The 109,775-nt window shown below is 69.9% G+C and carries 110 protein-coding genes (2 of these 110 running past the window's edge); 59 read left to right on the forward strand and 51 right to left on the reverse strand.

From position 1 onward, the window contains the following. On the reverse strand, positions 1-1,096 hold the 5' portion of the coding sequence (locus PIQ37_RS14395) for a cellulase family glycosylhydrolase (protein WP_407136596.1). 362 nt of this gene lie to the left of the window's left edge; 1,096 of the gene's 1,458 nt are visible here — the first part of the coding sequence; its start codon is at positions 1,094-1,096; the stop codon falls past the left edge of the window. Positions 1,097-1,649: 553 nt separating this feature from the next. On the opposite strand from PIQ37_RS14395, the gene PIQ37_RS14400 reads away from it, so the two are divergent. The 3 genes from PIQ37_RS14400 (at position 1,650) to PIQ37_RS14410 (ending at position 4,552) form a co-directional block, all read left to right on the forward strand. Continuing rightward, positions 1,650-2,057, forward strand: a complete 408-nt coding sequence (locus tag PIQ37_RS14400; RefSeq protein WP_342073974.1) for a hypothetical protein — start codon at positions 1,650-1,652, stop codon at positions 2,055-2,057. Between the two features lie 276 nt (positions 2,058-2,333). After that, entirely contained in the window at positions 2,334-4,007 is a 1,674-nt protein-coding gene (locus PIQ37_RS14405; protein WP_342073975.1) for a M28 family metallopeptidase, read from the forward strand. Positions 4,008-4,060: 53 nt separating this feature from the next. Next, positions 4,061-4,552, forward strand: a complete 492-nt coding sequence (locus PIQ37_RS14410) for a hypothetical protein (RefSeq protein WP_342073976.1) — start codon at positions 4,061-4,063, stop codon at positions 4,550-4,552. Positions 4,553-4,565: 13 nt separating this feature from the next. Here PIQ37_RS14410 and PIQ37_RS14415 read toward each other — a convergent pair whose 3' ends face one another. Beyond that, complete coding sequence (locus PIQ37_RS14415) at positions 4,566-6,158, reverse strand: APC family permease (RefSeq protein WP_017908520.1); 1,593 nt, start codon at positions 6,156-6,158, stop codon at positions 4,566-4,568. 270 nt (positions 6,159-6,428) lie between these two features. On the opposite strand from PIQ37_RS14415, the gene PIQ37_RS14420 reads away from it, so the two are divergent. The 6 genes from PIQ37_RS14420 to PIQ37_RS14445 all read left to right on the forward strand — a co-directional run bounded on the left by PIQ37_RS14420 (position 6,429) and on the right by PIQ37_RS14445 (position 10,182). After that, positions 6,429-6,851 carry a hypothetical protein gene (locus PIQ37_RS14420; RefSeq protein ID WP_017913863.1) on the forward strand — a complete coding sequence of 141 codons (423 nt, stop codon included), beginning with the start codon at positions 6,429-6,431 and terminating at the stop codon, positions 6,849-6,851. A 10-nt stretch (positions 6,852-6,861) separates the two neighbouring features. Then, complete coding sequence (locus tag PIQ37_RS14425; protein WP_017908518.1) at positions 6,862-7,311, forward strand: type II 3-dehydroquinate dehydratase; 450 nt, start codon at positions 6,862-6,864, stop codon at positions 7,309-7,311. Beyond that, on the forward strand, positions 7,292-7,510 hold the full coding sequence (locus PIQ37_RS14430) for a hypothetical protein (RefSeq protein ID WP_267087372.1): 219 nt from the start codon (positions 7,292-7,294) through the stop codon (positions 7,508-7,510). The genes PIQ37_RS14425 and PIQ37_RS14430 overlap by 20 nt, the downstream gene beginning before the upstream one ends. 168 nt (positions 7,511-7,678) lie before the next feature. Further along, positions 7,679-8,983, forward strand: coding sequence for a sensor histidine kinase (locus tag PIQ37_RS14435; protein ID WP_152182480.1), 1,305 nt, complete (start codon positions 7,679-7,681; stop codon positions 8,981-8,983). Then, positions 8,976-9,743, forward strand: a complete 768-nt coding sequence (locus PIQ37_RS14440) for a LytR/AlgR family response regulator transcription factor (RefSeq protein ID WP_017908516.1) — start codon at positions 8,976-8,978, stop codon at positions 9,741-9,743. Before PIQ37_RS14435 ends, PIQ37_RS14440 begins: the two co-directional genes overlap by 8 nt. A gap of 43 nt (positions 9,744-9,786) precedes the next feature. Beyond that, positions 9,787-10,182: a hypothetical protein gene (locus tag PIQ37_RS14445; protein WP_342073977.1), complete on the forward strand. Its 396-nt coding sequence runs from the start codon at positions 9,787-9,789 to the stop codon at positions 10,180-10,182. 553 nt (positions 10,183-10,735) lie between these two features. Here PIQ37_RS14445 and PIQ37_RS14450 read toward each other — a convergent pair. Both PIQ37_RS14450 and PIQ37_RS14455 read right to left on the reverse strand, forming a co-directional pair. Further along, the gene (locus tag PIQ37_RS14450; protein WP_342073978.1) at positions 10,736-12,844 is read right to left on the reverse strand and encodes a TonB-dependent siderophore receptor; all 2,109 of its coding nucleotides are present in this window, start codon (positions 12,842-12,844) and stop codon (positions 10,736-10,738) included. Between the two features lie 312 nt (positions 12,845-13,156). After that, positions 13,157-13,774, reverse strand: a complete 618-nt coding sequence (locus PIQ37_RS14455; RefSeq protein WP_026143828.1) for a hypothetical protein — start codon at positions 13,772-13,774, stop codon at positions 13,157-13,159. A gap of 174 nt (positions 13,775-13,948) precedes the next feature. On the opposite strand from PIQ37_RS14455, the gene PIQ37_RS14460 reads away from it, so the two are divergent. Both PIQ37_RS14460 and PIQ37_RS14465 read left to right on the forward strand, forming a co-directional pair. Further along, positions 13,949-14,878 carry an oxygenase MpaB family protein gene (locus PIQ37_RS14460; RefSeq protein WP_342073980.1) on the forward strand — a complete coding sequence of 310 codons (930 nt, stop codon included), beginning with the start codon at positions 13,949-13,951 and terminating at the stop codon, positions 14,876-14,878. A gap of 177 nt (positions 14,879-15,055) precedes the next feature. Beyond that, positions 15,056-17,953, forward strand: coding sequence for a bifunctional diguanylate cyclase/phosphodiesterase (locus tag PIQ37_RS14465; protein ID WP_342073981.1), 2,898 nt, complete (start codon positions 15,056-15,058; stop codon positions 17,951-17,953). On the opposite strand, the gene PIQ37_RS14470 is transcribed toward PIQ37_RS14465, so the two are convergent. The 12 genes from PIQ37_RS14470 to PIQ37_RS14525 form a co-directional block, all read right to left on the reverse strand. Continuing rightward, on the reverse strand, positions 17,943-18,956 hold the full coding sequence (locus PIQ37_RS14470; RefSeq protein ID WP_342073982.1) for a Rieske 2Fe-2S domain-containing protein: 1,014 nt from the start codon (positions 18,954-18,956) through the stop codon (positions 17,943-17,945). The genes PIQ37_RS14465 and PIQ37_RS14470 overlap by 11 nt on opposite strands. A 43-nt stretch (positions 18,957-18,999) precedes the next feature. Then, positions 19,000-20,187, reverse strand: a complete 1,188-nt coding sequence (locus PIQ37_RS14475; RefSeq protein WP_342073983.1) for a GGDEF domain-containing protein — start codon at positions 20,185-20,187, stop codon at positions 19,000-19,002. 143 nt (positions 20,188-20,330) lie between these two features. Further along, a complete protein-coding gene (locus PIQ37_RS14480; protein WP_342073984.1) occupies positions 20,331-21,446 on the reverse strand; it encodes a hypothetical protein in 1,116 nt (371 codons plus the stop codon). Next, positions 21,443-22,624, reverse strand: coding sequence for an ATP-grasp domain-containing protein (locus tag PIQ37_RS14485; RefSeq protein ID WP_342073985.1), 1,182 nt, complete (start codon positions 22,622-22,624; stop codon positions 21,443-21,445). Before PIQ37_RS14485 ends, PIQ37_RS14480 begins: the two co-directional genes overlap by 4 nt. After that, a complete protein-coding gene (locus PIQ37_RS14490; protein ID WP_342073986.1) occupies positions 22,617-23,465 on the reverse strand; it encodes an MBL fold metallo-hydrolase in 849 nt (282 codons plus the stop codon). The genes PIQ37_RS14485 and PIQ37_RS14490 overlap by 8 nt, the downstream gene beginning before the upstream one ends. Continuing rightward, on the reverse strand, positions 23,462-24,439 hold the full coding sequence (locus PIQ37_RS14495) for an NAD-dependent epimerase/dehydratase family protein (RefSeq protein WP_342073987.1): 978 nt from the start codon (positions 24,437-24,439) through the stop codon (positions 23,462-23,464). The genes PIQ37_RS14490 and PIQ37_RS14495 overlap by 4 nt, the downstream gene beginning before the upstream one ends. A gap of 1 nt (position 24,440) precedes the next feature. Further along, positions 24,441-25,457, reverse strand: a complete 1,017-nt coding sequence (locus PIQ37_RS14500) for a 3-oxoacyl-[acyl-carrier-protein] synthase III C-terminal domain-containing protein (RefSeq protein ID WP_342073988.1) — start codon at positions 25,455-25,457, stop codon at positions 24,441-24,443. A 109-nt stretch (positions 25,458-25,566) separates the two neighbouring features. Continuing rightward, positions 25,567-26,013, reverse strand: coding sequence for a GNAT family N-acetyltransferase (locus PIQ37_RS14505; RefSeq protein WP_342073989.1), 447 nt, complete (start codon positions 26,011-26,013; stop codon positions 25,567-25,569). 190 nt (positions 26,014-26,203) lie between these two features. Further along, positions 26,204-26,905, reverse strand: coding sequence for a glycosyltransferase (locus tag PIQ37_RS14510; protein ID WP_342073990.1), 702 nt, complete (start codon positions 26,903-26,905; stop codon positions 26,204-26,206). Between the two features lie 64 nt (positions 26,906-26,969). Next, on the reverse strand, positions 26,970-27,965 hold the full coding sequence (locus tag PIQ37_RS14515; RefSeq protein WP_342073991.1) for an aldo/keto reductase: 996 nt from the start codon (positions 27,963-27,965) through the stop codon (positions 26,970-26,972). Positions 27,966-28,019: 54 nt separating this feature from the next. Then, on the reverse strand, positions 28,020-28,439 hold the full coding sequence (locus tag PIQ37_RS14520; RefSeq protein WP_342073992.1) for a carboxymuconolactone decarboxylase family protein: 420 nt from the start codon (positions 28,437-28,439) through the stop codon (positions 28,020-28,022). Between the two features lie 39 nt (positions 28,440-28,478). Next, a complete protein-coding gene (locus PIQ37_RS14525) occupies positions 28,479-29,546 on the reverse strand; it encodes an aldo/keto reductase (RefSeq protein WP_342073993.1) in 1,068 nt (355 codons plus the stop codon). A 147-nt stretch (positions 29,547-29,693) separates the two neighbouring features. Here PIQ37_RS14525 and PIQ37_RS14530 point away from each other — a divergent pair, with 147 nt between their 5' ends. Continuing rightward, a complete protein-coding gene (locus tag PIQ37_RS14530; protein ID WP_267112718.1) occupies positions 29,694-30,605 on the forward strand; it encodes a LysR family transcriptional regulator in 912 nt (303 codons plus the stop codon). Positions 30,606-30,804: 199 nt separating this feature from the next. Here the strand turns inward: PIQ37_RS14530 and PIQ37_RS14535 are convergent, their stop codons facing one another. Together PIQ37_RS14535 and PIQ37_RS14540 are read right to left on the reverse strand one after the other, a co-directional pair. After that, positions 30,805-31,374, reverse strand: coding sequence for a flavodoxin family protein (locus PIQ37_RS14535; protein WP_152235744.1), 570 nt, complete (start codon positions 31,372-31,374; stop codon positions 30,805-30,807). 107 nt (positions 31,375-31,481) lie between these two features. After that, on the reverse strand, positions 31,482-32,393 hold the full coding sequence (locus PIQ37_RS14540; protein ID WP_342073994.1) for a LysR family transcriptional regulator: 912 nt from the start codon (positions 32,391-32,393) through the stop codon (positions 31,482-31,484). 98 nt (positions 32,394-32,491) lie between these two features. Here PIQ37_RS14540 and PIQ37_RS14545 point away from each other — a divergent pair, with 98 nt between their 5' ends. The 4 genes from PIQ37_RS14545 (at position 32,492) to PIQ37_RS14560 (ending at position 36,572) form a co-directional block, all read left to right on the forward strand. Beyond that, entirely contained in the window at positions 32,492-32,893 is a 402-nt protein-coding gene (locus PIQ37_RS14545; RefSeq protein ID WP_342073995.1) for a DoxX family protein, read from the forward strand. 34 nt (positions 32,894-32,927) lie between these two features. Next, positions 32,928-33,734, forward strand: a complete 807-nt coding sequence (locus tag PIQ37_RS14550; protein WP_342073996.1) for a DODA-type extradiol aromatic ring-opening family dioxygenase — start codon at positions 32,928-32,930, stop codon at positions 33,732-33,734. Positions 33,735-33,828: 94 nt separating this feature from the next. Further along, positions 33,829-35,073 (forward strand): putative DNA modification/repair radical SAM protein, encoded by a 1,245-nt coding sequence (locus tag PIQ37_RS14555; protein ID WP_342073997.1) that lies wholly within the window; start codon positions 33,829-33,831, stop codon positions 35,071-35,073. Positions 35,074-35,129: 56 nt separating this feature from the next. Then, complete coding sequence (locus PIQ37_RS14560; RefSeq protein ID WP_342073998.1) at positions 35,130-36,572, forward strand: UdgX family uracil-DNA binding protein; 1,443 nt, start codon at positions 35,130-35,132, stop codon at positions 36,570-36,572. 123 nt (positions 36,573-36,695) lie between these two features. Here the strand turns inward: PIQ37_RS14560 and PIQ37_RS14565 are convergent, their stop codons facing one another. The 3 genes from PIQ37_RS14565 to PIQ37_RS14575 form a co-directional block, all read right to left on the reverse strand. Further along, positions 36,696-37,286 carry a fasciclin domain-containing protein gene (locus PIQ37_RS14565; RefSeq protein WP_342073999.1) on the reverse strand — a complete coding sequence of 197 codons (591 nt, stop codon included), beginning with the start codon at positions 37,284-37,286 and terminating at the stop codon, positions 36,696-36,698. A gap of 254 nt (positions 37,287-37,540) precedes the next feature. Then, entirely contained in the window at positions 37,541-38,158 is a 618-nt protein-coding gene (locus PIQ37_RS14570) for a pentapeptide repeat-containing protein (protein WP_342074000.1), read from the reverse strand. 247 nt (positions 38,159-38,405) lie between these two features. Beyond that, positions 38,406-39,074, reverse strand: coding sequence for a class I SAM-dependent methyltransferase (locus tag PIQ37_RS14575; protein ID WP_267114325.1), 669 nt, complete (start codon positions 39,072-39,074; stop codon positions 38,406-38,408). A 165-nt stretch (positions 39,075-39,239) separates the two neighbouring features. Between PIQ37_RS14575 and PIQ37_RS14580 the strand changes: the two genes are divergently transcribed. Continuing rightward, positions 39,240-40,877, forward strand: coding sequence for a Na+/H+ antiporter (locus tag PIQ37_RS14580; RefSeq protein WP_342074001.1), 1,638 nt, complete (start codon positions 39,240-39,242; stop codon positions 40,875-40,877). A 191-nt stretch (positions 40,878-41,068) separates the two neighbouring features. On the opposite strand, the gene PIQ37_RS14585 is transcribed toward PIQ37_RS14580, so the two are convergent. Further along, complete coding sequence (locus PIQ37_RS14585; RefSeq protein WP_342074002.1) at positions 41,069-41,548, reverse strand: Lrp/AsnC family transcriptional regulator; 480 nt, start codon at positions 41,546-41,548, stop codon at positions 41,069-41,071. A gap of 111 nt (positions 41,549-41,659) precedes the next feature. Here PIQ37_RS14585 and PIQ37_RS14590 point away from each other — a divergent pair, with 111 nt between their 5' ends. From PIQ37_RS14590 to PIQ37_RS14600, 3 genes are all read left to right on the forward strand, one after another. Beyond that, complete coding sequence (locus PIQ37_RS14590) at positions 41,660-42,589, forward strand: DMT family transporter (RefSeq protein ID WP_342074003.1); 930 nt, start codon at positions 41,660-41,662, stop codon at positions 42,587-42,589. Positions 42,590-42,760: 171 nt separating this feature from the next. Then, on the forward strand, positions 42,761-43,708 hold the full coding sequence (locus PIQ37_RS14595; protein ID WP_342074004.1) for an ABC transporter ATP-binding protein: 948 nt from the start codon (positions 42,761-42,763) through the stop codon (positions 43,706-43,708). Then, entirely contained in the window at positions 43,705-44,466 is a 762-nt protein-coding gene (locus PIQ37_RS14600; RefSeq protein ID WP_017907655.1) for an ABC transporter permease, read from the forward strand. Before PIQ37_RS14595 ends, PIQ37_RS14600 begins: the two co-directional genes overlap by 4 nt. Before the next feature lie 57 nt (positions 44,467-44,523). Here the strand turns inward: PIQ37_RS14600 and PIQ37_RS14605 are convergent, their stop codons facing one another. Further along, positions 44,524-44,766, reverse strand: a complete 243-nt coding sequence (locus PIQ37_RS14605) for a DUF3297 family protein (RefSeq protein WP_010343635.1) — start codon at positions 44,764-44,766, stop codon at positions 44,524-44,526. A 149-nt stretch (positions 44,767-44,915) separates the two neighbouring features. On the opposite strand from PIQ37_RS14605, the gene PIQ37_RS14610 reads away from it, so the two are divergent. Then, on the forward strand, positions 44,916-45,461 hold the full coding sequence (locus tag PIQ37_RS14610; RefSeq protein ID WP_017907656.1) for a DUF6630 family protein: 546 nt from the start codon (positions 44,916-44,918) through the stop codon (positions 45,459-45,461). 127 nt (positions 45,462-45,588) lie between these two features. Here the strand turns inward: PIQ37_RS14610 and PIQ37_RS14615 are convergent, their stop codons facing one another. From PIQ37_RS14615 to msrB, 6 genes are all read right to left on the reverse strand, one after another. Beyond that, positions 45,589-45,873 (reverse strand): DUF4031 domain-containing protein, encoded by a 285-nt coding sequence (locus tag PIQ37_RS14615; RefSeq protein ID WP_017915239.1) that lies wholly within the window; start codon positions 45,871-45,873, stop codon positions 45,589-45,591. Between the two features lie 9 nt (positions 45,874-45,882). After that, positions 45,883-46,407, reverse strand: a complete 525-nt coding sequence (locus PIQ37_RS14620; RefSeq protein WP_342074005.1) for a hypothetical protein — start codon at positions 46,405-46,407, stop codon at positions 45,883-45,885. A 127-nt stretch (positions 46,408-46,534) separates the two neighbouring features. Beyond that, positions 46,535-47,734, reverse strand: coding sequence for a flagellar motor protein MotB (motB, locus tag PIQ37_RS14625; RefSeq protein WP_342074006.1), 1,200 nt, complete (start codon positions 47,732-47,734; stop codon positions 46,535-46,537). A gap of 7 nt (positions 47,735-47,741) precedes the next feature. Further along, positions 47,742-48,596 carry a flagellar motor stator protein MotA gene (gene motA / locus PIQ37_RS14630; protein WP_017908926.1) on the reverse strand — a complete coding sequence of 285 codons (855 nt, stop codon included), beginning with the start codon at positions 48,594-48,596 and terminating at the stop codon, positions 47,742-47,744. Between the two features lie 114 nt (positions 48,597-48,710). Further along, the gene (locus tag PIQ37_RS14635; protein ID WP_342074007.1) at positions 48,711-49,088 is read right to left on the reverse strand and encodes an MliC family protein; all 378 of its coding nucleotides are present in this window, start codon (positions 49,086-49,088) and stop codon (positions 48,711-48,713) included. 65 nt (positions 49,089-49,153) lie between these two features. After that, complete coding sequence (msrB, locus tag PIQ37_RS14640; RefSeq protein ID WP_017912901.1) at positions 49,154-49,618, reverse strand: peptide-methionine (R)-S-oxide reductase MsrB; 465 nt, start codon at positions 49,616-49,618, stop codon at positions 49,154-49,156. A 137-nt stretch (positions 49,619-49,755) separates the two neighbouring features. On the opposite strand from msrB, the gene PIQ37_RS14645 reads away from it, so the two are divergent. Together PIQ37_RS14645 and PIQ37_RS14650 are read left to right on the forward strand one after the other, a co-directional pair. Next, complete coding sequence (locus PIQ37_RS14645; protein ID WP_342074008.1) at positions 49,756-50,202, forward strand: hypothetical protein; 447 nt, start codon at positions 49,756-49,758, stop codon at positions 50,200-50,202. A 121-nt stretch (positions 50,203-50,323) separates the two neighbouring features. Beyond that, positions 50,324-50,704 carry a baeRF12 domain-containing protein gene (locus PIQ37_RS14650; protein WP_017914941.1) on the forward strand — a complete coding sequence of 127 codons (381 nt, stop codon included), beginning with the start codon at positions 50,324-50,326 and terminating at the stop codon, positions 50,702-50,704. A 21-nt stretch (positions 50,705-50,725) separates the two neighbouring features. Here PIQ37_RS14650 and PIQ37_RS14655 read toward each other — a convergent pair whose 3' ends face one another. Continuing rightward, a complete protein-coding gene (locus PIQ37_RS14655) occupies positions 50,726-51,205 on the reverse strand; it encodes an Lrp/AsnC ligand binding domain-containing protein (protein WP_017908762.1) in 480 nt (159 codons plus the stop codon). Between the two features lie 136 nt (positions 51,206-51,341). On the opposite strand from PIQ37_RS14655, the gene PIQ37_RS14660 reads away from it, so the two are divergent. Together PIQ37_RS14660 and alr are read left to right on the forward strand one after the other, a co-directional pair. Continuing rightward, positions 51,342-52,649 carry a D-amino acid dehydrogenase gene (locus PIQ37_RS14660; protein WP_017908763.1) on the forward strand — a complete coding sequence of 436 codons (1,308 nt, stop codon included), beginning with the start codon at positions 51,342-51,344 and terminating at the stop codon, positions 52,647-52,649. Further along, entirely contained in the window at positions 52,628-53,701 is a 1,074-nt protein-coding gene (alr, locus tag PIQ37_RS14665) for an alanine racemase (RefSeq protein ID WP_342074009.1), read from the forward strand. The genes PIQ37_RS14660 and alr overlap by 22 nt, the downstream gene beginning before the upstream one ends. Positions 53,702-53,748: 47 nt before the next feature. Here alr and PIQ37_RS14670 read toward each other — a convergent pair whose 3' ends face one another. Beyond that, on the reverse strand, positions 53,749-54,321 hold the full coding sequence (locus PIQ37_RS14670) for a DUF3016 domain-containing protein (RefSeq protein WP_150411046.1): 573 nt from the start codon (positions 54,319-54,321) through the stop codon (positions 53,749-53,751). 192 nt (positions 54,322-54,513) lie between these two features. Between PIQ37_RS14670 and PIQ37_RS14675 the strand changes: the two genes are divergently transcribed. The 5 genes from PIQ37_RS14675 (at position 54,514) to PIQ37_RS14695 (ending at position 59,215) form a co-directional block, all read left to right on the forward strand. Further along, complete coding sequence (locus PIQ37_RS14675; protein ID WP_342074010.1) at positions 54,514-54,984, forward strand: hypothetical protein; 471 nt, start codon at positions 54,514-54,516, stop codon at positions 54,982-54,984. 19 nt (positions 54,985-55,003) lie between these two features. Then, complete coding sequence (locus PIQ37_RS14680; RefSeq protein WP_342074011.1) at positions 55,004-55,252, forward strand: hypothetical protein; 249 nt, start codon at positions 55,004-55,006, stop codon at positions 55,250-55,252. Between the two features lie 164 nt (positions 55,253-55,416). Next, the gene (locus PIQ37_RS14685) at positions 55,417-57,417 is read left to right on the forward strand and encodes a PAS domain-containing hybrid sensor histidine kinase/response regulator (protein ID WP_017914947.1); all 2,001 of its coding nucleotides are present in this window, start codon (positions 55,417-55,419) and stop codon (positions 57,415-57,417) included. A gap of 68 nt (positions 57,418-57,485) precedes the next feature. Beyond that, positions 57,486-57,806 carry a DUF3247 family protein gene (locus tag PIQ37_RS14690; RefSeq protein WP_342074012.1) on the forward strand — a complete coding sequence of 107 codons (321 nt, stop codon included), beginning with the start codon at positions 57,486-57,488 and terminating at the stop codon, positions 57,804-57,806. A 74-nt stretch (positions 57,807-57,880) separates the two neighbouring features. Beyond that, complete coding sequence (locus tag PIQ37_RS14695) at positions 57,881-59,215, forward strand: PQQ-dependent sugar dehydrogenase (RefSeq protein ID WP_342074013.1); 1,335 nt, start codon at positions 57,881-57,883, stop codon at positions 59,213-59,215. 475 nt (positions 59,216-59,690) lie between these two features. Here PIQ37_RS14695 and PIQ37_RS14700 read toward each other — a convergent pair whose 3' ends face one another. Beyond that, positions 59,691-59,954 (reverse strand): hypothetical protein, encoded by a 264-nt coding sequence (locus tag PIQ37_RS14700; RefSeq protein ID WP_017908770.1) that lies wholly within the window; start codon positions 59,952-59,954, stop codon positions 59,691-59,693. Between the two features lie 144 nt (positions 59,955-60,098). Here PIQ37_RS14700 and PIQ37_RS14705 point away from each other — a divergent pair, with 144 nt between their 5' ends. Next, positions 60,099-61,169: a class I SAM-dependent methyltransferase gene (locus PIQ37_RS14705; RefSeq protein ID WP_342074014.1), complete on the forward strand. Its 1,071-nt coding sequence runs from the start codon at positions 60,099-60,101 to the stop codon at positions 61,167-61,169. Beyond that, positions 61,166-61,873, forward strand: a complete 708-nt coding sequence (locus tag PIQ37_RS14710) for a pseudouridine synthase (RefSeq protein ID WP_342074015.1) — start codon at positions 61,166-61,168, stop codon at positions 61,871-61,873. The genes PIQ37_RS14705 and PIQ37_RS14710 overlap by 4 nt, the downstream gene beginning before the upstream one ends. 82 nt (positions 61,874-61,955) lie before the next feature. On the opposite strand, the gene PIQ37_RS14715 is transcribed toward PIQ37_RS14710, so the two are convergent. Together PIQ37_RS14715 and PIQ37_RS14720 are read right to left on the reverse strand one after the other, a co-directional pair. Continuing rightward, positions 61,956-62,522 (reverse strand): DUF1415 domain-containing protein, encoded by a 567-nt coding sequence (locus PIQ37_RS14715; RefSeq protein WP_342074016.1) that lies wholly within the window; start codon positions 62,520-62,522, stop codon positions 61,956-61,958. Positions 62,523-62,538: 16 nt separating this feature from the next. Then, complete coding sequence (locus PIQ37_RS14720) at positions 62,539-63,468, reverse strand: LysR family transcriptional regulator (RefSeq protein ID WP_342074017.1); 930 nt, start codon at positions 63,466-63,468, stop codon at positions 62,539-62,541. A 144-nt stretch (positions 63,469-63,612) separates the two neighbouring features. On the opposite strand from PIQ37_RS14720, the gene PIQ37_RS14725 reads away from it, so the two are divergent. The 6 genes from PIQ37_RS14725 (at position 63,613) to salA (ending at position 69,510) form a co-directional block, all read left to right on the forward strand. Next, positions 63,613-64,797: a muconate/chloromuconate family cycloisomerase gene (locus PIQ37_RS14725; protein ID WP_342074018.1), complete on the forward strand. Its 1,185-nt coding sequence runs from the start codon at positions 63,613-63,615 to the stop codon at positions 64,795-64,797. A 2-nt stretch (positions 64,798-64,799) separates the two neighbouring features. Beyond that, entirely contained in the window at positions 64,800-65,090 is a 291-nt protein-coding gene (catC, locus tag PIQ37_RS14730; protein WP_254459278.1) for a muconolactone Delta-isomerase, read from the forward strand. Between the two features lie 76 nt (positions 65,091-65,166). After that, entirely contained in the window at positions 65,167-66,105 is a 939-nt protein-coding gene (gene catA, locus PIQ37_RS14735) for a catechol 1,2-dioxygenase (protein WP_342074019.1), read from the forward strand. Between the two features lie 163 nt (positions 66,106-66,268). Continuing rightward, a complete protein-coding gene (locus tag PIQ37_RS14740) occupies positions 66,269-67,462 on the forward strand; it encodes an OmpP1/FadL family transporter (protein WP_342074020.1) in 1,194 nt (397 codons plus the stop codon). Between the two features lie 19 nt (positions 67,463-67,481). Then, entirely contained in the window at positions 67,482-68,201 is a 720-nt protein-coding gene (locus tag PIQ37_RS14745) for an alpha/beta fold hydrolase (protein WP_342074021.1), read from the forward strand. A 22-nt stretch (positions 68,202-68,223) separates the two neighbouring features. Then, a complete protein-coding gene (salA, locus tag PIQ37_RS14750; protein ID WP_342074022.1) occupies positions 68,224-69,510 on the forward strand; it encodes a salicylate 1-monooxygenase in 1,287 nt (428 codons plus the stop codon). A gap of 410 nt (positions 69,511-69,920) precedes the next feature. Here the strand turns inward: salA and PIQ37_RS14755 are convergent, their stop codons facing one another. Then, on the reverse strand, positions 69,921-70,403 hold the full coding sequence (locus tag PIQ37_RS14755; protein ID WP_267112084.1) for a YajQ family cyclic di-GMP-binding protein: 483 nt from the start codon (positions 70,401-70,403) through the stop codon (positions 69,921-69,923). A 401-nt stretch (positions 70,404-70,804) separates the two neighbouring features. Between PIQ37_RS14755 and PIQ37_RS14760 the strand changes: the two genes are divergently transcribed. The 5 genes from PIQ37_RS14760 (at position 70,805) to PIQ37_RS14780 (ending at position 75,059) form a co-directional block, all read left to right on the forward strand. Continuing rightward, positions 70,805-71,701 carry a DMT family transporter gene (locus tag PIQ37_RS14760; protein ID WP_342074023.1) on the forward strand — a complete coding sequence of 299 codons (897 nt, stop codon included), beginning with the start codon at positions 70,805-70,807 and terminating at the stop codon, positions 71,699-71,701. Positions 71,702-71,801: 100 nt separating this feature from the next. Then, positions 71,802-72,809, forward strand: a complete 1,008-nt coding sequence (locus PIQ37_RS14765; RefSeq protein WP_048492334.1) for a methionine ABC transporter ATP-binding protein — start codon at positions 71,802-71,804, stop codon at positions 72,807-72,809. Then, positions 72,806-73,501 carry a methionine ABC transporter permease gene (locus PIQ37_RS14770; protein WP_148827999.1) on the forward strand — a complete coding sequence of 232 codons (696 nt, stop codon included), beginning with the start codon at positions 72,806-72,808 and terminating at the stop codon, positions 73,499-73,501. Before PIQ37_RS14765 ends, PIQ37_RS14770 begins: the two co-directional genes overlap by 4 nt. Positions 73,502-73,678: 177 nt before the next feature. Continuing rightward, positions 73,679-74,482 carry a MetQ/NlpA family ABC transporter substrate-binding protein gene (locus PIQ37_RS14775; protein ID WP_342074024.1) on the forward strand — a complete coding sequence of 268 codons (804 nt, stop codon included), beginning with the start codon at positions 73,679-73,681 and terminating at the stop codon, positions 74,480-74,482. 13 nt (positions 74,483-74,495) lie between these two features. Next, positions 74,496-75,059: a DUF1453 domain-containing protein gene (locus PIQ37_RS14780; protein WP_342074025.1), complete on the forward strand. Its 564-nt coding sequence runs from the start codon at positions 74,496-74,498 to the stop codon at positions 75,057-75,059. 123 nt (positions 75,060-75,182) lie between these two features. On the opposite strand, the gene PIQ37_RS14785 is transcribed toward PIQ37_RS14780, so the two are convergent. Continuing rightward, complete coding sequence (locus tag PIQ37_RS14785; protein ID WP_017907486.1) at positions 75,183-75,812, reverse strand: OmpW/AlkL family protein; 630 nt, start codon at positions 75,810-75,812, stop codon at positions 75,183-75,185. 182 nt (positions 75,813-75,994) lie between these two features. Between PIQ37_RS14785 and PIQ37_RS14790 the strand changes: the two genes are divergently transcribed. After that, on the forward strand, positions 75,995-76,534 hold the full coding sequence (locus tag PIQ37_RS14790; RefSeq protein ID WP_342074026.1) for a DNA-deoxyinosine glycosylase: 540 nt from the start codon (positions 75,995-75,997) through the stop codon (positions 76,532-76,534). Between the two features lie 154 nt (positions 76,535-76,688). Here PIQ37_RS14790 and PIQ37_RS14795 read toward each other — a convergent pair whose 3' ends face one another. Beyond that, a complete protein-coding gene (locus PIQ37_RS14795) occupies positions 76,689-77,432 on the reverse strand; it encodes a hypothetical protein (protein ID WP_342074027.1) in 744 nt (247 codons plus the stop codon). A 212-nt stretch (positions 77,433-77,644) separates the two neighbouring features. Here PIQ37_RS14795 and aceF point away from each other — a divergent pair, with 212 nt between their 5' ends. The 3 genes from aceF (at position 77,645) to PIQ37_RS14810 (ending at position 81,689) form a co-directional block, all read left to right on the forward strand. Next, positions 77,645-79,414: a dihydrolipoyllysine-residue acetyltransferase gene (gene aceF, locus PIQ37_RS14800; protein WP_342074028.1), complete on the forward strand. Its 1,770-nt coding sequence runs from the start codon at positions 77,645-77,647 to the stop codon at positions 79,412-79,414. Positions 79,415-79,546: 132 nt separating this feature from the next. Continuing rightward, positions 79,547-81,343 (forward strand): dihydrolipoyl dehydrogenase, encoded by a 1,797-nt coding sequence (gene lpdA, locus PIQ37_RS14805; protein ID WP_342074029.1) that lies wholly within the window; start codon positions 79,547-79,549, stop codon positions 81,341-81,343. A gap of 49 nt (positions 81,344-81,392) precedes the next feature. Continuing rightward, entirely contained in the window at positions 81,393-81,689 is a 297-nt protein-coding gene (locus tag PIQ37_RS14810; protein ID WP_342074044.1) for a hypothetical protein, read from the forward strand. A gap of 144 nt (positions 81,690-81,833) precedes the next feature. Here PIQ37_RS14810 and PIQ37_RS14815 read toward each other — a convergent pair whose 3' ends face one another. Continuing rightward, entirely contained in the window at positions 81,834-82,646 is an 813-nt protein-coding gene (locus tag PIQ37_RS14815) for a porin family protein (protein WP_160962364.1), read from the reverse strand. A 447-nt stretch (positions 82,647-83,093) separates the two neighbouring features. Here PIQ37_RS14815 and PIQ37_RS14820 point away from each other — a divergent pair, with 447 nt between their 5' ends. The 10 genes from PIQ37_RS14820 (at position 83,094) to PIQ37_RS14865 (ending at position 91,597) form a co-directional block, all read left to right on the forward strand. Then, complete coding sequence (locus PIQ37_RS14820; protein WP_026143249.1) at positions 83,094-83,459, forward strand: ATP synthase subunit I; 366 nt, start codon at positions 83,094-83,096, stop codon at positions 83,457-83,459. A 26-nt stretch (positions 83,460-83,485) separates the two neighbouring features. Then, a complete protein-coding gene (gene atpB, locus PIQ37_RS14825; protein ID WP_010340498.1) occupies positions 83,486-84,280 on the forward strand; it encodes a F0F1 ATP synthase subunit A in 795 nt (264 codons plus the stop codon). Between the two features lie 77 nt (positions 84,281-84,357). After that, positions 84,358-84,657 carry a F0F1 ATP synthase subunit C gene (atpE, locus tag PIQ37_RS14830; RefSeq protein WP_010340497.1) on the forward strand — a complete coding sequence of 100 codons (300 nt, stop codon included), beginning with the start codon at positions 84,358-84,360 and terminating at the stop codon, positions 84,655-84,657. 114 nt (positions 84,658-84,771) lie between these two features. After that, positions 84,772-85,242 (forward strand): F0F1 ATP synthase subunit B, encoded by a 471-nt coding sequence (locus tag PIQ37_RS14835; protein WP_017910291.1) that lies wholly within the window; start codon positions 84,772-84,774, stop codon positions 85,240-85,242. 1 nt (position 85,243) lies between these two features. Then, positions 85,244-85,771 carry a F0F1 ATP synthase subunit delta gene (locus PIQ37_RS14840; RefSeq protein ID WP_017910292.1) on the forward strand — a complete coding sequence of 176 codons (528 nt, stop codon included), beginning with the start codon at positions 85,244-85,246 and terminating at the stop codon, positions 85,769-85,771. Between the two features lie 147 nt (positions 85,772-85,918). Then, on the forward strand, positions 85,919-87,466 hold the full coding sequence (gene atpA / locus PIQ37_RS14845; RefSeq protein ID WP_026143773.1) for a F0F1 ATP synthase subunit alpha: 1,548 nt from the start codon (positions 85,919-85,921) through the stop codon (positions 87,464-87,466). A gap of 187 nt (positions 87,467-87,653) precedes the next feature. Next, positions 87,654-88,517 (forward strand): F0F1 ATP synthase subunit gamma, encoded by an 864-nt coding sequence (gene atpG, locus PIQ37_RS14850; RefSeq protein ID WP_342074030.1) that lies wholly within the window; start codon positions 87,654-87,656, stop codon positions 88,515-88,517. Between the two features lie 144 nt (positions 88,518-88,661). Continuing rightward, the gene (gene atpD, locus PIQ37_RS14855) at positions 88,662-90,068 is read left to right on the forward strand and encodes a F0F1 ATP synthase subunit beta (protein ID WP_017910295.1); all 1,407 of its coding nucleotides are present in this window, start codon (positions 88,662-88,664) and stop codon (positions 90,066-90,068) included. A gap of 144 nt (positions 90,069-90,212) precedes the next feature. Further along, positions 90,213-90,635: a F0F1 ATP synthase subunit epsilon gene (locus PIQ37_RS14860; RefSeq protein WP_019796279.1), complete on the forward strand. Its 423-nt coding sequence runs from the start codon at positions 90,213-90,215 to the stop codon at positions 90,633-90,635. A 416-nt stretch (positions 90,636-91,051) separates the two neighbouring features. Further along, the gene (locus tag PIQ37_RS14865; protein WP_342074045.1) at positions 91,052-91,597 is read left to right on the forward strand and encodes a chorismate mutase; all 546 of its coding nucleotides are present in this window, start codon (positions 91,052-91,054) and stop codon (positions 91,595-91,597) included. A 629-nt stretch (positions 91,598-92,226) separates the two neighbouring features. Here the strand turns inward: PIQ37_RS14865 and PIQ37_RS14870 are convergent. After that, complete coding sequence (locus PIQ37_RS14870; protein ID WP_026144629.1) at positions 92,227-92,610, reverse strand: GtrA family protein; 384 nt, start codon at positions 92,608-92,610, stop codon at positions 92,227-92,229. Positions 92,611-92,750: 140 nt separating this feature from the next. Here PIQ37_RS14870 and glmU point away from each other — a divergent pair, with 140 nt between their 5' ends. Together glmU and PIQ37_RS14880 are read left to right on the forward strand one after the other, a co-directional pair. Next, the gene (glmU, locus tag PIQ37_RS14875) at positions 92,751-94,118 is read left to right on the forward strand and encodes a bifunctional UDP-N-acetylglucosamine diphosphorylase/glucosamine-1-phosphate N-acetyltransferase GlmU (protein WP_342074031.1); all 1,368 of its coding nucleotides are present in this window, start codon (positions 92,751-92,753) and stop codon (positions 94,116-94,118) included. A 3-nt stretch (positions 94,119-94,121) separates the two neighbouring features. Next, positions 94,122-94,643, forward strand: a complete 522-nt coding sequence (locus PIQ37_RS14880; RefSeq protein WP_342074032.1) for a GNAT family N-acetyltransferase — start codon at positions 94,122-94,124, stop codon at positions 94,641-94,643. Between the two features lie 388 nt (positions 94,644-95,031). Here the strand turns inward: PIQ37_RS14880 and PIQ37_RS14885 are convergent, their stop codons facing one another. From PIQ37_RS14885 to PIQ37_RS14945, 12 genes are all read right to left on the reverse strand, one after another. Continuing rightward, a complete protein-coding gene (locus PIQ37_RS14885) occupies positions 95,032-96,387 on the reverse strand; it encodes a sensor histidine kinase (RefSeq protein WP_017916671.1) in 1,356 nt (451 codons plus the stop codon). Then, on the reverse strand, positions 96,384-97,721 hold the full coding sequence (locus PIQ37_RS14895) for a sigma-54-dependent transcriptional regulator (RefSeq protein ID WP_407136592.1): 1,338 nt from the start codon (positions 97,719-97,721) through the stop codon (positions 96,384-96,386). The genes PIQ37_RS14885 and PIQ37_RS14895 overlap by 4 nt, the downstream gene beginning before the upstream one ends. A 102-nt stretch (positions 97,722-97,823) precedes the next feature. Then, the gene (locus PIQ37_RS14900) at positions 97,824-99,044 is read right to left on the reverse strand and encodes an ABC transporter permease (RefSeq protein ID WP_342074033.1); all 1,221 of its coding nucleotides are present in this window, start codon (positions 99,042-99,044) and stop codon (positions 97,824-97,826) included. 37 nt (positions 99,045-99,081) lie between these two features. Then, a complete protein-coding gene (locus tag PIQ37_RS14905) occupies positions 99,082-100,383 on the reverse strand; it encodes an ABC transporter permease (protein WP_342074034.1) in 1,302 nt (433 codons plus the stop codon). Positions 100,384-100,427: 44 nt separating this feature from the next. Then, positions 100,428-101,657, reverse strand: coding sequence for an ABC transporter permease (locus PIQ37_RS14910; protein WP_342074046.1), 1,230 nt, complete (start codon positions 101,655-101,657; stop codon positions 100,428-100,430). 170 nt (positions 101,658-101,827) lie between these two features. Continuing rightward, positions 101,828-103,054, reverse strand: a complete 1,227-nt coding sequence (locus PIQ37_RS14915; RefSeq protein ID WP_043093380.1) for an ABC transporter permease — start codon at positions 103,052-103,054, stop codon at positions 101,828-101,830. A gap of 46 nt (positions 103,055-103,100) precedes the next feature. Then, entirely contained in the window at positions 103,101-104,396 is a 1,296-nt protein-coding gene (locus tag PIQ37_RS14920) for an ABC transporter permease (RefSeq protein WP_342074035.1), read from the reverse strand. Between the two features lie 13 nt (positions 104,397-104,409). Next, positions 104,410-105,651, reverse strand: a complete 1,242-nt coding sequence (locus PIQ37_RS14925) for an ABC transporter permease (protein WP_342074036.1) — start codon at positions 105,649-105,651, stop codon at positions 104,410-104,412. Beyond that, positions 105,648-106,958 (reverse strand): ABC transporter permease, encoded by a 1,311-nt coding sequence (locus PIQ37_RS14930; protein ID WP_342074037.1) that lies wholly within the window; start codon positions 106,956-106,958, stop codon positions 105,648-105,650. Before PIQ37_RS14930 ends, PIQ37_RS14925 begins: the two co-directional genes overlap by 4 nt. Positions 106,959-106,970: 12 nt before the next feature. Next, entirely contained in the window at positions 106,971-108,185 is a 1,215-nt protein-coding gene (locus PIQ37_RS14935) for an ABC transporter permease (RefSeq protein WP_342074038.1), read from the reverse strand. Positions 108,186-108,200: 15 nt separating this feature from the next. Then, positions 108,201-109,523 carry an ABC transporter permease gene (locus tag PIQ37_RS14940; RefSeq protein WP_342074039.1) on the reverse strand — a complete coding sequence of 441 codons (1,323 nt, stop codon included), beginning with the start codon at positions 109,521-109,523 and terminating at the stop codon, positions 108,201-108,203. 28 nt (positions 109,524-109,551) lie between these two features. Then, positions 109,552-109,775, reverse strand: partial view of an ABC transporter ATP-binding protein gene (locus PIQ37_RS14945; protein ID WP_017913622.1) — the 3' portion only. 493 nt of this gene lie beyond the right edge of the window; 224 of the gene's 717 nt are visible here — the last part of the coding sequence; the start codon falls outside the window, past its right edge — the gene reads right to left on this strand; it ends in the stop codon at positions 109,552-109,554.

Consider the following 109,775-nt stretch of genomic DNA (forward strand, 5'->3'; position numbering starts at 1 on the left):
GCTTCAGCCCGACCATCTTTTCGCTGCGCACGGTGGTCCAGTCGTCGTCGAGCACGCCGCCGGTGTCGCGGCTGTTCGGGTTCCAGGCCCAGTAGAAACCGCTGCGGATGTTCTTCTTGATCAGGTAGTCGATCAGCGCCCTCTGCAGGATCGGGTCCTGCGCCTGGTTGCGGCCTTCGTTGCCGCCGAACTCGCCGATCATCATGGCGTAGCCGCGCTGGGTCAGCTGGCCGAACTGGCGCTCCCAGATCGCCGGCATGTTGGCCGGGAAGCTGCTGTCGCCGAAGTAGGGCTGCCAGTTCACGTCGGGGCCGTACACGTGCGGGGACAGCAGCAGGCGATTGGCCGGCACGTTGAGCTTGGTGCAGGTCAGCGGTTCCAGGTTGCCGCCCCACCAGTAGCCATAGCTGCTGGAGCAGGTGGGGTTGTCGGTGATGCCCTCGACCACGATCAGCCACTTCGGCGCCACCTTCAGCACCGCCGCCGAGGCGCGCTCGACCGCCTTGTTCCAGTCGGTCTTGAGGTTGCCGGTGCCCCAGGTGTTGCGGCCGTTCGGCTCGTTCTTCAGGTCGATGCCGATCACGCCCGGCACCGACGCGTAGCGCTTGGCCACGAACGTCAGGTCGCTGAGCCACTGCTGCTCGCTGTAGGAGTCGGTGTACCAGAGCTCGGAGATGCCCTGGCAATCGGGCGAGTGGTGGTCCAGCAGCACGTACATGCCGCGGCTGCTGAGCTCGTTGACCACCTTGTCCAGCACCTGCAGCGAATTCAGGCCCTGCAGGTCCGGGTTGCGACCGTAGTCGATGCTGGTCGGCGCGACGCCGCGCAGGGTCTGCGGGCAGAACGGCAGGCGCACGGCATTGAAGCCCAGGCCCTGCATCTGCGTGATCATGTCCTTCCAGTTGCGCGCCCACAGGCCATGCACGGTGTGCGCGCTGCCTTCGAAGCCGAACCAGTTGACGCCGCGCAGTTGCACCGCGTTGCCGCGGTCGTCCACCACCGTGCCTTTGCTGACGGCGTAACTCCAGGCCGAACCGCTGGCGGCCAGCAGCGCGGCGGCCAGCACGCAACGGGTGATGCGGGTGAGAGGGGACATCGACATCTCTGCAGGTCTCCGGAAGCGGGCCGGCCCCGCAGTCGGAGCGGCCCAGATGAGGGTGGGGGCAACGGACGCCGCGCCCGGCTCGGGTGGAAGCCGGGAGGGGCACGCGGATCGGCGTGGGCCACCGATCGGCGCGGCCCCGTGATGCGCGAGCGCGGCATTAGAGCATGTTCAGGTTCGTATTTGAGCGGTTTATCACAATAAATTTTTGCGACAGCGCACGTCTGGCGGATGCCCGGCCCGTGCCGGTCCCGCGGCCGCCTCGCTACACTCGGTCGCTCATGCCTGCCGAGGGGATCTTCGTGCAACGCCCAAACCTGTCCTTCGCGGTGCAGTGGCCGCATTGGCGCCTCGATTCCGCCTTCCGCGCGCGCCGCGGCGCCGGCGCAGGGCGGCGCGCGTGAGTCGCGATCCGCTGCCGCCGTCCGTAGCGCCGGCGCCTGCCCCGGCAGTTGCGCCCGGGGCCGCGGCGGCACGGAGGGGCGACGCTGCGGCTGTCGCCCCGGCGGACACCGCGGCGGCGCCAGGCTGGCTGGTCCGCAGCGGCGTGGTGCTGGCGTTCGCGATCGTCGCGCCGCTCCTGGGCACGCTGGTCGTCGGTCTGCCGTTGGCGTTTTCCTGGACGTGGGGGCAGCCCGGCGGCTTCGGCGATGCGCTGCCGCTTCTCCTGCTCATGGCGCTGATGTCCTGCATCTTCGGCGCGTTGCCGGGGCTGTTGACCGGCCTGTTCGCCGCCTATGCCTGGCCCCGCCTGCGTGGCTGGCGCGCGCATCTGCTGGTGGGGTTGATCGGTGCCGGCATGTCGGCCGTCTGCGTCGGTGCGCTCATTGCCTGGATCAACAGCCATCGCGATGCGTTCCGCGAGCCCGGCAGCTGGCTGGGATCTTGCGTGCTTGCCGGGGGCGTCGGCGCCCTGCTGCTCTCGCTGGCGCTGGACCGGCTGCGCGGACGCTGAGCGCTGCCGCGGCCCGGCCGGTGCTGGCCTGCGGCAGCGACGGGTGCGCCAGCCGGCCCGCGGGCTTCAGCCAAGGAAGTCCCGGGCGAGCGTCCATTTCCTGGCGCGTCCCTGCCACGCGCACGCGCAGCGGCACGCGGCATGCGCTGGGATGATGGCGCGCCCCACGACATCAGCGCTCGAACGACCGCGCGCGCCCAAACCGCCCCGGCCCCTGCCGATCGCCTGGCCGCGCCGCTACACTCGAGGTTCTTTGTGTCTGCCGAGGGGAACTCCGTGAAACGACCGATCGTGAGCCTGCTGGCTCTTGCGCTGTCCGGCGCCAGCCTGGCGGCACCGCCGCCCGCACCGACCTTCGACACCAAGCGCTTGTCCGCCGACGTCAAGACACTGGCCTCCGACGCCTACGAGGGCCGCGCCCCGGGCTCGGCGGGCGAGGAGAAGACCGTGGCCTATCTGAGCGCGCAGTTCCAGGCGGCCGGCCTGCAGCCGGGCGGCGACCTGCGCGACGGCAAGCGCCTGTGGACCCAGGCGGTGCCGCTGCGCCGCGCCGACATCGTCGGTACCCCGCAACTGGCCATCGCCAGCGGCGACCAGCGCCAGGCCCTGACCCAGGGTCAGCAGATCGCCGTGCGCGCCGCGCTCGACGGCAGCAGCCAGGTGACCCTGGACGGCGCGCCGCTGGTGTTCGTCGGCTACGGCGTCAAGGCGCCCGAGCGCGGCTGGGACGACTTCAAGGGCGTGGACCTGAAGGGCAAGATCGCGGTGGTGCTGATCAACGACCCCGACTTCGAGACCGGCAAGGGCGCGTTCGACGGCAAGGGCATGACTTACTACGGCCGCTGGACCTACAAGTTCGAGGAAGGCGCGCGGCAGGGCGCGGCCGGCGTGCTGATCGTGCACGAGACCGCACCGGCCTCCTACGGCTGGGCCACCGTGGCCAACTCCAACACCAACAGCATGTTCGACGTGGTCCGCGACGATCCCAAGACGGTGCATCCGGAGCTGGAGGGCTGGATCCAGCGCGATCTGGCGGTGGACCTGTTCAAGCGCGCCGGGCTGGATTTCGATGCGCTGAAGAAGCAGGCGCAATCGCGCGACTTCAAGCCGGTGGAGCTGAAGGGCGAGCGCCTATACGCCGACTACGCGGTGAAGTCGGAGGTGATCACCTCGCGCAACGTGGTCGCGCGGCTGCCCGGCAAGACCCAGCCGGACGACACCCTCATCTACACCGCGCACTGGGATCACCTGGGCGTGGGCGCACCCGATGCCAAGGGCGACCGCATCTTCAACGGCGCGCTGGACAATGCCAGCGGCGTCGCCGCGCTGCTGGAACTGGCCCGCGCCTTCGCCAAGGGCCCGGCGCCGCAGCGCTCGGTGGTGTTCATGGCGGTCACCGCCGAGGAGAAGGGCCTGCTCGGCTCGGAGTACTACGCCTCCAAGCCGCTGTATCCGCTGGCGCGCACGGTGGCGGTGATCAACATGGACGGCATGAGCCCGTTCGGGCCCTCGCGCGATTTCGGCATCTACGGCACCGCCAAGCTGGAACTGCTCGACGACCTCAAGCGCGTGGCCAAGGGTTGGGACCTGCGCTACACGCCCGATCCGAAGCCGGAAGCCGGCTACTTCTTCCGCTCGGATCACTTCTCCTTCGCCAAGCGCGGCGTGCCGGCGCTGTCCTTCGCCGCCGGCCAGGACTGGGTGGACGGCGGCGTGGCGGCTGGCAAGGCCGCTTCGGACGACTACACCGCCAAGCGCTACCACCAGCCCGGCGATGATTGGCAGCCGAACTGGACCTTCGCTGGCGCCGCGCGCGACATGCAGGTGCTGTACACGCTGGGCGAGGAACTGGCCAATTCGACGCAGTGGCCGAACTGGAGCCGCGACTCCGAGTTCCGCGCCACCCGCGACGCCAGCGCCGCGCAGCGCCAGGCCGTGCCCGCCAAGTGAGCCACGCCCCAGTGCCGCCTGCGCCGCAGGCGGCTGCGGATCCGCCGGCGGGCGTGCGCGCTGAAACCGCCGATCCGGTCGACGTGGACGCGGGCAACGACCCGCTGCCGCGCTGGCTGGTCGGCGTTGGCGTGGCCGTGGCGTTCCCATTGGTGGGGCCGCCGCTGGGGACTGCGGCGGTCTTGCTGCCGATGATGGCGGTCGCGTGGCTCCGGGGCGGCGCTCACCTCGGTGACATCGGCGGCGGGCTGCTGATGCTGCTGGGGATCGCGCTGTATTCCTACCTGTTCGGCGTCTTGCCGGCCTTGCTGACCGGCCTGGTCGCAGGACGCGCATGGCCGCGTCTGCGCGGCTGGCGCGCGCATCTGCGCATCGGCTTGGTCGGCGCCGGGTTCTCTGCGGCGTGCATCGGCTCGGCGATCGCGCTGTTCGGCGATCATGCCGACATCGGTGCGCTGGCCGGCGCGGCAGGATTGTGCGCGCTGGCCGGCTTCAGCGGCGCCACGTTGCTGTCGCGCGCGCTGCAAACCTTGCGCGGCGGCTGAGCGCCGCCGCGGCTCAGCCGCCGCTGGCCTGCTGCAGCGACGGCGTGCGCCAGCCGGCGCGCACGCCCCAGAAGTAGAAGCCCAGCGCGACCACGCCGACCACCACCAGGTCCGGCCCGTAGGACAGGTAACCGTGGCCGCCGAAGGTGGTGCTGCCGGCCCACGACAGCAGGGCGATGGTCGGCAGATAGGCGATCAGCCAGCTGGCGCCGCGCAGGTGCCGGCGGAAATCCTTCCAGCCGTCGCGCTGCTGGTAGTACGCGTACACCGGCAGGGCCACCAGCATCAGCAGGATGATCTCGCCGGTCAGCGGCCAGCGCGCCCAGTACAGCAGTTCGGTGGCCAGCACGAAGGCGGCGGCGGCCAGCACCGGCAGGCCGGCGATGCGCAGCGGGCGGTGCATCTCCGGCGCGTGCTTGCGCAGCGCCATGGCGCTGATCGGGCCGGTGAGGTAGGAAATGATCGTCGCCACCGAGATCACCGCCGCCAGCGTGCCCCAGCCGCGGAAGAAGAACAGGAACAGATAGGACACCAGCAGGTTGAAGAACATCGCCGGGCGCGGCACGCCCCAGGTCGGATGGATCCGGCCCAGCACCTTGGGCATGGTGCCGTTGCGCTCCATGCCGTAGATCATCCGCGCGGTGGTGGCGGTGTAGGTGATGCCGGTGCCGCTGGGGCTGACGAAGGCGTCCACGTACAGCAGCATCGCCAGCCAGTGCAGGTTGACGATGATCGCCAGCTGCGCGAACGGCGACCGGAAGTCGATGCCGTGCCAGCCGGCCTTTGCCAGCAGGTCCGGCGGCACCGCGCCCAGGTAGGCGACCTGCAGCAGCACGTAGACCACCGTGGCCAGCGCGATCGAGCCGAGCACCGCGAACGGGATGCTGCGCCCGGGATTGCGCGCCTCGCCGGCCAGGTTCACCGGGCTCTGGAAGCCGTTGAAGCTGAACACGATGCCGGCGGTGGCCACCGCGGTGAGCACCGCGGCGAAGTCGATGGTGTGGCTGCCGCCGTGCAGGCCGACGCTGAAGTTCTCGCTGTGGAAGCCGCTGGCGATCAGCGCCACGCCGGTCAGCGCCGGCACCACCAGCTTGAAGACGGTGATCAGGCTGTTGGAGCGCGCGAACAGCTTCACGCTCCAGAAGTTCAGCAGGAAGTACACCAGCACCAGCACCGCGGCGATGCACAGGCCGGGCACCGACAGCTCGCCGGCGCCGCCGGGCTGCTGCACGTACAGGTCCTGCGCCCATTGCCACGGCCAGGACGCCATGTATTGCACCGAGGCCTCGGCCTCCACCGGGATCACCGACACGATCGCGATCCAGTTGGCCCAGCCGGCGATGAAGCCGACCAGCGAACCGTGCGAATAGTGGCTGTAGCGGACCATGCCGCCGGACTCGGGGAACATCGCGCCCAGTTCGGCATAGGCCAGGGCGATGGTGGTGACGATCGCCGCGCCCAGCACCCAGGCCCAGATCGCACCGGGGCCGGCCAGCCCGGCGGCGCGCCAGGCGCCGAACAGCCAACCGGAACCGATGATCGAACCGAGGCCGGTCAGCATCAGGGCGAACGGGCCGACATCGCGGCGCAGGGCGGTTTGGGTCATGGCGGGTCCGGCGGCGGCGGGAAGCGGGGGATGATCGCATAAAGCTGGGATTGGGGATTCGGGAGTGGGGATTCGCTTAGAAGCCGGGATTCGGGATTGGGATTCGAGATTGGTGAAGCGCGGCGGCGCCGTCCGCTTTTGCGAATCCCCAATCCCGACTCCCGAATCCCCGCCTTACGCAGACTTTACGCGCGCAGCCCCCAACCGCCATGGCGCGCTTACGCGGCGCGCGCGCAGACTGCGCCACGTCCTTTCCGTTGGATGTGTTCCATGTCGATTCTGCTGATCCAGGGCCCGCATCGCGATGCGTCGGCCATCGCCGCGGCGCAGTGTCTGGCCGCTTCCCATGCCGCGCAGGTGGTGCCGGTGGCCTGTGCCGATGCCGCGCAGATCGTGGCGCGGCTGCGGCAGGGCGCGTGCGACGACACCGAGCTGGTGCTGCTGGATTCCGGCGAGTTGCCGGCGTCGGAGCTGGCCGACCACGGCGCGCAGCTGTGCGCGGCGCTGGACGCGCTGGGCCATCCGTACATCGAGGTGCACGATGCCAGCGCGCAGGCGCTGGAACCGCTGCTGCATCCGCGGCACATGCCGTTGCTGACGGTGATCGCCAACGGTGCGCTCGCCGACAGCTACGCCATCGCCCTGGGCGTGGCGCAGCGCCGGCTCGGCGCGCGCGCGGCGCTGGCCAACTGAGGGCGCCGCCATGTCGATCCTGTTGCTCCGTGGCCCGGACTGCGTGGCCGGCCATCGCGGCCGCCCGGCCCGCATCGCCCCACCGGTGATGCGGCAATTGCTCGCCCATGCCGGCCGCGCCGGCAAGACCCTGGCGGTGCGCGGCTGCGCCAGCGAGCGCGAACTGCTGCAGGCACTGGCCCAGGCCGACCAGGCCGGGGTGGAGATGCTGTTGCTGGATCCGGGCGCGTGCTCGGACAGCGCCGTCACCGCCGACGCGGTGGCGCACCTGCGCCGGCCTTACGTGGAAGTGCACGACGATGCCAGCGATCGCCGCGAAGCCTGCCTGTGCGCGGCGTCGGGGCAGCGCCTGGGCCAGGTCGGCGGCTACTGCGCGCAGGGCTACGCGCTGGCGCTGTCGATCGCGCTCGAACACCTGGGCTGCAACGGCTACGAAGGCGATGTCCACGTCGGCACCTGAGCGCGCGCGCCACTACCTGGCCGACTACGAGGCCTACAGCTTCGGCCAGCGCGTGGCCTGGGGCACCCTGGCGCACACCTGGGCCGAGCCGGCGCCGCTGGACCCGGAGCGGCTGCTGTGCCGCCTGCGCGCGCAGGCGGCGCAACGCCACGGCGTGGACAGCGCGGAGATCCGCATCCGCAGCGTGAGCCGGCTGTAGGGCGCGCTGTCGCCTGGAATGGCGCCGCCGCCTCTGCGTGCGGATGGGCTGCGGTTTCGTCCTGCCAAGGCCCGGTCCCATCCTCGCCAGCGGCGGTTTCGTCGCACGCCGCTGGCGCCGTGCGACGCCGCGGCTATCCTCGCCGGAACTTCCCAGTCCCCGGCCGCCATGCTCGCCAGCCTGTTCTTCCTCGTTCGCCTGTTGTGCGCCTGGGCAGTGGCGGTGGTTGTCGCCGCCTTCGTCTGGGCCGGGTTGTTCTACGGCATGAATTCCGGGCCGGGCTGGCTGTTCGGCCTGTTGGCGATGCTGTTGATGCTGTCGGCGCTGATCGCCGGCATCACCCACCTGCGCAAGGTCTGGCTGATCGCCGGGCGCCTGGACTGGGGCACCCTGGCCAGCCGCCAGCGGCGCCAGATCGAGATCCCGCTGGACACCCATGAGGCGTTCGCGCTGCTGGATGCGGCGGTGCGCGAGCTGCCGCGGGTGGAGGAGGTGGAAAGCACGCTGGACAGCCTGCAGGTGCGCGCCAAGGTGCGCCGCATCGATCCGTACAACGGCCGCCCGCCGTCGCGCTGGAACCTGGCCGCGCGCTTCGCGGTCAAGCGCAACCAGGTGGTGGCGACGGTGACCCCGGGCACCGGCACCAGCAGCCTGACCCTGCTGCTGGAGCCGGATGCCAGCGCCTGGATCGACCTGTTCGCGGTCGACGAGGGCAGCAACTACGAGAACGCCGAAGCCTTGGGCCGGGCGCTGGCGCGGCGCGTGGCCGAGCTGCGCCGCGACGAGCAGGCCGCCGCCACACAGGCCGCCACCGAGCAGGAGCTGACCGTGGCGCGGCTGAACCTGTTGCACGCGCAGGTCGAGCCGCATTTCCTCTACAACACGCTGGCCAGCGCACAGGTGCTGGCGCGGACCGATCCGCCGCGCGCCGACCTGATGCTGGGCTATCTGATCCAGTACCTGCGGCGCTCGCTGCCCAGCACCGAGGACGCGATGAGCTCGCTCGGCGACGAACTCGAGCGGACCCAGGCCTACCTGGAGATCCTGCGCATCCGCATGGGCGCGCGCCTGCAACTGCAGGTGCAGGTGCCGGAGACGATGAAGACGCTGCCGCTGCCGTCGATGATGCTGCAGACGCTGGTGGAGAACGCGATCAAGCACGGCCTGGAACCCAAGCCCGGCGGCGGCACCATCTGGATCCTGGCGCGCGCGGTCGACGATCACGTCACCCTGACCGTGGCCGACGACGGCCTGGGCTTCAACACCCAGTCCAGCGGCACCGGCATCGGTCTGAAGAACCTGCGCGAACGCTTGCGCCTTACCTATGCCGGCGCGGCGAGCTTCGCCATCGTCTCCAACTTCCCCAGCGGCGTGGCCGCCACCATCACCCTGCCGTGGCCGGCGGGGACGACGCCGCCACCGCCGCCACTGCCGGCGCCGGTGGCGATGCACACGGGAGCGCACCATGACTGACGCGATCGTCGCCGAGGACGAAACCCTGCTGCGCGATGCGCTGGTCGCGCTGCTGGGCGAGGTGTGGCCGGAGTTGCGCATCGTCGCCGAGTGCGAGGACGGCGCCAGCGCGCTGGAGCGGTTGGCCGAGCTGCGCCCGCAGGTGGCGTTCCTGGACATCCGCATGCCCGGGCTGAGCGGCATCGAGGTGGCGCGTGCGCTGGGCGAGTTGAGCCCGCACACGCAGGTGGTGTTCGTCACTGCCTACGACCAGTACGCCATCGATGCGTTCGAGCACGGCGCGGTGGACTACCTGCTCAAGCCGATCGTGCGCGAGCGTCTGCAGGCCACGGTGCAGCGGCTGCAGGCACGGGCGGCGCAGGGGCCGGATCCGGCGGTGCTCGACGCGCTGCTGCAGCGTCTGCAGCAGCGCCCGGTCGCGCCGTCGGCGCCGCCGCCGCTGGCCTGGGTCACCGCCAGCAGCGGCCGCGAGACGCGGCTGATCCTGCTCGACGACGTGCTGTATTTCCAGGCCGACAGCAAGTACACCACGGTGCTCACCCGCGACGGCGAGGCGGTGCTGCGCACTTCCTTGCGCGAACTGCTGGACGTGCTCGATCCGGCGGCGTTCCGGCAGATCCACCGCTCCACCATCGTCAACCTCAAGGCGGTGGCCTCGGTGGTGCGCGACGACACCGGCAAGGGCCGGCTGAAGCTGCGCCACCGCGACGAGGTCCTGACCGTCAGCCAACCCTACATGAGCCTGTTCCGCGGCATGTAGCCGCGCAATCCCTCGCTTCGCACTGGAACAAGGAATCTCCGCCATGCGTCTGCTCTCCGTGCTGTGGTCGTGCCTCCTCGGCCTGTTCGGCTGCCAGGGACATGCCGATCTCGACGTGTCCATGGGCGCCCACCGCGAGACGGTGGTGCAGGCCAGCGAACGCGGCGTGCCGCTGCTCTTCAGCCGCACCACGTACCGCGGTGGCCTGGCCACGTTCCGCTGCATCGACAGCCGCAGCGGGCGCTGCCACTACCAGGTCTATGCGGCCTGCACGGCATCGCCGCAGGCCGGCGGCGGCGATGGCGCCGCGTGCAGTCCGCGCGTGCTGCAGGCCTTCGATCTGGCAGTCGGCCAGCGCCGCGAGATCGCCGGGCTGCCGGGCGATTTCCGCCAGTGCGTGGTGTCGGATGCAACGGCCTCGGCCTGCGGGCGCGAGTGAGAGGCGATAGCGAACGGCTGGTCGATACGATCTTCCGACACATCCAGCGATGTCACGATGGCCGCGGCTGTTGTGGGAGGGACTTCAGTCCCGACGCGTCTGCAATGGAACTGCCGGATGGCGTCTTGCGTCGCGACCGAAGTCGCTCCCACACGGGCATTACCGCGGAGCTGTCGGACGTCGCGCGTTGCGGCTGAAGCCGTTGAGAGGCATTGCCGCAGAGCTGTCGGACCACGTCATGCGTCGCGGCTGAAGCCGCTCCTACGCGATGCCTCGTTGCGGTCCGAAGATCGGCAACGTAGGAGCGGCTTCAGCCGCGACCCGGATGCGAGGGCGACCGACGCATCGCGTCGCCGCATCCGCCCTTGCAGCCGAATGGCGCAATCAGCCCGCCGCTGTTGTGGGAGGGACTTCAGTCCCGACGCCTCTGCAGCGCAACTACCGGATGGCATCCCGCGTCGCGACCGACGTCGCTCTCACAGGAGGCTGTCCCCCGATCCAGCACCACGCTGGCACGAACGGTGCCACGTCGTGCGCAGCGACGCGCGCCCACTCAGTAATCCACGCCCACCGAGAACAGCAGCGTGCGCGGGTCGCCCAGGGCCACGGCGCGCTGCAGGCCGCCGGTGAAGTAATCGCGGTCGAAGGCGTTCTTCAGGTTCAGCGCGTAGCGCCAATGGCCTTGGCGGTAGCCCAGGCCGGCATCGAACACCAGATAGCCGGGAATGCGATGGCCGTAGGCGGTCTTCTCGCCTTCGGCGCGCGCGCCGCCGCTGACGCTCCAGCCGTCGGCCGCGCCGTGGGCGGTGTACTGCAGCCACAGCGACCCGCTGTGCCGCGGCACGTTGTTCAGGCGGCTGCCGACGCTGCTGACGCGCTGGCCACCGTCGTCGGTAACCACCGCATCGGTGTAGGCGTAGCCGCCGAACAGGCTCAACCCGTTGCCCAGGTCGGCGGCGGCATTGAGCTCCAGGCCGCGGCTGCGCTGTTCGCCCACGGCGATGCTGTAGCCGTCGTTGAACGGATCGGTCTGCAGCACGTTGCGCCGGCGCAGGTCGTACAGCGCCATGCTCAGGCTGGTGCTGCTGCTCACCTCCATCTTGACGCCCAGTTCCACCTGGCGGCCGCGTTCGGGATCGAACTGCGCGCCCTGCGCATCGACGCCGACGTTGGGATAGAACGAGGTGGCGACGCTGACGTACGGGCGCAGGCCGCCACCGGCGTCGAACATCAGCGCTGCCGAACCCGTCGTGGCACTGTTGTCGGTGCGCGTGTCGCTGCCGGCCAGTCGGTCCTCGCTGCGGTTGCGGCTGCGGTCGTGGCGCAAGCCCAGCAGCAGTTGCCAGTCCGGCGCGAACTGGATGCGGTCGCGCAGGTACAGGCCGCCCGAGGTCACCACGCTGAGGTTGTCGCGGGTGGGGCGGGCCGGGCAGGTCACGGCGCTGCCGTAGACCGGCGCGTACACGTCGAGATTGCCGACGCGGCAGGTCGACTGCACGTTCCATTCCCAGGTCTTGAACGCGTCCAGGCCGGCGGTGACGGTGTGCTGCCAGGTGCCGGTGGCGAAGCCGCCCTGCAGGTAGGTGTCCTGCACCCAGGTGCGTCCGTCGAACTGTTGCTGGGTGGCGGTACGGCGCAGCGTGCGCAGGTTGGCGGCCAGGCCGTTGTTGGCGATCAGGAAACCATCCAGGCCGAAGCTCTGCCAGCGTGCGGCGTGGTGCAGGCTCCAGCCGTTGTCGAAGCGGTGATCGAGCACGTAGCCGATCCGGCTCTGGTGGCTGTGGTACGGCCGCTGCCCGGGTTCGCCGGTGAACAGCGCGCGGTCGATCCTGCCGTTGCGGTTGGGTTCGGCGCTGCCTTCCCACGGCAGGCCCTGCTGGCGGATGTAGTCGCGTTCCTGGTAGCTGGTCAGCAGCACGAAATCGGTGCGCGGGCCAAGGTCCAGCGACAGCGACGGCGCGATCCAGCGGCTGCGGAAGTACACGTGGTCGGTCGGGTCGTCGCTGTTCATCGCCAGCGCGTTGAGGCGCAGTGCGACCTTGCCATCGGCCGACAGCGGCTGGTTGAGATCGAAGCTGCCCTGGCGCAGGCCGTCGCTGCCCACGCCCAGGTCGACCCGCCGCATCGGCTCGGCGCCGGGGCGCTTGCTGATCAGGTTGACCAGGCCGCCGGGCAGCACCTGTCCGTACAGCAGCGAGGCCGGGCCCTTCAGCACCTCCACCTGCTGCACGCCGAACAACTGCTCGGCCACACGGTTGCTGTCGGCGGTGCGCAGGCCGTCGACGAACAACGCGTCGGAGGCGGTCTGGCCGCGGATGATCAGGTCGTCCCAGCCGCGCCGGCCGTAGGTGTTGGCGACCACTCCGGAGACGTTGTGCAGGGCATCGGACAGGGTGCGCGCCTGCTGGCTGTCCAGCAGCGCGCGCGGCACCACGGTGATCGAGAACGGCGTCTGCGCCAGCGGCGCATCCGACTTGTCGGCCTGCACCGGTCCTGTGGCGCGGAAGCCGCTCTGCGCGTCGGCGCGCACCTGCACCGTGGGCAGGGCGGTCGCCTGTGCGGCATCGGCGCCGCTGTCGGCGTCCGAGGCGGTGGCGGCGTGCGCAGGCAGGGACAGCGCCATGCCCAGCAGGCAGGCGCACGAAAGGGGATGCAGTGTCATCGAGACCGTGGGGCGAAAGTCCTAATCGAGAATGATTATATTTCGCGAAACGGGCGTTGGGAATGCCCTGTGTCCATTGCGGTCGGCCGACGCCGGGCTGCGCCGGGTGGGTGCGGTTTGACTGGGGGCTGGCATCGCCGTGGCGTTGAGCCTCTGCGGCGATCGCGGGGACTTGAGAGAACACGCCGTCGGGCGCGCGGATCGCGACCGACTGTGCGCGGGTTGCGCCCGCGTCGCGCCGGCGCGTGATGTCGGATCGGCGGCGCGCCGTCTATCGCAGACGGCGCGCGTGAGGTGCGTGTGCGGCGGACTTCAGCCGGCGACGCGGAACACGCCGGGCTGGCCGCCGGGCGGGGTGCCTTCGAACTGGATCAGCGAGGCGACCAGTTCGGCATGCAGGCGGATGCGGCCCATCTCGCGCATGATCCGGATGTCCTCGTGGCGCAGTTCGCGGTTGGCCACCACCTCGCGCTTGTAGGCGAGGATCTCCGGGTATTTGCGCGCCATGTTCAATGCGTCGGCCACGCATTCCACGGTATCGGCATCGGCCGACAGCGGTTCCCGGCTGTTGAACGCGGTGAGCCAGCGCTCGAAACCGGCGGTGCGGTCGAACATGTTGGCGATGAACCAGATCACGAACAGGATCGCCACCCACGAGGTGACCACGATGACGATGCGCGAGAAGGTCAGGTGGTAGTCGTGCTGCCACAACTGCGCGGTGATCACGCCGAGCAGGATCAGCGAGATCGCCTGCCAGCCGATGATCGAGGCCACCAGCCACTGCTGCTTGGCCTTGGCCAGCAACGCGACCTCTTCGCGGATCTGCGCCTCGCTCTTGTGCTGCCAGTGCGCGACCTGTTCGGGAAACGAGCGCTGGTGCAGCGCGTTGTCCTCGAGCAGCAATCCCAAGCCTTTGAACAGAGCGAGCATGACGGGCTCCTTGCAGATGCGGTGACGGACGCGGAACGTCGGTTGGCGATCTTGAGGCAGCTTCTTTCTAGCACAGCGGCCGCAAAGTGCATGCTGCGGTCGCACATGCCGCGCAGCCGCGGCGCGCCATACGCCATCGCACGGCGCTCGCGCCGCTTTCGCTACCATCGGCGCATGCCCCCGCTGCTACGCACCCTCTCCGCTCCGGCCACCGCGCAGATCCGCCGCTGGGTGCTGGGCGCATTCCCGCGCGAGCGCGACGCCATCGACTACGACCAGCCGCTCGGCGATGTGGGCCTGTTCGGTCCGGACAGCGTCACCTGGCGCATCCATGCCGAGTTTCCCGGGATGCTGGCGGGCGGGCTGTGTGCGCTGCTGCTGCAGACCCTGCATCCGCTGGCGCTGGCCGGGGTCTACGACCATTCCAACTTCCGCGAGGATCTGGTCGGGCGCCTGCGCCGCACCACCCAGTTCGTCGCCGCCACCAGCTACGCGCCCACCGACGCGGCGCAGCGCCAGATCGCCCGTGTGCGTGCGATCCACACGCGGGTGCGCGGCCACACGCCCGACGGGCGCGCCTACGCCGCCGACGATCCGGCGCTGCTGACCTGGGTCCACGTGACCGAGGCCTACGGCTTCCTGCAGGGCTACCGCCGCTATTGCCGCGCGGTGCCGGCAGCGATCGCCGACCGCTATTACGACGAAGGCCGGCGCGTCGCCGAAGCGCTGGGCGCACGCGACGTCCCGGCCAGCGAGGCGGCGGTGCTGGACTATTTCGAGCGGCAGCGGCCGCTGCTGCGGGTGGATGCGCGCTCGCGCGAGGTGCTGGCGGTGCTGTCCGGCCTGCGCCTGCCGGTGCCGGCGCCGGGGCTGTCGCGCGAACTGTTCCTGGGCGCCGGCGCGGCCTTGCTGCCGCCATGGGCCAGCGCCCTGCTGCGGCAGGCACGGCTGCAGCGCACCGGCCCGACCGTGCCGGCCTGGTTGCTGCAGCAGGTGGCGCCACTGTTCCAGGTGGCACTGCACGATGGCATCGCCGCGCGGGCGTGCCGGCGGGTGGGGCTGACGACACAGGCACTGGCGCAGTGGCCGCAGCGGACTGAATGATTTATCCGCATCGCTGAACGCAGTATCGCGTCACGGACGGTCAAGATCGCCGATCCCAGGCCGCTGTATCCAGCATCTACGCCGCACTCCCGACCCTCGATGCCGCCGAACCCGCTCGCCGACAGGAAGCGTGACCGTCGCTTTCGGCACAGCCTGCGGCGCGTCACGCGCGCGCCGTTGCGGGCGATCGCGACCTGGGGCCTGGCGCTGGCGGCGCTGCTGGCCGCCGGCCTAGTGCTGGTGCTGGCGCAGGACCGCCACAACCGCCTGGCCGCAGCGCAGCGGCAGAGCCTGGCCCTGGCCACCGGCAGCGACCGCCTGCTGCAGTTGCAACTGGACAATCTCGGCCAGGCCCTGCATGGCGAGGGCCTGAGCGCACAGGCGCTGCTGGCGGAGACGCCGGTGCGGGCGCCCGAGCTTATCACCGCCTCGCTGCACGGCCTGCAGGCGCGACACCCGGAACTGCGCGACGTGGCGCTGCTGGATGTGCAGGGCCAACGCCGCTTCGGCGGCACGGGCGATCCGCAACTGCGCGCATGGATGCCGCGCGCGCGCTGCGGCGACCGGGTCTGCGTGAGTCCGCCAGTGCGCCTGGCCGATGGCGAGGCGGTGGTGCGCGTGGCGGTCCCGTGGGGGACCGATGGCTGGGTCGAGGCGCAATGGCGGGTGGCGGCGTTGCAACGCATCGTGCAGGGGACCGACAGCGGGCGTGACGGCATCGTCGCCCTGACCGACGCGCAGGGCGTGCTGCTGGCCGCCAGCCGCCCGCTCGCGGCCGGCCAGCCACGCCTGCCGATCGCGCTGGCGCAGCCGATGCCGCACGGCGGCATCCTGGGGGTACGCCGCGATGTCTTCGACGGGACACCGCGGATCCTGGCGCTGAGCGGCGGCGGTGCGTATCCGTTGCTGGCGGTCGCCGGGGTGGGGCTGCGCGAGACGCTGTCCGGCTGGTGGTGGTTCGTCGCGGCGGCGGCGCTGGTGTACGTGCTGTACCTGCTCGGCCTGGCCTATCTGCTGGTCAGCTTGCGCCGCGCCGAGCGTCGCCAGCGCCACCTGCTGCAGCGCCTGCGGCGTGGCGACGAGGATCTGCGCCTGGCGCACGGCATGGGCGGCATCGGCACCTGGCGCGTCGACATCGCGCGGCGCGTGCTGCGCCTGTCCGAACCGACCGGCGCGATGTTCGGCCTGCAGCGCATGCAACTGCCCATCGATGCGTTCCTGGCGGGGATCCACGACGAGGATCGCGCACGGGTGTCGCAGTTGTACGAGGACGCGGCGCAGGGCCGCGCGGAGTACAACACCGTCTACCGCATGCACCTGCCCGATGGACGCCTGCGCTGGCTGGCTGCGCGCGGCGCGCTGGTGCACACCCGCGAGGGCGTGTGCATGACCGGCGCAGTGCAGGATGTCAGCGACCGGGTGGCGGCACAGGCGCGGCTGCTTGATGCCGAGCGCCAGTTCCGCCTGGTGTTCGACCGCAATCCGTTGCCGTACTGGGTGTTCTCCGTGGACAGCCTGCGCTTCCTCGAAGTGAACCAGGCCGCGGTGCGCCAGTACGGCTACAGCCGCGAGGAATTCCTGGCGATGGACCTGCGCGATCTGCGCCCGTCGGAGGACGCGGCGCGGCTGCTGCAGGACGTGCGCAAACCGCGCGAGGGCTTCGACGCGCCGAGCGTGTGGACGCATCGGCGCAAGGACGGCAGCCTGCTGTCGGTGTGCATCCACAGCGCCGACCTAGAGTTCGGCGGCGTGCCGGCGCGGCTGATCCTGGCCGAGGACGTCACCGAGCGCCTGGCCCACGAACGCGAACTGGCCTATCTCGCCCGCCATGAATTCAGCACCGGCCTGCTCAAGCCGCGGGCGCTGGCCGAAGCCCTGCGCGCGCAGCGTGGCGGCTACGCCATCGCCTATGTGCAGGTGCGTGGCCTGGCCCTGATCGGCGACACCCTCGGCCGCGCCGCCGGCGACGCGGTGCGCAGCGCGGTGGCCGAACGCATCCGCGCGCTCGGCGAGCGCTTCGGGCTGAGCGCGCACCAGCCGGCGCAGGACTTCGTGCTGGCGATCCTGGACCCGCAGGCCCTGCCGCTGGCCTTGCAGGCGCTGCAGGAGGCGCTGTACGCACCGGTGCAGGGCGGCGAATTCGCTCAGCAGCTGCAGGCGCACATCGGCGTGGCGCTGTGTCCGGACGATGCCGCCGATGCCGACGAGGCGATCGGCAGCGCCGCGCAGGCCGCGCATGCGGCGCAGGCAGAGGGCCGCAGCCTGGTGCGCTTCGATCGCGCCATGGCGGCGCGGACCGGCGAACGCCTGCGCCTGGCCGGGCGCATCCAGCAGGCGATCGAGCGCCAGGAGTTCGAGCTGTATTTCCAGCCGATCATGGACGCGGTCAGCGGCGCGCCGCGCGAACTGGAAGCCCTGATCCGCTGGCCGCAGCGCGATGGCGGTTTCATCGCGCCGGATGCGTTCATCCAGTTGTGCGAGGACACCGGGCTGATCCTGCCGCTGGGGCGCTGGGTGATGCGCGCGGCGGCGCAGGCGCGCCGCGCCCTGGTCGACCACGGATGGCCGGACTTGCCGGTGGCGGTGAACGTGTCGGCGCTGCAGTTCTTCGACGGCGACCTGGTCGCCGACCTGGTGCAGGCCTGCGCCGAGGCCGGGCTGGCCGCCAACGGCCTGCAGTTGGAGCTGACCGAGAGCAGCCTGATGCGGCAGCCGCAGCAGGCCGACGACGTGCTGCGGCAACTGCGCGCGCTGGGCGTGCGCGTGGCCCTGGACGACGTCGGCACCGGCTTCTCCAGCATGGCGTACCTGCGCGACCTGCCGCTGGACACGCTGAAGATCGATCGCAGCTTTGTCGCCGAGGTGGACCGCGATCCACGCAACGCCTCGATCTGCCAGGCGTTGCTGACCCTGGGGCATTGCCTGGGGCTGGACGTGGTCGCCGAGGGCGTGGAAACCGAGGCGCAGCTGCGCTGGTTGCGCGCGCACGGCTGCGGCGGCGTGCAGGGCTATCTGCTCGGGCGTCCGGCCCCGTTGGGGGACGTGCTGCAGCGGCTCGGCGCGGTCACAGCATGAGTTCCACGTCGTGGCCGCTGCCCGCTGCCGGCAGCGGCTCGCCGTCCCAGTAACGCCGCAGCGGTTCGCGCACCAGGTCCAGCGCGGTGGAGGCACCGCGCGCGCCCGGATAGCGCTGCAGGTTGCGCGACTGCAGCGCGAGCATGCGCCGGTCCTGTTCGCCGACCCGGCGCAGCAGCGGCCACACCAGCAGCCGCACCGCCCACGCCGGCGCCCAGCGCCCCTCCACGTGCAGGCTGGCGAAGACGTCGGTGCTGCGCACGTCGAGCGGGGTGAAGTGCAGGCTGATCCGCACGCGGCCGCCGCGCGCGTAGCGGTACTCGATCTGCGCGCTGCCGGGGCCGGCGAAATGCGCGCGCTCCAGGATGCGCGGCGACTCGAACAGCCGGTACAGCCAGCCGCTCTGCGCCGCGGCGCCGCGGTAGTCGACGTGGAAGCCTTCGTCGGTGTGGCGCAGCTCGGCGCGCATGGCGGTGCGCGCGCCGCCACGCCGCACCAGCCCCGGATGCAGCAGATGGGTGTGCAGCGGGTCCAGGAAGTTCTCCAGCGCATCGACCACGTGCGCCTCCCAGCGCGTGCGCCACAGGAAGCGCCGCGCCGACGGCTGCAGCGCCTGCACCAGCTGCGACGGTGTGTCCGCGCCCTCGGGATCGGGACGCAGCCAGATCAGGCCGTCGTGCTCGCGCGCGGCGAAGGCGCGCACCCGCACCGCCGGCGGCGCCTGCCCGGGCGGCAGGCCGGGGATCTCGCGCAGCGCGCCGGTGCGGTCGAAGCGCCAGCCGTGATAGGGGCAGGACAGGCCGTCGCCGGTGGCGCAGCCGGCCGACAGCGGCGCGTGCCGGTGCGGGCAGCGGTCCTCCAGCGCCAGCAGGCCGCCGTCGGCGCAACGCGCGATCGCCGCATGCCGGTCCATCACCGACACCGCCAGCGGCTGGCGCCGCAACGCCGTGGCGGGGGCGACGGCGAACCACTGCCGGTACAGGGACGGATGCCAAGCGCTCATGCCGCCGGCGCCACGCGTGTGGTGTGCCGCGCGCCGCGCGCGTTCATGCGATGGTGGTGCCGGCGACCCGGTTGCGGCCGGCGCGCTTGGCCGCGTACAGGGCCTGGTCGGCGGCCAGCACCAGGGTCTGCCAGGACGCCAGCGCCCCGGGCGACAGGCAATAGCCGATGCTCACCGTGCACACCAGCGGCGCCTCCGGCGCGGCATCGATCTGTTGCTGCTCGATGCGCCGCCGCAGGCGTTCGGCGAGATCGCGCACCGACGCTTCGTCGCCCTGCGGAATCAGCACCATGAACTCCTCGCCGCCGATGCGCGCCAGCAGGTCGGGGGTGCGGATGTGCTCCGCCAGGGTCTGCGCGATGGCGACCAGCACCTGGTCGCCGACCGCATGGCCGAAGCGGTCGTTGATCGCCTTGAAATGGTCCACGTCGATCATCAGCACCGCGATCGTGCCCTGCTTGCGCGCCGCCTCCTGGGTCGCCGCTTCGCCGCGCTCCCACATCACCCGCCGGTTGGTCACCCCGGTGAGCGGGTCCTGCGAAGCGTGGCGCGTCAGTTCCGCGTTCATTTCGCGGGTCAGCATCCACAGGAAGCCGGGGGTGATGCTGGCGGTCAAGACGATGCGCGAGAGCAAGCCGAAGTTGGTGGTGGGATCCTGGATGAGACCGAGGTCGGGATGGACCGCCCACCAGGCGACCCGCAGCCCGATCATGCCGGCCCACAGGAAATGCAGGGCGGCGGTGAAGCGCGCCGCCGTGCGCACCATGCTGTCTGCATGGCGCCACAGCGCCAGTGCCGTCGCCACGGTCAGCATGCCGCGCACCACGCCGCCGAAGATCACCATGATCCGGTGATCGTGGCCAGCGTAATGCAGGCTGTAGAGTTCCAGTGCGCAGATCAGCGCGACTGGCAGCAGCAGCGTCCACTGCAGCAGCGGGCGCTGCAGGTAGGCGTTCACCGCCAACAGCGTCAGCACGGTCGCCACGTCCAGGGTGACGTTGCCGGTGTGGTTGACCCAGGGAGCGGTGACCTGCCAGATCGGCGCCAGCAGGATGCCGAAGCCCAGGGCGAAGACGGTGTAGCTCAGCGCCAGCAGCAACAGGCTGCGTGCGTGCCGCTCCTTGCGCCCGGTGACGTACAGCGCCAGGAACATCGCCGAGGACACCGCCGCGAGCAATGCGTTGACGATCAGCAAGGTGCCGGCATGGGCCAGATGCGCAATCCATTCCACAGATGTTCCGGGCCGCAGCGGCGATGAGGTGTTGCAGATGCAGCAAAGTATATGCCAGTGCCAGCGTCGGACAGCCGACGCGGCATGCGCGATCGACGTTGAAAACGATTACGGTCCGCCTTCGGGCGTGGCGCTGCCTGGCCTCACAGCCGGTACTTGCGCATCAGCGGGACGCCGATGCGCCGGGTCAGGGCGCCAAGCGCGGCGATCGGCTGGCGTCGCCGCAGCGGCAGGTGGCGCCCATCGACCGCGCTGTACTCGATGACCGGCATGCCGCCGCGCTGGCGCTTGAAACTGGCCGCGCCGGCGCTCTGGTTGAGGCGCTGGCCATACCGTCGCGCATGGTCGATGCCGCAAGCGGTGAGGGTGCGGTACAGCGCCAGCCGCTGCGGCAGCTGCAGGTCGTAGCCGACGATCGGGGCGGTGACGGTGCCGCCGATACCGAACAGGCCGGTGATGCAGACCAGTCGCCCGTCGCCGTCGCGGAAGCCGTCGAAGCGCAGCAGCCCGGCGCGGTGCCAGGCGCGCAGGAAGCCGGCGTGGTAGGCCGGATTGCAGTGCGAATATTTCTCCAGATACAGCTGCGCATACAGCGCGGCGATGCGCGGATAGTCGGCCTCGCCGATGGCGTCGTTGCCGCAGCGCCGCAGGTCGCGGCGCTCGACCAGCTTGAGGTCGCGGGCCAGGTCGCGATGGCGCAGCAGTTGCGGCCAGTCCTCGTACAGATACACCTGGCGGCTGGCGATCAGGGTGAAGCCTTCGGCCTGCAGCGCGTGCAGCCACTGCGGCGTATCCACCGCGTTGAGCGAGCGGAACCACAGCGCGTGGTCAGGCCAGCGCGTGCGTGCGGCATCCAGCAGCGTGCGCAAGCCGCTCGGCGGCAGCGGCGGATACAGGTTGGTGGACAGCAGCCAGTTGTTGAGGGTGACCGCACGGTCGATCCGTGCCCAGTCCAGCCACTCACCGATGCCGCCGCACAGGCCGCGTACCGGCGCAGCCAGCGCGCCCGGCAACAGCCGCGCGGCTTCCTCGGCGGCGTAGTCGGCATAGGTGGTGCGCGGCGAACACACCCAGGCGTTGTCCGGGTGGCGTTCGCCGACCGTCACCGGCAGTGCCAGTGCGCCGGCCTGCAGCACCTCGATGCGCGCATGCGCGTTGCCGGCCAACTGCTGCGCATCGCCGCCGGCATGCAGCGCGGCGAAACGCTGCAGCTGCGCGGCGTAATCGGCGGCCGCAGCGTCGGCGCTGTCGGCGCTCATGGCGGCGGCAGCGCCTCGCCGTCCCATTCGGTATCGCGGGTGGCGGCCTCGCGCACGCTGCAGCGCTGCGCCAGCGCCAGCCGCGCATGGCTGCCCAGGTCGCACAGCGTGCCGGCCAATGGCCAGCGGTCGCCGCGCGGCGCCAGGACGTCCTCGGCGCGTGCGTAATCATGGCGCCACTGCCGCAGCCGGCCCTGGCCCAGTGCCGCCGGCAGCGCCACGCCCAGCATCAGCATGCCCAGCATCGCCGCGCGGTCGTCGGCCGGGCGCAGCGGCGCCTGCGCTTCGCCCGCGTCGCCGCTCAGCAAGGCCACCAGCGGATCGGTCGCGGCGAACAGGTGCAGGCCGCTGGTCGCGCGCGGATTGCATTCGATCACGCTGCAGCGCCCTTGCGCGGAGACCATCCAGTCGAAGGAAATTTGCCCAGTGAAGTGCAGCGCCCGCACCAGTTGCGCGGTGAAGCGCTCGATCTGCGGATCCGGTGCGGCGTCGAAGTAGTAGCTGGAACTGCGCCGCAGGCGGTAGCGCGGACGGTACACCGCATGCGCCAGCAGTACGCCGTCGCGCGCCAGCGCATACGAGCAGCGCTCCTCGCCGGCGCAATAGCGCTGCGCGACCCAGTCGCCCTGTGCGGGCAGCGGCGTGGCGTCGGCGGTCAAACCCTCCGGATAGAGCCGGACATGCACGCCGAAGCGCGAGAATTCCGGTTTCAACACCAGCGGCGCGTTGCCGGCCCATTCGCGCGCCTGTGCCAGGTTGCGCACGCGCACGCTGTCCGGCACGTCGATGGCGCTGTCCAGGCCGCGCGCCAGTTCCATGAAGGCGTACTTGCTGTGCAGCGTGCGCAGCGTGTCGAAGTCGTGCAGCGGCAGGTGCAACTGCGCCGGCAGCGCGCGGCGGTAGCGGGCCAGGTAGAACACTTCCTCGCAGGTCGGCACCAGCACGTCGATGCGCTGGCGGGCGAGCACGCCATTGAGATCGGCCAGCCAGGCGCGCGGCGCATCGCGTGCGGGCGCGACGCGGTGGTGCGCGGCCACCGCGCGCGACCAGCCGGAGATGCGGCTGGCGACGCTGTCGGCCAGGTGCACCCGCCACCCCTGCGCGGCGAAGCGACGCGCCAGGTCCAGCGCGACCGGCGCGCGTGCGCCGGTGATCAGCACGCCGGGGGCCTCAGCCATGCGCGTGCTCCGCCGGCGCCGGCCGCCATTGCCGACAATGCGAGGGCACCAGCCGCAGGCCCGGCTCGGCCTGGCGCAGCGCATGCAGCCGCGCCAGGGTGTCGCGATACACGCGATGCTCGCCGAGCAGGCGGGTGACCAGGGCCGGCGGTGGCGTGCCGTCGGCGAGCGCGGCGCTGGACCAGGCCGCGTCGGCGATCAGGAACACCGGGCCGTGCGCGTCCTCGAACCACAGGCCGTAGTGGCCGGGCGCATGCCCGGGCAGCGGCACCAGCAGCACGCTGGCGTCGCCGAACAGGTCGCGCGGCGTGCCGAAGTCGCGCAGTGCGGCGGGCGGCAGCGCAGCGGGCAGGGCCTCGATCCAGTGCATGCGCGGACGCGCGCCGTGCAGCAGTGCCGGCAGAAAGCCTTCGCGCAGCGCGGCCAGCCGGCCGCGGCGCTGCAGGTCGTCCCAGGCCTGTTGCGCGCAGGCCAGGCGTGCCTGCGGAAAATCGGCGACGCCGCCGACGTGGTCGCCATGGAAGTGCGACAGCACGATCCAGCCGATGCGGTCCGCATCCACGCCGTCGCGGGCGAGCTGTTCGCGCAGCGATTGCCCAGGTGCCAATTGCACGGGAGTCAGCCAGCGGTACAGGCGTTCGGGAAAGCGCGCGGTGGCGTCGAAGAAGTGGCGGGCATAGCCGGTGTCGAACAACAGGTCGCCGTGCCGCGGATGCTGCAGCAGCGCCGCCAGCGCCGGGAACGGACACGGCGCCAGCGGCGCGCCGCGGCGCGTGGCACGTTCCGGGTGCATGCAGTGGCCGGCCTCGTACAGCCGCCAGCGCAGCCGGGGCGCGCTCATCGTTGCCCCAGCGCGGCCAGCCCGGCCTCGGTCGACAGCACCGGCGCATAGCCGAGTTCGCGGCGCGCGCGGCCGATGTCCAGCGTCTGCGAATAGCCGAGCACGCCGATGCCGTAGCGGCTGAGCCGCGGCTCCGGCTGCCCGCGCCGGCGCAGCGCGATCTGCTCGCCGAGCGTGGCCAGTGCCAACGCCGGCCCGCGCGGTACCGGCAGCAGCCGCACGCGCAGGCGCAGCACGGCGAACAGTTCGGTCAGCAGGTCGCGCACCGCGATCGGTACGCCGTTGCTGATGTTGTAGGCGCGGCCATCGCCGATGTGCTCGGCGCGCAGCGCAGCCAGCGCCGCGGCCACCGCGTTCTCCACGCAGCACACATCGATCATCGCGCGGCCGCCGCCGACCAGCGGGAACCAGCCGCGCTGCGCCACCGCCAGCAAGCGCGGCACGATCGCGTTGTCGCCATGGCCGAACACCGCGCGCGGGCGCAGCACCACCGCCGGTAGTCCGGCCGCGGCGGCGGCGCGCACCTTCTCTTCGGCTTCCCACTTGGTCTGCGGATAGCCGCCGATCCAGCGCGGCGGCGGGGTGAAGTCCTCGGTGATCTGGTATTGATCGGCGAAGCGGAAGTAGATGCTCGGCGAACTGAAATGCACGAAGCGGCGCACGCGGGCGGCCAGCGCGGCGGCGAGCAGGCGTTCGGTGGCGACCACGTTGGCCATGCGGAAGATTTCGGCGCTGGCCCACGGTGCCGACAACGCGGCGCAGTGGATCACCGCATCGCAGCCGTGCAGCAACGGCGCAAGGTCGTCGCGACACAACTCGGCGGGCACGACCTCGATGTGCGGATCGCCGGCGAAGGCCGCCAGTTTGGCGGCGTCGCGACCGCTGGCGCGCACCGCTACGCCGGCACCGGCCAGGGCGCGCACGATGTAGGCGCCGATGAAGCCGGACGCGCCGGTGACCAGGACGCGTGCCATGTCAGTAGCGCAACACCGCGCCGCCGAACGCCAGCCCGGCGCCGGAGCCGACCAGGCCGATCAGGTCGCCGCGGACGATGCGGCCGCTGTGGATCGCCTGGTGCAGCGCACCCGGGATGGAGGCCGCCATCTGGTTGCCGCGATGGCCGATCACCTCGATCAGCGCGTCCGGCGCCAGCCCCAGCGCGACGCGCAGGTGACGCAGCGCCTTGGCGCTGGCCTGGTGCGGCACGATCCGCTGCAACTGCGTCAACTCGACACCGGCCTGCGCCAGCAGCCGCTGCAGGAAGCCGGGCAACTTCGCCGCGGCGAGGCGATAGGTGGCGCGGCCGTTCATTTCGAATTGCGAACCGGCGCGCAGCGCTTCGACGCCGTGGTCCAGGCGCAGGCGGGTGCCGCCGGCGCGCACGCGGCAGTGGTCGATGCCTTCGGAGTAGGTTTCCAGCCGCGACGCCAGCAATTGCGAGGCGCTGTCGCCGCTGTCGGCGCCGACGACCACCGCGGCGGCGCCGTCGCCGAACAGCGGCGCGGTGTCCGTATCGTCCGGGTTGAGGCCGACGCTGGCGATCTCGCTGGCGACGATCAGCACGCGGCGGTAGCGGCCGGCGGCGATCGCGCAGGCGGCCAGGTCAAGCGCGGCGATGAAGCTCAGGCAGGTGGCGTTGATGTCGAAGGCGGGAATGCCGCTGCCCTGCAGGCCCAGCCGTGCATGCAGCAGCGCGGCGCTGCACGGGATCGCCTGTTCCATCAGGCTGCAGGCGCTGATCACGCAATCGACCTCGTGCGCCTGCAACTGCGCCGCCTGCAGCGCCGCACGCGCGGCGCGTTCGCCCATGAAGGTGGCCGGCTCGTCGGCGCCCGCGTAGTGCCGCGTGGCGACTCCGGTATGCCGCAGGGTCCAGCCGGCGGGCTTGTCCCAGCGCCGGTCGAAGGTCTCCGCCGGCACCTGCTGCACGGGCAGATACTCGCCCGTGCCGAGGATGCGCACCGCGATGGGCCTGCTGGTGTGGACGCTCATCCGTAAAGCTCGCACAAGGGGCGCGCAGCGTACTGCCAGCGCCGCGGCGCCGGCAACCGCCCTTGCGAAGATCGCGCCGCTGTCTGCGGCTGGCGACCTCAGACAGTGCTCAATCGCGCAGCGACTTGACGAAATACTTGGGCGCTTCGACAAAGCCCTCCCGCCGATAGAAGGCGTGCGCGCGTTGCCGCCGGCGGTGGCAGTGCACCTCCAGGCGGTCGCAGCCGCGCTGCCGCGCCAGCGCCTCGCCCTCTGCCAGCAAACGCTGTCCCACCCCGGCGCCGCGCGCACGATCGTCGACGCAGAAATAGCTGATGCGGCAGATGTCGCCGGCCAATGCCAACTGCGGCAGAAAGTGCAGCGACAACACACTCAGGACGCCGTCCCCTGTGGCGGCCACCAGCAAGGCCGCGTCCGGATGCGCCAGGAGCTGCGCCAGGCGGGCCTCGATGAAGTCCTCGGTTCCGGCATAGTCCAGCGCCGCCATCAGCGTCACGATCGCCTGCCGGTCCGCCATTGCCGCGTTCCTGATGTCCAGGGTGCTGTTCTCGCGCATTTGCAGAGAGTAGAAAGTCGCCCGCGTGGGGCGCAACCGCGTTGCCGACCCGACCCAGCCTGTGCGGAAATGGGCGGCACGCCCATGGCCTCGTCATCGCTCGGGCGTGGACGCACCTCCACTTCCTCGCTCTTCCTTGCCACAGCACGCGCAAGCGCGGCGCGGCATGCTCGGGAATTGATGACACGTCCTAACGGCCGCGACGCTGCCCGTACCAGAAGCCGAGGCCGTCGCGCGAGCGCAGCAGGCTGCGGCCGCGGCGCAGCAACTGCAGCAGCAGTCCCAGGTGCTCGCGCTTGCTGAAGCTGCGCAGCTTGCGGTCGGAGGTGTGCACCGGCTCGCGCAGGATCACGAAGCGTCCCTGCCGCGCCAGTGCGCGGCTCAGTGCCACGTCCTCGCCGGCGTAGTAGCGCTCGTCGAAGCCGCCGGCGGCGGCGAAGGCGCTGCGCGTGCAGAACAGGAAGCAGCCGGGGGCGATGCCGGTGCAGCGGAACAGCCAGCCGAACAGGGCCTGGGCCAGGCGTTCGTGCCAGGCGATGTCGCCGAGCAGGCGCACCTGCGCGCCACCGCCGACCGCACCGGTGCCGAGCGCGCGCAGCGCCGCGGCCAGCAGCGGGGTGTTGACCCGGGTGTCGGCATCGACGAACAGCAGATGGCGGCCGCGGCTGGCGGCGGCGCCGGCATTGCGCACGGCGGCGATGTGCCGCAGTTCCACCTCTAGCACCTGCGCGCCGTGCCGGCGCGCGATCTCGGCGGTGCCGTCGCGGCAGGCATCGGCGACCACCAGCGTCTCGCAGTTCAGCCGCAGCGCCTGGGCGGCGACATGCAGCGAGGCCAGCGTATCGCCGATCAGGGCGGCTTCGTCGTGCGCGGGGACGATGAAGGAGATCACCCCCGCATCATGCGGGGCCGGCGCGGCGCGGGCAATCGACCCGCGCCGCGGCCGGGGGCGCGGTTCAGCCCTGCAGGGCGCCGCGCGAGGCGGCCGGGTAGCGATGGCCGGCGGCGGCGTCGGCCGGGAAGATCGCCTCGATCTGCGCCAGCTCCTCGGCGCTCAGCTTCACCTGCAGCGCGCCCAAGTTTTCCTCCAGGTAGGCCAGGCGCTTGGTACCCGGGATCGGCACCAGGTCCTCGCCCTGCGCCAGCACCCAGGCCAGCGCCAGTTGCCCCGGAGTCACGCCCTTGGCCTGGGCCAGCTCGCGCACCCGCTCCACCAGTTGCAGGTTGCGGTCGAAGTTCTCGCCCTGGAAGCGCGGCGAATGGCGCCGGTAGTCGTCGGCCTCGAAGTCCTCCGGCGAACGGATCGCGCCGGTCAGGAAGCCGCGGCCCAGCGGCGAGTACGGCACGAAGCCGATGCCCAGCTCGCGCACCGTGTCCAGCACGCCGTCGTGTTCCGGATCGCGCGACCACAGCGAATACTCGCTCTGCAGCGCGGTGATCGGATGCACCGCGTGCGCGCGGCGGATGGTGGCGGTGGCGGCCTCGGACAGGCCGAGGAAACGCACCTTGCCCTGTTCCACCAGCCGCGCCATCGCCCCGACCGTGTCCTCGATCGGCACGTTCGGATCCACCCGGTGCTGGTAGTACAGGTCGATGTGGTCCACGCCGAGTCGGCGCAGGCTGGCCTCGCAGGCGGACTGCACGTACTCCGGGCGGCCGTCGATGCCGCGCGCGGCCGGGTCGTTGGGGTCGAGCTTGATGCCGAACTTGGTCGCCAGCACGACCTGGTCGCGGCGCCCGGCCAGCGCCTTGCCGACCAGCACTTCGTTGGTGTGCGGGCCGTACATGTCGGCGGTGTCGATGAGGCTGACGCCGTGCTCGATCGCGGCATGGATGACCGCGATCGAGGCGGCGTCGTCGCTGCGGCCGCCGTAGAACGCGCTCATGCCCATGCAGCCGAGGCCGAGGGCGGAGACGCGGGGGCCATTGCGGCCGAGGGTGCGGGTTTGCATGGAGGATGCTCCTGAGGGGGAGGGGAGGGAAAGCGTGGCCGCCGGGCGGTTCGCTCAGGGTGAGGACGGGCCCAGTGCGTCGCGGGCGACGGCCAGGGCGTTGAGCGCGGTGGGGAAGCCGACGTAGGCGTACAACTGGTCGAGCACGGCGAAGATCTCCGCACGGCTGGCGCCTGCCGCCTGCGCGGCGCGCAGGTGCAGGCGCAACTGCGGTTCCGCATGGCCGAGGCTGGCTAGCACCGCCACCGTGACCAGTTCGCGGGTCTTCAGGTCCAGCGCGCTGTCGGCGCGGTAGATCTCGGCGAAGGCGATGGCGGCGCCGCGGCCGCTCAGCGCGGTGTCCGCGTCGTCGGCCAGGGCGCGGATCGCCGCGCCCTGCTGCGGACCCATCAGCGCGGCAATCTGCGCGATGCCGGCCGCTTCGGCTTCGGCCAGGGTCATGCGGCTCGGCAATGTGGTCGTGGTGGATGCCATGCGACGGTGCTCGTGTGCGAGGGGGGACGGTCGCCACGCTCAGCGCGGCTGGATGCGGGTGCCGCCGCTGAGCAAGGCCTGCGGATTCGGCGAGGCCAGGAAGTCGTGCGGGAAGCCCAGTTCGATCGCGCTGACGGCGTCCAGCCGCTGCAGCGCGTCGGCGTCCAGATGCAGGGTCAGCGCGCCCAGGTTGTCCTGCAGTTGCGCCACGCTGCGTGCGCCGACGATCGGCATCGCCCCGCGTGCCAGCAGCCAGGCCAGCGCCACCTGCGCCGGCGAGCGCCGCAATTCGGCGGCCAGCGCCACCACCGTCTCGGCCACCGCCAGCGCGTGCTCGTTGAAGGTGCGTTGCGAATGCGCGACCTCGGCGCGGCCCACGCCATCGACCTGGGCGCCGCCGGAGGCGGCCGCGCGCACCCGCGCCAGATCGGCGGCACCGTACTTGCCGGTGAGCACGCCCATCGCCAGCGGCGACCAGGCCAGCACCGACATGCCCAGCGCCTCGGCCATCGGCACCAGCTCGCGCTCGACCGTGCGCTGCGCCAGCGAGTACTCGATCTGCAGCGCCACCAGGGGCGTCCAGCCGCGCAGGTCGGCCAGGGTCTGCATGCGCGCCACCTGCCAGGCAGGGGTGTCGGAGATGCCGGCGTAGAGGATCTTGCCGGCGCGCACCAGGTCGTCGAAACCGCGCATGACTTCGTCGATGCCGGTGGTGCCGTCCCAGGCGTGCAGGTACAGCACATCCAGATAATCGGTGCCCAGCCGCGCCAGGCTGGCGTCGACCGAGCGCAGCAGCGCCTTGCGGTGGTTGCCGCCGCCGTTGGGGTCGCCGGGGAAGGGGTTGAGCGCGAACTTGCTGGCGATCACCAGGCGGTCGCGGCGGCCGGCGACGAAGCGCCCGAGCAGGGTCTCGGCGCTGCCGTTGGTGTAGATGTTGGCGGTGTCGAGGAAGTTGCCGCCGGCATCCACGTACAGGTCGAACAGCCGGCGCGCCTCGTCGGCGTCCGCGCCCCAGCCCCAGTCGGCGCCGAAGGTCATGGTGCCCAGGCACAGCGGGCTGACGCGCAGCCCGGAGCGGCCGAGCAGGCGGTAGTGGTCGAGGGCCATCGCAGCGGTCTCCAGTGTGAGGGTGCGGGCACTGTAGGCGCCACGTCGCCACGGATAAATCCGGGTAATCCGCATGTGCTTTGAAGCTGTGCTAAACAATGGCGGACGCGCCTGCCGCGTTCGTCCTTCCACTGCCGCCCGCTCGCCATGCATCGTCCACCGCCGCTGTCCGCCGTCGTCGCCTTCGTCCGCGTCGCCCACCATGGCAGCTTCACCCGCGCCGCCGCCGAGCTGGGCGTCTCGCCGTCGGCGCTGTCGCAGACGCTGCGCGCGCTGGAGGCGCAGCTGGGCGCACGCCTGCTCAACCGCACCACCCGCCGGGTCGGCCTGAGCGAGCACGGCGAGCGCTTCCTGCAGCGGGTGGCGCCGGGCCTGGCGCAGATCGACGCGGCCTTCGCCGACCTGGATTTCCTGCGCGACCGCCCGGCCGGCACGCTGCGCATCAACCTGCCGCTGGTGGCCGCCGAGCAACTGGTGTGCCCGCAGCTGCCGGCGTTCCTGGCGCGCTATCCCGAGGTCAGCGTGGAGTTGTATTCGGATCGGACCCTGGCCGACATCGTCGCCGGCGGCTTCGACGCCGGGATCCGCCTGGGCGAGAGCCTGGCGCGCGACATGATCGCGGTCCCGCTGGGGCCGCCGCAGCGGCAGACGGTGGTGGCCGCGCCGGCGTATTTCGCCGCGCACGGAGTACCGCGCACGCCGGCCGAGCTGGCCGCGCACGACTGCATCCGCTGGCGCCGCACCGACGGCCGCCTGCAGGCCTGGGAGTTCACCCGCGACGGCCACGATTTCCTGGTCGAAGTCAGCGGGCGGCTGGTGGTCAACGACACCGCGGTCGGCCTGGACGCCGCGCGCCGCGGTCTGGGCCTGGGCCAGGCGTTCGAGTGGCAGGTGGCTGCCGACGTCGCCGCCGGCCGCCTGCAGCAGGTGCTGGACGACTGGCACGCGCCGTTCGCCGGCTGGCACATCTACTACCCGGCGCGCGAACACCTGCCGCCGAAGCTGCGCGTGTTCATCGACCATCTGCGCGCGGCGCATGCGGTGGGTGGCCCGGCGTAGCGCGACGGTGCTGGCCGAGGGCCGGCGCATGGCGAGATCGGGATGCAGAGAACACGCGGCAGCGCCGCAGCGCGAGGGCAGTGTCCCCTCGAAGACGCGCCCAACCGGCAAGGCCGGGCGCCGCAGGGGCATCGCATCGCCCGGAGACCGCTGCGATCGCGATGCGGGGTGCCGCCCTTTGCGGGCGGCACCGCCGGGCTCAGCCCTTGAGCTTGGCCGCGAACTCGGCCACGCGCTTGCCGAGCAGGCGTGCGGTTTCCAGGTCGCCGCTGCGCGGCGCCTCGTCCGGCGAGGCGTCGGACGGCGAGATCGCCAGCGCGCCGCCGGAGCCGGCGGTCCAGTTCACGTCGTCGGGGCCGTGCGCCTTGGTGTTGGACGGCAGCAGGCCGGTGCCGACCCAGATCTGGCCGTGCTGCTGGGCCAGGGTCCAGAAGTATTCGATGGTGGCGAACTTGTCGCCGTTGACCGAGGCCGAGTTGGTGAAGCCGGCGGCGATCTTGTCCTTCCAGGCCTGCGAGAACCACGGCTTGGAGCTGGCGTCGGCGAACTTCTTGAACTGCCAGGCCGGGCCGCCCATGTAGGTCGGGCTGCCGTAGACGATGGCGTCGGCCTGGCCGATGGCCTCCCAGGCGCCGTCGGGCAGGTTGCCGTCCTGGTCGATGCGGTACAGCGTGGCCTCGCCGACGCTGGCGGCGCCGGCGTGCACGGCCTCGGCCTGCTTGACGGTGTGGCCGTAGCCGCTGAAGTAGACGATCGCGATCTTGCTCATAAGCGGACTCCTGAGGGTGAGGGGGAAAGCGCGGGCATTGTGCGCATGCGCGGCCGCTGCGATCAGCGCCATCGGCGGGATGTTGTGTCCGGTCCGCGCGCCCCGGTTCAGCTCTCGGCCGGGGAGCGCATCGTGCGGTCGATGCCCACTTCGACCAGATAGTCGATGAAGCTGCGCACCTTCGGCGCCAGGTGGCTGCGGCTGGCGTACACCGCGTAGACGCCGATCGGCCCGATCCCGTACTCGGGCAGCACCCGCACCAGGCGGCCGTCCTCCAGTTCCTTTTCCGCGATGAAGTCCGGCTGCAGGACGATGCCCATGCCGGCGACGGCGGCCTCGCGCAGCACGTCGCCGCTGTTGGCGCGCAGCCCGCCCTGGATGCGTACCCGGGTCTCGCCGTCGGGACCTTGCAGGGCGAGCTCGTCGGCGATCGGCGCATAGCTGTAGCTCAGGAGCTCGTGCCCGGCGAGGTCGGCGGGCAGGCGCGGCACGCCGGCCCGCGCCAGGTAGGCCGGCGAGGCGCACAGACACGCCGGCACCTCGCCGAGCTTGCGCGCGATCAGGGTCGGGGTGACCTGGCGGGTGATGCGGATCGCCATGTCGTAGCCTTCCTCGACGATGTCCACCAGCCGGTCCGACAGCGACAGGTCCAGCATCACCTGCGGATAGCGCGCGCGATAGCCGGCCAGGCGTGGCCCCAGCCGGGCGATGGCGAAGCTGAAGGGCGCGTTGATCCGCAGCGTGCCGGAGGGCGTCAGCGCCTGCTCGCCGACCGCCGCCTCCATGTCGTCGAACTCGGCCAGCAGCAACTGGCAGCGCTGGTAATACGCCGCGCCGACACTGCTCGGGCTGACCCGGCGGGTGGTGCGGTTGAGCAGGCGCAGGCCGAGCCGCTTTTCCAGCCACGCCACCTGGCGGGTGACGCTGGCGGTAGACATGCCGAGTGCCTCGGCCGCGGCGTTGAAGCCGTTGCGGTCGACCACGGCGACGAACACGCGCATCGCGTCGAGCGTATCCATTGTTGCGGATCCTGAAATTAATTCCCGAAATCACGATAATTTATTCGTGGTGACGCTGGGAATAGCCTGTGCGGGTCCCTTCCCATCGGAGATCGTTCATGTCCGCTCCCGTGTCCCGCCTGGCGCCTTACGGCGCCACCCTGTTGCGCCTGGCGCTGGGCGTGCTGTTCCTGGCGCATGCGCTGACCAAGCTGCTGGTGTTCAGCCCGGCCGGCACCGCCGCCTACTTCGTTTCGCTCGGTTTGCCCGGGGCACTGGCCTATGTGGCGATGACACTGGAATTCGTCATTGCCGCGGCACTGTTGCTCGGCCTGTACGCGCGCTGGGTTGGACTGCTCGGCATCCCGCTGCTGCTGGGCACCATCGTCAGCGTGCATGGCGCCAACGGCTTCGGCTTCGCCAATCCCGGGGGCGGCTGGGAGTACCCGGCGTTCTGGGCGCTGGCGCTGGTGGTGCTGTTCCTGATCGGCGACGGCCGGTTCGCATTGCGCACGCGCTGAGCGCGGCGCCCCCTTTCCTGTGTGGAGACCTGCCATGGCACGTTTGCCTTCCCTGTACATCTCGCACGGTTCGCCGATGACCGCACTGCAGCCCGGCCTGGTCGGCACGCGGCTGGCCGAACTGGCGGCGACGCTGCCGCGGCCGCGCGCCATCGTGCTGGCGTCGGCGCACTGGCTGGGCCGGCGGCCGCTGGTCGGCGCCGCGGCGCAGCCGCAGACCATCCACGACTTCGGCGGCTTCCCGCAGGCGCTGTACGCGATGCAGTACCCGGCGCCGGGCGCGCCGGCCGTGGCCCAGCAGGTCGCCGAGCTGCTGGCGCAGGCCGGGCTGGCGCCGGTGCTGGACGAGCGCCGCGGCCTGGACCACGGCGTGTGGGTGCCGCTGTCGCTGCTGTACCCGCAGGCCGACATCCCGGTGGTGCCGCTGTCGATCCAGCCGGAACTCGGGCCGGAACACCACCTGGCGCTGGGCCGCGCACTGGCGCCGCTGCGCGAGGACGGTGTGCTGGTGATCGGCTCGGGCAGCATTACCCACAACCTGCACGACTTCGGCCGCTACGCCGAGGGCAAGGAAGTGCCCTACGTGCGTCCGTTCATCGAATGGACCGAGCAGGCGTTGCGCCGCGACGACGTGCCGGCGATGCTCGACTACCGACGGCAGGCGCCGTTCGCCGCGCGCGCGCATCCCACCGACGAGCACTGGCTGCCGATCTACGTGGCGATGGGCGCGGCCGGCGCGGAGGGACTGGGCGCGCAGCGCATCGATGCGGGGATCGACGCCGGCCTGCTGGCGATGGACATCTACCGCTTCGACGGCGCCGCAGCGCGTGCGGCGGCCTGAACGCCAGGAGATCGACCTGAGCGATTCATCGCGGTGAAGGCCGCAGCGCATCCGCGTCTCACCGTTTGAGACGCAGACCCGGCATCGTCGGCCGGTGAATACCCTCGAAAAACTCGCCGTGCTCGCCGACGCGGCCAAGTACGACGCGTCCTGCGCCTCCAGCGGTGCCGACAAGCGCCATTCGCTGCGCAGCGGCGGCATCGGCAGCACCGAGGGCATGGGCATCTGCCATTCGTACACGCCCGACGGGCGCTGCGTGTCGCTGCTGAAGATCCTGCTGACCAACTTCTGCGTGTTCGACTGCGCGTACTGCGTCAACCGCGTGTCCAGCAACGTGCGCCGCGCGCGCTTCACCCCGGCCGAAGTGGTCAAGCTGACCCTGGATTTCTACAAGCGCAACTACATCGAAGGCCTGTTCCTCTCCAGCGGCATCATCCGCAACAGCGACTACACCATGGAGCAACTGGTGGAAGTGGCGCGGCAGCTGCGCGAGGAGCACCGCTTCGCCGGCTACATCCATCTCAAGACCATTCCCGACGCGGCGCCGGAACTGCTCGCCGCCGCCGGCCGCTACGCCGACCGGCTCAGCATCAACGTGGAGTTGCCGACCGAGCGTGGCCTGGCGCAATTGGCGCCGGAAAAGAACGTCGGCGGCATTCGTGCGGCGATGGGCGAGCTGCGCTGGCGCATCGAGGAGAGCAAGGAGGCGCGCAAGGCGCAAGCCCGCGTCCGCGCCAAGCCGCCGCGCTTCGCCCCGGCCGGGCAGAGCACGCAGATGATCGTCGGCGCCGACGGCGCGGACGACCGCGCGATCCTGCATACCAGCCACAATCTCTACGGCAACTATCGCCTGCGCCGGGTCTACTACTCCGCGTTCAGTCCGATTCCCGACGCCTCCAGCAAGCTGCCGCTGCAGGCGCCGCCGTTGCAGCGCGAGCACCGCCTGTACCAGGCCGACTGGCTGCTGCGGTTCTACGACTTCTCGGTGGAGGAGATCGCCCCGCCCACCACCAGTGGCATGCTCGATCTGGACGTGGACCCCAAGCTGGCGTGGGCGCTGCGCAACCCGGAGCGATTCCCGGTGGATCTCAATACCGCCGCGCGCGAATTGTTGTTGCGGGTGCCGGGGCTGGGCACGCGTAATGTCGAGCGCTTGCTGCTGGCGCGGCGGCACGCGCGGCTGCGGGTCGGCGACCTGGCGCGGCTGCGGGTGCCGCTGAAGAAACTGCTGCCGTTCGTCAGTGTGCTCGATCACCATCCGCGGCAGCGGCTGGACGATCCGCAGCGGCTGCGTGCGCAGTTGGCGCCGGCACCGCGGCAGGGTGGCTTGTTTGATTGACCCGATGGGCACGGTCTGTTGCGTTCAATGCGCGGGAGCCATGCAGCGAGCGGGCCGTGTTCCAGGCTGAGGTGGTGCCGCCGTGGAGCCTGGAAGCGTGGCGGGCGGTGGCGCGTGCGGCGTGGTGTGCGCAGGTGGCGCCGGAGACGCTGGCCTGGGACGGCGACGCGCAGGGCGGGCTGCTGGTCGGGACCGACGTCGCGACGTTGCCGGCGCAGGTGCCGCCGCCGCGGGTGTCGGCCGAGTTTCTGGCGCTGGCCGGTGCGGTGTTGTGCCATCGCTATCCGCAGCGGCATGCGCTGCTGTACCGGCTGCTGTGGCGCATCGCCGGCGGCGAGCGCGCGCTGCTGCAGCGGGTCACCGATGCCGACGTGCACCGCGCGCAGCAGTGGGCGCAGGCGGTGCGCCGCGACAGCCACAAGATGAAGGCGTTCGTGCGCTTCCGTGAGGTGCCGGGCGAGCAGGAGGCGTACATCGCCTGGTTCGAGCCGGAGCACCACATCGTCGATCGGGTGGCGCCGTTCTTCGCGCGCCGCTTCGCCGGCATGCGCTGGGCGATCCTCACTCCGTACCGCAGCGTGCGCTGGGACGGCGAGACGCTGCAGTTCGGCGCCGGCGCGCAGCGTGCCGATGCGCCGGCCGACGATGCGCAGGACACGCTGTGGCGCACCTACTACGCCAACATCTTCAATCCGGCGCGGCTCAATCCGACGATGATGCGCCAGGAGATGCCGCAGAAATACTGGAAGCATCTGCCGGAGGCGCAGCTGCTGCCGACGCTCATCCGCGATGCCGGGCAGCGCGTGCGCGAGATGGCCGAGCGCGCGCCCGAGCCGGTGCGCCGGCGCATTCCCGCGCCGGCACCGGCGCCGGTGGTGGCCGCCGACGACAGCCTTGACGCGCTGCGCGCGGCGGCGCGCGACTGCCGCCGCTGTCCGCTGTGGCAGCCGGCGACCCAGACCGTGTTCGGCGAAGGTCCGCAGGATGCCGCGGTGATGGTGGTGGGCGAGCAGCCTGGCGACGAGGAAGACCTGAGCGGGCGTCCCTTCGTCGGCCCGGCCGGGCGCTTGTTCGACCGCGCGTTGCAGGAACTGGGGGTCGAACGTGCAGGCCTGTACGTCACCAACGCGGTCAAGCACTTTCGCTTCGAGCAGCGCGGCAAGGCGCGGCTGCACCGCAATCCCGAGCGTGCCCATGTCGAGGCCTGCCGGATGTGGCTGGCCGGCGAACTGGCGCGGGTGCGTCCGCGCATCGTGCTGTGCCTGGGCGCGACCGCGGCGCGCGCGGTGCTGGGGAGCGGCTTCAAGCTGATGGCCCAACGCGGGCAATGGCAGGCGCTGGACGACGGCACGCGCGCGCTGGCCACCGTGCATCCGTCGTGGGTGCTGCGCCAGCGCGGCGGCGAGGCGGGCGAGGCCGCCTATCAAGGCTTCATGGATGACTTGCGTGTGCTGGCAGCGCAGGTGCCGATGCCGCACGCAGGCGGTGCCGGCGACTGACGGTTCGTGCGCGTGGTCCGCTCGTTGTCGGCGTGGCGCGCGGTCGCCGTTGGCTGCATGGGCGTGCAAAACGAGGACGGCCGTAGCCGCCCCCGCGATGCCAATGCACCCCCCGACGCGTGCTTACGGCATCAAAACCTTGTCCACCACGTGGATCACGCCATTGCTCTGCATCACGTCGGCGGTGGTGACGTGCGCGGTGTTGCCCTTGCTGTCGGTGAGCGTGACCTTGCCGCCGCGGGTCTTGGCGATCAGCGTTTCGCCCTGCACGGTGGTCAGCTTGGCGCTGCCGCCGCCGGCCTTGATCTGCGCCAGCAGCGCCGCCGCATCGAGCTTGCCGGGGACCACGTGGTAGGTCAGCACCTGGGTCAGCTTTTCCTTGTTCTCCGGCTTGAGCAGGGTGTCGACCGTGCCGGCCGGCAACGCGGCGAAGGCGGCATTGGTCGGCGCGAACACCGTGAACGGGCCCGCGCCCTTCAGCGTGTCCACCAGGCCGGCGGCCTTGACCGCGGCGACCAGGGTGGTGTGATCCTTGGAGTTGACCGCGTTGTCGATGATGTCCTTGGTGGCGTACATCGGCGCGCCCCCGACCATCGGATTCGGCTTGGCCTCGCTCATCGCGGCGTGGTCGTGCATCGCGGCCTGGCCGGGGGCGGCCATGGCGGGCAGGGAGACGAGGCCGGCGAGGGCCAGGGACAGCAAGTGGATCTTCATGGGCTTGCTCCTTGAAAGGGATGCGCGGCCAGTCGGCCGTGCACCTGTCTTTACGCGCCATGCGCCGGCGCGGTTGCATCACGCCGTCCAGATAATGCTGAACAGAGGAGTTGGCGGGTACCGCCTCTGGCATCCAGGGCGGTTCGGGCGAGCGCCCTGTCGCGCGGTGGCGCAGTTGCAAGGCCGGGCAGCGCTGTGGCGAACGGTCTAGCCGAGTGCAGGCGGTGCGTCATCTTCGGCCTGCGTTGACGAGATCACCGACACTGAAAAGGGATGTCCATATCCTCAAACTGGGCTGCCAGTGGCAGAACGCCAGCCTCAAACTTGGCGCCACGCAAGTCGCATTTCTTGAATTTCGCATCGGCAAAGATGCAGTTGATGAATGTCGACGCTCTGAATTCGACGCTGTCAAAGACAGCGCCGGTAAAATCGCAGTTCATGAATTTTACCCGGCGGCCACCGTACTCCATTCCGCGAGATCCACCGGCAAACCTGGCTTTGACGAAATCGGTTTTTTCGCAGATCGCATCATCCATGTTGATCACAAGCTTGCTTTTTGAAAAGTTGCAGTTTTTTATTTCCGATCTGCACAAAAGGGCTCCGTTCAAGCTGGCACTTTCGAAGCTGACATCCATGAAGAAACTGTCGTTCGCACTTCCGGATATTTTCGAGTAAGACAGGTCGGTGTTGCTGATCCTCGATTCGAAGAGATTTGCGGCTTTTAACTGCTCCAGGATGGCAGATGGACCGATGCTGATGCCGGAAAGATCAGCGTCGCGAATGATCGGTCGTCCAGCCGCGATCGAATCAAGGCTGTCGATGATGCTCGCCAAATATTCATGGTTGCGCCATTTGGCGGTTGTGTTGTTCATGGGCGGCCGCCTCGGCGATGAATTGGCGTCATGATATCTGCCATGCCGTTATGTCTAAGCGCGGTTGCAGCTTCTGACGCGCCGCGAGGTTCTCCCCCTGACTGCTGTCGGGTTTAGCGTCCGGGATCGATGATCGGTGTGTTCGGAGTGCTTGCCTTGTTGGTTGGCCGGGATCATCCGCTCGATGGCGTTCTCTGAACGCCGCTTTCCGCTGCCGGTACGCGCTGGAGGGCCAAGGCGCGTCGGCTCAGCGGCGCTGCAGCACGTAGCTGTTCTCGAAGCCGTGGGCGCAGCCGAGCACATGGAAGTCGCCGAAGTAGCCGGCGGCGCGCAGCAGGTCCACCGCGGGACCGACCTCCGGCGAGTACTCCCAGTCGCCGTAGTCGTCGAACACCACGAATCCGCCGGACACCACGCTCGGCCCGTACAGCAGGAAGTCCAGCAGCACGTTGCGCCCGGTGTGGCCGCCGTCGATGTGCAACAGCGCCACCTTCGGCTCCATGGCGTAGAAGTGCTCGGCGCAGAACTCCGAATAGCCGCGGATGAAGCGCGCATTGGGCAGCAACTGCTGCCGATAGTGGTTGAACTCCTCGAACTGGTTCGGCAACGCGAACGGGTCCATGCCGATCACCCGGCGCTCGCGCCCGCAGACCTCGTTCATCAGCACCAGCGACTTGCCCTTCCACACCCCGATCTCCACCAGGTCGCCCGGCACGCCCTCCAGCAGCAGGCACAGATAGCCCAGCAGCCGCACATGGTCGTGGAAGGACAGCTCGCGCCGCTCCATCGCGTGCTCGGCCGGCAGGCCGGCCTGGGCCTGGACGAAGTGGTCGCCGATCAGGTCCCAGATCCGCGGAATGCTGCCTTCCGCCGCGTGTTCGTCGATGAAACGGTTGAGTTCCTGGATGGTGAGCATGCGGTCTCCGGCGAAAAGGCGCCGGTGTCCGCCACCGGCTCTGTGGCCGGATAGTAGCCTGGGCGCCGCGCGCGCCACTGGACATCGCCGCCGTGGTGCGCTTTGCTTGCAGGCTCCCCCATTCATGGGCGGCGCCGCCGGCGTGGCGCCGCCGTCCGGACGAGCATGCATTCGATCGAAGTGGTCTTGGCGATGTTGCTGGCCGTGGTGGCCAGCGGCTACCTGGTGCGCGTACTGCCGTTCTCGCTGCCGTTGCCGTTGGTGCAGATCGGCCTGGGCGCGATCATCGCCGGCGTGTTCAAGAAGGGCTATGCGCTGGAGCCGGAGCTGTTCTTCCTGCTGTTCCTGCCGCCGCTGCTGTTCCTGGACGGCTGGCGCATCCCCAAGCAGGGCCTGTTCCGCGACAAGGGCGTGATCCTGGAGCTGGCGCTGGGCCTGGTGGTGTTCACCGTGATCGGCGCCGGCTTCCTGATCCACTGGATGATCCCGACCATGCCGCTGGCGGTGGCGTTCGCGCTGGCCGCAGTGGTGTCGCCCACCGATCCGATCGCGGTGTCCTCGATCGCGGCGCGCGCGCCCATCCCCAAGCGGCTGATGCACATCCTGGAAGGCGAGTCGCTGCTCAACGACGCGTCCGGCCTGGTATGCTTCCAGTTCGCGGTGGCCGCGGCGATCACCGGCACGTTCTCGCTGGCCGACGCCTCGCTGACCTTCCTGTGGGTGGCGCTGGTCGGCGTGGCCGCCGGCATCGCGGTGGTGGTCGGCACCAGCCTGGCGCAGCGCTGGGTGTGGCGCCAGGTCGGCGAGGAGCCGGGCGCGGCGATCCTGGTCAACCTGCTGCTGCCGTTCGCCGCCTACCTGCTGGCCGAGGCGATCAACGCCTCGGGCATCCTCGCCGCGGTCGCCGCCGGCATCGCCATGAGCTACGTGGAACTGAGCGGTCGCGCCCCGGGCAGCATGCGCGTGCAGCGCTCGGCGGTGTGGGACATGGTGCAGTTCACCCTCAACGGCATCATGTTCGTGCTGCTCGGCGAGCAGTTGCCGGGCATCGTGCAGGGCGCCATGCACAACATGGACGAAGCCGGGCACCTGAATCCGTGGTGGCTGCCCGCCTATGCGCTGGCGATCTATGTCGGCCTGTTGTTGCTGCGCTTCCTGTGGGTGTGGCTGTCGCTGCGCTGGACCCTGCTCAAGGCGCGCCGGCGTGGCGAGGACCGGCAGAGCCCGCCGTGGCGTATCGTGGTGGCGACCTCGCTGGCCGGCGTGCGCGGCGCCATCACCCTGGCCGGCGTGCTGACCCTGCCGCTGGCCCTGCCCAGCGGCGCCGCGTTCCCCGCGCGCGACCTGGCGATCTTCCTGGCCAGCGCGGTGATCGTCACCTCGCTGCTGGTCGCCAGCATCGGCCTGCCGCGGCTGCTGCGCGGCCTGGAGCTGCCGGAAGAACCCAACGACCAGCGGGAAGAGGACCTGGCCCGCCGCGAGTCCTCGCGCGCGGCGCTGGCGGCGGTGGAGAAGCTGCGCCAGCGGCTGGTGCAGGACAGCGAGCACGCCGACCTGTACAACGAGGCGGCCAACCGGGTCAGCGCGCTGTACCAGCGCCATCTCGACCACGGCGAGGCGATGGAGAGCGATCCGGAGGAGGCGCGGCGCCTGGACGCGGTGCTGCGCCAGCTGCGTCACGCCGGCCTGCAGGCCGAACGCCAGGAGCTGTTCAAGCTGACCCGCCAGCGCAAGATCTCTGACGAGATCGCGCGCCGGCTGATCCGCAATCTGGATCTGCTGGAGGCGCGGCGGAAGAGCTGAGGGCGGGGATTGGGGAGTCGGGATTCGGGATTGGTGAAAGCGGGTTCGTGGCGCCGTTCCAGCTTTTCGCGGTGCCGTTGCCGGCTCGTGCCGGTCTACTGTTCGTCGCTCTCTGCCTGCCGTGGGCGCACGCCGGCCTGTGCCTCTGGCGCTGCGTGGTCTGTCGCAAGCCCCACGCCTAGCGCATCGCGCTAGGCGTCCTCGACCAGCGGCGGCAGTCGCCTGCGGACCGGGGTCGACTTCACGATGGCGGAGTTGGTTTCGGCGCGATCGGTGACTTTTGCCAGGATGCTGTCCAGGTGCTCGATGTTGCGCAGGTACAGTCGGCAGATGAAGCAGTCTTCGCCGGTCACCTTGTCGCACTCGACGAACTCCGGGATGCGCTGCAGCAGTTCCTCCACCAGGTGCAACTGCCCGGGCAGCGGTTTGACCCGCACGATGGCCTGCAAGGTGTAGCCGAGCGCGCGTGGGTCGAGTTCGACCGTGAATCCGGCGATCACGCCCTGGTGCTGCAGCCGGCGCACGCGATCGGCGGTCGCCGGGGCCGACAGGCCGATCTGCCGGGCCAGTTCGCTGGTCGCCATGCGCGCATCCTGCGCCAATGCGGCGAGGATGGCGCGGTCGGTCGCGTCGAGCGGGGCGATGGCGGGAGGGGAAAGGCGGGTTTGCATGACGGCCTTCCTTTCTTAGGTGAATTCCGTAATGAGCCTAAGTTTAGGCATATTTTCGCGGAATCCCCATTTCTACAATGGCTGCCGTTCGCAGCATTGAAAGGAACCGGGATGGCCTCCAATGAAATTCGCCGTGGTGCGGCCGAGATGGTCGTGGCCATGCTCATGTCCGGCACGATCGGCTGGCTGGTGGTGTCGTCGGGGCAGTCGCCGTTCAACGTGGTGTTTTTCCGCTGCCTGTTCGGCGCGGCGACGCTGCTCGTCTTCTGCGCGGCGCTGGGCCTGTTGCGGCGCAAGGCGTTCTCGCCGCGGATGCTGGCGCTGGTGCTGCTCGGCGGGATCGCGATCGTGGGGAACTGGCTGCTGCTGTTCGCCGCCTATGGCCGTGCCTCGATCTCGATGGCCACCGCGGTCTACAACACGCAGCCGTTCATGCTGGTCGGGCTCGGCGCACTCGTGTTCCGCGAGCGCATCAGCGCCTCGACCGTGGCGTGGCTGGCGATGGCCTTCGTCGGCCTGGTGGGTGTGGTGCGCATCGCGCCGGCGGTGCTCGCGGTGCCGGGCGAGTACCTGCAGGGCGTCGCCCTGGCGCTCGGTGCGGCGTTTCTGTACGCGGTGTCGTCGATCGTCACCAAGCACCTGAAAGGCACGCCGCCGCATCTGCTCGCGCTGCTGCAACTGGGCATCGGCATCGTGTTGCTGGCGCCGTTCGTGCATTTCGATGCCTTGCCTGCCCGTCCCGGCCAGTGGCTGGACCTGGTCGTGCTCGGCGTGGTCAATACCGGGGTGATGTACGTGCTGCTGTACGGCGCCATCCAGAAGCTGCCCACCGCGATGATCGGGGCGCTGTCGTTCATCTATCCGGTGGTGGCGATCGCGGTCGATCGCATCGCCTTCGGGCAGTCGCTGGCGTGGACGCAGGTGCTCGGGGCGCTGCTGATCCTGCTGGCGGCGGCCGGGGTCAACTTCGGCTGGCGCGTGCTGCCGTGGCTACGCCCTGCGCGACCGGACGTCGGCGACGTCGGCACCGGACAACGCTAACCAGGCGTCGCCATGGCCAAGACGGTCACGTTGCCCTGCGGTTGCAGGCATCGGCCGACGCACTGTCCCGCACGCGGGAGAGTGCTTCCGCCGGATCGGGATTTATCCATCACGAGCCGGCTTCTACCCTGGGGGCCGTTTCCGTAGCCGCCGCGCGCCCAGGGAGTTCCCGTGTCGCCGATCATTTCCGTGCAACAGCTCACCAAGACCTACGCCGGGGGTTTCCAGGCGCTCAAGGGCATCGACCTGGAGATCCATCGCGGCGAGATCTTCGCCCTGCTCGGCCCCAACGGTGCCGGCAAGACCACGCTGATCAGCATCATCTGCGGGCTGGTCAATCCCAGCAGCGGCCGGGTGCTGGCCGACGGCCACGATATCGTGCGCGACTACCGCGCCGCGCGCGGCAAGATCGGCCTGGTGCCGCAGGAACTGGCCACCGATGCGTTCGAGACGGTGTGGGCGACGGTGCGCTTCAGCCGCGGCCTGTTTGGCAAGCCGCGCGACGACGCGCACCTGGAGCGGGTGCTGCGCGAGCTGTCGCTGTGGGACAAGCGCGGCAGCCGCATCTCCACCCTGTCCGGCGGCATGAAGCGGCGCGTGCTGATCGCCAAGGCGCTGGCCCACGAGCCGTCCATCCTGTTCCTGGACGAACCCACCGCCGGGGTCGACGTGGAGCTGCGCCACGACATGTGGCAGATGGTGCGGCGCCTGCGCGAGCAGGGCACCACCATCATCCTGACCACGCACTACATCGAGGAGGCCGAGGACATGGCCGACCGCGTCGGCGTGGTCAATCGCGGCGAACTGGTGCTGGTGGAGGACAAGCGCACGCTGATGCGCAAGCTCGGCAAGAAGCAACTGGCGCTGACCCTGCAGGCACCGCTGCACGCGCTGCCGCCGGCGTTGGCGGCGCAGCCATTGGAGCTGTCCGCCGACGGCACGACACTGACCTACACCTACGACGCGCAGGCCGCGCAGACCGGCATCGGCCCGCTGCTGCGGCAACTGGAGGCGCAGGGCGTGGAGATCAAGGACCTGCAGTCCAGCGAGAGTTCGCTGGAGGAGATCTTCGTCAACCTGGTGCGGCCGGCTGCTGCCGGCGCGGAGGCGCGCGCATGAACCTGCACGCGATCGCCGCGATCTACCGCTTCGAGATGGCGCGCACCTTCCGCACGCTGACCCAGTCCATCGCCTCGCCGGTGCTGTCGACCTCGCTGTACTTCGTGGTGTTCGGCGCGGCGATCGGTTCGCGCATGGGCGCCATCGACGGCATCAGCTACGGCGCCTACATCATCCCCGGGCTGGTGATGCTGTCGCTGCTCAGCGAAAGCATCTCCAACGCCTCCTTCGGCATCTACATGCCGCGCTGGGCCGGCACCATCTACGAGGTGCTGTCGGCGCCGGTGGCGTGGTGGGAGGTGGTGATCGGCTACGTCGGCGCGGCGGCCAGCAAGTCGGTGCTGCTGGGCCTGCTGATCCTGCTCACCGCACGCGCCTTCGTGCCGTACGAGATCGCGCATCCGCTGTGGATGTTCGGCTTCCTGGTGCTGACCGCGCTGACCTTCAGCCTGTTCGGCTTCATCATCGGCGTGTGGGCCGACGGCTTCGAGAAGCTGCAGGTGATCCCGCTGATGGTGATCACGCCGCTGACCTTCCTCGGCGGCAGCTTCTACTCGATCAACATGCTGCCGCCGCTGTGGCAGAAGATCAGCCTGTTCAACCCGGTGGTGTACCTGGTCAGCGGCTTCCGCTGGGCGTTCTACGGCAAGGCCGACGTGCACATCGCGGTCAGCCTGGGCATGACCCTGGCGTTCCTGGCGCTGTGCCTGGGCGTGGTGTGGGCGATCTTCCGCAGCGGCTACCGGCTCAAGCCCTGAAGCGCGGCGCCGGGGCCGCAGCATGCCGGCAGGCGCGGCGCCTGCCGGCGGTCGCGCTTACTTGGCGTCGAGCCAGAAGGCTTCGACCGTGCCCTTGACCTTCATGGTCATCGGATTGCCGCGGCGGTCGCGCGCCTTGCCGACCTGGACGCGGATCCAGCCTTCGCTGATCGAGTACTCCTCGACGTTGTCGCGCTCCACGCCGTTGAAGCGGATGCCGACGCCGCGCGACAGCGTCTCGGCATCGTGGAAGGGGCTCTGCGGGCTGACCGCCAGGCGGTCGGGGGGCGTGTCGGACATCGTGGTGGCTTCGCGTGGCGGCGGACAGCGCCGTCTTCCGGGCTGCGAAGGATAAACGCCCGCGGCGCCGTTGCCGAGTTCCGTGCGCTTCCGTCGCCGCGGCGGGCACGGCACACTTGCACCTCCCCTTCCATCCGCCGGCTCACGCCATGCCCGACAACAGCACCGACTACGACGATCCCGACGATCTGCACGACGAGCTCGACGACGATCCGGATACCCAGCAAGGGCTGATCTGGAACCTGCTGCTGCTGATCAATCCCGGCGACGAGGAAAGCGCGCTGCGTCAGTTCAACGCGTTCCGTGAAGCGCGCGCCGAGCACGAGGGCGAAGAGGACGACGGCTGGTTGTGGACGCTGAAGGATGCCATCGACTGGAGCGCCGGCTTCTACGTGGACTGGAAGGACACCGAGTCGCTGATCGGCGCGATCGACGAACTGGCGACGCGCTGGAACCTGCGCATCGATTGGGGCGGCGACGTGGACGACGAGGACTTCCTCGACAGCCATGACGTGCCGGCGCTGCTGAACGTGGCGTACGACCGCCTGCGCGAACACGGCTACACCCTCTGGTGCTGGGATACCGAGGGCGATGCGTACGCCGGGTGGATGGCGCTCAGCCGCGACGACGAGGACATGCGGCGCCTGGCCGCGCTGCTGGACATCGAACTGCGCCCGGGCAGCGATCCGTTCTAGGCGGACGTGGTCACGCCCGCCGCCCTGTCGCAGGAGCGGCTTCAGCCGCGACAGGCGTTCCCGGGAACGCGCATCGCGGCTGAAGCCGCTCCTGCGAAAAGCGTGGCGGCGGACATGGCGCCACCGTTCACGGCGCCTCGCCGCGCGCCTGCGCACGTGCATTGCGGATCAATGCTTTCAGCAGCTCGCGATCGCTGTGCCGCGAGACCGGCACCGCGCCCAGGCGGATCGCGTCGTCGCGCAGGGCGGCGGGCACGTCGTAGTGCGCGCCGCTGAGCTTGTTCTGGAAGGCGCGGCGGGGAATGCCCAGCCGCGCCGCCATGGCGTGCAGTTCGTCCAGCGTGTCGGCGAGCAGGTGGCCCCAGCGCTGGCCGCGCCAGGGATGCACCGCATCGTCGATGTAGACCGCCATCGGGTCCGGTCAGGCCGGCTTGTGCGTGCCGTCGGCGTCCGTCGCCGCGCTGCTGTCGGCCTCCACCGGGTCGGCATCGCTCGTCTTCTTCTCGGCGTCGGCGTCAGTATCCGCGTCGGTCTCGTCCTCGGCTCCATCCTCCGCCGCGCCGTCGCCCGCCGCGAATTCGGCGACCAGCGCGTCCAGGTACTCGGCCGGGGTCTGACCGGCCTCGGCCGCCAGCGCGTCGATCATCTGCTGCAGCTGCGCGGAGTAGTCCAGGGTGATGGTGTTGCCTTCCTGCTCCTGCAGGTTGGCCAGGTGCTTGAGCATCGCCAGCATCGGCACCGGATTGTCGGCATTGCCCATGGTCTGGCCACCGACCGACAGCAACCACTGGCGACCCTGCAGGCCGATCGCGGCCAGCACGCGGCCGCTCTCGTTCTGCAGCACGGCGTGGTTGGCGATGGGCTGCTCGCGGCCCAGGCGGGCGAAGGGGCGCGGCGACTGCTGCTTCTTGCGCTTGTCGCGCTTGGCTTTGGATTGCTTGGACACGGCGGTCTCGTTGGCGAAGTGGCGGCCATTGTAAGCGCCGCGCCGTGTGTGGTCCCGCCGGGCCGGCGCGGCGCGGTCGTCGCCCACGCCTGCGCGGCCGCCGGCGGCACGCGCGGTGGCGCCGCGGTCAGCGCGTGTTGGTCGCTGCCGCGGTCCCGCCGGGAGCGGCGGTGCTCGCCACCGGTGCGCTGCCGTTGATGCTGCGCAAGGCATCGCGCGCGGCGGCGGCCGCGGCTTCCGGCGAGGTCGTGCGCGGCTCGGCGATCTGCACCGAGGCCTTGCCCGGCGTCGCGGCCGGCGCCGCCGGGGCAGCGCCGTTGCTGGTGGCAGGCGCCGCCGCGGGCTCGCCCTTGCCGGCGGCCGGCGTGGCGGCCGCTTCCGTCGCTGCGGCGCTCAGGTCCGGCACCTTGGTGTCGGCGTCGGGCTGCACCGTGCCCAGGGCGACGCTATGGTCGCCGTCGGCGGTGGCGGCGTCCTCGGCATCCTTGGTCATCACCACGATGCTGATGCGGCGGTTGATCGGATTGTTCGGCACCTGCTTGTCGAACAGCACCGAGGAGGACAGCCCGACCACGCGCGAGACCTTGTCCTCGCCCATGCCGCCGGCGACCAGCTCGCGGCGCGCCGCGTTGGCGCGGTCCGCGCTCAGCTCCCAGTTGCTGTAGCCGTTCTTGCCGCTGTACTGGGTGACGTCGGTGTGGCCGGTGATGCTGATGTGGTTGGGCACCTGGTTGATGAAGCCGGACAGCTCGTGGAGGATGCCGCGGGTGTAGGGCTTGAGCACCGCGCTGCCGAGGTCGAACATCGGCCGGTTTTCCTTGTCCACGATTTGGATGCGCAGGCCGTCCGGGGTCAGGTCCAGCAGCAGCTGGTCCTTGAACGGCTCCAGCGCCTGGCTCTTGTCGATGGCCTGCTTCAGCTCCTGCATCAGCGTTTCCAGGCGCTCCTTTTCCTTCTCGCGCTGGCTGCTCTTGCTGTTGTCGTCGCCCTTCAGGCTCTTGCTGCCGAACGGATCCTTGTTGTTGCCGCGCTGCATCTCGCCGGCGCCACCGAGCTTGATCATCGAGGTGCTGGCGCCGCCGGGACCGGCCATGCCGGGGCTCGGCGCCGGGCTCTTGCCGGCCAGCGGGCTGGGATTGCGGAAGTATTCGGCGATCGCCGCGCGCTGTTCCTTGGTGGTCGCCGCGACCAGCCACAGCACCAGGAAGAACGCCATCATCGCGGTCACGAAGTCGGCATAGGCCACCTTCCACGCGCCGCCGTGGTGGCCGCCGCCCTGGACCTTCTTGACCCGGCGGATGACGACGGTGGATTTGGTCTCGGCCATGACCGCGTTACTTGATCGTCTTCAGATGCGATTCGAAGTCGGCGAAGCTCGGCCGCACGTCGGTCGGCAGGGTCTTGCGCGCGAATTCGAGGGCGATCTTCGGGTTGTAGCCGCGCAGGCAGGCCAGCAGCGCGGTCTTCACCGATTCGAAGATGCGGCTGTCCTGCTCGGCGCGCGCTTCCATCGCCGCCGACAGCGGCGCGACGAAGCCGTAGGCCAGCAGGATGCCGAGGAAGGTGCCGACCAGCGCCGCGCCGACGTGGTGGCCGATCTCCTCGATCGGGCCGCCGATCGAGCCCATGGTGATGACGATGCCCAGCACCGCGGCGACGATGCCGAAACCGGGCAGGCCGTCGGACACCTTGCTCAGCGCATGCGCCGGCGCCATCGCCTCGTGGTGGTGCTTCTCCAGCTCCAGCTCCAGCAGCGGTTCCAGTTCGTGCGGCTCGATGTTGCTGCCGATCATCAGGCGCAGGCAGTCGGTGATGAAGTCGAGCAGGTGGTGGTCGGCCAGCACCTTGGGGTAGTTGCCGAAGATCGCGCTGTCGGCCGGGCGCTCGACGTGGTCTTCCAGGGCCATGAAGCCGTCGCGGCGCGCCTTGTTCAGCAGTTCGTAGATCAGGGTCAGGGTGCTGCGGTAGTCGTCGGCCTTGTACTGCGGGCCCTTGAACACGCCCAGCACGCCGGAGAGCGTCGCCTTGACGATCTTGCCCGGGGTGCTGACCAGGAACGCGCCCAGCGCCGCGCCACCGATGATCATCAGCTCGTAGGGCTGCCACAGCGCGCCGAGTTTGCCGTGCGACAGCACGTAGCCGCCGACCACGCTGATGATGACGACGATGAAGCCAACGATGATGAGCATGGCGGGGCAGCCTGCGGGCCGGAGCGGGGACGCTCTAGATGTCGGCCCCGCCGCGCCATTCTGAAGGTGTGAACTGTGCCGGGTTTTTGGCGGCGGCCGCGCCAGCGCCGGTGTTCAGCCGGTCATGCCGCTGTCGTGGCGGACGCATTTGAGGGTCTCGCCCAGGCCGGCCAGGGTCAGCGTGGCCTGGTCCGGCTGCGACTGCCAGAAGGTATTGCCCAGGGCGTCGGTGTAGCGCGCGCCGGTGGCGCCGCCGGCATCGGTGCGCTGCATGTCCAGGCGGGTGCCGCGCACCTGCAGGGCCAGGCGCTCGCGCGCCGGATCGGCGGCGGCCTGCACCAGTTCCTCGCCGCAGCGCCACTGCATGGGCAGGGCATCGGCCTGCAGGCCGGGCGCGCTGGCGGGCGACGGCGCGGCGGCGACCGGCGCGGCCTGCGCCGGCGGCGGGGTGGGGCTGCGCTGGCAGGCGCCCAGAGCCAGTGGCAGGAGCAAAAGGGGAAGCAACGGGGTTCGATGCATACCGGTGGTCTCCCTGTGACGGCGCGGCTGCGCCGGAATCAGGCCGGTTCGGTCTCGCCGCCGCCGCGGTGCAGCGGGTTGGGCAGCGCCTGGCCCTGTTCGGTGAACTGCAGCGACACCGAATTCAGGCAGTGGCGCTCGCCGCTCGGCGGCGGGCCGTCCGGAAACACGTGGCCGAGATGGCTGTCGCAGCGGGCGCAGACGATCTCGGTGCGGATCATGCCGTGGCTGGTGTCGCGTATCTCGCGCACGTGGTCGGGGTGGTAGGGCGCGAAGAAGCTCGGCCAGCCGGTGCCGGAATCGAACTTGGCGCTGGAGCGGAACAGCGGCAGCCCGCACATCCGGCAGGTGTAGACGCCCTCCAGCTTGTTGTCCAGGAACACGCCGCAGAACGGCGCTTCGGTGCCGTGCTGCAGCAGCACCCGGCGTTCCTCAGCGTTCAGTCCGCCGATCAACTGCTCGCGCTCGGCAGCGGTGGGAGGCGTGAGGTCGAATCGGCTCATGGCGGGGCCCGTGGCGGAAGAGGGGAAAACAACATGAGGGCTGTACGGGGTGGATCAAGCGCGCCGCGCCGCGTCGACGCGGCGTTGGCGATGCGCTAGCGTGGAACGCTCTCTTGCGGCCCGTCGACGGAGCCACCGTGAACCGCCTGCTGCCCTGCGTTGCCATCGCCCTGCTCGCGCCGGCGCTTGCCGCCGCGCAGCATTTTCAGCCAGTCCCCGGCGCACCGGCCAGCGATCGCGACGCCAACGCCTTGCAGTCCGCGCCGCCGCCAGCGCCCGCGGTGGCCAGCCGTCTCGACGAGCGTCCGCCGGCCTCGACGACCGCTCCCAAGGCCGCGCCGGTGCCCTCCAGCTTGGACGACCGGCCGCAAGGAAAGACCCGGCACGCGCGCCCGGCCAGTCCGGCGGTACCGGCCGCCGCGGTCGCCGACCCGTCCGCGCGCCGCCCGGTCCGCCTCTACGACCGCCGCGGCCAGCTGGTGCCCGGGGCGATGCAGGTGGGGCCGAACCGCGCGCTGGATACCCGCACCGGCCGTTACTACGACACCGTGCCCAGCGGCGACGGGGTCCGCATCCAGGACTGAGCGCCTGCGCCCCGGCGGCGAACGCGCGGCGAACGCCGCGTGGCCGCTATCCTCACGAATCGGTTCCTAGACTGGCGCACCGGCCGCGATTGCCGCGGCGCCATGTTTCGCAGGAGAACCGATGAGCAAGCTTCCCGACAACACCCTGATCGTCGTCGCCGACCGCACCAGCGCGCGCCTGTTCCGGGTCAATCTGGCGGGCGAGACCGCGCTGCTGGAGCAGACCGAAGTGCTGAACCCGACGCCGATCGAGGGCGTGGAGGACGGCGACCGGCCGATGACCATGGATGAAGCCGGGTTCGTGCGTCAGATCGCCGAGCGCCTGTACCAGGACGCGTTGCGCGGCGATGTCGAGCACCTGATGCTGGTCGCCGACCCGCACACGCTGGGCCAGTTGCGGCCGCTGCTGCACAAGGAGGTCCAGAAGCGGGTGGTGGCCGAACTGGCCAAGAACCACGCCAATTCCTCGCGCGACGACCTCGAGAAGCTGCTGGTCTCCTGACCCGCTCTTCGCGCGGAGCGCTCAGTCGGCGATCGGCAGGCTGAGCGTTTCCTTCACTTCCTCCATCACGATGTAGCTCTTGGACTCGCGCACATGCGGCAGGGTCAGCAGGGTGCTGCCCAGCAGCTTGCGGTAGGACGCCATCTCGCTGATGCGGGCCTTGAGCAGGTAGTCGAAATCGCCCGAGACCAGGTGGCATTCGAGCACGTTGGGCAGCTTCAGCGCGGCGCGGCGGAACTCCTCGAAGATGTCGCCGGACTTGTAGGCCAGGCTGATCTCCACGAACACCAGCAGGCTGGCCTTGAGGTAATGCGGGTCCAGCCGTGCGTAGTAGCCGGTGATGGCGCCGTCGCGTTCCAGCCGGCGCACCCGCTCGGTACACGGGGTGGTGGACAGGCCCACCCGCTCGCCCAGTTCGGTGAAGGAGATGCGCCCTTCCTGCTGCAGGATGCGCAGGATCTTGCGGTCGATCTTGTCCAGTTCGCGGAGGCGTGCGGCCATGCGGGGCGGTCTCAGGGGTTTGGCCTGTCAGGCCGGCTGAAGTCAGGGGAAAATCCTGGGTTGCGCTGCCTATACTGCATCGAACTTCTGCCCTGGCGCCATCCAGCCAGGGAATTGATCCGAACGGAGTAGGCGCATGCGGGTTCTGGTTCTCGGCAGCGGTGTGATCGGCACGGCCACGGCGTGGTATCTGGCCCGCAGCGGCTGCGAGGTGACGGTGGTCGACCGCCAGCCGGCGGCCGGGCTGGAGACCAGTTATGCCAATGCCGGCCAGGTCTCGCCCGGTTACGCCTCGCCCTGGGCGGCGCCCGGGGTGCCGCTGAAGGCGCTGAAATGGCTGTTCCAGCGCCATGCGCCGCTGGCGATCACGCCGACCGCCGACCTGCAGCAGTACCTGTGGCTGGCGCAGATGCTGCGCAACTGCACCGCCGAGCGCTATGCGATCAACAAGGCGCGGATGGTGCGCCTGTCCGAATACAGCCGCGACTGCCTGGACCAGTTGCGTGCCGAGACCGGCATCGCCTACGAAGGCCGCCAGCTCGGCACCACCCAGTTGTTCCGCACCCAGCAGCAACTGGACGGCGCGGCCAAGGACATCGAGGTGCTGCGCGAGTACGGCGTGCCCTACGAGCTGCTGGACCGCGCCGGCATCGCCCGGGTCGAGCCGGCCCTGGCCAGCGCACCGGCGACCCTGGTCGGCGCGCTGCGCCTGCCCAACGACCAGACCGGCGACTGCCGCCTGTTCACCCAGCGCCTGGCGGCGATGGCCGCCGCGGCCGGCGTGCAGTTCCGCCAGGGCGAGACCATCGAGGCCCTGCAGGCCGATGGCGACCGCATCGATGGCGTGCGCATCGGCGGGCGGGTGGAGCGGGCCGACCGCTACGTGGTCGCGCTGGGCAGCTATTCGCCCGGCCTGCTGGCGCCGCTGGGCATCCGCCTGCCGGTGTATCCGCTGAAGGGCTATTCGCTGACCCTGCCGATCCGCGACGCGGCGCTGGCGCCGACCTCCACCATCCTCGACGAGAGCTACAAGGTGGCGATCACCCGCTTCGACGCGCGCATTCGCGTCGGCGGCATGGCCGAACTGGCCGGTTTCGACCTGTCGCGGCCGGCACGGCGCCGCGCCACGCTGGAGAAGGTGGTCAACGACCTGTACCCGCGCGGCGGCGACCTCGCCGCGGCCGAGTTCTGGACCGGGCTGCGCCCGGCCACCCCGGACGGCACGCCGGTGGTCGGCGCCACCGGCTACCGCAACCTGTTCCTCAACACCGGCCACGGCACGCTGGGCTGGACCATGGCCTGCGGTTCGGGCCGCTACCTGGCCGACCTGATGGTCTCGCGGCAGCCGCAGATCAGCGGCGAGGGCCTGGACATCTTCCGTTATTCCCGCGGTTCCGCCGCGTCCGTCGCCGAGGCCGTCGCGTGCGCCCAGCCCGTGCATTGATCGATCTCGACGCGCTGCGCCACAACTACCGCCTGGCCCGCCGGCTGAGCGGCGGCAAGGCGCTGGCGGTGGTCAAGGCCGATGCCTACGGGCACGGCGCGGTGGCCTGCGCGCGCGCGCTGGACGGCGAGGCCGACGGCTTCGCGGTGGCCTGCATCGAGGAGGCGCTGGAACTGCGCCAGGCCGGCATCGCCGCGCCGATCCTGCTGCTGGAAGGCATCTTCGACGCCGACGAACTGCCGCTGGTCGCCGAACACCGGCTGTGGTGCGCGGTGGCCTCGCCCTGGCAGGTGGAGGCGATCGCCGCCTTTGCCGCGCCGCAGCCGCTGTGCCTGTGGCTGAAGCTGGACAGCGGCATGCACCGGCTGGGCCTGGCGCCGGAGGAGTTCCGCGCCGCGCACGCGCGCCTGAGCGCGTTGCCGCAGGTCGAGCGGCTGGTGCTGATGAGCCACTTCGCCCGCGCCGACGAACTGGACAGCGCGCGCACCCGCGAGCAGGTGGAGGTGTTCCGCCAGGCCACCGCCGGCCTGGCCGGCGAGACCAGCCTGTGCAACTCGCCGGCCCTGCTCGGCTGGCCGGAGCTGCGCAACGACTGGGGACGGCCGGGACTGATGCTGTACGGCGCCGACCCGTTCGCCGCCGCGGCCGCGCTGCCCGGCGAGCTGCGCCCGGTGATGACCCTGCAGTCCAGGATCATCTCGGTGCGCACTATCGCGCCGGGCGAGCCGGTCGGCTACGGCGCGCGCTTCGTCGCGGCGCGCCCGACCCGGGTGGGCGTGGTGGCGATCGGCTATGCCGACGGCTATCCGCAGTTCGCGCCCAACGGCACCCCGGTGCTGATCGACGGCGCGCCCGGCGAGCTGATCGGGCGCGTGTCGATGGACATGCTGACCGTGGACCTGACCGACCACCCGCAGGCCGGGCTCGGCAGCGAGGTGCAGTTGTGGGGCGAACAGCCGCGCATCGACGCGCTGGCCGGGCGCTGCAGTTCCAGCGCCTACCGCTTGCTGTGCGGCCTCAAGCGCGCGCCGCGCACCTATCTGGGCGGTTGATCCATGGCTGACGGCGCCGGCGCGATGCCGGCGCCGCGCGTGCGGCCTCAGCGCTCGGCGACCGCGCTGTCCTTGTTGCGGAACTGGCGGCGCAGCCAGTCGTCGAGCATGCGCTTTTCGTAGCGCAGCGGATCGGTGCTCAGGCCGACCGAGCTGTTGTACAGGTAGCTGGGGTCCATCAGTTTCGGCTGGCCCTGCGCGATCACTTGGCCATCGGCGCCGTACAGGGTGAAGTCGAGGCTGATCCGCGGCGGGTACAGGTCGCGCATCACCCGCACGTCGTTCCAGTTCGGGCCGTGCCACGGCTCGAAGTCGCCGGCGCGCTTGATGTCGGTCAGCTTGATGTCCAGGCGCTGGCCGGGCTGCAGTTGCTTGGCGGCCTGCTTCTGCAGGTAGGCGGCCAGGTCCTGTACCCAGTCGCCGCGTTCGGCTTCCCAGCGATTGCGGCTCTGCCGCAGTTCGCTGAAGGTGGACGGGTCGGCCCAGCTGACCTGCACCGGGCCGTCGCTGACGAGGCTGCGCGGCGCCTGCGGGTCGGTGACATTGCGGATCTCGGCGGAGGCGCCGCCCGCCCACAGGCAGGCAAGCGCCAGCGCCGTCCAGGCATAGCGGATCTTCATGGCGGATCTCCAGGAGGCGTGCGTCCAGTGTGTGCCTGTGCCGGCGTGCCCGCAATCGCGGCGAGGCATGCGGCGACGACCGTTGACCGCCGATTCATCCGCTCCGGCGTGACGGGCGGCTCACATCGCCTCGCCGCCTGCTTCACGGTGCGCGCGCGAGCATGGATGCCACTCGGAGGATGCGGGGATCGCATGAAGACGCCGTTGTTCCACCAGGCCCACAGCGGCAGCGATGTGCGCCTGCAGTTCATCGACTGGGCCAAGCGCCACGGGCACAGCCCGGCCAGCGGCGCGGCGGCGTTCGTCGAACACCAGGCCAACCTGGACGAGGCGGCGCGGCAGTTGCGGCTCAACCCCGGCGACGACGTACGCCATCTGCTGCGGCGCTACCTGGTCTCGCTCGGCGAGGCGCAGGACGTGGCCGTGCAGTTCCCGCCCAGCTACCACTACCGCAGCCCGCAGGGGCAGAGCTTCCGCTACACGCTGACCCTGGTGCTGGCCGAAGACGGCGTGGAGTGGAAGGCGCGGGTGTGGACCGGCCTGGAATACCTGGGCCTGATCGTCGGCCGCGGTGCCGGCCCGCGCGCCAACTACACCCGCCTGGCGCGGATGGCGGTGGAGCACGAGCTCGCCGGCGACGCGCCGCGTTTCACGCTCGGCTGAGCAATTCAGGAACTTCGTCATGTCCGTCGTCAGCGCCCCCGAGCGATCCGTGGTTCCCGAAGAATGCCGTCGGCAATGCCGGCAGCTGGGGCCGGCGCGCGTGCAGCAGTTGCTGGCATCCTCGCCGCCGCTGCCATGGCGCGAGGAAGCCGAGCGCTGGCTGGAAGAGCAGGCCTTGCGCAGCGCGCGCCTGACCCAGTGGATGGTGCTCGCCGGCATCGGTCTGTCGCTGCTGGGCATCGTGCTGGTGATCGCGTTCTTCTGGTGACCGCGTTCGGGAAGGCGCGGCACAGGCGCTGGCTTGACGGCGGCGGAGTGGCTTAACAAGATGGGGGTTTACGCCTTGCCGCTCCTGGCGCCTTGTTGTTGCGCCGCGGATGCCGGTTACCGTCTTCATCCGTTGCCGTAGGCCGCTTCCAGAGCTAGTCCGTCATGCATGCCAGTCCAGACTCCACCGCTTCCTCGTTCGCGCAGGCGACGGACCTGCAGTATCGCGAGATCTTCGACAAGATCGATTCCGGCTTCTGCGTGATCCAGATGCTGTTCGAGGGCGAGCGCGCGGTCGATTACGTGTTCCTGCAGGTCAATCCGGCCTTCGAGCGCGAGACCGGCCTGCGCGACGTGGTCGGGCGGCGCATGCGCGAGATCTCGCCGACCCACGAGGAGCACTGGTTCCAGCGCTACGGCGCGGTGGCGCTGAGCGGTCGTCCGGACAAGTTCGAGAACTTCGCCACCGCGCTCGATCGCTGGTGGGCGGTGGATTCGTTCCGTGTCGGCGCGCCCGAACTGCGCCAGGTCGCCGTGCAGTTCCTCGACATCACCGAGCGCAAGCGGATGGAGCGCGACCTGGCCGAGAGCGAGGCGCGCTTCAGCGCGCTGGCCGAGGGCCTGCCGATGCCGGTGTGGGTGCTGGACGCCCAGGGCGAACTGCGCTTCACCAATACCGCCTATGCCGAATTCTTCGGCATCGATCTGGATACCGATGCTGCGCGCCCGGGCTGGGGCGACGTGCTGCATCCGGAAGACGTGGGCGTGTTCGCCTACGAGTTGCGCAACGCGCTGCACGACCAGCGCAACCTGCGCGCGCTGGTGCGCGCGCGCCGCCACGATGGCGAGTGGCGCTGGGTGGAAATGACCGCGGTGCCGCGCTATTCCGCCGAGGGCCAGTTCATCGGCCTGGCCGGCAGCAGCCCGGACGTCACCGAACGCCGCGACATCGAACTGGCGCGCGAGCAACTGCTGGAATCCGAGCGCAGCGCACGCAACGCCGCCGAGAGCATGGCGCGGCTGAAGGACGAGTTCCTGGCGACGCTGTCGCACGAACTGCGCACGCCGCTGACCACCATCCTCGGCTGGAGCGACCTGCTGCTGCAGCGGCTGCCGCCGGGCGATCCGAGCAGCAAGGGCCTGTCGGTCATCGCCAGCAGCGCGCGCGCGCAGCAGCGGCTGATCTCGGACATGCTCGATCTGAGCAGCATGCTGCTGGGCAAGGTGCAGCTGGAAGTGGAGGCGCTGGACCTGGCCGAGCAGGTGCGCGAGGCGATGCGCGCGCAGGAGCCGGTGGCCGAAGGCAAGGACCAGGCGCTGACCCTGCAGGCGCCGTCGCAGCCGTGCATGGTGCTGGGCGACGCCACGCGCCTGCAGCAGGTGTTCTGGAACCTGCTGTCCAACGCGATCAAGTTCACGCCCGCGCACGGGCGCATCGCCCTGGCGATCGCGCTCGACGACGATGGCGAGCACGTCAGCGTGGCCGTGCGCGATTCCGGCGACGGCATTCCGCCGGAGTTCCTGCCGCATCTGTTCGGCCGCTTCCGTCAGGCCGACAGCACCACCACGCGTCTGCACGGCGGCCTCGGCCTGGGCCTGGCGATCGTGCAGCAACTGGTGGAAATGCATGGCGGCCAGATCAGTGCGGCTAGCGAAGGTCGCGGCTGCGGCTCGGTCTTCACCGTGCGCCTGCCGCTGCACCGCGATGCGCCGGGCTCGCGCCCGCTGCGCGAAGTGCGCGCGTTCGCGATGGCCGAACAGGTGGTCGAGGCGTATTCGCTCAAGGGCGTGCGCCTGTTGGCGGTGGAAGACCAGCCGGACATGCTCGACTACCTGCGGCGCCTGCTCGAGGAGCAGGGCGCGGAGGTGGTCGCGGTGGGCTCGGCCAGCGAGGCGCTGGAGGTGCTCGACGGCGGCGGTCATGCGGCGATCGACGTGATGGTCACCGACATCGGTATGCCGGGCATGGATGGCTACGGGCTCATCCGCACCGTGCGCGAGAACATGGGCCTGGGCGCGGACGAACTGCCGGCGGTTGCGGTGACTGCGCTGGCACGTGCCGACGATCGCCAGCGCGCGCTGCAGTCCGGCTTCCAGGAACACCTGGCCAAGCCGTACAGCGTGGCGCAGCTGGTCTCGGCGGTGCGCTTCGCGCGGCAGCGCTAGCGCGGTCTTGCCCGCCGGCTCACGCGGCCGGCGCTAGGGTGCTGCGGTTCCCCCTCAGGAGTCCGCAGATGACCCAGTTTGCCCAGCGTATCCACACCGACCAGGCGCAGATCCAGGCGCTGGAAGCGTTGATCCTGCAACTGCCCGGGCAGGCGCATGTGCGCATCGAATTGAACGACGGCAGCGTGTGCTTCGGCACCGTGTCGGTACGGCCCAGCATCCAGCAGTTCCGCGACGCCGATGGCAACGAGGGCAGCAATGCGCAGGTGCGCATCGACGACCTCGACGATCCGGCCCAGCACCGCTACCTGTGGCTGGACGAAATCCGCAGCGTGCGCCAGTTGCCGGCGCGGCCCTGGGACACCGATCCGCGCGGCGACGCCTCTTGACGCATCTTTCACTTTTTCCGCGGCGGGGCTGTGCATCATCGGCCTTCCCCCGTGTTCCCGGATATCCAAGACACATGGCCATGTCTTCGCCGATTCGCGCCCGTTGGGTGTTGTGTGCGCTCAGTGCCGCCCTGCTCGCCGCCTGCGGCGACACCGCCAAGCACTCCATCGAGGAGGGCATGGGACCGGATCCGGTGTTGCCCGATCCGGTCAAGCGCATGATCCCCACGGTCAAGGTCGCCGAGGTCAAGCGCTGGGCCGATGGCGCTGCGCCGGTGCCGGCCGCCGACCTGGCGGTGCAGGCCTTCGCCCGCGACCTGGACCATCCGCGCTGGCTGTACGTGCTGCCCAACGGCGACGTGCTGGTCGCCGAGACCGCCGAGCCGCCGGCACCTGAAAAGGAGAGCAGCGGCCTGCGCGACAAGATCCAGGGCGCGATGATGGCCAAGGCCGGCGCCGCCGTGCCCAGCGCCAACCGCATCACCCTGTTGCGCGACGCCGACGGCGACGGCGTCGCCGAGGTGCGCACGCAGTTCCTCAAGGGCCTGTATTCGCCGTTCGGCATGGCCCTGGTCGGCGACCGCCTGTACATCGCCAATGCCGATGCCCTGGTCAGCTTCCCGTACAAGGACGGCGACACCCAGATCACCGCCGCGCCGAGCTTCGTCGCCAACCTGCCCGGCGGCATCAATCACCACTGGACCAAGAGCCTGCTGGCCAGCCGCGACGGCAAGAAGCTGTACGTGGGCGTCGGCTCCAACAGCAACGTCGCCGAGAACGGCATGGAGCAGGAACTCAACCGCGCCGCGATCCTGGAAGTGGACGCCGCCAGCGGCGCCACCCGCGTGTTCGCCAGCGGCCTGCGCAATCCGGTCGGCCTGGCCTGGCAGCCCGGCACCGACACGCTGTGGACCGTGGTCAACGAACGCGACGAGATCGGCAGCGACCTGGTGCCGGATTATCTGACCTCGGTGCGCGAGGGAGGCTTCTACGGCTGGCCGTACAGCTACTACGGCCAGCACGTGGACGAGCGCGTGCAGCCGCAGAACCCGGAGATGGTGGCCAGCGCCATCAAGCCGGACTACGCGCTGGGCGCGCATACCGCCTCGCTGGGTCTGGCCTTCTACGAGGGTGCGCTGCTGCCGCAGTCCTACCGCGGCGGCGCCTTCATCGGCCAGCACGGCTCCTGGAATCGCGACCCGCCGTCGGGCTACAAGGTGATCTACGTGCCCTTCGCCAACGGCAAGCCCAGCGGCAAGCCGCAGGACGTGCTGACCGGCTTCCTCGACGCCGAGGGCCGCGCCCAGGGCCGCCCGGTCGGCGTGGCGGTGGACAAGCCCGGCGCGCTGCTGGTTGCCGACGACGTCGGCAATGTGGTGTGGCGGGTGACGCCGAAGCCGGGCAAGTGAGCGGCCTGGTTAGCGGCGTGTTTCCGGATCGATCGTAGGAGTGACTTCGGCCGCCGCGCGGGATTCCTGGTCGCGATGCGGGATCGATGGCCGCGGCGTGGGCTTCATGGTGAAGTCCGATCGCGGCTGAAGCCGCTCCTACAAACGGCCATTGCGGAAGGTGTGGCACGTGCCCCCAGGACTGCTGCACCGAGCATCCCATTGCGAGCGGCCGCGTGCTTCGAAAAACATGCGCAAGCACCCGTAGGAGCGGCTTCAGCCGCGACGGGCCTTACAGGAAAAACCACGGCCGCAGCCGCTTCCTGGAAGTCGGCCTGATTTGCTGCAGCTGAAAATTTCGCGATATCGGCGCGAGTGCAAATCGATCTCTGATGACGCGTAGGAGCGGCATCAGCCGCAACCGGGATGCCTGGCAAGGCCCAGTCGCGGCCGATGCCGCTCCTGCATGTTGATTGGTCGAGCCGAAAGCCCGGCGTCAGTGCTCCACAGGCGCGGGCTCCACGCCGAAACGGCGGGCGTAGCCGCGTTCGTTGAAGACGCGCTCCACTTCGGTATCGCCCAGCTCCGGGGCGGCGTAGACGGCATAGACCACGCTGCCGTCGTCGCGTGCGCCGCGCTGGTGCAGGCGGTAGCGCGGACGCCCGGTGCCGGTGTTCTCCGGGTAGTGCAACGGCGGCTGGCTGCCATCCAGGTCCACTTCGCTGTTGTCGACGACGCCGCCGATGAACACTGCGCGCATGCTGCCTCTCCGGTCATTGGGTGCCTTGCAGCCTAGGCGCGGCGATGTTGCCGGAACATCAATGATGCGTTGGATTCGCGCAAAACCGGGGTCGCGGCGCACTGCCGGTAGAATGCGCGTCCCTGTTCCGATGACTCACGCCCGATGCCGGCTGCGCAAGACGCCCCCCTCGACACCCTGTTCCTGCCGTTCGCCCAGGGCGTGCTGCGCTGGCCTGCCGGCAAGGTGCTGTTCCTGCGCGCCCGCGACGGCTGGGCGCTGCGCCAGCACGCGCAGCCGCCGCAACTGGTCTGCGAGCAGGACTACCGGCCGTTCGCCAGCGCGCTGCAGCAGGGCGGCTGGACCGTGCGCGCCGAGCAGGACGGCACCGCCGACGCCGGCGGCTACGCGCTGGTGCTGGTGCTGCCGCCGCGCCAGCGCGAGGAAGCGCGGGCGCTGCTGGCGCGCGCCGTGGCGCTGGCCGCGCCGGGCGGCGTGGTGGTGGCCTGCCAGGCCAACAACGAGGGCGCGCGCTCCGGCGAGGACGACCTGCAGCAACTGGCCGGACTCGGCGGCAAGCTGACCAAGCACCACTGCCGGGTGTACTGGACCGCGCCGCTGCAGGGTGGCCACGACGCCGCGCTGCAGCAGCGCTGGGCGAAGCTGGATACGGTGCGGCCGATCCTGGACGGGCGCTTCCATAGCCGCCCGGGCGTGTTCGCCTGGGATCGCATCGACCCGGCCTCGGCGCTGCTGGCCGAGCACCTGCCGGCCGAGCTGCGCGGCCGTGCCGCCGATCTCGGCGCCGGCTACGGCTACCTGTCGGCCGAACTGCTGGCGCGCTGCCCGCAACTGACCGCGCTGGACCTGTTCGAGGCCGACGCACGCGCGCTGGCGCTGGCGCGCGCCAACCTGGCGCAGGCGCCGGCCGGGACGACGCTGGGCTTCCACTGGCACGACGTGACCACCGGACTGCCGGGGCAGTACGACGTCATCGTCAGCAATCCGCCGTTCCATGCGCCGGGGCGGATGGAGCGGCCGGACATCGGCCGGCGCTTCATCGCGGTGGCGGCGCAGGCGCTGGCGCCCGGCGGGCGGCTGTTCCTGGTCGCCAACCGCCATCTGCCCTACGAGGCGGTGCTCGATGCCAGTTTCGGGGAGACCGAGGTGCTCGCCACCCGCGACGGCTTCAAGCTGATCCATGCGGTGCGCAGCCGCGCTGGAGCGCGCCGATGAAGCTGGTCAAGCACCTGGCCAACCTGGGCTACGGCAGCCGCAAGCAGGTGGCGCTGATGTTCCGCGAGGGCCGCATCACCGACGCCGAGGGCGAGGTGCTGTATGCCGACGACCAGGTGCCGCACGCGGCGATCCGGGTCGACGGCGAGCCGCTGGACCCGCCGCCCGGGCTGATCCTGGCGCTGCACAAGCCGGTCGGCTACACCTGCTCGACCAAGGATCCGGGACGCATCGTCTACGACCTGCTGCCGCCGCGCTTCCGCCTGCGCTCGCCGCTGCTGTCCACGGTGGGGCGGCTGGACCGCGACACCAGCGGCCTGCTGCTGATGACCGACGACGGCGCGCTGCTGCATCGCATCGTCTCGCCCAAGGCGCGGCTGGCCAAGGTCTACGAGGCCACCCTGGCCGAGGATCTGCGCGGCGACGAGGTCGCGCAGTTCGCCAGCGGCACGTTGATGCTCGACGGCGAGACCACGCCGCTGCTGCCGGTGCAACTGGAGACGCTGGGGCCGCGCCAGGTGCGCGTGGCCCTGCACGAAGGTCGCTACCACCAGGTGCGGCGCATGTTCGCCGCCGTCGGCAACCACGTGGCCGCGCTGCACCGCAGCCGCATCGGCGGCTTCGGCCTGGACGATCTGCCCTCGGGGCAGTGGCGGGTGCTGGAGGCGGCGGACGTGGCGGTGCTGTTTGAGGGCCGGGATTAGGGAGTCGGGATTAGGGATTGGCAAAAACGCGTGGCGCCACGCACCGTCGCAAATCCCGCTTCTACGAATCCCCAATCCCCAATCACGAATCCCGACTCTCAACCGCCCGCTTCCAGCCCTCCAGCCCCAGTTTCTCCAGGGTCTGCAGATTGCGCTCGACGATCACGTCCGCGTCAGGGAACGCGGCCACTGCGCGTTCCACGCTGTCCTCGCGCAGCAGGTGCAGGGTGGGGTAGGGCGCGCGGTTGGTGTAGTTGCCGATGTCGTCCGGCGCGGTGCCGGCGAACTGGTACTGCGGATGGAAACTGGCCACCTGCAGCACGCCCTGCAGATCCAGTGCCTCGACCGCGGCGTCGGCGTTGTCGAGGAAATCGTTGTAGTCGAGGAACTCCTGCAGCACGTCCGGGTGCACGATCAGCGTGGTGTCGATCTGCTCGGCCGGGGTGTCGCGCAGCAGCACCAGTTCCTCGGCCAACTGTTCGAGCAGCGCCTCGGGCGTACTGGCGTCGCTGAGCACGTAGCGGATCTGCTGCTTGACGTGCACCGCCTTGGCGAAGGGGCACAGGTTCAGGCCGATCACCGCGCGTTCCAGCCAGCGGCGGGTGTCGCCCAGGTAGTCGGGCGCGTCGCCAGGAGTCTCGTCGTGCATCGGTCGCGGAAATCGCCTAGGGAAGGTGCAGGCGATTGTAGGCGGTGTCCAGCCACGCCGGCGTTTCCGCGTACATCTGGCGAATCAGCTGCTTGATCAGCGGCAGCAGATCGGAGCCGTCGTTGCGGCGATGGCTAAGGATGATCGGCGAGGTGGCGTGGGCGTCGTCGAGCAGGCGGTAGTGCAGGTCGCGACGCAGCACCCGCACCGAGGCCGGGATGACGCACAGGCCCATTTCCGCGGCAACCAGGCCCAGCGCGGTCTGCAGTTCGCGCACTTCTTGCACCGCCAGCGGACGGACGCCGCGGTCGCGCAGCAGCGACAGCACCTGGTCGGCGAAGCTCGGCCGCGGCTGGCTGGGGTAGACGATCAGGCGCTGCGCAGTGAGCGCGTCGGGCGTCAGCGGGGTGTCGGAGGCGGCCAGCGGATGCTCCATCGGCAGCGCGACCACCAGACGTTCCTCGCGCAACACGAAGCGCTCCACCGTGTCGTCGTCGTGGCGGATGCGGCCGATGCCCAGGTCGATGCGGCCGGTCTTCAGCGCCTCGATTTGTTCGCCGGACATCAGTTCCAGCAGGCGGATGTCCAGGTCCGGGCGCTGCTGGCGCAGCCGCCGTACCAGCATCGGCAGGCCGCCATACAGCGCGGAGGCGACGAAGCCGATGGCGAACACGCGCTGCTCGCTACGGCCGAGCCGACGCGCGGCGTCCTGCATCTGCTCGACCCGGCCCAGCACCTGCAGCGCTTCCTCGTAGAACAGCTTGCCGGCGTCGGTCAGCCGCAGCGGGCGGCTGCTGCGCACGATCAGCCGCGTGCCCAGTTGCTCCTCCAACTGCTGGATCTGCCGGCTCAGCGGCGGCTGCGCGATGTGCAGCAGCTCGGCGGCGCGGGTGAAGTTGCGCTCGCGGGCGACGGCGACGAAGTAGCGGAGTTGGCGCAGGTCCATTGGGAGTCCGTGCTCGTTCGAAGTATGTTGCGCCGCAGTAAAGTCAGAGATGAAGCGGTTCGCGCGGACAAAATACCAAAAAGGTATGGAAGGAGACCGATAGAGTCTTGGACGTGGCCACGCGGCCGGAGCAGTGTGGCCCGCATGGACCCGTTGCCGACCCCCACCCGCCGTACCGCCCCCACCGTCGAACGTGTCGAGACCCTGCTGCTCGACCTGCCGACCATCCGCCCGCACCGCCTGTCGGTGGCGACCATGCAGGGGCAGACCCTGATGCTGGTGCGCCTGCACTGCTCCGATGGCGTGGTCGGCCTGGGCGAAGGCACCACCATCGGCGGCCTGGCCTACGGCGCGGAAAGCCCGGAAGGCATGAAGCTGGCGATCGACCGCTACCTGGCGCCGCTGCTGGCCGGCGCCGACGCCACCGCCGTGCAGGCGCTGATGCAGCGTATCGGCAAGCAGGTCAAGGGCAACCATTTCGCCAAGTGCGCGGTGGAGACCGCGCTGCTGGACGCGCAGGGCAAGCGCGTCGGCCTGCCGCTGTCCGAGTTGCTGGGGGGGCGCCTGCGCGAGCGCCTGCCGGTGGCCTGGACCCTGGCCTCGGGCGACACCGCGCGCGACATCGCCGAGGCCGAGCAACTGCTGGACCAGCGCCGGCACCAGGTGTTCAAGCTAAAGATCGGCGCGCGGCCGCCGGCCGAGGACATCGCCCACGTGGCCGCGATCAAGCGTGCGCTGGGTGCGCGCGCCGCGGTGCGGGTCGACGTCAACATGGCGTGGAGCGAGGCCGAGGCGGTGCGCGCGCTGCCGGCGCTGGCCGATGCCGGCTGCGAGCTGGTCGAGCAGCCTGTGGCCTCGCGCGAGGCGATGCAGCGGCTGATGCAGCGCTTCCCGCTGGCGTTGATGGCCGACGAGATCCTGGCCGGGCCGGAGAGCGCGTTCCTGGCCGCGCGGGCACCGGCGGCCGACGTGTTCGCAGTGAAGATCGAGCCGTCCGGCGGGCCGATCGCCGCGCAGAAGGTCGCCGCCATCGCCGAGGCGGCCGGCATCGGCCTGTACGGCGGCACCATGCTGGAAGGGCCGATCGGCACCATCGCCTCGGCGCAGGTGTTCGCCACCTTCCCGCAACTGCAGTGGGGCACCGAACTGTTCGGGCCGCTGCTGCTCACCGAGCACCTGCTGACCGAGCCGCTGCGCTACGCCGATTTCCACCTGCAGTTGCCCACCGGCCCCGGCCTGGGCATCGCGCTGGACGAGGCGCAGGTGCAGGCCTTCCGCCGCGATCGCGGCCGCAGCGTGGTGGCGGTCAGCGCCACCGCGGAGGACTGACCATGCTGTTCCACGTGACCATGGATGTGAACCTGCCCGCCGACATGCCGCCCGAGCGTGCCGAGCAGCTCAAGCGCGAAGAAAAGGCGCGCTTCCAGGCGCTGCAGCGCGACGGGCGTTGGCGGCACATCTGGCGGGTGGTCGGGCAGTACGCCAACGTCAGCATCTTCGACGTGGCCGACAACGCCGAACTGCACGCGCTGCTGCTGTCGCTGCCGTTGTTCCCCTACATGCGCATCGCGGTCACGCCGCTGTGCCGCCACCCCTCGTCGCTGTACGAGGACGATCGCTAGTTCCGCTGCGGACGCTCCCTCGGGAGGGGACGTGTCTCGGCCGCCATCGCCACCACGAGAAAGGAAGGGCATCACCATGAGCGTCAAGATCTTCGCCACCCCCGATGTGCAGGCGTTCCTGCGCCAGGTCAGCGGGCTGGACATGCCGGGCGGCGCGCCGCGGGTGAAGCAGATCGTGCACCGCGTGCTCTCGGATCTGTTCCGCAGCATCGACGAGTTGGAGATCACCCCCGACGAATACTGGGCGGCGATCGCCTGGCTCAACGACCTGGGCGCGGCCGGGCAGGCCGGGCTGATCTCGCCCGGGCTGGGCCTGGACCACTTCCTGGATCTGCGCCTGGACGCCATCGACGCGGCGCTGGGCATCGACAATCCGACCCCGCGCACCATAGAAGGACCGCTGTACGTGGCCGGCGCACCGGTGGCGCACGGCTTCGCCCGGCTCGACGACGGCAGCGACGAAAACGGCCACACCCTGGTCATGCACGGTACCGTGTACGGCGCCGACGGCCGCCCGCTGCCCGGCGCCAGCGTCGAGGTCTGGCATTGCGACACGCGCGGCTTCTATTCGCACTTCGACCCCACCGGCAAGCAGGCGCCGTTCAACATGCGCCGCACGATCATCGCCGATGCCCAAGGCCGCTACCGCTTCCAGAGCATCGTGCCCAAAGGCTACGGCGTGCCGCCGGGCAGCCCGACCGAACGCCTGCTGTTCGCGCTCGGCCGGCATGGCCAGCGTCCGGCGCACATCCACTTCTTCATCGGTGCCGACGGCCACCGCAAGCTGACCACGCAGATCAACATCGCCGGCGATCCATTGGTCGACGACGACTTCGCCTACGCCACCCGCGACGGCCTGGTGCCGGCGATCGTCGAGCACAGCGACCCGGCCAGCATCGCCGCCAACGGCGTGGACGGTCCGTTCGCCGAGATCGCCTTCGATTTCCACCTGACCCCGCTGGTCGACGGCGTCGACAACCAGGCCAATCCGGCGCGTCGCCGCGCAGCCGCCTAGCCGAGTTCGCGCCGCGGCCACGGTGCGGCCGCGGCGCAGCAACACCACCGTCTTCAGTTCCTGGCACTCCGCTGCCGCCGCCGCTTCCGGGGGCGGTACGGACCCCTGCGCGTCGCCTGCCGGCGGCCGCATCCACGCATCGGCTCGGAGGGAGGGCCCGATCATGCAGCAGTTCGCACATCCAACGCGCCGCAGGGCGCAGCGGCAGGGCACGCCACGCTGGACCACGCTGCTGTGGACCGTGGCGGCGGTTTCGGGCGGTGCAGCCGCCAACAATGGCGTCGCCTTGCCCGGCTACGGCGCGCAGACCCAGGGGCTGGCCGGCACGTCGATCGCCCTGCCGCTGGACGCGGCGGCGTCGGCCAACAACCCGGCCGGCATGGGCGCGGTCGGCGACCGCGTCGATGCCGACCTCACCCTGATTTCAGCGCCGGTGCGCAGCCAGGTCGGCGCTGCCCGCTACAAGGACGATGCGCTGATCCCGGTGCCGACCGCCGGCTACAACCGGCAACTCAACGACGACCTGAGCCTGGGCGTGTCGGTGTTCGGCCATGGCGTGGCGCTCGACTATGGCGCCCCGGTCTACGGCAGCCACGACACGCTGTCCAAGCTGCAGCAGGTGGTGCTGGCGCCGACCCTGGCCTGGCGCGTGGGCGAGCACCAGTACCTGGGCGTCTCGCCGCGGCTGGCCTACCAGCGCCTGCACATCGCCGGCCTGGAGGGGATCGGCTTCCAGTCGGCCGGTGCCGACGCCGCGTACGGCTATGGCGTGGCGCTGGGCTGGTACGGCCAACTGGCGCCGGGGTTGAATGCCGGCGTCACCTGGTCCAGCCGCATCCGCTTCGGCCGCCTGCAGCGCTACCGCGGACTGCTGCCGGACGGCCGCCTGGATCTGCCGCAGCAAGCCGGTGCCGGCCTGGCCTGGCAGCCCACCGCGGCGCTGACCCTGGCCGCCGACTGGCTGTGGATCGACTGGACCGGCGAGCGCGCCTATGGCAATCGCATCGACCAGGGCGGGGCGCTCGGCGATGCGGACGGCCCCGGCTTCGGCTGGCGCAGCCAGCGCATCGTCCGGCTCGGCGCCGACTACCGGCTCAACGATGCCTGGTCGCTGCGGCTTGGCTACGCGCGCGCCAGCCAGCTCATTCCCGACAGCCAGGCGCAGCTCGCGGTGCTGGCGCCGTTGGCGCAGTACCGCCACTACGCGCTGGGCGCGACCTGGCGGCTGTCGCCGCAGCTGTCGCTGACCGGCAGCGTCACCCACGCTCCGGGCGGTTCGGTCGCCAGCGGCGGGGTGCAGGCCGGGACCCGCGATCTGACCTATCTCAATTTCGGCCTCGGCTGGACCTTCCGCTGAGCCACACGGAGACGATCCCATGCAAACCTATCTGCTGCTGCACGGTTCCTGGCACGACGGCCACGCCTGGGACGGCGTCGCGACCCATCTGCGCGCGCACGGGGTGCAGGTGCATGCACCGACCATCGCCGGGCATGGCGCCGGCGCCGACAAGCGCGTCTCGCACGCCGACTGCGTGGCCTCGGTGGTGGACTACGTGCGCCGCCACGACCTGCGCGACCTGGTCGTGCTCGGCCACAGCTGGGGCGGCAGCATCGTGCAGCGCCTGGCCGAGGAGGAGCCAGAGCGCTGCAAGCGGCTGATCTTCCACAATGCCTTCGTGCTGCGCGACGGCGAGGCGCTGTTCAACCTGCTGCCGCCGCACTACCAGGGATTGTGGAAGAACGCGGTCGATGCCGACGGCGGCATCATGCTGCCGTTCCCGATCTGGCGCGACGGCTTCATCGGCGACGTCGATCTGGCGCTGGCACAACAGGCCTACGCGCAACTGAGCCCGACCCCGGCGCGCAGCCATTTCGACGCGGTGCCGCTCAAGCGCTTCCACGAACTGCAGATTCCGCGCAGCTGGCTCTACGCCACCGACGACGTGGCACTGCCGCCGGGCGAATACGGCTGGCATCCGCGGCTGAGTGCGCGCCTGGGCCCCTACCGCCTGGTCAGCCTGCCGGGCAGCCACGAAGTGTGTTTCAGCGCGCCTGCGCTGCTGGCCGAGAAAATCCTGCTGGCCGGCCGCGACTGACATTCCCCACCGGAGACTCAAGATGAATCCTGCATCCCCCCTGCGCATCGGCATCGTCGGCGGCGGCATCGCCGGCGTCGGCCTGGCCCTGGGCCTGTGCCGTCACCGCCATCTCGACGTGCAACTGTTCGAATCGGCACCGGCCTTCGGCGAAATCGGAGCCGGCGTCTCGTTCGGCCCCAACGCGGTACGCGCGCTGGCCGGCCTGGGCATGGGCGAACCCTATGCCGAACTCGCCGATCGCACACCCGCGCCCTGGCAGGACGTGTGGTTCGAATGGCGCCGTGGCGAGGACGCGCGGCTGCTGGGGCAGACCGTGGCGCCCGGCGTCGGCCAGTCGTCGGTGCATCGCGCCGACTTCCTCGATGCGTTGGCCACGCGCCTGCCGTTCGGGCTGGCCAGGTTCGGCAAGCGCGCGGTCGCCGTTGAGCAGGACGCCGACGTGGCGCGCGTTCGCTTCGCCGATGGCAGCCAGTACGAAGGCGACGTGCTGATCGCCGCCGACGGCATCAAGTCCGCCATGCGTGGCGAGGTGCTGCGTGCCCTCGGCCATGCACCGGCCGAACCGCGTTTCACCGGCACCTGCGCCTATCGCGGCCTGATCGACGCCGCGCGGCTGCGCGCCGCCTTCGCCGCCCGCGGCGTGGACGCACACCTGGTCGACGTGCCGCAGATGTTGCTGGGCCTGGACGCGCACATCCTGACCTTCCCGGTGAAGCAGGGCCGGCTGATCAACGTGGTCGCCTTCGTCTCCGACCGCAGCGACCCGGCGCCGCAATGGCGCGCCAGCCAGGCCTGGGTGCGCGAGGCCAGCCGCCGCGAGATGCTGGAGGCGTTCGCGCACTGGGGCGAGGCGGCGCGTACGCTGCTGGAGTGCATCGACACGCCCACGCACTGGGCGCTGCACGATCTGGCCGAGCTGCCCGGCTACGTGCACGGGCGGCTGGCGCTGATCGGCGATGCCGCGCACGCGATGCTGCCGCACCAGGGCGCCGGCGCCGGACAAGGGCTGGAGGACGCCTATCTGCTCGCGCAACTGCTGGCCACGCCCGGCCTGACGCGCGGCGACCTGCCGGCCCTGCTGCAGGTCTACGAGCGCCTGCGCCTGCCGCGCGCCTGCCGCGTGCAACGCACCTCGCGCGAGGCCGGCGCGCTGTACGAACTGCGCGATCCGCAGGCCGGCGCCGACGATACGCGGCTGGCGCAGACGCTGGCGCAGCGCTTCGACTGGATCTGGGAGCACGATTTCGACGCGGAGGTTGCGCAGGCGCGGCGCATGCTGGCCGCAGGTGTCACCGCGGGCGGTTAGACAGGGATTGCGGTGGTCCGCGTTTGGCGCACACGGCGCGGAGACGGTGGTTTGGCTGGGGTGTGCCGGCTCGTTGCGATGCGCCGTATGCGGTCGCGTCGCCCTCCGTACCCGGAGGAGGGCGGCGCGACCGCATCGCTTTCATGCATTGCAACGGCCGGGAGGCGTTCCGGTTCCGGTTGCCATGCAGGACGCCCGTGTCCGCGCTGACCGGATGGCGTGCGCAGGTCGCGACGTTGCGCGCACGTCGCTGTGGCGCGCAGCCCTCGAAGGCGAGGTGATACGCAGCCACGTGCACTCACGCATCACCGGCGACGACATAGTGCGCTCGAGGCAAGAAGATCCGTCGCCACACGGTGGTCGTCTTGCACCTGGCAGCGACGTGCGCGCGAAGCGTCTGCGCGGCGGCCTCAGTCGCGGAAATTGTCGAACTGCAGCGGCAGCTCGAAATCGCTCTTCTTCAGCAGCGCGATCGCGTCCTGCAGGTCGTCGCGCTTCTTGCCGCTGACCCGCAGCTTGTCGCCGTTGATCTGCGCTTCCACCTTGAGCTTGGCTTCCTTGAGCGTGGCCACGATCTTCTTGCCCAGCTTCTGCTCGATGCCCTGCTTGACCGTGATCTTCTGCCGCGCACCGGCGAGATTGGTCTCCACGTCGCCGAACTCCAGGCAGCGCACGTCGATGCCGCGGGCCAGCAGGCGCGCGCGCAGGATGTCGGTCATCTGCTTGACCTGGAAATCGCTGGGCGCGGACTGGGTGATGACCTGGTCGTCCAGTTCGAACTTGGCGTCGACGCCCTTGAAGTCGAAGCGCGTCGACAGTTCGCGGTTGGCCTGGTCGACGGCATTGGTCAGTTCGTGCTTGTCGACTTCGGACACGATATCGAAGGAAGGCATGGGCAAGTCCTCGGCAAAGATGCCTATCGTAAGACGTGCGGGTCGTGCATGGGGCATGCGTGTGGTTAGGGTGGGGATTGGAGATCGGGGATTCGCAGAGGTGCCCTCTGCCGATGCGACAGGCGCGCCGCCCTCGCGCGCCGTCGTAGGAGCGGCTTCAGCCGCGACGAGGGTGTCCTCGCATGACGGTCGCGGCTGATCCCGCAAAAGGCGACAAGAGCCGCTCCTGCGGGACAGCGCGATGCCTGGCAAAAGCAGGTGATCGGATGTGTCTTGAAGTCGCTCTCTCGGAAAGCTGTGTCAGCCGATAGCGCCGGCTGGAGGTATGTGGGAGGGACTTCAGTCCCGACGCCATGGCCTCCGGCACCACGCACACCACCGATCGCGGCGATAATGCGTCGATGCCCAACTCCCGTTCCAATGCCGCCGCCGCTGCGTGGATGATCGCCGCGGTCGCGTTCTTTTCGCTGATGGATGCGTCCATGAAGCAGCTCAGCACGCATTACCCGGCGCTGCAGGTGGCGGCGTTGCGCGGCGGAGCGTCGCTGCCGTTCGTGCTGGTGTGGGTGCTGGCCAGCGCCGGGCCGCGCGCGATCTGGCCGGTGCGCTGGGGCTTGCACCTGCTGCGCGGCGTGCTCGGCATCGCCATGATCGGCTGCTTCGCCTGGGCCTTGCGCAGCCTGCCGCTGTCCACCGCCTACACCATCTACTTCGTCGCGCCGCTGCTGGTGGCGGCGCTGTCGGTGCCGCTGCTCGGCGAATACGTGGGGCCGCGGCGCTGGGCGGCGATCGGCGTCGGCCTGGTCGGCGTGCTGGTGGTGCTGCGCCCCGGCATGGACGGCTTCGTCTCGCTGCCGGGGCTGATGGTGCTGCTGGCGGCCATCGCCTACGCGGTCGCCTCGGTGCTGGTCAGCCTGCTGGCGCGCACCGATACGTCGCAGTCGCTGGTGGTGTGGTTCCTGCTGATCATGGCGCTGGGCGCCGGCGCGTTGGCGCTCCCGGACTGGACCCCGCTGCGTGCGGCCGACACCGGCTGGATCGCCGGCATGGGCCTGGCCGGGGCGCTGGGCCAAGTGGCGTTGACCCAGGCGTTCCGCCGTGGCGACGCCTCGCTGGTCGCGCCGCTGGAGTATAGCGGCCTGTTGTGGGTGATTCCCTGGGACTGGCTGCTGTGGCGCAAGCTGCCCGACGCCTGGACCTGGGTGGGCGGGGCGATCATCGTCGCCAGCGGCCTGTACCTGCTGCACCGCGAGCGGATCCGCGCGGTGGCGCATCCGCCGCCGCAGGCGCGGCCCTAGCCCACTCCGCAATGCGCGCCTACGTTAGAATCGAATGGAATAACGCACGCCATCCTGGCCTGCTAGGCTTTGCGCCCCCCGTCGCTGCCGGTCCCGCGCGTTGATCCAGTTCGAGCGCCTGCACAAGTCCTATTCCGTCGCCGGCCAGCCGGTCGTGGCGCTGCATCCGCTCGACCTGCGCATCGAGGCCGGCGAGGTGTTCGGCATCATCGGCCATTCCGGCGCCGGCAAGTCGACCCTGATCCGGCTGATCAACCGGCTCGAAGAGCCCAGCGGCGGGCGCCTGATCATTGACGGCGAAGACGTCACCGCGCTGGATCGCGCCGGGCTGCGCACGCTGCGCCAGCGCGTGGGCATGATCTTCCAGCACTTCAACCTGCTGTCCTCGCGCACGGTCGCCGGCAACGTCGCATTCCCGCTGGAACTGGCCGGCACGCCGCGCGCGGAGATCGACGCTCGGGTGGCCGAGCTGCTGGAGCGGGTGGGGCTGGCCGCGCATGCGGGCAAGTACCCGGCGCAGCTGTCGGGCGGGCAGAAGCAGCGCGTCGGCATCGCCCGCGCCCTGGCCACGCGCCCGCGGATCCTGCTGTGCGACGAGGCCACCAGCGCGCTGGACCCGCAGACCACCGCCTCGGTGCTGGCGCTGCTGGCGCAGATCAACCGCGAGCTGGGCCTGACCATTGTGCTGATCACCCACGAGATGGAAGTGATCCGCCGCGTCTGCGACCGCGTGGCGGTGCTCGATGCCGGGCATCTGGTCGAGAGCGGGCCGGTCACCGAGGTGTTCCTGCATCCGCAGCATCCAACCACCAAGCGCTTCGTGTCCGAGGCCGAGCACGTCGACGAGGCCGAGCTGTACCGCGATTTCACCGCCGTGGACGGGCGCATCCTGCGGCTGACCTTCCTCGGCACCGACACCTACGCGCCGCTGCTCGGGCGCATCGCCCGCGCTACCGCGGTGGACTACAACATCCTGTCCGGGCGCATCGACCGGATCAAGGACACCCCTTACGGCCAACTGACCGTGGCCCTGGTCGGTGGCGACATGGATGCGGCGCAGGCCGCCTTCGTCGCCGCTGGCGTGCATGTGCAGGAGCTGCGCCGATGAGTCCGATCGCCACCGCCGCCGCAGGCTTCTTCCGCAATCTCGATGCCGGCAAATGGAGCGAGATCGGACGGGCGACCGTCGACACCCTGCTGATGCTCGGCGGTTCGCTGCCGCTGACCCTGCTGATCGGCCTGCCACTGGGCGTGCTGCTGTTCCTGACCGGCCCGCGCCAGACCCACCAGAAGCCGCTGCTGTACGGCAGCCTGGCGCTGGTGATCAACGTGCTGCGCTCGGTGCCCTTCATCATCCTGATGATCGCAATGATTCCGCTGACGCTGTGGGCGATGGGCACCTCGCTGGGCGTGCGCGGCGCGATCCTGCCGCTGGTGGTGGGCGCGGCGCCGTTCTACGCGCGGCTGGTGGAGACCGCACTGCGCGAAGTGGACCGCGGCGTGGTCGAGGCCAGCCTGGCGATGGGCGCGACCACCTGGCAACTGGTGACGCGGGTGCTGCTGCCGGAAGCGCGGCCGGGCCTGATCGCCGGCGCCACGGTGACCACGATCGCCCTGATCGGCTTCACCGCCATGGGCGGCGCGATCGGCTCCGGCGGCCTCGGCGACCTGGCCTACCGCGACGGCTACCAGCGTTCGCATGCCGACGTGGCCCTGGTGACCGTGGTGATCCTGCTGTTGCTGGTGCAGGCGCTGCAGATGCTCGGCGACCGCCTGGTCGCGCACTACAGCCGGCGCTGATGTCCTGCGTGCCGCGGTAGGAACGGCTTCAGCGCGCGCCCTACCGGTGGAGCGGTCGCGGCTGCAGCCGCTCCTGCGCGCATGGATCGCCCCGCCTGCACGGCCGTCTGCTAGCGTGCACGCATCGCGGCCGCGGGTCGCGCTCCTCCACTCCCCCCGTTTCCCCGGATACCTGCCATGACCCGATTCCCGTTCCGCCTCCTGCTCGCCAGCGCCGTGCTCGCCCTCGGCGGCTGCGGCAAGCCCGATGCCGGCGCCGCCAGCGACCATCTCAGCGTCGCCGCCACTGCGGTGCCGCACGCCGAGATCCTGGAGGTGGTCAAGCCGATGCTGGAGCAGCAGGGCCTGACCCTGGACGTGCGCGTGTTCAACGACTACGTGCAGCCCAACGACCAGGTGGTGCAGAAGCAGATCGACGTGAACTACTTCCAGACCGAGCCCTACCTGCAGGCCTACAACCGCGACCGCAAGAGCGACCTGGTGACCGTGGTCGGCGTGCACATCGAGCCGTTCGGCGCCTACTCGCGCCGCTACAAGTCGCTGGACGCGCTGCCGCAGGGCGCCGACGTGGTGATCCCCAACGATCCCAGCAACAACAGCCGTGCGCTGATCCTGCTGGACAAGGCCGGGGTCATCAAGCTCAAGGACCCGAGCAATGCGCTGTCCACCCAGCGCGACATCGTCGCCAATCCCAAGCAGCTGAAGTTCCGCGAGCTGGATTCGGCGATGCTGCCGCGGGTGCTGGACCAGGTCGACCTGGCGCTGATCAACACCAACTACGCGCTCGACGCCGGCCTCAACCCGACCCGCGACGCGCTGGCCATCGAAAGCAAGGATTCGCCGTACGTGAACTTCCTGGTCGCGCGTCGCGACAACAAGGACGACCCGCGTGTGCAGAAGCTGGCCAAGGCGCTGACCAGCCCGGAAGTGAAGGCCTTCATCCAGCGCAAGTACCAGGGCGCGGTACTGCCGGCGTTCTGATCGGGCCACGCGCATGCCGCTGCTGCTGGCCATTCCGCTGGCGATCGTGATCGCACTGGCGGTGACCGCGGTGCTGTTGCCGCTGTCGCTGCTGCAGCGGTTCCGCGTGGGCACGGCGCGGCGTCAGGCGCGCGGTTGGCTGGTCGCGGTGCAACTGTGGTCGGCGCTGCTGTCCAGCGTGGTGGTGCTAGTCTTCGCTCTGATCGCCGCGCACTGGTGGCCCGGTGCGGCCACGCATGCGCTGGCCGGCTGGGGCATCGGCGTGCTGCTGGGCGCGCTCGGCATCGTCGCCACCCGCTTCGAACCGCTGCCGCACGGCCTGCACTACACACCGAACCTGTGGTTGGTGCTGGGCCTGACCGCGCTGGTGGCGGTACGCATCGGTGCCGGGCTGTGGCAGGGCTGGCGCAGTCTGGTCGATGGTGCGGCGTGGCCGACCGAGGGCTGGATGAGCCATGCCAGTCTGCTGGCCGCCGCGGCCATGCTGCTCGGCTATGCCTGCGCCTACGCCTGGCTGCTGCGGCGGCGCCTGCGCCGATTCGACCGCTACCGCGGATTCGACCGCTCGCCGCGCTGAAGGCGAGCGCGCCCGCGTGCACGCGCAATGCGGTCTCCGCTGGTCGCGCGCGCGATCCAGCGCACGCACAAAAACAAACGGGCCCTTGCGGGCCCGTTTGCGCAAACGCTGGAGACGGAACGCTTAGAAGCGCGCGCCCACGCCGAAGCTGAACAGCCACGGATCCAGCTTCAGGTCTTCGCCGGTGCCTTCGCCGGCCACCTTCAGCTCCGGACGCGAGTGCATGTAGCGCGCATCGGCACGGGCGAACCAGGTGGAGTTGATGTTCATGTCCACGCCGACGGTGCCGATGGCGCCCTTGGCGGTGTCCAGGCTGATGTGCTGGTCCGGGTTCAGGCCAGCCAGCTTCTCGTTGCTGAAGTTGGACTCGTAGTAACCGACGCCGACGAACGGACGGAACACGTTGTCCGCCTGGCCGAAGTGGTACTGGCCGCTCAGCGCGATCGGCTGCTGCTCGACGGTACCGACCTTGCCGATGCCGTCGGCCTTGACGCGGTGGTTGAACTTGTCGGCAGCGCCCCACAGTTCGACCGCCCAGTTGTCGTCGATCAGCCAGCTGGCGCTGATGGTCGGCGCCGGGCCGCCATCGACGTCGAGGCCGGCCGCCGGCTTGGAATGCGGGTCGAGCAGGGTCGCGCTGCCGACGACGGAGAAGTGCTTGCCGGAAGCGGTATCGGCATCCTGTGCGAATGCGGCGGGCGCAAACGCAAGGGCGGACACGACAGCCAGGCTCAGGATCTGAATGGACCGCATGGGGTATCTCCTCATCTTTTTCTTGTGGGGCCACGGGAGTGGGCGCGCACACCGTATCGATGAGAAGATGAATCGTCGCCGACCCTCGCCGGACGAATGCAGGCGATGTTCAGGCACTTGCGCCCGATGCTTGAAATAACGAGGTTTTAAGACTTTTGGCTGTTCATCCAGGTGCGCGCGACGTGACGACGCAGCCGCTGTTGCAGGGCCTGCCCGCGCAGATTCGTGACGATTGCCGCGTGCTTGTGCTCGGCTCCATGCCCGGTGCGGCGTCGTTGCAGCAGGCGCGTTATTACGCGCATCCACGCAATCGGTTCTGGCCGCTGATGGCCGCGCTCTGCGGCGTCGATGCGGCACTGGATGCCGAAGCGCGCATGCAGGCGCTGCACGCGGCCGGCGTGGGCCTGTGGGATGTGATCGGCCAGTGCCGACGCCGCGGCAGCCTGGACGCGGCGATCGTGCGCGGCAGCGAAATTCCCAATGCCTTGCCCGAGCGCATCGCGCAGTTGCCGCAGCTGCGCGTCATCGCCTGCAATGGCGCGGCGGCGGCGCAGGCGTTCACACGCTTCGTGCAGCCGCAATTGCCGCTGCGCGATCCGCCGCTGGTGCTGCTGGCGCTGCCGTCCAGCAGCCCGGCCAATGCCGCGTTCGCCTGGCCGCGGCTGCTGCAGGCGTGGTCGCCGCTGCAGCAGTGGCTGCGTGCGCCATCGGCCGGCGATTGAAGTGCGCCTTTAATCCCGCAGGCGGCACATGCGCGTAGGAGCGGCTTCAGCCGCGACGCGGCTGTCCCGACAACGCTATCGCGGCTGAAGCCACTCCTACGAGAGCGCGCTGCGTGGCAATAAGGCGACAACAGGTCGACGTTGCGCCGATCGATCAGCGCCGCGCGCGCAGGCGCAGCCACAGGGTCTGCAGCGCCAGCACCGCGGCCAGCAGCAAGGCCACCCACGCCGCGGTCTGCGCACCGGCCAGCGTGCTGGCGGCCTGTTTCACGTAGACCGCGGCCAGCGCCCACAGCGCCGCCGCCGCGTAGGCGAGGTTGCCGCGCATGGCCCGGTTCATGCCCAGCAGCAGTATTGCCGCCAGCGCGAACAGCACCAGGCTCCACGGCAGCATCCGCTCGGTCGAGAGCCAGCGGTAGGCCACGATCACCTGGGCGGTGTTCAGAAACGCCGCCAGCGACAGCCAGCCGGCGTGCAGCGACAGCGGCAGCCAGGCCCACAGGGTCTGGCCCGATTCGGGGGCAGGGTCGCGCGACAGCCGCAGCGCGGCCAGCAGCATCGCCGCTAGCGCGGTCCAGATCACCGCCAGCGCCAACAGGAAGTGCTGCTGCGAGAACACCGGCATCCACGCCGCCGTCAGCGCGAAGCCCAGCGCCGCCGGCGCCCGCACCTGCGCCAGCGCGCTGACGCGACGGCGCCGCGCGCTGGATTGCCACAGGCCGAAGGCCAGGTCGAGCAGGAAGATCACACCCCAGATCGCGAAGGCGTAGCCGGCGGCGACGATCAGGGTCGGGTAGCGGTCGGAGATGGCGCCGTTGGTCGGGCCGAACGCGCCACGTTGCCCGAACCAGGCGACCAGCGGCATCGCCAACGCCATCAACAGCACCAGGATCCGCATGCCCGCCCTCCGGAAATCTGCGGCGAGCCTAGCCGTGGCCCCGTGAAGGCGGCGCACCGGTGGCGGCCGCGCAACATGCGCCGGCGTACTGTCCGCCGGCAGCGGCGGCCCACGCAGGCGATCGGGCTTTTTTGCCCGCCAAAGGTTGGCGCTGCGGCTGCGGGCCGCCACAATAGGGGTTTCCCCCCTCATTAGTTGCCGGAGTTCCCCGCATGGCCGAAATCAAGGAAGCACTTGTCCCCGATATCGGTGACTACAGCGACGTCCCGGTAATCGAAGTGCTGGTGGCCGTCGGCGACACGGTGAAGAAGGACCAGAGCCTGGTCACCCTGGAATCGGACAAGGCGACGATGGAAGTGCCGTCGCCGTTCGCCGGCGTGGTCAAGGAGATCAAGGTCAAGGTCGGCGACAACCTGTCCGAGGGCAAGGTGGTGGCGCTGATCGAAGTGGCCGAGGGCGGCGCCAGTGCCGCACCCGCCGCGCCTGCGGCCGCCAAGGCCACGCCTGCGCCGGCCCAGCAGGCCGCCGCTCCGGCCGCCGCGCCCGCGCAGAACGCGGTCAAGCCGGCGCCCGCCGCGGCTGCGGCGACCGGCGTGGTCGAGGCGCGGGTGCCGGACATCGGCGACTACAGCGACGTGCCGGTGATCGAGGTGCTGGTCGCGGTCGGCGACACGGTCAAGAAGGACCAGGGCCTGGTCACCCTGGAGTCGGACAAGGCGACGATGGAAGTGCCCTCGTCGGTGGCCGGCGTGGTCAAGGAACTCAAGGTCAAGGTCGGCGACAGCCTGTCCGAGGGCAAGGTGGTGGCGCTGATCGAAGTGGCCGGCAGCGATGCCGACGCGCCGTCCGCGTCCGCGATCCAGCCCAGCGCCGAGACCGGCGGCGGCGTGGAGCCGGTGCCGACCTCGTCCGCGCCGGACAAGCTGGCCCAGCGCGAGATCGCCCAGGTCCAGGCCACGGCGCCGGCCAAGGCCGCCGCGCCGTCCGCCACCCAGAGCAGCCCGCCGGTGGCGTTCGACGCCGACAGCGTGCTGCCGCAGAAGGTGCCCTATGCCAGCCCGGCGGTGCGCGTGTTCGCCCGCGAACTCGGCGTGGACCTGTTCCAGGTCACCGGCTCGGAGCAGGGTGGCCGCATCAGCAAGGACGATGTGCAGCGCTACGTCAAGGCGGCGCTGTCCGGCGCCGCGCCGGCGGCCGCCGGTGCCGCGCCCGCCGCGGGCGGCAATGGCCTGAACCTGCTGCCGTGGCCGAAGGTGGACTTCGCCAAGTTCGGCGAGGTCGAGGTCAAGCCGCTGTCGCGCATCAAGAAGATTTCCGGTGCCAACCTGGCGCGCAACTGGGCGATGATCCCGCACGTCACCCAGTTCGAGCAGGCCGACATCACCGACCTGGAAGCCCTGCGCGTGGCGCTGAACAAGGAGAACGAGGGCGGGCCTGGTAAGGGCAGCGGCATCAAGCTGACCATGCTCGCCTTCCTGCTCAAGGCCAGCGCCGCGGCGCTGAAGCAGTTCCCCGAGTTCAACGCCTCGCTCGATGCCAGCGGCGAGAACCTGACCCTGAAGAAGTACTTCCACATCGGCTTCGCCGCCGACACGCCGAACGGGCTGGTGGTGCCGGTGATCCGCGACGTGGACAAGAAGGGCGTGGTCGAGCTGGCGCGCGAGAGCGGCGAGCTGGCCAAGAAGGCGCGCGACGGCAAGCTGGGCCCGGCCGACATGAGTGGCGGCTGCTTCTCGATCAGCTCGCTCGGCGGCATCGGCGGCACCGCCTTCACCCCGATCGTCAATGCGCCGGAAGTGGCGATCCTGGGCGTGTCCAAGTCGTCGATCCAGCCGGTCTGGAACGGCAAGGAGTTCGCGCCCAAGCTGCTGCTGCCGCTGTCGCTGAGCTACGACCACCGCGTCATCGACGGCGCCGCCGCCGCGCGCTTCACCACCTACCTGAGCCAGGTGCTGGCGGACATGCGCCGCGTGCTGCTGTAAGCCCTGTCGTCACGGCGCCGCGTCCGTCGCGGTGCCGGTTTTCCCCCACCTGCGCGCGCCGCCTGTCTGCGCGGTCGCGCCGACGAACTGCAAACGCCCACCGCCGCGGCGATGGGCCACAGGAGAAGCTGCATGGCGGTCATTGAGGTCAAGGTCCCGGATATCGGCGACTACAGCGACGTTCCGGTCATCGAGGTGCTGGTCGCCGTCGGCGACACGGTGAAGAAGGACCAGGGCCTGGTGACGCTGGAGTCGGACAAGGCCACGCTGGAAGTGCCGTCCGCGGCCGCCGGCGTGATCAAGGAGCTGAAGGTCAAGCTCGGCGACACCCTGTCCGAGGGCGCGGTGATCGCGCTGCTGGAGACCGCCGACGGCGCCGCTGCGGCGCCCGCCGCGGCCCCGGCCGAGGTGCCGGCCAGCAAGCCGCCGGTGGCGCCGTCGCACCGCGCGCCGGCCGAGCCGCCGGCGCCCAAGCCGGCGCTGTCCAGCGGCAAGCCCGCCGACATCGAATGCAAGATGGTGGTGCTCGGCGCCGGTCCCGGCGGCTACACCGCCGCGTTCCGTGCCGCCGACCTGGGCCTGGACACGGTGCTGATCGAGCGCTACGCCAGCCTCGGCGGCGTCTGCCTCAACGTCGGCTGCATTCCGTCCAAGGCGCTGCTGCATGCGGCCGCGGTGATCGACGAGGTCGCCCATGCCGGCGATTTCGGCGTGGACTTCGGCAAGCCGAAGATCACCCTGGACAAGCTGCGCGAGTACAAGGAAAAGGTGGTCGGCAAGCTCACCGGCGGCCTTGCCAGCATGGCCAAGCAGCGCAAGGTGCGCACCGTCACCGGCGTGGCCAGCTTCGTCTCGGCCAACGAGCTGGAGATCGTCGGCGCCGACGGCAAGACCCAGTTGCTGCGCTTCGAGCACTGCATCGTCGCCGCAGGCTCGCAGGCGGTGAAGCTGCCGAATTTCCCGTGGGACGACAAGCGGGTGATGGACTCCACCGACGCGCTGGAACTGCAGGAGATCCCCAAGACCCTGCTGGTGGTCGGCGGCGGCATCATCGGCCTGGAAATGGCCACCGTGTACAGCGCGCTGGGCAGCAAGGTCACCGTGGTCGAGTTCATGGACCAGCTGATGCCGGGCGCGGACAAGGACCTGGTCAAGCCGCTGGCCGACCGCTTGAAGAAGCAGGGCGTGGAGGTCCATCTCAAGACCAAGGCGGCCGAGGTCAAGGCCGACAAGAAGGGCATCACCGTGACCTTCGAGGCCGCCACCGCGGGCGAGACGCCGGCGCTGGCCGCCACCACCTACGACCGCGTGCTGGTCGCGGTGGGTCGCTCCCCCAACGGCAAGAAGATCGGCGCCGACAAGGCCGGCATCAACGTCACCGAGCGCGGTTTCATTCCGGTCGACCGGCAGATGCGCACCAACGTGCCGCACATCTTCGCCATCGGCGACATCGTCGGTAACCCGATGCTGGCGCACAAGGCCACCCACGAGGGCAAGCTGGCCGCGGAAGTGGCCGCCGGCGAGAAGAAGGAGTGGGTGGCGCGGGTGATCCCGTCGGTGGCCTACACCAACCCGGAAATCGCCTGGGTCGGCGTCACCGAGACCGAGGCCAAGGCCAAGGGGCTGAAGGTCGGCGTGGCGAAGTTCCCGTGGGCGGCCAGCGGCCGCGCCATCGGCATCGGCCGCACCGAGGGCTTCACCAAGCTGATCTTCGACGAGGAGACGCACCGCATCATCGGCGGCGCGATCGTCGGCGTGCATGCCGGCGACCTGCTGGCCGAGATCGGCCTGGCGATCGAGATGGGCGCGGAGGCCGAGGACATCGGCCACACCATCCACGCGCATCCGACCCTGAGCGAGTCGGTCGGCATGAGCGCCGAGGTCTACGACGGCACCATCACCGACCTGTACATCCCCAAGAAGAAGTGATGCCCGCGCGACCGTGCCGCCATGTGCGGTGCGGTCGCCGCGGTGGTGAATCGACGTATGGGAGGTCGCCGTGGGGCAGGACAATCTGTGTCCCGAACTGCAGGCGCTGTTGCAGCGCGAACTGGCCAGCGGCAACCGCATCGCCGAGCCGCCGCGCCGGACCGACTGGCCGCATCCGGGCTCGGTCTTCGTGTCGCTGAAGCGCGACCTGCGCAGCGACGTGGCGGCGCTGCCGGCGATGGTGCAGCATGCGATCTGCACCGATCCGCACTACGGCTGGCACGACGAGTGCTACTGCACGACGCACCAGCATCTGCTGGTGGCGGGGGCGACCAAGCCGCCCTGAGCGTGTATCGGCTGCCGCCAAGCGGCTGCCGCCACCCCGGCTATCTGCCACAGACCCGTTAAACGACAGAACCCCGCATCGCTGCGGGGTTCTGCATGACGCTCCTCGCGGGTCCCGGGTCCCGGGTCCCGGGTCCCGAAACAATCAGAACGCGAAGGTCACGCCCGCGACCGGGCCCTTGAACTCCTGCTTCAGGCCGACGCTGGCGTTGTCGCGCTTGCGGTCCACGTCCAGCTTGAACCAGTCGTAGCCGGCGAAGATGCCGAAGTTGCGGGTGAAGCGGTACTCGACGATGGCGTTGGCGCGGCTCAGGTCGCCGTCGTAGTCGCCGAAGTCGCCCCACTTGGTGTTGAGGTACTGGCCCTGGATGTTGAACAGCCAGTGCTCGCTCGGATGTGCGGTGAAGCGCACGCCGACCACCGGCGCAGCGCCATCCTCGCTCTCGTCCAGGAAGGTGCCGGTGTAGACCGGGCCCAGGTCGGCGTAGGCATTGGACTGCACCTTGGCCCACTCGGCACCGATCTGCAGGCCCATGCTGAACTGCGGGTTGTCGATCACCGAGTAGTCGTACACCAGGCTGGCCACCTGGTACTTCAGCTCGCCCTTGACGAAGCTGCCCGACGGCACGGTCACGCCGCCCAGGCTGACGTCCTGGCCCAGCTCTTCGCGACGGTCCTTGTCGAACTTGAAGTAGTCGAAGATCAGGCGCTGGCGGGTGCTGAGGCGGAACACGCCGTCCACGCGCGGCTCCCATTCCTTGCCGCCGAAATTGAAGTCCTGCGAGCCGGAAATGGCGTTGCCGTTGATCACGGCGTTGCCGCGCAGGGTGTTGTCGTTGTCCACGTTCATCGCGCCGACGCGCAGGGTGAAGCGGTCGTCGCCGTCTTCGGCGTGGGCGGGCAGTGCGTAAGCGGCGGCGAGCGCGCACGGCAGTGCCAGGGCAAGCAAGTGTTTCATGGGGGACAAGCTCCGTCGTCTTGGGATTTTTTTGGATGGGGCGTCGATGGCAGGGCCACCGCGTGCCGTCACTATCCTTAAATTTGCGTCCACCATTCGTGAAAGTATGGTGGCGCGGGCCGCCACGCCCGTCCCAGAACGCGCAACGAAAAGAGCCCCGGGAGGACCGGGGCTCGGTGGGTCTGCGCTGTGGGCCGACGAGGATGGGCGCAGTCCCTGTCCGATCAGACAGCGCAGTGGACAGAAAGTTCCTCCGCAAAGGCGTGCTGCAATGCCGCATTCGGCGCGGGTGGCGGGCGGTGGCCGTGTTATCGTCTACGGGCGGATGGGCATTCGGACGCGGTCAGGACCCCTGGCGGTTGTCTCGCAAATTGTCCCATTGCTATAATTCCGCGGCTCGACGGACGCGAAGACGTCCTCAATCCACCACCAATTGCAGGATTTTCTGTGCTGAACTCCGTTGATGCGGGTCGGCGGCTGATGCTGCGCGCAGCGATTTACCCGCTGGTGGCGGTGGCCGTGGTGTCCCTGCTGTTCCTGCTGCTGGGACCGAAATACGCGATGGGCGCCGCCGCAACCGGGCTGGCGACCGTGGCAGGGGGATGGCTGGCAGCCCGCACCGCGCTCAATGGCGGCGTGCAGGCGGCAGGTTCGGCGCTGGCGCGGTTGATCGTGGCCATGGTGCTGAAGTGGGTGTTGGTGTTCGCGGTGCTGGCGCTGGGCTTTGCCTGGTGGCGGTTGCCTCCTCTGGCCCTGTTGGCGGGTATCGCCGTCGGGCTGATGTTCCAGGTTCTGGCTCTGGCCAGGCGTTGATCGAATCAAGAAAAGGCTCAGGACTCATGGCGGGCGAGGCAGAAACCCCTACCTCCTACATCCAGCACCATCTGCACAACCTCACCTTCCAGGTGCAGGAAGGCGGGTTCTGGCAATTGCATGTCGACACCCTGGTGATGTCGCTGCTGATGGGCCTGCTGATGGTGTTCGGCTTCTGGCTGGCCACGCGCAAGGCCACCGCGGGCGTGCCCGGCAAGTGGCAGGCGTTCGTGGAAATCATGCTGGAGTTCGTCGACCGCCAGGCCAAGGACACCTACCACGGCACCAGCAAGCTGGTGACCCCGATCGCGATCACCCTGTTCTTCTGGATCCTGTTGATGAACCTCATCAAGATGATCCCGGCGGACTTCCTCGCGATCCCGCTGGGCTGGGCCGGCGTGCACTACTGGAAGCCGGTGCCCACCGCCGACGTCAATGCCACCCTGGGCATGTCGATCAGCGTGTTCTTCCTGATGCTGTTCTTCTCGCTGCGCTCCAAGGGCGTGGGCGGGATGACCAAGGAATTCCTCACCGCGCCGTTCGGCAAGTGGATGCTGCCGTTCAACCTGATCCTCAATATCGTCGAATGGCTGAGCAAGCCGGTGTCGCTGGCGATGCGACTGTTCGGCAACATGTTCGGCGGCGAGATCGTGTTCCTGCTGATCTGGGTGCTGGGCGGTGCCGGCATCCTCGGTGCGCTGGCCGGCGGCGCGTTCGGCTTCGGCTGGATGCTGTTCCACCTGCTGGTGATTCCGCTGCAGGCGTTCATTTTCATGATGCTGTCCATCGTGTACCTGAGCCTGGCGGAAGACAGCCACTGACGTTTCTGTTTCACGCGTTCTAAGCAACCCTTCGTTCGATTCACCATCCTCAAGCAACTTTGTTCCTGGAGAAAACCATGTACTTCGCCGTCCTGACCAACCTCGCCCAAGTCCAGAGCTCCACCGTCCTCGCCGTCGGCATCATGATCGGCCTGGCCGCGCTGGGCGCCGGCCTCGGTCTGGCCATCATGGCCGGCAAGTTCCTGGAATCGGCCGCGCGCCAGCCGGAACTGATCCCGGTGCTGCAGGTCCGCATGTTCATCACCGCCGGCCTGATCGACGCCGCGTTCATCATCAGCGTCGCGGTCGGCCTGCTGTTCGCGTTCGCCAACCCGATGATCGGCGAGTTCGTCGCGCGTCTGCCGCAGGGCGGTTGATCCCGTCGTACCGGCGTGCGGTCGCCACCGGCGGCCGCCGCTACGGATGAAGGTTCGGACGCGTCGCCGTGCTGGCGGCGCGTCCACCCCGTCACCATTGGCTGAGCGTACCCCATGAATATCGGTCTCACCCTCTTTGCCCAGGCGCTGGCGTTCGCCGGTCTGATCTGGATCGTCGCGACCAAGATCTGGCCGCCGCTGATGCAGGCCATCGAAGAGCGCCAACAGAAGATCGCCGAAGGCCTGGCCGCCGCCGATCGCAGTCAGAAGGATCTGGCGCAGGCGCAGGAAAAGGTCAACGAAGCGTTGAAGGACGCCCGCATCAAGGCCAACGAGATCATCGATCAGGCCCATGCGCGCGCCAACCAGATCGTCGAGGCGGCCAAGCACGAGGCGATCGTCGAAGCCAACCGGCAGAAGGAACTGGCCCAGGCCGAGATCGACGCCGCGGCCAACCGCGCGCGCGAAGACCTGCGTCGCCAGGTGTCGCTGCTGGCGGTGAGCGGCGCCGAGAAGCTGCTCAAGCGCGAAATCGACGCCAACGCCCACAAGGCGCTGCTCGACGAGCTGGCGGCGGAGATCTGAGATGAGCCAGGCCCTCACACTGGCGCGTCCCTACGCTCGCGCCGCGTTCGCCGCGGCCAGCGACGCCGGCAAGCTCGCGCCCTGGTCGCAGGCGCTGGCGTTCTCCGCCCAGGTCGCGGCCGACCCGCGCGTGGCCGCGCTGCTGCACAACCCGCTGCTGCAGCGGGAACAGGCGGTGTCGCTGCTGGCGCCGGAAGCGGCCGACGAGCAGTACCAGCGCTTCCTGAGCCTGCTGGCCGAAGGCCAGCGGCTGCCGCTGCTGCCGGAGATCGCCGGGCTGTACGACCAGCTGCGGGCCGAGGCCGAGCGCGTGGTGCAGGCCAACGTGACCTCCGCGACGGCGCTGAGCGATGCCGAGGTGGCCTCGCTGAAGGTGGCGCTGAAGCAGCGCTTCGGCCGCGAGGTCGAGATCACCACGGCGGTGGACGCTTCGCTGATCGGCGGCGCGGTGATCGACGCCGGCGACGTGGTCATCGACGGTTCGTTGAAAGGCAAGCTGTCGCGTCTGCAATCCGCACTGGCCCACTAAGAAACGGGAATGGCGAATAGAGAGGAGAGAACCCGGCCCGGCGGCGACGCCACCCGCGATTCCCGATTCCCCATTCCCGATTCTCAAAGAAGCTAACCACACGTCGCCATCCGCCGCTGCGCGATGGACGATCCGAAGGAAACCAAGATGGCAACCACGCTCAACCCCTCCGAAATCAGCGAACTGATCAAGAACCGCATCGAGCAGGTCAAGCTGGCCGCGGAGTCGCGCAACGAAGGTACGGTCACCAGCGTGTCCGACGGCATCGTGCGCATCTTCGGCCTGGCCGACGTGATGCAGGGCGAAATGATCGAACTGCCGAACGACACCTACGCCCTGGCGCTGAACCTGGAGCGCGACTCGGTCGGCGCCGTGGTGCTCGGCGACTACGAGAACCTGCGCGAAGGCGACGTGGCCAAGACCACCGGCCGCATCCTGGAAGTGCCGGTGGGCAAGGAACTGCTGGGCCGCGTGGTCAACGCGCTGGGCGAGCCGATCGACGGCAAGGGCCCGCTGGGCACCAGCCAGACCGCGCCGGTGGAGCGCGTGGCGCCGGGCGTGATCTGGCGCAAGTCGGTCGACCAGCCGGTGCAGACCGGCTACAAGTCGGTCGACGCGATGATCCCGATCGGCCGCGGCCAGCGCGAGCTGGTCATCGGCGACCGCCAGACCGGCAAGACCGCGCTGGCCATCGACGCGGTGATCAACCAGAAGAACACCGGCATCAAGTGCGTGTACGTGGCGATCGGGCAGAAGGCCTCGACCGTCGCCAACATCGTGCGCAAGCTGGAAGAGAACGGCGCGCTGGCGCACACCATCGTGGTCGCCGCGACCGCCTCCGAATCGGCGGCGATGCAGTACATCAGCGCCTACGCCGGCTGCACCATGGGCGAGTACTTCATGGACCGCGGCGAAGACGCGCTGATCGTGTACGACGATCTGTCCAAGCAGGCCGTGGCCTACCGCCAGATCTCGCTGCTGCTCAAGCGCCCGCCGGGCCGCGAAGCCTACCCGGGCGACGTGTTCTACCTGCACAGCCGCCTGCTGGAGCGCGCCGCGCGCGTGTCCGAGGAGTACGTGGAGCAGTTCACCAAGGGCGAGGTCAAGGGCAAGACCGGTTCGCTGACCGCGCTGCCGATCATCGAGACCCAGGCCGGCGACGTGTCCGCGTTCGTGCCGACCAACGTGATCTCGATCACCGACGGCCAGATCTTCCTGGAAACCGACCTGTTCAACGCCGGCATCCGCCCGGCGGTGAACGCCGGTATCTCGGTGTCGCGCGTCGGCGGCGCCGCGCAGACCAAGATCATCAAGAAGCTCTCCGGCGGCATCCGCATCTCGCTGGCGCAGTACCGCGAGCTGGCGGCGTTCGCGCAGTTCGCCTCGGACCTGGACGAAGCCACCCGCAAGCAGCTCGAGCGCGGTCAGCGCGTCACCGAGCTGATGAAGCAGAAGCAGTACATGCCGATGTCCATCGCCAACCAGGCGCTGTCGATCTACGCGGTCAACGAGGGCTATCTCGACGACGTGCCGGTCAACAAGCTGCTGGCGTTCGAAGAGGGCCTGCACGCCCACTTCGCCAACACCCAGGGCGAGCTGATCGCCAAGGTCAACGACACCGGCGACTGGAACGGCGACATCGAGGCCGCGTTCAAGAAGGGCATCGGCGAGTTCAAGACCACCGGTAGCTGGTAAAGAGCCGGGATTCGGGATTGGGCATTCGGGATTCGTAAGAGCGGTGGTACAGGGGATCTGCCGATCCCCGATCACCGTTACGGATCTCAAGAGTCAGGTATTTGGGTTTGTAGGTGAGGTGGGTTTGGGAGCGTTAGCGAATCCCCAATCCCCAATCCCGAATCCCACGAGCGGAGCGAGCGAGAGCATGGCAGGCGGACGCGAAATCAAATCCAAGATCAAGAGCGTGCAGAACACCCGCAAGGTGACGCGCGCGCTCGAGATGGTCTCGGCTTCCAAGATCCGCAAGGCGCAGGATCGGATGAAGACCTCGCGTCCGTACGCGCAGGCGATGAAGCAGGTGATCGGGCATCTGGCGCAGGCCAGCACCGACTACACGCATCCGTTCCTGGTGCAGCGCGAGTCGGTCAAGCGCGTCGGCTACATCGTGATCTCCTCCGATCGCGGCCTGGCCGGCGGCCTGAACAACAACCTGTTCCGCAAGATGCTGGGCGAAGTGCGCCAGTGGCAGGACCAGGGCGCGGGCGTGGACGTGGTCACCATCGGCCAGAAGGCCTCGGTGTTCTTCCGCCGGCTCAAGGTGGACATGGTCGGCAGCGTCAGCCACCTCGGCGACCTGCCGCAGCTGGAGCAGTTGATCGGCGTGATCAAGGTGATGCTGGACGCGTTCACCGAAGGCAAGCTGGACCGCGTGTATCTGGTCTACAACCGCTTCGTCAACACCATGACGCAGAAGGCCAGCTTCGACCAGCTGCTGCCGCTGCCGGCGGCCGAGAGCCAGGTCGCGCACCACGACTGGGACTACCTGTACGAACCCGATGCCGCGAGCGTGCTCGAGCACGTGATGACGCGCTACATCGAGTCGCTGGTGTACCAGGCGGTGCTGGAGAACGTGGCGTCCGAGCATGCGGCGCGCATGGTCGCGATGAAGGCGGCCAGCGACAACGCCAGCAAGCTGATCAGCACCTTGCAGTTGGTCTACAACAAGGCGCGTCAGGCTGCGATCACCCAGGAAATTTCCGAAATCGTCGGCGGCGCAGCGGCCGTGTAGTGCCGGGATTGGGGATTGGAGAGTCGGGTCGGCAAGAGCAGCGCAGCGCGCTTTTGCGAATCCCGAATCGCGAATCCCCACTCACGAAATCCATGGGATGGCGCAGGCCATCCGGACAGAACTAAAGCTAACCGGAGCAGCAAAATGAGTCAGGGCAAGATCGTTCAGATCATCGGCGCGGTCGTCGACGTCGAATTCGCGCGTGCCGATGTGCCGAAGGTGTACGACGCACTGAAGGTCGACGGCACCGCCATCACGCTGGAAGTGCAGCAGCAGTTGGGCGACGGCGTCGTGCGTACGATCGCCCTCGGCTCCACCGACGGCCTCAAGCGCAACCTGGTCGCCACCAACACCGGCCGTGCGATCTCGGTGCCGGTCGGCGCCGGCACGCTGGGCCGCATCATGGACGTGCTGGGTCGTCCGATCGACGAGGCCGGCGACGTGCAGGCCACCGACCATTGGGAAATCCACCGCGCGGCGCCGACCTACGAAGACCAGTCCTCGGCCACCGAGCTGCTGGAGACCGGCATCAAGGTCATCGACCTGATGTGCCCGTTCGCCAAGGGCGGCAAGGTCGGCCTGTTCGGCGGCGCCGGCGTCGGCAAGACCGTCAACATGATGGAACTGATCAACAACATCGCCAAGGCGCACTCGGGTCTGTCCGTGTTCGCCGGCGTGGGCGAGCGTACCCGCGAGGGCAACGACTTCTACCACGAGATGAAGGACTCCAACGTCCTGGACAAGGTGGCGATGGTGTACGGCCAGATGAACGAGCCGCCGGGCAACCGCCTGCGCGTCGCGCTGACCGGCCTGACCATGGCCGAGTACTTCCGCGACGAGAAGGACGCCTCGGGCAAGGGCAAGGACGTGCTGCTGTTCGTCGACAACATCTACCGCTACACCCTGGCCGGTACCGAAGTGTCGGCGCTGCTGGGCCGCATGCCGTCGGCGGTGGGCTACCAGCCGACCCTGGCCGAGGAAATGGGCGTGCTGCAGGAGCGCATCACCTCGACCAAGTCCGGCTCGATCACCTCGATCCAGGCCGTGTACGTGCCCGCGGACGACCTGACCGACCCGTCGCCGGCGACCACCTTCGCCCACCTCGACGCCACCGTCGTGCTGTCGCGTAACATCGCCTCGCTGGGTATCTACCCGGCGGTGGACCCGCTCGATTCGACCAGCCGCCAGCTGGACCCGAACGTGATCGGCCACGAGCACTACGACACCGCCCGCCGCGTGCAGTCCACCTTGCAGAAGTACAAGGAACTGAAGGACATCATCGCGATCCTGGGCATGGACGAACTGTCCGAAGAGGACAAGCAGGCCGTGTCGCGCGCGCGCAAGATCGAGCGCTTCTTCAGCCAGCCGTTCCACGTGGCCGAAGTGTTCACCGGCTCGCCGGGCAAGTACGTGTCGCTGAAGGACACCATCCGTGGCTTCAAGGCCATCGTCGACGGCGAGTACGACCACCTGCCGGAGCAGGCCTTCTACATGGTCGGCGGCATCGAGGAAGCGGTCGAGAAGGCCAAGAAGATGGCCGAGAAGGCGTAAGAGCCGGGATTCGGCATTCGGGATTAGGGATTCGCAAGGCGGCATCGAGGACAAGGGAGTGGGTGTGAGGACGAAGCGGCGCGACCGCTTGGGCCAATCCCCAATCCCGACTCCCCAATCCCGCCTCGCGCCAGCGAGGTAACCATGAGCACCATCCGTTGCGACATCGTCAGCGCCGAGCATGAGATCTACCACGGCGACGCCACCCTGGTGGTCGCGACCGGCGAGCTGGGCGAGCTGGGCATCGCGCCCAAGCACGCGCCGTTGATCACCCGGCTCAAGCCCGGCAAGGTGGTGGTGACCACCCCGAGCGGCGAGCAGCTGGATTTCGCCATTTCCGGCGGCATCCTCGAGGTGCAGCCGCAGGTGGTGACGATCCTGGCCGACACCGCGATCCGCGCGCAGGACATCGACGAGGCGTCGGTGCGCAAGGCCAAGGAAGAAGCCGAGCGCCTGCTCGCCAACCGCGGCGAAGGCATGGACGTGGCCGAGGCGCAGGCCAAGCTGGCCGAGGTCACCGCGCAGCTGCAGGCGCTGGAGCGCCTGCGCAAGAACCTCAAGCACTGAGTTCACCGCCCCGCGGCCGCATGGCCGCATGCGCGACGACGACGCCGGCGTTTGCCGGCGTTGTCGTGTCTGGGAGATGGGGCTCCTTCGCACGCTGCCTCCGCGTGCATGTAGGGGATCATCTCGCGCACCCGGCTTGCCGCACCCTGCTGCTGACGCGCAGGCGCATTGGGCCGCCGCGAGGATCGCATTCCTGCGGCGCGGCCCGCGATCGAGGTGGATTGCGACGCAGCGCACGGCGCTGGCTTGCTGGTCGCTGACTCGGCCGCGCTGTCATGCGACAAGACGCGGATGCGGTCATCGTGCGGTCGGTGGACTGCGGCAAGATGGCCGCCCGATCTGCGGTCCATCCCCCACCCGCAGACGGTTACCGGAGAACCGAGATGAGCCTGTCCGCTTCCGTTCCTCGTCCCTGCATGCATGCGCTGACCGCCGTGCTGGCCGGCGCCCTGTTGATGGGATGCGCATTGCCCGCACGCAGCGCCACCCCCTTGGAGCCGCTGCTGGATCGCATCGTCGAGCGCAATGCGATCGGCGACCAGGTGGCGCTGAGCAAGTGGGACAGCGGCAAGCCGGTGCTGGATGCCACGCGCGAGGCCGCGGTGCTGGCGAGCGTGCGCGATCAGGCGCCGGCCCACGGCGTGGATCCGGACGATGCGGCGCGCTTCTTCGGCATGCAGATCGAATCCAACAAGCTGGTGCAGTACGAACTGCTGTCGCGCTGGCACCTGCGCGGCCGTGCGCCCAACAGCCCGCGCCCGGACCTGACCGCACTGCGCGCGCGCCTGGACCAGCTGCAGGGCGAGATGCTGGATGCGCTGCGGGCCAGCGCCGCGGTGCGCCAGGCCCCGGATTGCCCCGTGACGACCGCGCGCGCGGCCGAGGCCTATGCGCTGCGCTGGCAGCTCGACCAACTGCACCGCACCGCGCTGGTGCGCAGCCTGGGCGATTTCTGCCACTGAGTTGGCGGTAGCCGCAGCGGTGTGCTGGTTGCGCCCGACGCGGCGCTGGAACCGTTCTGGCGCTCTGCAGGCCCGATCCGCGCTGGCTTGTCTAGGCTGCGCTCGTCGCGACTGAAGTCGCTCCCACAGGGATGTTCCCGGCATCCGCTAAGTCTTTGTGGGAGGGGCTTCAGTCCCGACAGCCGTTGAGGCCGATCGCTGTCCGGACTTCGCTCTTCGCGGCGGGTGCCCCTCATGGAAGTAGCAGGCGCACTCGCAGGAGCGGCTTCAGCCGCGACAAGCTCTACCGATAACGCCCGGTCGCGGCTGAAGCCGCTCCTACGATGCAACGTGGTTCTTGGCGGAAGCAGGGAATTAGAGGCGACCTGGAGTCGCTCATCTGGGAACGCTTGCTGTATCTGATTGGTCTTCTGTGAGAGAGGCGTCCAGCCCCGCAGATGTCGAAGCCGGCTCCTCTCGCTCGCGAGAGGGGGAGCATCCCGTTGCCCGGGCTTCGCTCGTCGCGACTGAAGTCGCTCCCACAGGGATGTTCCCGGCATCCGCTAGGTCTTTTTTTAGGAAGGGCTTCAGCTCCGACAGCCGGCGCCGATCGCGCGCAGCGGTGCCGCCTGCCTGCCGTGTCGCCAGCGCTAGCGGTAGACCAACTGCCGTCCCAGGAAAAACGACACCACCGCCAGCATGCCTTCGACCAGCGGTTTGGCCAGCCAGGCCAGGCGCAGGCCCAGGGCGTGGGCGCACAGCGCCACCAGCCAGGTGCTGAGCGCAGTGAGCACCAGCCACATGGCCATGAAGCGGCCGAAGCGGCGCCAGCCCAGGCGCGCGGCGTCGTCGCTGGCGAAGGTGATGCGGCCGTTGAGCCAGAACCCGAGCAGGGCGCCGCAGACGCGGCCCAGCACGTTGCCGGGGACCGTCGGCATGCCGGCCGCGGTGGCGGCGACGAATACGCTCCAGTCGACCAGCAATTGCAGCAGGCCGATTAGCAGGAACTGGCTGCCCTGGCGCAGGAGACCCATGAACATCCGCAGGAGAAGACGATCGCGCATGCTAGCGCCTGCGGCGCCGATGTGCAGCCTGCCGCGTGTGGCGCGATCGTGACGGCAGCCGTGGCCGGCAGCCTCTAGAATTCGTCGTCCACCCGCAACGGAACCGCCCCATGAGCCTGCCCCTGCACGTCGTGATCCTCGCCGCCGGCGCGGGCAAGCGGATGAAGTCGGTCAAGCCCAAGGTGCTGCAGCCGATCGCCGGCCGGCCGATGCTGGCGCATGTGATCGAGACCGCGCGCCAACTGCAGCCGGATGCGATCCACATCGTCCATGGCCACGGCGGCGAGGCGGTGCTGGCGGCCTTCGCCGACCAGCCGGACCTGCTGTGGGCCGAGCAGGCGCAACAGTTGGGGACCGGCCACGCGGTGCAGCAGGCGATGGCGGCCGTGCCCGACGCGGCCACGGTGCTGGTGCTGTACGGCGACGTGCCGCTGATCCGCGCCGAAACCCTGACCCGCCTGCTGCACGCCCCCGGCCGGGTCGCGGTGCTGGTCGCCGAACCGGAGGATCCCACTGGCTACGGCCGCATCGTGCGCGACGCCGCCGGCAAGGTCGCGGCGATCGTCGAGCAGAAGGACGCCGACGACGAGCAGCGGCGCATCCGCACCATCAACACCGGCATCGTCACCGCCGAGTCCACCGCGCTGAAGCGTTGGCTGGCGCAGTTGCGCAACGACAACGCGCAGCGCGAGTACTACCTCACCGATGTGTTCGCCGCCGCCGCCGCCGAATTCACCCCGGCGGAAATGGTGCTGGTGGCCGATCCGATCGAGGCCGAGGGCGCCAACGATCCGTGGCAGCTGGCGCAACTGGAACGTGCCTGGCAGTTGCGCGCCGCGCGTGCGCTGTGCGAGCAGGGCGTGCAACTGATCGATCCGAATCGCCTGGACCAGCGCGGCCGCGTGCGCGCCGGCCACGACGTGTGCATCGACGCCAACGTGATCCTGGAAGGCGAGGTGGAACTGGGCGACGGCGTCAGCATCGGCCCGTTCGTGCGGCTGAAGGACGTGGTGCTGGGGCCGGGTACCGAGGTGCGTGCGCATTGCGACCTGGAAGGCGTGGTCGCCGAGGGTGCGGTGCAGATCGGCCCGTTCGCGCGGCTGCGCCCCGGCACGGTGCTGGCCGACGGCGTGCACATCGGCAACTTCGTCGAGACCAAGAAGGCGGTGCTGGGCGTCGGCAGCAAGGCCAATCACCTGACCTACCTCGGCGACGCGACCATCGGCAGCGGCGTCAACGTCGGTGCCGGGGTGATCACCTGCAACTACGACGGCGTCAACAAGTCGCAGACGGTGATCGGCGATGGCGTGTTCGTCGGCTCCAACAGCGCGCTGGTGGCGCCGCTGGAGATCGGCGACGGCGCCACCATCGGCGCCGGCTCGGTGATCACCCGCAGCGCGCCGGCCGGCAAGCTGAGCGTGGCACGCGTACGCCAGGAAACCGTCGAAGGCTGGAAACGCCCGGGCAAGCGCGACTGAGGCATGGCCGGAAGCATCCGTCTGGCGCGCGAGCAGGAGTTGGCGCGATTGCCGGAGATCGAGCGCCGCGCCGGCGCCCTGCTGCAGGGGCATCCGGCGCAGGCCGCGTTCGCGGCGCACCCGTTGGAGACGGACGCCCTGCGTGCCGGACTGGCGCGCAAGCAGTTGTGGGTAGTGCTGGACGACGATGACGACTGCGCAGGCTATCTGCTGGGCGGGTGCCTGGACGACGGCTTCCACGTGCAGCAGATGGACGTGGATCCGCGCTACGGACGCCGCGGCCATGGTCGGGCGTTGCTGCGGCATGCGCGCGCGGCCGCAGTCGCCGCCGGCTTCCCGTGCATGCTGTTGACCACCTTGCGCGACGTGCCCTGGAATGCGCCGTTCTATGCCAGCGAGGGCTTCGTCGAGCTGCCGCCTACGCAGTGGGGGCCGCAGCTGCGCGCCACCTGGCAACAGGAAGCCGCACTCGGTTTCCCGATGCACCTGCGGGTGGCGATGCATTGTCCGTTGCCATCGCGCTGACGCGCGGCAGTCGGCGCCCTCGGTCGCGGGCGTACCGTTGCACGGGGCCGAGCGGACGTCGTGCACGTCCAACGCGTCCCTCGCGCCGGCCTTGGTCGCTTCATCTACAAGACCGGCGTCGAACCAACGGTCGAGGAATGCATGCTTGTCATCGCAGGGTGATCGCGCACCTGGTCATCGACCGGGGCGCAGCGTCGACGCGTGGTGCGCGCCCAGACCCACGCTGACGGCCTTCGCTGCGACCTGAAGCATCACCTGCAGCCTCACGGCTCGCCCTACCCGCGATTACGCTCTTCGGGTCCCGGGTCCCGGGTCCCGGGTCCCGGGTCCCGGCTCTCCAATCCCCAATCCCCAATCCCGAATCCCGAATCCCGAATCCCGAAAAGACTCAACCCCGCTCCCCCTGCGGCAACTGCACCGTCACGCACAGTCCGCCTTCGTCGCGGTTGTGCAGCGACAGGCGGCCGCCGTGGGCTTCGACGATCTCGCGGGTCAGGGCCAGGCCCAGGCCGGTGCCGTTGCGCTTGGTCGAGTAGAACGGCATCAACGCGTTGTGCAGCACGGCCTCGTTCATGCCGCTGCCGCGGTCCAGTACTTCCAGGCGCAGCCAGTCCGGGCGGGTGGACACGCGCACGCGCACGCCGTCGGCCGGCGTCTGCCCCTCAGGCAGGGATTCGTGTGCGTTCTTGACCAGGTTGAGCAGCGCCTGCTGCAGTTGCGCCGGATCGACCCGGCTGTGCAGATCCGGCGACTCCAGGTCCAGCGCGAACGGAATCTGCTGCTGCAGCCCGGCCAGGAACTGCGCCCAGTGCACCGTCTGCAGTTGCGGCTGCGGCAGCTTGGCGAAGCGCGCGTAGCCGCGGATGAAGCCCTCCAGGTGCCGCGCGCGTTCCTCGATGGTGCCGAACACCTCTTCCAGCCGCTCCACCTTCTGCCGCCGCACCAGCTCGGCGCCGGAGTGCGCCAGCGAGGCGATCGGCGCCAGCGAGTTGTTGAGTTCGTGGCTGATGACCCGGATCACCTTCTTCCAAGTGTGCACTTCCTGGCGGCGCAGTTCGGCGGTGAGCAGGCGGATCAGCAGCAGTTCGTGCGGGCGGCCGTTGAGATGGAAGCGGCGCTGCGACAGGTGGTAGATCTGCTCCTCCTCCGGATCCTCGTCGCTGCCTTCGATGGCGAACAGACTGTCGCCACCGCGCGAGATCGCCTCGCGCAGCGGCGCCGGCACGCCCAGCAGCAGGTCGTCCAGGCGCTGTCCTTCCAGCTTCCAGCCGCTGTGCAGCAGCTTGCGCGCGGCCAGGTTGGAGAACACCACGCGGCGCAGGCCGTCGCCGCCCTTGGAGGTGAGCAGCATCGCCACCGGGGTGTTCTGCACCATGGTGTCGAGCATCAGCTCGCGCTGCGCCAGGCCCTGGCGCTGCTCGCGCAGGATCTCGCCCAGTTGCGCGTGCGCGGCGACCATCTCGCCGAGTTCGTCGTCGCCGCGCCAGTGCACGCCGAAGTTGTATTCGCCGTCGCGGTAGCTGCTGACGGTGCCGGCCAGGGCGCGGAACAGCGAGCGCATCGGCGCGGTGGCGCGGCGCAGCGTCCACCACATCAACAGCAGCAGGGCCAGCGCCGAGGCCGTGACCACTTCCCAGCCGCGGTCCATCCAGTAGGCCAGCAGCCACGGCAGGGCGGCGGCCAGCGCCAGCACCGGCAGCAGGCGCAGGAACAGCATGACGGTGAAGGAGCGGCGCAGTTTCATTCGCGCGGGATGCCGTAGCGGTCCATGCGCCGGTACAGCGCCTGCCGGCTCATGCCCAGTTCGGCGGCGGCCTGGGCGATGACGCCATGGGCGCGGCCCAGTTCGGCCACGATGCGTTCGCGGTCGGGTTCGGCGGCGGCGGCCGTGCGCGGCGCTGCGGGCTTGGGCAGGTTGAGGTCGGCGGCCTCGATCTGCGCACCGCCGGCCAGCAGTTCGGCGCGCTGCACCACGTTGCGCAGTTCGCGCACGTTGCCGGGCCAGGCGTGGCGCTGCAGCGCCTGACAGGCGCCGGCCGACAGCGGCTTGTCGCCGGAGAGGAAGTGTTCGGCCAGCGGCACGATGTCGCCGGGGCGCTCGGCCAGCGCCGGCAGCGACAGTTCCACCGCGTTGAGCCGGTAGTACAGGTCCTCGCGGAAGCTGCCGTCGCGGATCATCGCGGTCAGGTCGGCATTGGTGGCGCTGATCACCCGCACCTTGACCTGCCGCTCGCGGTTGGAGCCGAGTCGCTCGAAACGGCCCGTCTCCAGCACCCGCAGCAGCTTCATCTGCCCGGCCAGCGACAGGTTGCCGATCTCGTCCAGGAACAGGGTGCCGCCGTCGGCGGCCTCGAACTTGCCCTCGCGCACCTTGTTGGCGCCGGTGTAAGCGCCGGCCTCGGCGCCGAACAGCTCGGCCTCGATCAGTTCGGCCGGGATCGCGCCGCAATTGAGCGCCACGAACGGGCCACGCCGCACCGAGGAGTTGGCCTGGATGATCTGCGCGATCTTCTCCTTGCCGCTGCCGTTGGGGCCGGTGATCAGCACCGGCAGTTCCGAGCGCGCCACCTGGCAGGCCAGGGCGATCGCGCGCTCGCTGGCGGGGTCGGCGAACACTGCGCCGCACAGGTCGTAGCGCTGCGCCAGTTGCTGGCGATGGCGGCGCTCGCCGTCGCGGCGGCGCTCCAGTTCGCGGCGGGTCTCGGACAGTTCCAGCAGGTTGTTGACCGTGGTCAGCAGCTTGCGGTCGTCCCAGGGCTTGGCCAGGTAGTCGGCGGCGCCTGCCTTGACCAGTTCCACCGCGCTGCTGAGCTGGGTCCAGGCGGTCAGCAGGATCACCGGCAGATCCGGATGGCGCGTGCGGATCGCCTCGAACAGGGCCACGCCTTCCTCGCCGGAGGTGGTGTCGGCGGTGAAGTTCATGTCCTGCAGGACCAGGTCGATGTCGCCCTCGCTCAGGCGCTGCAGGCCGGCCTGCGGGCTCTCGGCATGGACGGTGTCGATGTCGTGCAGGGAGAACAGCACTTCCAGCGCGGTGGCGACCGCAGGGTTGTCGTCGATGATCAGCAGGCAGGGCATCGTGCACCTTGGGCGCGGCGGGACACGCCGGCGGAGAAAAACGGACCAGGCGGCATCATCGCAGCCCGCGCGCGGCTTGTCGTGCCTGCGTGCATCGGCGGCTCAGACACTGCGGGTGGCCACCGCCGGCGGCACCGCCGCGGCGCGACGTGCGGGCGGCAGCACCGCGAGCTGGCCGAGCAGCCACAGCACCACCGCGCCGACCGGCAGGTACCACAGCGGCAGCCGCGGCAGTTCGTAGGCGCTCATCAGGTACAGGTTGGCGGCGTAGGCCAGCAGCATGCCGAGCACGATGCCGGTGCTGGCGAGCAGGAAATTCTCCAGCTGGAAATGCCGCAGGATCTGCGTGCAGGTGGCACCGAGCGCGCGGCGGATGCCGATCTGCTTGGTGCGCTGCTGCACCCAGAAACTGGTCAGGCCGACGATGCCCAGGGCGGTGACCAGCAGCAGCGCCACGCTCACGCCGACCAGCAGCCAGGCCATCGCCTGGTCGTCGCGGTAATAAGCCGCGCGTGCCTGCTGCAAGGTCCGGGCGCCTTTCACCATGCGCCGTGGACCGTGTTGCGCCAGCGTCGCCTTGGCTTGCCGCAACACCGCCTCGCGCTGTGCCGGGTCGCGTACGCGCAGCAGATAGGTGCCGTGATCGTAGGGAACGTTCACCGGGAACAGCATCGTGTCTTCGTAGTGGCCGGTGGTCCCGCCTTCGCGGGGCTGCACCAGGCGTTGCACCACGCCGACGATGCGGTGTTCGCCGTAGACGTAGATGGTGCGGCCCACCGCGTTCTGGCCGGGGAACAGGCGTTGCGCCAGCGATTGGCTGAGGATGACCGAGGGCGGGATGCGCTTGGCCACCGGATCGCGTAGTTGCGCGTCGTCGATGAATTCGTCGTCCGCGAAGCGGCGTCCTGCGACCAGGTGCAAGCCCAGGGTGTCGAGCAGCCGTGCGTCACCGAAGTACTGCACCGCGTGCAGGGTGCTGCGTTCCTGATCCGGACTGAGCGACACGCCGCTGTAGCCGAGCGAATCGCCGAACAGCGCCTGGTTGATGATGCTGGCGTCGCGCACACCCGGGATGCGTCGCAGCGCGTCCAGGTCGGCCCGGGTCTGCGCTGCGCCATTGCCGTCGCTGACCACGCTGCGGCTGCGCAACTGCACCAGCTCCTGCTCGGCAACGCCGCTGGGCCGCTGCATGCGCTCGAGCCGCTGATCGATCAGGAACAGCGCATTGCAGACCACGGCGCAGCTGAAGGCGATTTCCAGCACGATCAGGCTGGCCGCGACGCGGTGCTTGCGCAGACTGGAGAGAATGGGATGGAGGGACACGGCGGGAGTTCCTGGCGAAGAGGGCGCGCGTGGCGCGTCATTGCGACTTGAGCTGCAGGGCGGTGGGCACGCGCATCGCCTGCCAGGCCGGCAGCAGGCCGGCGAGCAGGGCGCTGCCGAGGCTCAACGCCAGCGCGAGCAGCAGCATGCGGCCATCCATGTGCGCCAGCGCGGCGTAGGTGGACGGCTGCTGCCGCACCAGCCAGGTGCCGATCCATGCCAGCAACAGACCGGCGCTGCCGCCGACCGCGCCGATCGCCGCCACTTCGACCAGGTGCTGGGCGAAGATCGCGCGGCGCGAGGCGCCCAGCGCGCGGCGCACGCCGATCTCGCCGCTGTGGCGCAGGAACTTGGCCAGCATCAGCCCGGCGGTGTTGAGCAGGCAGATGCCCAGGAACGCCAGCGCCAGCCACACCTGCAGGCGCACGTCGGAGGGGACGGCGTGGTTGCGGTCCAGCCAGGTCATCACGTCGCTGAGGCGGATATCCGGTGGATGGCGGAAGCGGCCGGCGTCGCGTTGCTGCTGCGCATAGGCCTGCAGCGCGTCCAGGTAGGCGGCGCGCTTGCCGGGGCTGTCCAGTTCCACCCAGTACTGGATCCAGGCGCAGGGGGCGTTCGCGCTGGTCCTGTTGCCGGCATGGTCGCCCCAGCATGACATCGAGCCGCTGACGTCCAGGTCCAGGTCGCGTGCGGTGGAGAACGGCACGAACACGTCCTCGCTGTCGCCATACTCGTTGTTGGTGAGATCGTAGAAGCGCGGGTTCATGTCCCAGACGTCGATCACCCCGACCACCCGCAGCACGGCATCGCCGAGCTGCAGCTGGCGGCCGACACTGTCCACGTCGCCGAACAGCTGGGTACTGAGCCGCCGCGAGATCACCGCGACACGTGCGCGCCGGGCATCGTCGTCCGCGGTCCAGGCGTGGCCGTAGCGCATCGGCACCGCGAACATCGGGAAGAAGTCGGCACTGGTGTAGCGCGCTTCGGCGCCGAACGGGGTCAGTTGCGGTTGCGCCGGCACCACCGTCACGCTGCCGGCCGACATCATCGCCTGGCGGTCGCCGCGCCGGTCGCGCAGCAGCGTCTCGGCATCATGGCGGGTCAGTTGCTGCGGGTCGGTGTCGTTCGGATCGTAGTGGTCGTCCGGCTGAAGATTGAGTTCCACGTTGAACAGCTGCGCGCTCTTGCCGGGAATGGGATCGGCCGCCAGCACGTGGAACACGGTGAGCGTGGTCATCGACGCGCCGATGCCGACTGCGATCGCCAGCACCATCAGGGCGGTGAGCAGCCGGTTGCGGCGGAAGCTGTGCAGCGCCAGTTTGCAGTAGTAGCCGAACATCGTGGCGTCCTGGAGAAGGGGGCGGTGGCGGGCGATGGAACGAGTCAGAGGCTGCGGGTGGCCACGGCCGGCGGCACCGCCGCCGCGCGCCGCGCCGGCGCGAGCACCGCGCACTGGCCGAGCAGCCACAGCGTCGCCGCGCCGAGCGGCAGGTAGGACAGCGGCAACCGCGGCAGTTCGTACCGGCCCATCAGCCACTGGTTGATCGCGTACGCCAGCAGCATGCCCAGCGCGATGCCGGCGCTGGTCAGCAGGAAATTCTCGGCCTGGACGTCGCGCAGGATCTGGCTGCGGGTCGCGCCGAGGGCGCGGCGGATGCCGATCTGCCGGGTGCGTTGCTGCACCCAGAAGCTGGCCAGGCCGACGATGCCCAGCGCGGTGACCACCAGCAACGCCACGCACACCGCGCCGAGCAGCCACACCATGGTGCGGTCGCCCTGGAAGTAGGCGTCGCGGATCTCGCTGTAGGTCTGCTGCTCGAGCACCAGCCGGCTGCTGTCCACCTGCATCAGCGCCGCGGTCGCCGCGGCGAGCACGGCCTGGCGTTGCGCCGGGTCGCGCACGCGCAGCACGTACAGCCCGTCGGTGTAGGGCATGCGCAGCGGAATCAGCAATGCGTAGGGCGCCTGCGCCGGGCCGACCAGGTCCGGGTTGGGGCGGGCAAGGGCGTCGACGATGCCGACCACCTGCGCCGGCACGGTGCCGCGGTAGACGGTCCTGCCCAGCGCGTTCTGTCCGGGGAACATCTTTTCCGCCGCCGCCCGGTTGAGGATGACCGCGCCGCCGGCATTGCGCAGGCGCTCGTCGTTGCGCAGGGCGTCCAGGTCCAGGTACTCGTCGGCGCGGAAATCGCGCCCGGCGATCAGGCGCAGGCCCAGCGTGCGCAGCGTGGCCTCCTCGGCCTTGTACTGCGCGGCATTGAGCGTGGGCCATTCCTGGTCGGGGGTCAGATTCAGGCCGACGTTCCAGGCGGCGTCCCCGAACGGCATCTGGTTGACGACGGTGGCGTTGCGCACGCCGGGCAGCGCGCGCAACGCGGCCAGGTCTTCGCGGGTGCGTGCCGCCGCGTCGACCTGCCGGCCGATGCCGCCGAGGGCGATCGTCACCAGTTCCGCTTCGGCGACGCCGCTGGCGCTGCGCAGGGTCGCGATGCGGTTGCCGATCAGGAACAGCGCGTTGCACACGATCGCGCAGGCCAGCGCGATCTCCAACACGATCAGCGTCGCCGCGGTGCGGTGCCGGGACAGCGTCGAGAGCATCGGGCCCAGTGCCATGGCGGCGACGCTCAACGGCCGCGCCGCACCGGCGCCGCCTGGCCGATCGGGCACGGCTGCGGCCACGCAGGCGCGTGGCGCAGAAGACCGGATGACGGCAGTGGGCGATGGTTGCGGGGCATGGCGCGCTCGATGAAAAAAGGCCGGCCGGAGCCGGCCAAGGGGATGGATCAGGTGCTGCGGGTGGCGACGGCCGGTGGCACGTCGGCGGCGCGGCGCGCCGGCGCGAACACCGCCAGCTGGCCGAGCAGCCACAGCGCCACCGCACCGATCGGCAGGTAGGACAGCGGCAGCCGCGGCAATTCGTACTTGCCCATCAGCCACTGGTTGATGGCGTAGGCCAGCAGCATGCCGAGCACGATGCCGGTGCTGGCCAGCAGGAAGTTCTCGGTCTGGAAGTAGCGCAGGATCTGCCCGCGGGTGGCGCCGAGCGCGCGGCGGATACCGATCTGCTTGGTGCGCTGCTGCACCCAGAAGCTGGCCAGGCCGACGATGCCCAGCGCGGTGACCACCAGCAACGCCACGCACACCGCACCGAGCAGCCACACCATCGCGCGGTCGCCCTGGAAGTAGGCGTCGCGGATCTCGCTGTAGGTCTGCTGCTTGAGCACCAGCCGGCTGCTGTCGACCTTCATCAAGGCCGCGGTCGCCGCGTTCAGCACTTCCTGGCGCCGCGCCGGGTCGGTGACGCGCAGCACGTACAGGCCGTCGGTGTAGCTCAGGCGAAACGGCAGCAGCATCGCGTAGTCGATCTCGGCCAGGCCGCTGGTGGCGGTGGGCCGCGCCAGGGTCTCGACGATGCCGACCACGCGGGCGCCCACCGGCCCGGTGTACACGGTCTTGCCCAGCGCGTTCTGCCCCGGGAACATCTTTTCCGCGGTGGCGCGGTTGAGGATGATGGCGGTGCCTTTCTCCTGGATCCGCTTGTCGGTCTGCGCCGCTTCCAGATCCATGTACTCGTCGGGCGCGAAATCGCGTCCGGCCACCAGCTTCAGGCCCAGGGTCTTCAGCGTGCCTTCCTCGGCCATGTACTGCGCCGCGTTCAGGGTGGGTCGCTCCTGGTCCGGGGTCAGCGACAGGCTGGTATTCCAGGAGTAGCGCACGAACGGCACCTGGTTGAGCAGCGTGGCGCTGCGCACCCCGGGCACGGCGCGCAACGCGGCCAGGTCCTCGCGGGTGCGCGCAGCGGCGTTGACCTGCTGGCCGATGCCGCCCAGCGAGATCGTCACCAGTTCCGACTCGGCGATGCCGCTGGGCCGGTGCAGGGTCTCGATGCGGTTGCCGATCAGGAACAGCGCGTTGCACACGATCGCGCAGGCCAGGGCGATCTCCAGCACGATCAGCGCGGCGGCGGTCTTGTGCCGGCGCAGGGTGGACAGGATGGGGCGGATATCCATGGCGATGACCTTGTGAGAATGCGTGGAAGGCGCAGGGCGCGCAGGATCAGGACTTGAGTTGCAGGGCGGGGGCCACCTGGATGGCGCGCCACGACGGCAGCAAGCCGGCGAGCAGGCTGGCGCCCACCGCCATGGCGAAGGTCAGCGCCAGCATGCTCGGATCCAGGTGTGCCAGCTTGGCGTAGCTGGCCGGCTGCTGGCGGACCGCCCACAGCCCGAGCGTGGCCAGTCCCAGGCCGGCCACGCCGCCGGCCAGGCCGATGGCGCCGGCCTCCACCAGGCATTGCGCGAAGATCGCCCCGCGCGAGGCGCCCAGCGCGCGTCGCACGCCGATCTCGCCGCTGCGGCGCAGGAACTTGGCCAGCAGCAGGCCGACGGTGTTGAGCAGGCACACCAGCAGGAAGCCCATCGCCAGCCACAGCTGCAGGCGCACGTCGCCGGGCACCACTTCGTTGTGGTCCAGCCACTGCATGACGTTGCGCAGGCGCACGTTGTTGGGGCGCTGGAAGCGGCCGGCGGCGCGCTGCTGGGCCGAATAGTTCTCCAGGTAGGCCTTGTAGTCGGCGGCCTGCGCCGGGCTTTCCAGTTCCACCCAGTACTGCACCCAGGTGCAGGGCGCATTGAGCGCGGTCTGGTCGCCGTTGCTGTCGCCGAAGCAGTTCATGCTGCCGTTGCGGTCCATCTTCAGGTCCATCGCCACCGAGAACGGCAGGTAGGCCTGTTCGTCCGAGCCATAGGTGTTGGTGAGGTCGTAGAAGCGCGGCTTGGCCTCCCAGGCGTCGAGCACGCCGACGATGCGGAAGGTGTTCTGGTCCATGCGCAGTTCGCGGCCGACGCTGTCGGCGCCGTCGAACAGCTTCTCGTTGAGCTTCCGGCTGATGACCACCACGCGGTCGTGGCGCTCGTCTTCGGTGCCGGTCCAGCCGTGGCCGTACAGGAACGGCGTGTCGAACATCGGGAAGAAGTCCGCGGAGGTGAAGCGCACTTCCGACTTGAACGGTTTCAGGCCGCTCTTGGTCGGTTCGATCGCCACGCTGCCGCCGGTCATCAGCGCCTGACGCTTGGCGCGCTTCTCGCGCAGCAGCGCCTCGGCATCGAACCGGGTGTTCTGCGAATCCGGTTCCTCGCCCGGCTGGTAGCCGGACTTGGGCTGCGCATCCACCTGCACGTAGAACAGGCGGTCGCTCTTCTGCGGGATCGGGTCGCCGGAGAGCACGTAGAACACGGTCAGCGTGGTCATGCTGGCGCCGATCCCCAGGGCGATGGCCAGCACCATCAGTGCGGTGAGGACCTTGTTGCGGCGGAAGCTGCGCAAGGCGAGGCGGACGTAGTAGCCGAACATGGGAACTCCGGGGTCAGGCGCTGCGGGTGGCGGTGGCGGGCGGGACGGCGGCGGCGCGCAGGGCGGGGCCGAGCACGGCGCACTGGCCGAGCAGCCACACCGCGACGATGCCGGTCAGGACGGTGGGCGAGGACAGCCGCTCCAGTTCGAAGCGCTGCATCAACCACTGGTTCATGACGTAGGCGAGCACGGCGCCGAGCAGCGCGCCGCCGCCGACGATCAGCAGGTTTTCCAGCTGGAAGTAGCGCAGGATGTCGCCGCGGGTGGCGCCGAGCGCGCGGCGGATGCCGATCTGCCGGGTGCGCTGCTGCACCCAGAAGCTGGCCAGCCCACCGATGCCCAGCGCGGTGACGGTAAGCAGGATCAGGATGATGGCCAGCAGCATCCGCGCCACCGCGCTGTCGCTCTTGAAGTACTCGGTCCGCAGTTCCTGCATGGTGGCCACGCGCTGCTGCACGTAGGTGGGGTTGGCGCGCTGCATCGCCGCCGCCGCGCGCGGCAGCACCTGCGCCAGTTGCCCGGGCGTGCTGCGGATCAGGTAGCCGCCGCCCCAGCCTTCGCTGCCGATGCGGATCTCGGTGAGCAGCGCATCGGCATCGTCGTCGTGGCCGGTGATGTCGCCGCGCACCGGCGCCATCACCCCGACGATGTCCAGGCGCACCTGCTGGTTGAAGGTGCTGGTGTAGAGGGTGCGCCCCAGCGGCGACGCGCCGGGGAACAGTTTGGCGGCCAGCGAGGGCGTGATCAGGGCCGGCAGGCGCCGCTCGATCTCCGGCGGCGCACCGAACAGGTCCGAGGCGCCGGTCAGCTCCGCATCGCGCAGGTCGCGACCGGCGACGATGCGGATGCCCAGCGTGCGGTTCAGGCCCTGGCTGCCGAGGAACAGGCGCGCACGGGCGACCGCTTGCGTGGCCTGCGGCTGCAGGAACAATTGCGCCTGCGTCGGGCCCCACAGCGGCGGCGTGCCGAACGCCGCCGCTTCCACGCCGGGCACCGCCTGCAGGATGTCCAGGCTGCGGCCGACGCTGCTGACGCTGCCCGGCTCGCCGACCACGCTGATGCTCTGGATCAGGCCGATGTCCTGTTCCATCACCCCGGTCGGGGTCTGCACGCGCTGGTAGGTGCGGGCGATGATGAACACCAGGTTGCACAGCACCGCCAGGGTCAGGGCGATCTGCAGCGCCATCAGCACCACCGCGGCGCGATGGCTGCCCAATGCGGACAGGATGGGACGCACGGGAGGCAGCGGGGTCATAGCGATTTCACCTGCGGGGCGGGGGCGATGCGCGAGGCGCGCCAGGCCGGCCACAGGCCGGCGGCCAGCGCCGAGAGCGTGGCCACGGCCAGGGCGATGCCGAGGATCGCGGGATCGGCATGCGCCTGCTGCGCGTAGGCCACCGGTTGCTGGCGCACCAGCCACAGGCCGATCCAGGTCAGCGGGATGCCGAGCAGGCCGCCCAGGCAGCCGATCAGCGCCGATTCGGCCAGGCACTGCGCGAACACCGCGCGGCGGCTGGCGCCGAGCGCGCGGCGCACGCCGATCTCGCCGGCCTTGCGCATGAACTTGGCGACCAGCAGGCCCACTGCATTGAGCAGGCACACCAGCAGCACGCCGAAGGCGATCCAGGTCTGCATGCGCACCGTGGCCGGCACCACCCGCTTGTAGTCCAGCCAGTCGACCAGGCCGCGCAGGCGGGTGTTGGGGGCGCGCTCGAAGCGGCCGAGCTGGCGCTGCTGCGCGCTGTAGGCGTCCAGCGCCGCGCGATAGCGCCGCACCTGCTCCGGCGTGTCCAGCCGCGCCCAGTACTGCACCCAGGTGCACTGCGCGGCCTTGGGATCGTGCAGGCCGGCCTCGCCATCCTTGCCCCAGCACTGCATCGGCCCGTAGCCATAGTCCTGCGGCAGGTCCAGCCAGGTCTCGAACGGCATGTACAGCGCTTCCGGCGGCGTGTACGCGCCAGAGTTGAGGTCGTAGAAGCGCGGCTGCGCATCCCAGGCGTCGATCACCCCGATCACCCGGAACGGGCGGGTGGCGATGGTCAGGGTCTTGCCGACGCTGTCGGCGCCGCCGAACAACGCGTCGTTGAGCTTGCGGCTCAGCACCACCACCGGCGCGCGCTGGGTATCGTCGCGATGGCTCCAGCCGCTGCCGTAGAGGAAGCGCATGCCGAACATGCCGAACAGGTCGGCGGTGGCGGCGCGGGTGGTGAGCATGCGCAAGGGACTGTTGGGCACGGTCTGGCGCACCGGCAGCCAGTTCGCGCTGGTCATGGTCTGCGCCGGCGCCGCCTGCGCCCGATACAGCGCGGTGGCGTCCTGCCAGGTCAGCTCGTCCGGCGGCTCGGGGTCGGCGCTGGGCAGGTTGCGCGGACGCGGATCCAGCTGCGGATGGAACAGCGTGGCGCTGTGCCCGGGCAGCGGGTCGCCGGAGAGCGTGTGCAGCACCGTCAGCATGGTCATCGACGCGCCGATGCCGAGCGCCACGGCCAGCACCATCAACCCGGTCAGGATGCGGTTGCGGCCGAAGCTGCGCAGCGCCAGGCGAAGGTAGTAAGCGAACATGCGGGCTCCGGATCAGGCGCTGCGGGTGGCGATGGCGGGGGCGACGGCGGCGGCGCGCAGCGCCGGGCCGAGCACGGCGAGCTGGCCCAGCGCGCACAGCAGCAGCGCGCCGACCGGCAGGTAGCTGGCCGGCAACCGTTCCAGTTCGAAGACCCGCATCAGCAGCACGTTGCCGCCGTAGGCCAGCAACATGCCCAGGGCCACGCCGGCGCCGACCAGCAGCAGATTCTCGGTCTGGAAATAACGCAGGATGTCGCGGCGGGTGGCGCCGAGCGCGCGGCGGATGCCGATCTGCTTGGTGCGCTGCTGCACCCAGAAACTGGCCAGGCCGACGATGCCCAGCGCGGTCACCAGCAGCATCGCGACGATGATCGCGACCAGCAACCCGGTCATCGCCCGGTCGCTCTGGAAATACGTTTGGCGCAGGTCGTCCAGCGGCTTGCTGTTGGCGTTGTCCAGCACCGCCTCGGGCACCGCCCGTGCCACTGCGGCGCGCGCCTGCGCCAACACCCGTGGCACCTCGCGCGGATCGGCGCGCAGCACGTAGGTGCCGGACTGCGCGGCCTCGCGCACCGGGATCACCACCGACCAGTCGCTGCCGATCACGCCATCCTCGCTGCGACCCGGATCGGGGCGTGCCAGGTGCTCCAGCGTGCCGATCACGCGGAAGTGGCCGCCGGACCAGAATTCCTTGCCCAGCGGATCCTGGCCCGGCCACAGATGCGCGGCCAGCGCCCGCGTGATCCACACGCCGGCAGCGGTCGGGATGCCGTTGTCGAGCGGCTGGTAGTCGGCCTCGCCGAAGGTGCGGCCGCTGTCCGGCTGCAACGCCAGTGCCGCGACGGCGCCCGGGCTGACCATGTAGAAGTGCGGCACGCCGCCGACCTGGGTGCAGTCCTGGTCCAGGCACAGCCCGTTGTTGAACACCGGCGGCGCGAACGGGACCGTGTTGATGGCGCCGGCCGCGCGCACGCCGGGCGTGCGGCGCACCGCATCCAGCGCGCGGGCGTTGACGTCGGCGGCGTTGCAGCCGTCGCAGCCGGACAGCGACACCAGGCCCAGCGCGGTCTCGTCGATGCCGCTGCGCAGGTGCACCAGCTCCAGACGATTGCCGATCAGGAAGAAGGCGTTGCACAGCACGGCGCAGGCCAGCGCCACTTCCAGCGCGATCAGCGCCGCGGCAATGCGATGGCGCGACAGCGCGCTCAGGATGGGAGTGATGTGCATCGTCGTGCGCCCCGGTTACAGACTCTTGAGTTGCATGGCCGGCGCGATACGGCTGGCGCGCAGGGCAGGGAACAGGCCGGCGGCGAGGCTGCAGGCGATCGCCAGTGCGAAGGTGCCGGCGAACGTCGTCGGATCCAGATGCGCCAGGTCGGCGTAGGCGGTGGGCTGCTGGCGCACGCTCCACAGGCCCAGCAGGGTCAGCAGCCAGCCGCCGGCGCCGCCGAGCAGGCCGATCACGCTGGCCTCGGTCAGGCACTGAGCGAAGATCGCGCGGCGCGACGCCCCCAGCGCGCGTCGCACGCCGATCTCGCCGCCGCGGCGCAGGAACTTGGCCAGCAGCAGGCCGACGCTGTTGAACAGGCACAGGCCCAGAAACGCCAGCGCCAGCCAACTCTGCAGGCGCACGTCGCCCGGCACCACGCGGTTATGGTCCAGCCATTGCGGCAGGGACAGCAGGCGCGCGGTGTCGGCGCGGCCGATGCGCCCGGCGGCGTGCTGCTGCGCGGCGTAGTCGGCCAGCAGCCGGCGGTAGTCGGCGACCTTCGCCGGCGTGTCCAGCTGCACCCACAACTGCAGCCACACGCACGGCGCGCTGCGCAGGTCCAGGTTGGTCTCGGGCTTGCTGAAGCAGGTCCACGGCTGGATGTGGCCGTCGTTGACCTCCAGGCTGCTGGACAGCGGCATGAACACGTCCTGCGGCCGTCCGTAGAAGCTGGCGGTATCGCCATGGGCGAAGCTGCCGCCGGCCAACGTGTAGAACAGCGGCGACGGCCGCCAAGGTGCCAGCACGCCGACGATGCGCACCGCCGTGCCGCGAACCAGCAGGCTGCGGCCGACGCTGTTGCGGCCTTGGAACAGCTTGGCGTTGAGGTCGGACGAGATCACCGCCACCCGCGCCCGGTCCTGGTCGTCGCGCGCGCGCCAGCCGCTGCCGTAGGCGAACGGCACCTGGAACATCGGGAAGAAATCGGCCTGGGTCATCAGCAACTGGGTCATGAACGGCGGGGTCGCGCCGTCTGCCGCGTGCACCTTGATCTCGCTCTCGGCGACCATGGCCTGGCGATCGGCGCGCCCGCGCGTCCACAGGTCCATGGCCGAGGGGTAGTCGAGCTTGTCGTACGGCTTCTGGTTGGCGCCGTTGCTGGGGCGCGGATCGATTTGCGCGAAGAAGATCTGCTGGCTGCGCCCGGGCAAGGGATCGCCGGACAGCAGCCGCATCACCGTCAGCGTGGTCATCGCCGCGCCGATGCCCACGGCGATGGACAGCACCATCAGCGCGGTGAGCACCGGGCTGCGGCGCAGGCTGCGCCACGCTTGCTGGAAGTAATAGCCGAGCATGTCGGTCTCCGCGCCGTCGCCGTGCCGGTCAGGGCGTGGCCGCGGTGCCGTGGCCGCCGTGCACCAGCACCGGTTCGCGCTGCAGGTCGGTGGCCTGGCCGTCGACGATGTGCACGTTGCGCTGCGCGCGCGCAGCCAGCTCCGGGTCGTGGGTGACCATGACGATGGTCGAGCCCTGCGCGTTGATCTCCTCCAGCAGTTCCATCACCCCACGCGCCATCTGCGAGTCGAGGTTGCCGGTCGGTTCGTCGG

It is taken from the genome of Xanthomonas protegens (assembly GCF_038442435.1).
In the GTDB taxonomy this organism is placed as follows: Bacteria; Pseudomonadota; Gammaproteobacteria; order Xanthomonadales; family Xanthomonadaceae; genus Xanthomonas_A; species Xanthomonas_A sontii.

Bases quoted from the DNA above. Each gene is read 5' to 3' on its own strand.
- PIQ37_RS14415 (WP_017908520.1), bottom strand. From the start codon at position 6,158: ATGACCCAAACCGCCCTGCGCCGCGATGTCGGCCCGTTCGCCCTGATG.
- PIQ37_RS14420 (WP_017913863.1), top strand. From the start codon at position 6,429: ATGTCGATTCTGCTGATCCAGGGCCCGCATCGCGATGCGTCGGCCATC.
- PIQ37_RS14425 (WP_017908518.1), top strand. From the start codon at position 6,862: ATGTCGATCCTGTTGCTCCGTGGCCCGGACTGCGTGGCCGGCCATCGC.
- PIQ37_RS14430 (WP_267087372.1), top strand. From the start codon at position 7,292: ATGTCCACGTCGGCACCTGAGCGCGCGCGCCACTACCTGGCCGACTAC.
- PIQ37_RS14435 (WP_152182480.1), top strand. From the start codon at position 7,679: ATGCTCGCCAGCCTGTTCTTCCTCGTTCGCCTGTTGTGCGCCTGGGCA.
- PIQ37_RS14440 (WP_017908516.1), top strand. From the start codon at position 8,976: ATGACTGACGCGATCGTCGCCGAGGACGAAACCCTGCTGCGCGATGCG.
- PIQ37_RS14445 (WP_342073977.1), top strand. From the start codon at position 9,787: ATGCGTCTGCTCTCCGTGCTGTGGTCGTGCCTCCTCGGCCTGTTCGGC.
- PIQ37_RS14450 (WP_342073978.1), bottom strand. From the start codon at position 12,844: ATGACACTGCATCCCCTTTCGTGCGCCTGCCTGCTGGGCATGGCGCTG.
- PIQ37_RS14455 (WP_026143828.1), bottom strand. From the start codon at position 13,774: ATGCTCGCTCTGTTCAAAGGCTTGGGATTGCTGCTCGAGGACAACGCG.
- PIQ37_RS14460 (WP_342073980.1), top strand. From the start codon at position 13,949: ATGCCCCCGCTGCTACGCACCCTCTCCGCTCCGGCCACCGCGCAGATC.
- PIQ37_RS14470 (WP_342073982.1), bottom strand. From the start codon at position 18,956: ATGAGCGCTTGGCATCCGTCCCTGTACCGGCAGTGGTTCGCCGTCGCC.
- PIQ37_RS14480 (WP_342073984.1), bottom strand. From the start codon at position 21,446: ATGAGCGCCGACAGCGCCGACGCTGCGGCCGCCGATTACGCCGCGCAG.
- PIQ37_RS14485 (WP_342073985.1), bottom strand. From the start codon at position 22,624: ATGGCTGAGGCCCCCGGCGTGCTGATCACCGGCGCACGCGCGCCGGTC.
- PIQ37_RS14490 (WP_342073986.1), bottom strand. From the start codon at position 23,465: ATGAGCGCGCCCCGGCTGCGCTGGCGGCTGTACGAGGCCGGCCACTGC.
- PIQ37_RS14495 (WP_342073987.1), bottom strand. From the start codon at position 24,439: ATGGCACGCGTCCTGGTCACCGGCGCGTCCGGCTTCATCGGCGCCTAC.
- PIQ37_RS14500 (WP_342073988.1), bottom strand. From the start codon at position 25,457: ATGAGCGTCCACACCAGCAGGCCCATCGCGGTGCGCATCCTCGGCACG.
- PIQ37_RS14505 (WP_342073989.1), bottom strand. From the start codon at position 26,013: ATGCGCGAGAACAGCACCCTGGACATCAGGAACGCGGCAATGGCGGAC.
- PIQ37_RS14515 (WP_342073991.1), bottom strand. From the start codon at position 27,965: ATGCAAACCCGCACCCTCGGCCGCAATGGCCCCCGCGTCTCCGCCCTC.
- PIQ37_RS14520 (WP_342073992.1), bottom strand. From the start codon at position 28,439: ATGGCATCCACCACGACCACATTGCCGAGCCGCATGACCCTGGCCGAA.
- PIQ37_RS14525 (WP_342073993.1), bottom strand. From the start codon at position 29,546: ATGGCCCTCGACCACTACCGCCTGCTCGGCCGCTCCGGGCTGCGCGTC.
- PIQ37_RS14530 (WP_267112718.1), top strand. From the start codon at position 29,694: ATGCATCGTCCACCGCCGCTGTCCGCCGTCGTCGCCTTCGTCCGCGTC.
- PIQ37_RS14535 (WP_152235744.1), bottom strand. From the start codon at position 31,374: ATGAGCAAGATCGCGATCGTCTACTTCAGCGGCTACGGCCACACCGTC.
- PIQ37_RS14540 (WP_342073994.1), bottom strand. From the start codon at position 32,393: ATGGATACGCTCGACGCGATGCGCGTGTTCGTCGCCGTGGTCGACCGC.
- PIQ37_RS14545 (WP_342073995.1), top strand. From the start codon at position 32,492: ATGTCCGCTCCCGTGTCCCGCCTGGCGCCTTACGGCGCCACCCTGTTG.
- PIQ37_RS14550 (WP_342073996.1), top strand. From the start codon at position 32,928: ATGGCACGTTTGCCTTCCCTGTACATCTCGCACGGTTCGCCGATGACC.
- PIQ37_RS14565 (WP_342073999.1), bottom strand. From the start codon at position 37,286: ATGAAGATCCACTTGCTGTCCCTGGCCCTCGCCGGCCTCGTCTCCCTG.
- PIQ37_RS14570 (WP_342074000.1), bottom strand. From the start codon at position 38,158: ATGAACAACACAACCGCCAAATGGCGCAACCATGAATATTTGGCGAGC.
- PIQ37_RS14575 (WP_267114325.1), bottom strand. From the start codon at position 39,074: ATGCTCACCATCCAGGAACTCAACCGTTTCATCGACGAACACGCGGCG.
- PIQ37_RS14580 (WP_342074001.1), top strand. From the start codon at position 39,240: ATGCATTCGATCGAAGTGGTCTTGGCGATGTTGCTGGCCGTGGTGGCC.
- PIQ37_RS14585 (WP_342074002.1), bottom strand. From the start codon at position 41,548: ATGCAAACCCGCCTTTCCCCTCCCGCCATCGCCCCGCTCGACGCGACC.
- PIQ37_RS14590 (WP_342074003.1), top strand. From the start codon at position 41,660: ATGGCCTCCAATGAAATTCGCCGTGGTGCGGCCGAGATGGTCGTGGCC.
- PIQ37_RS14600 (WP_017907655.1), top strand. From the start codon at position 43,705: ATGAACCTGCACGCGATCGCCGCGATCTACCGCTTCGAGATGGCGCGC.
- PIQ37_RS14605 (WP_010343635.1), bottom strand. From the start codon at position 44,766: ATGTCCGACACGCCCCCCGACCGCCTGGCGGTCAGCCCGCAGAGCCCC.
- PIQ37_RS14610 (WP_017907656.1), top strand. From the start codon at position 44,916: ATGCCCGACAACAGCACCGACTACGACGATCCCGACGATCTGCACGAC.
- PIQ37_RS14615 (WP_017915239.1), bottom strand. From the start codon at position 45,873: ATGGCGGTCTACATCGACGATGCGGTGCATCCCTGGCGCGGCCAGCGC.
- motB (WP_342074006.1), bottom strand. From the start codon at position 47,734: ATGGCCGAGACCAAATCCACCGTCGTCATCCGCCGGGTCAAGAAGGTC.
- motA (WP_017908926.1), bottom strand. From the start codon at position 48,596: ATGCTCATCATCGTTGGCTTCATCGTCGTCATCATCAGCGTGGTCGGC.
- msrB (WP_017912901.1), bottom strand. From the start codon at position 49,618: ATGAGCCGATTCGACCTCACGCCTCCCACCGCTGCCGAGCGCGAGCAG.
- PIQ37_RS14650 (WP_017914941.1), top strand. From the start codon at position 50,324: ATGAGCAAGCTTCCCGACAACACCCTGATCGTCGTCGCCGACCGCACC.
- PIQ37_RS14655 (WP_017908762.1), bottom strand. From the start codon at position 51,205: ATGGCCGCACGCCTCCGCGAACTGGACAAGATCGACCGCAAGATCCTG.
- PIQ37_RS14660 (WP_017908763.1), top strand. From the start codon at position 51,342: ATGCGGGTTCTGGTTCTCGGCAGCGGTGTGATCGGCACGGCCACGGCG.
- PIQ37_RS14670 (WP_150411046.1), bottom strand. From the start codon at position 54,321: ATGAAGATCCGCTATGCCTGGACGGCGCTGGCGCTTGCCTGCCTGTGG.
- PIQ37_RS14675 (WP_342074010.1), top strand. From the start codon at position 54,514: ATGAAGACGCCGTTGTTCCACCAGGCCCACAGCGGCAGCGATGTGCGC.
- PIQ37_RS14680 (WP_342074011.1), top strand. From the start codon at position 55,004: ATGTCCGTCGTCAGCGCCCCCGAGCGATCCGTGGTTCCCGAAGAATGC.
- PIQ37_RS14685 (WP_017914947.1), top strand. From the start codon at position 55,417: ATGCATGCCAGTCCAGACTCCACCGCTTCCTCGTTCGCGCAGGCGACG.
- PIQ37_RS14690 (WP_342074012.1), top strand. From the start codon at position 57,486: ATGACCCAGTTTGCCCAGCGTATCCACACCGACCAGGCGCAGATCCAG.
- PIQ37_RS14695 (WP_342074013.1), top strand. From the start codon at position 57,881: ATGGCCATGTCTTCGCCGATTCGCGCCCGTTGGGTGTTGTGTGCGCTC.
- PIQ37_RS14700 (WP_017908770.1), bottom strand. From the start codon at position 59,954: ATGCGCGCAGTGTTCATCGGCGGCGTCGTCGACAACAGCGAAGTGGAC.
- PIQ37_RS14705 (WP_342074014.1), top strand. From the start codon at position 60,099: ATGCCGGCTGCGCAAGACGCCCCCCTCGACACCCTGTTCCTGCCGTTC.
- PIQ37_RS14710 (WP_342074015.1), top strand. From the start codon at position 61,166: ATGAAGCTGGTCAAGCACCTGGCCAACCTGGGCTACGGCAGCCGCAAG.
- PIQ37_RS14715 (WP_342074016.1), bottom strand. From the start codon at position 62,522: ATGCACGACGAGACTCCTGGCGACGCGCCCGACTACCTGGGCGACACC.
- PIQ37_RS14720 (WP_342074017.1), bottom strand. From the start codon at position 63,468: ATGGACCTGCGCCAACTCCGCTACTTCGTCGCCGTCGCCCGCGAGCGC.
- PIQ37_RS14725 (WP_342074018.1), top strand. From the start codon at position 63,613: ATGGACCCGTTGCCGACCCCCACCCGCCGTACCGCCCCCACCGTCGAA.
- catC (WP_254459278.1), top strand. From the start codon at position 64,800: ATGCTGTTCCACGTGACCATGGATGTGAACCTGCCCGCCGACATGCCG.
- catA (WP_342074019.1), top strand. From the start codon at position 65,167: ATGAGCGTCAAGATCTTCGCCACCCCCGATGTGCAGGCGTTCCTGCGC.
- PIQ37_RS14740 (WP_342074020.1), top strand. From the start codon at position 66,269: ATGCAGCAGTTCGCACATCCAACGCGCCGCAGGGCGCAGCGGCAGGGC.
- PIQ37_RS14745 (WP_342074021.1), top strand. From the start codon at position 67,482: ATGCAAACCTATCTGCTGCTGCACGGTTCCTGGCACGACGGCCACGCC.
- salA (WP_342074022.1), top strand. From the start codon at position 68,224: ATGAATCCTGCATCCCCCCTGCGCATCGGCATCGTCGGCGGCGGCATC.
- PIQ37_RS14755 (WP_267112084.1), bottom strand. From the start codon at position 70,403: ATGCCTTCCTTCGATATCGTGTCCGAAGTCGACAAGCACGAACTGACC.
- PIQ37_RS14760 (WP_342074023.1), top strand. From the start codon at position 70,805: ATGCCCAACTCCCGTTCCAATGCCGCCGCCGCTGCGTGGATGATCGCC.
- PIQ37_RS14770 (WP_148827999.1), top strand. From the start codon at position 72,806: ATGAGTCCGATCGCCACCGCCGCCGCAGGCTTCTTCCGCAATCTCGAT.
- PIQ37_RS14775 (WP_342074024.1), top strand. From the start codon at position 73,679: ATGACCCGATTCCCGTTCCGCCTCCTGCTCGCCAGCGCCGTGCTCGCC.
- PIQ37_RS14780 (WP_342074025.1), top strand. From the start codon at position 74,496: ATGCCGCTGCTGCTGGCCATTCCGCTGGCGATCGTGATCGCACTGGCG.
- PIQ37_RS14785 (WP_017907486.1), bottom strand. From the start codon at position 75,812: ATGCGGTCCATTCAGATCCTGAGCCTGGCTGTCGTGTCCGCCCTTGCG.
- PIQ37_RS14795 (WP_342074027.1), bottom strand. From the start codon at position 77,432: ATGCGGATCCTGGTGCTGTTGATGGCGTTGGCGATGCCGCTGGTCGCC.
- aceF (WP_342074028.1), top strand. From the start codon at position 77,645: ATGGCCGAAATCAAGGAAGCACTTGTCCCCGATATCGGTGACTACAGC.
- lpdA (WP_342074029.1), top strand. From the start codon at position 79,547: ATGGCGGTCATTGAGGTCAAGGTCCCGGATATCGGCGACTACAGCGAC.
- PIQ37_RS14815 (WP_160962364.1), bottom strand. From the start codon at position 82,646: ATGAAACACTTGCTTGCCCTGGCACTGCCGTGCGCGCTCGCCGCCGCT.
- atpB (WP_010340498.1), top strand. From the start codon at position 83,486: ATGGCGGGCGAGGCAGAAACCCCTACCTCCTACATCCAGCACCATCTG.
- atpE (WP_010340497.1), top strand. From the start codon at position 84,358: ATGTACTTCGCCGTCCTGACCAACCTCGCCCAAGTCCAGAGCTCCACC.
- PIQ37_RS14835 (WP_017910291.1), top strand. From the start codon at position 84,772: ATGAATATCGGTCTCACCCTCTTTGCCCAGGCGCTGGCGTTCGCCGGT.
- PIQ37_RS14840 (WP_017910292.1), top strand. From the start codon at position 85,244: ATGAGCCAGGCCCTCACACTGGCGCGTCCCTACGCTCGCGCCGCGTTC.
- atpA (WP_026143773.1), top strand. From the start codon at position 85,919: ATGGCAACCACGCTCAACCCCTCCGAAATCAGCGAACTGATCAAGAAC.
- atpG (WP_342074030.1), top strand. From the start codon at position 87,654: ATGGCAGGCGGACGCGAAATCAAATCCAAGATCAAGAGCGTGCAGAAC.
- atpD (WP_017910295.1), top strand. From the start codon at position 88,662: ATGAGTCAGGGCAAGATCGTTCAGATCATCGGCGCGGTCGTCGACGTC.
- PIQ37_RS14860 (WP_019796279.1), top strand. From the start codon at position 90,213: ATGAGCACCATCCGTTGCGACATCGTCAGCGCCGAGCATGAGATCTAC.
- PIQ37_RS14865 (WP_342074045.1), top strand. From the start codon at position 91,052: ATGCATGCGCTGACCGCCGTGCTGGCCGGCGCCCTGTTGATGGGATGC.
- PIQ37_RS14870 (WP_026144629.1), bottom strand. From the start codon at position 92,610: ATGGGTCTCCTGCGCCAGGGCAGCCAGTTCCTGCTAATCGGCCTGCTG.
- glmU (WP_342074031.1), top strand. From the start codon at position 92,751: ATGAGCCTGCCCCTGCACGTCGTGATCCTCGCCGCCGGCGCGGGCAAG.
- PIQ37_RS14880 (WP_342074032.1), top strand. From the start codon at position 94,122: ATGGCCGGAAGCATCCGTCTGGCGCGCGAGCAGGAGTTGGCGCGATTG.
- PIQ37_RS14885 (WP_017916671.1), bottom strand. From the start codon at position 96,387: ATGAAACTGCGCCGCTCCTTCACCGTCATGCTGTTCCTGCGCCTGCTG.
- PIQ37_RS14895 (WP_407136592.1), bottom strand. From the start codon at position 97,721: ATGCCCTGCCTGCTGATCATCGACGACAACCCTGCGGTCGCCACCGCG.
- PIQ37_RS14905 (WP_342074034.1), bottom strand. From the start codon at position 100,383: ATGTTCGGCTACTACTGCAAACTGGCGCTGCACAGCTTCCGCCGCAAC.
- PIQ37_RS14910 (WP_342074046.1), bottom strand. From the start codon at position 101,657: ATGGCACTGGGCCCGATGCTCTCGACGCTGTCCCGGCACCGCACCGCG.
- PIQ37_RS14915 (WP_043093380.1), bottom strand. From the start codon at position 103,054: ATGGATATCCGCCCCATCCTGTCCACCCTGCGCCGGCACAAGACCGCC.
- PIQ37_RS14920 (WP_342074035.1), bottom strand. From the start codon at position 104,396: ATGTTCGGCTACTACGTCCGCCTCGCCTTGCGCAGCTTCCGCCGCAAC.
- PIQ37_RS14925 (WP_342074036.1), bottom strand. From the start codon at position 105,651: ATGACCCCGCTGCCTCCCGTGCGTCCCATCCTGTCCGCATTGGGCAGC.
- PIQ37_RS14930 (WP_342074037.1), bottom strand. From the start codon at position 106,958: ATGTTCGCTTACTACCTTCGCCTGGCGCTGCGCAGCTTCGGCCGCAAC.
- PIQ37_RS14935 (WP_342074038.1), bottom strand. From the start codon at position 108,185: ATGCACATCACTCCCATCCTGAGCGCGCTGTCGCGCCATCGCATTGCC.
- PIQ37_RS14940 (WP_342074039.1), bottom strand. From the start codon at position 109,523: ATGCTCGGCTATTACTTCCAGCAAGCGTGGCGCAGCCTGCGCCGCAGC.